This window comes from Shinella yambaruensis (genome assembly GCF_022899355.1).
Taxonomy (GTDB): Bacteria; Pseudomonadota; Alphaproteobacteria; order Rhizobiales; family Rhizobiaceae; genus Shinella; species Shinella yambaruensis.
On the sequence record NZ_JALJCK010000016.1, the window covers coordinates 1 to 114226 of the forward strand.

General features: G+C 64.9%; 103 protein-coding genes and 1 pseudogene (1 of these 104 cut by a window edge). 39 read left to right on the forward strand and 65 right to left on the reverse strand.

Features of this window, described 5'->3' with window-relative positions; all coding sequences use genetic code 11:
* Nucleotides 1-104: 104 nt before the first annotated feature.
* The 8 genes from MUU56_RS28110 to MUU56_RS28145 all read right to left on the reverse strand — a co-directional run bounded on the left by MUU56_RS28110 (nucleotide 105) and on the right by MUU56_RS28145 (nucleotide 9077).
* Nucleotides 105-1250 carry a quaternary amine ABC transporter ATP-binding protein gene (locus tag MUU56_RS28110; RefSeq protein WP_244770587.1) on the reverse strand — a complete coding sequence of 382 codons (1146 nt, stop codon included), beginning with the start codon at nucleotides 1248-1250 and terminating at the stop codon, nucleotides 105-107.
* 4 nt (nucleotides 1251-1254) lie between these two features.
* The gene (locus MUU56_RS28115) at nucleotides 1255-2127 is read right to left on the reverse strand and encodes an ABC transporter permease (RefSeq protein WP_398433038.1); all 873 of its coding nucleotides are present in this window, start codon (nucleotides 2125-2127) and stop codon (nucleotides 1255-1257) included.
* Nucleotides 2128-2243: 116 nt separating this feature from the next.
* Entirely contained in the window at nucleotides 2244-3248 is a 1005-nt protein-coding gene (locus MUU56_RS28120) for a glycine betaine ABC transporter substrate-binding protein (protein ID WP_244770588.1), read from the reverse strand.
* 102 nt (nucleotides 3249-3350) lie between these two features.
* Nucleotides 3351-4355, reverse strand: a complete 1005-nt coding sequence (locus tag MUU56_RS28125) for an Ldh family oxidoreductase (protein ID WP_244770589.1) — start codon at nucleotides 4353-4355, stop codon at nucleotides 3351-3353.
* Between the two features lie 10 nt (nucleotides 4356-4365).
* Nucleotides 4366-4938, reverse strand: a complete 573-nt coding sequence (locus MUU56_RS28130) for a DUF3726 domain-containing protein (protein ID WP_244770590.1) — start codon at nucleotides 4936-4938, stop codon at nucleotides 4366-4368.
* Nucleotides 4935-6629: a hypothetical protein gene (locus MUU56_RS28135; RefSeq protein ID WP_244770591.1), complete on the reverse strand. Its 1695-nt coding sequence runs from the start codon at nucleotides 6627-6629 to the stop codon at nucleotides 4935-4937. Before MUU56_RS28135 ends, MUU56_RS28130 begins: the two co-directional genes overlap by 4 nt.
* Nucleotides 6626-7621, reverse strand: a complete 996-nt coding sequence (locus MUU56_RS28140) for a membrane dipeptidase (RefSeq protein WP_244770592.1) — start codon at nucleotides 7619-7621, stop codon at nucleotides 6626-6628. Before MUU56_RS28140 ends, MUU56_RS28135 begins: the two co-directional genes overlap by 4 nt.
* Nucleotides 7622-7625: 4 nt before the next feature.
* Entirely contained in the window at nucleotides 7626-9077 is a 1452-nt protein-coding gene (locus tag MUU56_RS28145; protein WP_244770593.1) for an aldehyde dehydrogenase family protein, read from the reverse strand.
* A 99-nt stretch (nucleotides 9078-9176) separates the two neighbouring features.
* On the opposite strand from MUU56_RS28145, the gene MUU56_RS28150 reads away from it, so the two are divergent.
* Nucleotides 9177-10070, forward strand: coding sequence for a LysR family transcriptional regulator (locus MUU56_RS28150; RefSeq protein ID WP_244770709.1), 894 nt, complete (start codon nucleotides 9177-9179; stop codon nucleotides 10068-10070).
* A 19-nt stretch (nucleotides 10071-10089) separates the two neighbouring features.
* Here the strand turns inward: MUU56_RS28150 and MUU56_RS28155 are convergent, their stop codons facing one another.
* A complete protein-coding gene (locus MUU56_RS28155) occupies nucleotides 10090-11070 on the reverse strand; it encodes a GlxA family transcriptional regulator (RefSeq protein WP_244770594.1) in 981 nt (326 codons plus the stop codon).
* Between the two features lie 98 nt (nucleotides 11071-11168).
* Between MUU56_RS28155 and MUU56_RS28160 the strand changes: the two genes are divergently transcribed.
* From MUU56_RS28160 to MUU56_RS28175, 4 genes are read left to right on the forward strand one after another with little or no spacing between them, the layout of a single operon-like run.
* Complete coding sequence (locus MUU56_RS28160) at nucleotides 11169-12419, forward strand: sarcosine oxidase subunit beta family protein (protein WP_244770595.1); 1251 nt, start codon at nucleotides 11169-11171, stop codon at nucleotides 12417-12419.
* Nucleotides 12420-12431: 12 nt separating this feature from the next.
* A complete protein-coding gene (locus tag MUU56_RS28165) occupies nucleotides 12432-12701 on the forward strand; it encodes a sarcosine oxidase subunit delta (protein ID WP_244770596.1) in 270 nt (89 codons plus the stop codon).
* Nucleotides 12698-15661, forward strand: a complete 2964-nt coding sequence (locus MUU56_RS28170; protein WP_244770597.1) for a sarcosine oxidase subunit alpha family protein — start codon at nucleotides 12698-12700, stop codon at nucleotides 15659-15661. The genes MUU56_RS28165 and MUU56_RS28170 overlap by 4 nt, the downstream gene beginning before the upstream one ends.
* A complete protein-coding gene (locus MUU56_RS28175; RefSeq protein ID WP_244770598.1) occupies nucleotides 15654-16181 on the forward strand; it encodes a sarcosine oxidase subunit gamma family protein in 528 nt (175 codons plus the stop codon). The genes MUU56_RS28170 and MUU56_RS28175 overlap by 8 nt, the downstream gene beginning before the upstream one ends.
* Here the strand turns inward: MUU56_RS28175 and MUU56_RS28180 are convergent.
* From MUU56_RS28180 to MUU56_RS28235, 12 genes are all read right to left on the reverse strand, one after another.
* Complete coding sequence (locus MUU56_RS28180) at nucleotides 16178-17113, reverse strand: alpha/beta hydrolase (protein WP_244770599.1); 936 nt, start codon at nucleotides 17111-17113, stop codon at nucleotides 16178-16180. The genes MUU56_RS28175 and MUU56_RS28180 overlap by 4 nt on opposite strands.
* Before the next feature lie 88 nt (nucleotides 17114-17201).
* Nucleotides 17202-18101, reverse strand: coding sequence for a glycine betaine ABC transporter substrate-binding protein (locus MUU56_RS28185; RefSeq protein WP_244770600.1), 900 nt, complete (start codon nucleotides 18099-18101; stop codon nucleotides 17202-17204).
* Between the two features lie 28 nt (nucleotides 18102-18129).
* Nucleotides 18130-19137 carry an Ldh family oxidoreductase gene (locus MUU56_RS28190; protein WP_244770601.1) on the reverse strand — a complete coding sequence of 336 codons (1008 nt, stop codon included), beginning with the start codon at nucleotides 19135-19137 and terminating at the stop codon, nucleotides 18130-18132.
* Nucleotides 19134-20258 carry a mandelate racemase/muconate lactonizing enzyme family protein gene (locus MUU56_RS28195; RefSeq protein ID WP_244770602.1) on the reverse strand — a complete coding sequence of 375 codons (1125 nt, stop codon included), beginning with the start codon at nucleotides 20256-20258 and terminating at the stop codon, nucleotides 19134-19136. Before MUU56_RS28195 ends, MUU56_RS28190 begins: the two co-directional genes overlap by 4 nt.
* Before the next feature lie 139 nt (nucleotides 20259-20397).
* Nucleotides 20398-21288: a glycine betaine ABC transporter substrate-binding protein gene (locus MUU56_RS28200; RefSeq protein ID WP_244770603.1), complete on the reverse strand. Its 891-nt coding sequence runs from the start codon at nucleotides 21286-21288 to the stop codon at nucleotides 20398-20400.
* Between the two features lie 23 nt (nucleotides 21289-21311).
* Entirely contained in the window at nucleotides 21312-22070 is a 759-nt protein-coding gene (locus MUU56_RS28205; protein WP_244770604.1) for an ABC transporter permease, read from the reverse strand.
* A complete protein-coding gene (locus tag MUU56_RS28210) occupies nucleotides 22067-23182 on the reverse strand; it encodes an ABC transporter ATP-binding protein (protein ID WP_244770605.1) in 1116 nt (371 codons plus the stop codon). The genes MUU56_RS28205 and MUU56_RS28210 overlap by 4 nt, the downstream gene beginning before the upstream one ends.
* Nucleotides 23179-23841: an ABC transporter permease gene (locus MUU56_RS28215; RefSeq protein ID WP_244770606.1), complete on the reverse strand. Its 663-nt coding sequence runs from the start codon at nucleotides 23839-23841 to the stop codon at nucleotides 23179-23181. The genes MUU56_RS28210 and MUU56_RS28215 overlap by 4 nt, the downstream gene beginning before the upstream one ends.
* Nucleotides 23842-23865: 24 nt before the next feature.
* Entirely contained in the window at nucleotides 23866-24546 is a 681-nt protein-coding gene (locus tag MUU56_RS28220) for an isochorismatase family protein (protein ID WP_244770607.1), read from the reverse strand.
* Nucleotides 24546-25850, reverse strand: a complete 1305-nt coding sequence (locus tag MUU56_RS28225) for a M24 family metallopeptidase (protein WP_244770608.1) — start codon at nucleotides 25848-25850, stop codon at nucleotides 24546-24548. The genes MUU56_RS28220 and MUU56_RS28225 overlap by 1 nt, the downstream gene beginning before the upstream one ends.
* Before the next feature lie 91 nt (nucleotides 25851-25941).
* Nucleotides 25942-26877 (reverse strand): GlxA family transcriptional regulator, encoded by a 936-nt coding sequence (locus MUU56_RS28230; RefSeq protein WP_280531213.1) that lies wholly within the window; start codon nucleotides 26875-26877, stop codon nucleotides 25942-25944.
* Between the two features lie 73 nt (nucleotides 26878-26950).
* A complete protein-coding gene (locus tag MUU56_RS28235) occupies nucleotides 26951-28486 on the reverse strand; it encodes a trimethylamine methyltransferase family protein (protein ID WP_244770610.1) in 1536 nt (511 codons plus the stop codon).
* Nucleotides 28487-28714: 228 nt separating this feature from the next.
* Here MUU56_RS28235 and MUU56_RS28240 point away from each other — a divergent pair, with 228 nt between their 5' ends.
* Nucleotides 28715-29602 (forward strand): LysR substrate-binding domain-containing protein, encoded by an 888-nt coding sequence (locus tag MUU56_RS28240; RefSeq protein ID WP_244770611.1) that lies wholly within the window; start codon nucleotides 28715-28717, stop codon nucleotides 29600-29602.
* A gap of 222 nt (nucleotides 29603-29824) precedes the next feature.
* Nucleotides 29825-32245, forward strand: coding sequence for a GcvT family protein (locus tag MUU56_RS28245; RefSeq protein ID WP_244770612.1), 2421 nt, complete (start codon nucleotides 29825-29827; stop codon nucleotides 32243-32245).
* A gap of 23 nt (nucleotides 32246-32268) precedes the next feature.
* Here MUU56_RS28245 and mmsB read toward each other — a convergent pair whose 3' ends face one another.
* The 7 genes from mmsB to MUU56_RS28280 form a co-directional block, all read right to left on the reverse strand.
* Complete coding sequence (mmsB, locus tag MUU56_RS28250; RefSeq protein WP_244770613.1) at nucleotides 32269-33156, reverse strand: 3-hydroxyisobutyrate dehydrogenase; 888 nt, start codon at nucleotides 33154-33156, stop codon at nucleotides 32269-32271.
* Nucleotides 33157-33219: 63 nt separating this feature from the next.
* The gene (locus MUU56_RS28255) at nucleotides 33220-34815 is read right to left on the reverse strand and encodes a GMC family oxidoreductase (RefSeq protein ID WP_244770614.1); all 1596 of its coding nucleotides are present in this window, start codon (nucleotides 34813-34815) and stop codon (nucleotides 33220-33222) included.
* A gap of 99 nt (nucleotides 34816-34914) precedes the next feature.
* Nucleotides 34915-35919, reverse strand: a complete 1005-nt coding sequence (locus MUU56_RS28260; protein WP_244770615.1) for a branched-chain amino acid ABC transporter permease — start codon at nucleotides 35917-35919, stop codon at nucleotides 34915-34917.
* Between the two features lies 1 nt (nucleotide 35920).
* Nucleotides 35921-36808, reverse strand: a complete 888-nt coding sequence (locus MUU56_RS28265; protein WP_244770616.1) for a branched-chain amino acid ABC transporter permease — start codon at nucleotides 36806-36808, stop codon at nucleotides 35921-35923.
* A 4-nt stretch (nucleotides 36809-36812) separates the two neighbouring features.
* Nucleotides 36813-37514, reverse strand: a complete 702-nt coding sequence (locus MUU56_RS28270) for an ABC transporter ATP-binding protein (RefSeq protein ID WP_244770617.1) — start codon at nucleotides 37512-37514, stop codon at nucleotides 36813-36815.
* 1 nt (nucleotide 37515) lies between these two features.
* Nucleotides 37516-38298: an ABC transporter ATP-binding protein gene (locus MUU56_RS28275; RefSeq protein WP_244770618.1), complete on the reverse strand. Its 783-nt coding sequence runs from the start codon at nucleotides 38296-38298 to the stop codon at nucleotides 37516-37518.
* Between the two features lie 18 nt (nucleotides 38299-38316).
* Nucleotides 38317-39522: an ABC transporter substrate-binding protein gene (locus tag MUU56_RS28280; protein ID WP_244770619.1), complete on the reverse strand. Its 1206-nt coding sequence runs from the start codon at nucleotides 39520-39522 to the stop codon at nucleotides 38317-38319.
* 174 nt (nucleotides 39523-39696) lie between these two features.
* Here MUU56_RS28280 and MUU56_RS28285 point away from each other — a divergent pair, with 174 nt between their 5' ends.
* Nucleotides 39697-40680, forward strand: coding sequence for a LysR family transcriptional regulator (locus tag MUU56_RS28285; RefSeq protein WP_244770620.1), 984 nt, complete (start codon nucleotides 39697-39699; stop codon nucleotides 40678-40680).
* On the opposite strand, the gene MUU56_RS28290 is transcribed toward MUU56_RS28285, so the two are convergent.
* The 6 genes from MUU56_RS28290 to MUU56_RS28315 form a co-directional block, all read right to left on the reverse strand.
* On the reverse strand, nucleotides 40650-41912 hold the full coding sequence (locus tag MUU56_RS28290) for an MGH1-like glycoside hydrolase domain-containing protein (RefSeq protein WP_244770621.1): 1263 nt from the start codon (nucleotides 41910-41912) through the stop codon (nucleotides 40650-40652). The two genes, MUU56_RS28285 and MUU56_RS28290, sit on opposite strands and share 31 nt — an antisense overlap.
* Before the next feature lie 23 nt (nucleotides 41913-41935).
* On the reverse strand, nucleotides 41936-42994 hold the full coding sequence (locus tag MUU56_RS28295; protein WP_244770622.1) for an ABC transporter ATP-binding protein: 1059 nt from the start codon (nucleotides 42992-42994) through the stop codon (nucleotides 41936-41938).
* Between the two features lie 12 nt (nucleotides 42995-43006).
* Nucleotides 43007-43840, reverse strand: coding sequence for a carbohydrate ABC transporter permease (locus tag MUU56_RS28300; protein WP_244770623.1), 834 nt, complete (start codon nucleotides 43838-43840; stop codon nucleotides 43007-43009).
* Entirely contained in the window at nucleotides 43837-44688 is an 852-nt protein-coding gene (locus MUU56_RS28305) for a carbohydrate ABC transporter permease (protein WP_244770624.1), read from the reverse strand. The genes MUU56_RS28300 and MUU56_RS28305 overlap by 4 nt, the downstream gene beginning before the upstream one ends.
* 123 nt (nucleotides 44689-44811) lie before the next feature.
* Nucleotides 44812-46089: an ABC transporter substrate-binding protein gene (locus tag MUU56_RS28310; protein WP_244770625.1), complete on the reverse strand. Its 1278-nt coding sequence runs from the start codon at nucleotides 46087-46089 to the stop codon at nucleotides 44812-44814.
* Nucleotides 46090-46120: 31 nt separating this feature from the next.
* Nucleotides 46121-47131, reverse strand: a complete 1011-nt coding sequence (locus MUU56_RS28315; protein WP_244770626.1) for a LacI family DNA-binding transcriptional regulator — start codon at nucleotides 47129-47131, stop codon at nucleotides 46121-46123.
* Between the two features lie 156 nt (nucleotides 47132-47287).
* Here MUU56_RS28315 and MUU56_RS28320 point away from each other — a divergent pair, with 156 nt between their 5' ends.
* Complete coding sequence (locus tag MUU56_RS28320; RefSeq protein ID WP_398433023.1) at nucleotides 47288-47407, forward strand: membrane dipeptidase; 120 nt, start codon at nucleotides 47288-47290, stop codon at nucleotides 47405-47407.
* A 238-nt stretch (nucleotides 47408-47645) separates the two neighbouring features.
* On the opposite strand, the gene MUU56_RS28325 is transcribed toward MUU56_RS28320, so the two are convergent.
* Together MUU56_RS28325 and MUU56_RS28330 are read right to left on the reverse strand one after the other, a co-directional pair.
* Entirely contained in the window at nucleotides 47646-48515 is an 870-nt protein-coding gene (locus MUU56_RS28325) for a bile acid:sodium symporter family protein (RefSeq protein ID WP_244770627.1), read from the reverse strand.
* Between the two features lie 582 nt (nucleotides 48516-49097).
* Entirely contained in the window at nucleotides 49098-49733 is a 636-nt protein-coding gene (locus MUU56_RS28330; RefSeq protein WP_244770628.1) for a TetR/AcrR family transcriptional regulator, read from the reverse strand.
* 148 nt (nucleotides 49734-49881) lie between these two features.
* Here MUU56_RS28330 and dctP point away from each other — a divergent pair, with 148 nt between their 5' ends.
* Entirely contained in the window at nucleotides 49882-50982 is a 1101-nt protein-coding gene (gene dctP / locus MUU56_RS28335) for a TRAP transporter substrate-binding protein DctP (protein ID WP_244770629.1), read from the forward strand.
* Nucleotides 50983-51109: 127 nt separating this feature from the next.
* Here dctP and MUU56_RS28340 read toward each other — a convergent pair whose 3' ends face one another.
* The gene (locus tag MUU56_RS28340; RefSeq protein ID WP_244770710.1) at nucleotides 51110-51487 is read right to left on the reverse strand and encodes a DUF4112 domain-containing protein; all 378 of its coding nucleotides are present in this window, start codon (nucleotides 51485-51487) and stop codon (nucleotides 51110-51112) included.
* Between the two features lie 444 nt (nucleotides 51488-51931).
* Nucleotides 51932-52348 (reverse strand): MarR family winged helix-turn-helix transcriptional regulator, encoded by a 417-nt coding sequence (locus MUU56_RS28345; RefSeq protein ID WP_244770630.1) that lies wholly within the window; start codon nucleotides 52346-52348, stop codon nucleotides 51932-51934.
* A gap of 154 nt (nucleotides 52349-52502) precedes the next feature.
* Between MUU56_RS28345 and MUU56_RS28350 the strand changes: the two genes are divergently transcribed.
* From MUU56_RS28350 to MUU56_RS28390, 9 genes are all read left to right on the forward strand, one after another.
* The gene (locus MUU56_RS28350) at nucleotides 52503-53699 is read left to right on the forward strand and encodes a substrate-binding domain-containing protein (protein ID WP_244770631.1); all 1197 of its coding nucleotides are present in this window, start codon (nucleotides 52503-52505) and stop codon (nucleotides 53697-53699) included.
* A gap of 314 nt (nucleotides 53700-54013) precedes the next feature.
* The gene (locus MUU56_RS28355) at nucleotides 54014-55231 is read left to right on the forward strand and encodes an urea ABC transporter substrate-binding protein (protein ID WP_244770632.1); all 1218 of its coding nucleotides are present in this window, start codon (nucleotides 54014-54016) and stop codon (nucleotides 55229-55231) included.
* A gap of 66 nt (nucleotides 55232-55297) precedes the next feature.
* Nucleotides 55298-56164: a branched-chain amino acid ABC transporter permease gene (locus MUU56_RS28360; protein ID WP_244770633.1), complete on the forward strand. Its 867-nt coding sequence runs from the start codon at nucleotides 55298-55300 to the stop codon at nucleotides 56162-56164.
* Nucleotides 56161-57198, forward strand: coding sequence for an ABC transporter permease subunit (locus MUU56_RS28365; protein ID WP_244770634.1), 1038 nt, complete (start codon nucleotides 56161-56163; stop codon nucleotides 57196-57198). The genes MUU56_RS28360 and MUU56_RS28365 overlap by 4 nt, the downstream gene beginning before the upstream one ends.
* Nucleotides 57195-57917, forward strand: a complete 723-nt coding sequence (locus MUU56_RS28370) for an ATP-binding cassette domain-containing protein (protein ID WP_244770635.1) — start codon at nucleotides 57195-57197, stop codon at nucleotides 57915-57917. The genes MUU56_RS28365 and MUU56_RS28370 overlap by 4 nt, the downstream gene beginning before the upstream one ends.
* Nucleotides 57907-58620 carry an ABC transporter ATP-binding protein gene (locus tag MUU56_RS28375; protein WP_244770636.1) on the forward strand — a complete coding sequence of 238 codons (714 nt, stop codon included), beginning with the start codon at nucleotides 57907-57909 and terminating at the stop codon, nucleotides 58618-58620. Before MUU56_RS28370 ends, MUU56_RS28375 begins: the two co-directional genes overlap by 11 nt.
* Before the next feature lie 32 nt (nucleotides 58621-58652).
* Nucleotides 58653-58952 (forward strand): putative quinol monooxygenase, encoded by a 300-nt coding sequence (locus MUU56_RS28380; RefSeq protein WP_244770637.1) that lies wholly within the window; start codon nucleotides 58653-58655, stop codon nucleotides 58950-58952.
* Between the two features lie 25 nt (nucleotides 58953-58977).
* The gene (locus MUU56_RS28385) at nucleotides 58978-60477 is read left to right on the forward strand and encodes an aldehyde dehydrogenase family protein (RefSeq protein ID WP_244770638.1); all 1500 of its coding nucleotides are present in this window, start codon (nucleotides 58978-58980) and stop codon (nucleotides 60475-60477) included.
* 70 nt (nucleotides 60478-60547) lie between these two features.
* Nucleotides 60548-61774: a M20 family metallo-hydrolase gene (locus MUU56_RS28390; protein WP_244770639.1), complete on the forward strand. Its 1227-nt coding sequence runs from the start codon at nucleotides 60548-60550 to the stop codon at nucleotides 61772-61774.
* Between the two features lie 30 nt (nucleotides 61775-61804).
* On the opposite strand, the gene MUU56_RS28395 is transcribed toward MUU56_RS28390, so the two are convergent.
* From MUU56_RS28395 to MUU56_RS28405, 3 genes are all read right to left on the reverse strand, one after another.
* A complete protein-coding gene (locus tag MUU56_RS28395; protein WP_244770640.1) occupies nucleotides 61805-62365 on the reverse strand; it encodes a GNAT family N-acetyltransferase in 561 nt (186 codons plus the stop codon).
* Nucleotides 62366-62406: 41 nt separating this feature from the next.
* Entirely contained in the window at nucleotides 62407-63663 is a 1257-nt protein-coding gene (locus MUU56_RS28400; protein WP_244770641.1) for a flavin-dependent oxidoreductase, read from the reverse strand.
* Between the two features lie 301 nt (nucleotides 63664-63964).
* Nucleotides 63965-65047 carry an NAD/NADP-dependent octopine/nopaline dehydrogenase family protein gene (locus MUU56_RS28405; protein ID WP_244770642.1) on the reverse strand — a complete coding sequence of 361 codons (1083 nt, stop codon included), beginning with the start codon at nucleotides 65045-65047 and terminating at the stop codon, nucleotides 63965-63967.
* 192 nt (nucleotides 65048-65239) lie between these two features.
* Here MUU56_RS28405 and MUU56_RS28410 point away from each other — a divergent pair, with 192 nt between their 5' ends.
* The 9 genes from MUU56_RS28410 (at nucleotide 65240) to MUU56_RS28450 (ending at nucleotide 74263) form a co-directional block, all read left to right on the forward strand.
* Nucleotides 65240-66292 carry a LysR family transcriptional regulator gene (locus MUU56_RS28410; protein WP_244770643.1) on the forward strand — a complete coding sequence of 351 codons (1053 nt, stop codon included), beginning with the start codon at nucleotides 65240-65242 and terminating at the stop codon, nucleotides 66290-66292.
* Nucleotide 66293: 1 nt separating this feature from the next.
* The gene (locus MUU56_RS28415; protein ID WP_244770644.1) at nucleotides 66294-67394 is read left to right on the forward strand and encodes an extracellular solute-binding protein; all 1101 of its coding nucleotides are present in this window, start codon (nucleotides 66294-66296) and stop codon (nucleotides 67392-67394) included.
* 72 nt (nucleotides 67395-67466) lie between these two features.
* The gene (locus MUU56_RS28420) at nucleotides 67467-68447 is read left to right on the forward strand and encodes an ABC transporter permease (RefSeq protein ID WP_244770645.1); all 981 of its coding nucleotides are present in this window, start codon (nucleotides 67467-67469) and stop codon (nucleotides 68445-68447) included.
* A gap of 10 nt (nucleotides 68448-68457) precedes the next feature.
* Nucleotides 68458-69249 (forward strand): ABC transporter permease, encoded by a 792-nt coding sequence (locus MUU56_RS28425; RefSeq protein WP_244770646.1) that lies wholly within the window; start codon nucleotides 68458-68460, stop codon nucleotides 69247-69249.
* Nucleotides 69250-69254: 5 nt separating this feature from the next.
* A complete protein-coding gene (locus MUU56_RS28430; protein ID WP_244770647.1) occupies nucleotides 69255-70325 on the forward strand; it encodes an ABC transporter ATP-binding protein in 1071 nt (356 codons plus the stop codon).
* A gap of 16 nt (nucleotides 70326-70341) precedes the next feature.
* Nucleotides 70342-71814: an NAD(P)-binding domain-containing protein gene (locus MUU56_RS28435; RefSeq protein ID WP_244770648.1), complete on the forward strand. Its 1473-nt coding sequence runs from the start codon at nucleotides 70342-70344 to the stop codon at nucleotides 71812-71814.
* 27 nt (nucleotides 71815-71841) lie between these two features.
* On the forward strand, nucleotides 71842-72342 hold the full coding sequence (locus MUU56_RS28440; RefSeq protein WP_244770649.1) for a CMD domain protein: 501 nt from the start codon (nucleotides 71842-71844) through the stop codon (nucleotides 72340-72342).
* 1 nt (nucleotide 72343) lies between these two features.
* The gene (locus tag MUU56_RS28445) at nucleotides 72344-72922 is read left to right on the forward strand and encodes a peroxidase-related enzyme (protein WP_244770650.1); all 579 of its coding nucleotides are present in this window, start codon (nucleotides 72344-72346) and stop codon (nucleotides 72920-72922) included.
* Nucleotides 72923-74263, forward strand: a complete 1341-nt coding sequence (locus MUU56_RS28450) for an MATE family efflux transporter (protein WP_244770651.1) — start codon at nucleotides 72923-72925, stop codon at nucleotides 74261-74263.
* 6 nt (nucleotides 74264-74269) lie between these two features.
* Here the strand turns inward: MUU56_RS28450 and MUU56_RS28455 are convergent.
* From MUU56_RS28455 to MUU56_RS28495, 9 genes and pseudogenes are all read right to left on the reverse strand, one after another.
* Nucleotides 74270-74672 (reverse strand): annotated as a pseudogene (locus tag MUU56_RS28455) (GFA family protein).
* A 275-nt stretch (nucleotides 74673-74947) separates the two neighbouring features.
* The gene (locus tag MUU56_RS28460; RefSeq protein ID WP_244770652.1) at nucleotides 74948-76381 is read right to left on the reverse strand and encodes an NAD(P)(+) transhydrogenase (Re/Si-specific) subunit beta; all 1434 of its coding nucleotides are present in this window, start codon (nucleotides 76379-76381) and stop codon (nucleotides 74948-74950) included.
* Between the two features lie 16 nt (nucleotides 76382-76397).
* Nucleotides 76398-77981 carry a Re/Si-specific NAD(P)(+) transhydrogenase subunit alpha gene (locus MUU56_RS28465; protein WP_244770653.1) on the reverse strand — a complete coding sequence of 528 codons (1584 nt, stop codon included), beginning with the start codon at nucleotides 77979-77981 and terminating at the stop codon, nucleotides 76398-76400.
* A 181-nt stretch (nucleotides 77982-78162) separates the two neighbouring features.
* On the reverse strand, nucleotides 78163-78963 hold the full coding sequence (locus MUU56_RS28470) for an ABC transporter ATP-binding protein (RefSeq protein ID WP_244770654.1): 801 nt from the start codon (nucleotides 78961-78963) through the stop codon (nucleotides 78163-78165).
* Nucleotides 78964-79013: 50 nt separating this feature from the next.
* Nucleotides 79014-79784 (reverse strand): ABC transporter permease, encoded by a 771-nt coding sequence (locus MUU56_RS28475; RefSeq protein WP_244770655.1) that lies wholly within the window; start codon nucleotides 79782-79784, stop codon nucleotides 79014-79016.
* Nucleotides 79785-79848: 64 nt separating this feature from the next.
* Nucleotides 79849-80844, reverse strand: a complete 996-nt coding sequence (locus MUU56_RS28480; protein ID WP_244770656.1) for an ABC transporter substrate-binding protein — start codon at nucleotides 80842-80844, stop codon at nucleotides 79849-79851.
* 331 nt (nucleotides 80845-81175) lie between these two features.
* Entirely contained in the window at nucleotides 81176-82174 is a 999-nt protein-coding gene (locus tag MUU56_RS28485; protein WP_244770657.1) for a CobW family GTP-binding protein, read from the reverse strand.
* Nucleotides 82175-82176: 2 nt separating this feature from the next.
* Nucleotides 82177-82644 (reverse strand): RidA family protein, encoded by a 468-nt coding sequence (locus MUU56_RS28490; RefSeq protein ID WP_244770658.1) that lies wholly within the window; start codon nucleotides 82642-82644, stop codon nucleotides 82177-82179.
* 21 nt (nucleotides 82645-82665) lie between these two features.
* Nucleotides 82666-83406: a GntR family transcriptional regulator gene (locus MUU56_RS28495; protein ID WP_244770659.1), complete on the reverse strand. Its 741-nt coding sequence runs from the start codon at nucleotides 83404-83406 to the stop codon at nucleotides 82666-82668.
* Between the two features lie 224 nt (nucleotides 83407-83630).
* Between MUU56_RS28495 and MUU56_RS28500 the strand changes: the two genes are divergently transcribed.
* Nucleotides 83631-85004: a cytosine deaminase gene (locus tag MUU56_RS28500; RefSeq protein ID WP_244770660.1), complete on the forward strand. Its 1374-nt coding sequence runs from the start codon at nucleotides 83631-83633 to the stop codon at nucleotides 85002-85004.
* 76 nt (nucleotides 85005-85080) lie between these two features.
* Here the strand turns inward: MUU56_RS28500 and MUU56_RS28505 are convergent, their stop codons facing one another.
* From MUU56_RS28505 to MUU56_RS28545, 9 genes are all read right to left on the reverse strand, one after another.
* On the reverse strand, nucleotides 85081-86070 hold the full coding sequence (locus MUU56_RS28505; RefSeq protein ID WP_244770661.1) for an isochorismatase family protein: 990 nt from the start codon (nucleotides 86068-86070) through the stop codon (nucleotides 85081-85083).
* The gene (locus MUU56_RS28510; RefSeq protein ID WP_018431063.1) at nucleotides 86070-86267 is read right to left on the reverse strand and encodes a 2-hydroxymuconate tautomerase; all 198 of its coding nucleotides are present in this window, start codon (nucleotides 86265-86267) and stop codon (nucleotides 86070-86072) included. Before MUU56_RS28510 ends, MUU56_RS28505 begins: the two co-directional genes overlap by 1 nt.
* A gap of 1 nt (nucleotide 86268) precedes the next feature.
* Complete coding sequence (locus MUU56_RS28515) at nucleotides 86269-86973, reverse strand: resolvase (RefSeq protein ID WP_244770662.1); 705 nt, start codon at nucleotides 86971-86973, stop codon at nucleotides 86269-86271.
* The gene (locus tag MUU56_RS28520; protein ID WP_244770663.1) at nucleotides 86949-88298 is read right to left on the reverse strand and encodes a dihydroorotase; all 1350 of its coding nucleotides are present in this window, start codon (nucleotides 88296-88298) and stop codon (nucleotides 86949-86951) included. The genes MUU56_RS28515 and MUU56_RS28520 overlap by 25 nt, the downstream gene beginning before the upstream one ends.
* Nucleotides 88295-89185 carry a dipicolinate synthase subunit DpsA gene (locus tag MUU56_RS28525; protein ID WP_244770664.1) on the reverse strand — a complete coding sequence of 297 codons (891 nt, stop codon included), beginning with the start codon at nucleotides 89183-89185 and terminating at the stop codon, nucleotides 88295-88297. Before MUU56_RS28525 ends, MUU56_RS28520 begins: the two co-directional genes overlap by 4 nt.
* The gene (locus tag MUU56_RS28530; RefSeq protein WP_244770665.1) at nucleotides 89182-90270 is read right to left on the reverse strand and encodes an NAD/NADP octopine/nopaline dehydrogenase family protein; all 1089 of its coding nucleotides are present in this window, start codon (nucleotides 90268-90270) and stop codon (nucleotides 89182-89184) included. Before MUU56_RS28530 ends, MUU56_RS28525 begins: the two co-directional genes overlap by 4 nt.
* Before the next feature lie 647 nt (nucleotides 90271-90917).
* Nucleotides 90918-92357 carry an amidohydrolase family protein gene (locus MUU56_RS28535; protein ID WP_244770666.1) on the reverse strand — a complete coding sequence of 480 codons (1440 nt, stop codon included), beginning with the start codon at nucleotides 92355-92357 and terminating at the stop codon, nucleotides 90918-90920.
* 112 nt (nucleotides 92358-92469) lie between these two features.
* Nucleotides 92470-93642, reverse strand: coding sequence for a M24 family metallopeptidase (locus MUU56_RS28540; protein WP_244770667.1), 1173 nt, complete (start codon nucleotides 93640-93642; stop codon nucleotides 92470-92472).
* A gap of 36 nt (nucleotides 93643-93678) precedes the next feature.
* The gene (locus tag MUU56_RS28545; protein ID WP_244770668.1) at nucleotides 93679-94839 is read right to left on the reverse strand and encodes a mandelate racemase/muconate lactonizing enzyme family protein; all 1161 of its coding nucleotides are present in this window, start codon (nucleotides 94837-94839) and stop codon (nucleotides 93679-93681) included.
* 139 nt (nucleotides 94840-94978) lie between these two features.
* Here MUU56_RS28545 and MUU56_RS28550 point away from each other — a divergent pair, with 139 nt between their 5' ends.
* The 3 genes from MUU56_RS28550 to MUU56_RS28560 all read left to right on the forward strand — a co-directional run bounded on the left by MUU56_RS28550 (nucleotide 94979) and on the right by MUU56_RS28560 (nucleotide 97706).
* The gene (locus MUU56_RS28550) at nucleotides 94979-95290 is read left to right on the forward strand and encodes a hypothetical protein (protein WP_244770669.1); all 312 of its coding nucleotides are present in this window, start codon (nucleotides 94979-94981) and stop codon (nucleotides 95288-95290) included.
* Nucleotides 95291-95914: 624 nt separating this feature from the next.
* Entirely contained in the window at nucleotides 95915-97027 is a 1113-nt protein-coding gene (locus tag MUU56_RS28555; protein ID WP_244770670.1) for a tyrosine-type recombinase/integrase, read from the forward strand.
* A 214-nt stretch (nucleotides 97028-97241) separates the two neighbouring features.
* Nucleotides 97242-97706: a hypothetical protein gene (locus MUU56_RS28560; RefSeq protein WP_244770671.1), complete on the forward strand. Its 465-nt coding sequence runs from the start codon at nucleotides 97242-97244 to the stop codon at nucleotides 97704-97706.
* Nucleotides 97707-97729: 23 nt separating this feature from the next.
* Here the strand turns inward: MUU56_RS28560 and repC are convergent, their stop codons facing one another.
* From repC to repA, 3 genes are all read right to left on the reverse strand, one after another.
* Nucleotides 97730-98950 carry a plasmid replication protein RepC gene (gene repC / locus MUU56_RS28565; protein ID WP_244770672.1) on the reverse strand — a complete coding sequence of 407 codons (1221 nt, stop codon included), beginning with the start codon at nucleotides 98948-98950 and terminating at the stop codon, nucleotides 97730-97732.
* A 155-nt stretch (nucleotides 98951-99105) separates the two neighbouring features.
* A complete protein-coding gene (gene repB / locus MUU56_RS28570) occupies nucleotides 99106-100080 on the reverse strand; it encodes a plasmid partitioning protein RepB (protein WP_244770673.1) in 975 nt (324 codons plus the stop codon).
* 70 nt (nucleotides 100081-100150) lie between these two features.
* Nucleotides 100151-101359, reverse strand: a complete 1209-nt coding sequence (repA, locus tag MUU56_RS28575) for a plasmid partitioning protein RepA (RefSeq protein ID WP_244770674.1) — start codon at nucleotides 101357-101359, stop codon at nucleotides 100151-100153.
* Between the two features lie 448 nt (nucleotides 101360-101807).
* Here repA and MUU56_RS28580 point away from each other — a divergent pair, with 448 nt between their 5' ends.
* From MUU56_RS28580 to MUU56_RS28605, 6 genes are all read left to right on the forward strand, one after another.
* Nucleotides 101808-102809 (forward strand): LacI family DNA-binding transcriptional regulator, encoded by a 1002-nt coding sequence (locus tag MUU56_RS28580; RefSeq protein ID WP_244770675.1) that lies wholly within the window; start codon nucleotides 101808-101810, stop codon nucleotides 102807-102809.
* Nucleotides 102810-102982: 173 nt separating this feature from the next.
* Complete coding sequence (locus MUU56_RS28585) at nucleotides 102983-104017, forward strand: sterol desaturase family protein (RefSeq protein WP_244770676.1); 1035 nt, start codon at nucleotides 102983-102985, stop codon at nucleotides 104015-104017.
* Complete coding sequence (locus tag MUU56_RS28590) at nucleotides 104014-104325, forward strand: MocE family 2Fe-2S type ferredoxin (protein ID WP_064333906.1); 312 nt, start codon at nucleotides 104014-104016, stop codon at nucleotides 104323-104325. Before MUU56_RS28585 ends, MUU56_RS28590 begins: the two co-directional genes overlap by 4 nt.
* A gap of 78 nt (nucleotides 104326-104403) precedes the next feature.
* On the forward strand, nucleotides 104404-105348 hold the full coding sequence (locus tag MUU56_RS28595) for a substrate-binding domain-containing protein (protein WP_244770677.1): 945 nt from the start codon (nucleotides 104404-104406) through the stop codon (nucleotides 105346-105348).
* Between the two features lie 48 nt (nucleotides 105349-105396).
* The gene (locus MUU56_RS28600) at nucleotides 105397-106602 is read left to right on the forward strand and encodes an NAD(P)/FAD-dependent oxidoreductase (protein ID WP_244770678.1); all 1206 of its coding nucleotides are present in this window, start codon (nucleotides 105397-105399) and stop codon (nucleotides 106600-106602) included.
* Entirely contained in the window at nucleotides 106602-107450 is an 849-nt protein-coding gene (locus MUU56_RS28605; RefSeq protein ID WP_244770679.1) for a sugar phosphate isomerase/epimerase family protein, read from the forward strand. Before MUU56_RS28600 ends, MUU56_RS28605 begins: the two co-directional genes overlap by 1 nt.
* Before the next feature lie 11 nt (nucleotides 107451-107461).
* Here the strand turns inward: MUU56_RS28605 and treY are convergent, their stop codons facing one another.
* The 3 genes from treY to treZ are packed head-to-tail and all read right to left on the reverse strand — an operon-like array spanning nucleotide 107462 to nucleotide 112355.
* Nucleotides 107462-110113, reverse strand: a complete 2652-nt coding sequence (gene treY / locus MUU56_RS28610; protein WP_244770680.1) for a malto-oligosyltrehalose synthase — start codon at nucleotides 110111-110113, stop codon at nucleotides 107462-107464.
* Between the two features lie 33 nt (nucleotides 110114-110146).
* Nucleotides 110147-110518 (reverse strand): CBS domain-containing protein, encoded by a 372-nt coding sequence (locus MUU56_RS28615; RefSeq protein ID WP_244770681.1) that lies wholly within the window; start codon nucleotides 110516-110518, stop codon nucleotides 110147-110149.
* Between the two features lie 25 nt (nucleotides 110519-110543).
* Complete coding sequence (gene treZ / locus MUU56_RS28620; RefSeq protein WP_244770682.1) at nucleotides 110544-112355, reverse strand: malto-oligosyltrehalose trehalohydrolase; 1812 nt, start codon at nucleotides 112353-112355, stop codon at nucleotides 110544-110546.
* 238 nt (nucleotides 112356-112593) lie between these two features.
* On the opposite strand from treZ, the gene glgX reads away from it, so the two are divergent.
* Nucleotides 112594-114226, forward strand: partial view of a glycogen debranching protein GlgX gene (gene glgX / locus MUU56_RS28625; RefSeq protein WP_244770683.1) — the 5' portion only. It continues 452 nt past the right edge of the window; 1633 of the gene's 2085 nt are visible here — the first part of the coding sequence; its start codon is at nucleotides 112594-112596; the stop codon falls past the right edge of the window.

Here is a 114226-nt window from a genome sequence, read left to right on the forward strand (position 1 = left end):
GTAGCCGGTAATCGCGGCGACAATGCCGCGGGTCGATTGGCACGATACGGTCAGCACATAGGTCTTCATCGGTTCGTTTCCCCTGGAAGGCGGACGGGCGCGCTTCAGGCCGGCCGCGCGGCACGCGCGAGGGCCTTGAAGGCCATTTCACGGGTCAGCATGCCGATTGCCGTCCCGCCCTCCGTGACAAGGATGGCATTTTGCGCGGCGAGCGGCGCAAAGCACTGGCCGAGCGCGGCATTGGCGTCGATGCTGGCCACCGGGACGGCCTCGCCGGAAGCGCCGCGGGCAAGGAGGCGCGACGCGCCGTCCCGGGCGACGATGACGCCCGGATGCTCGCCGAGCAGCGCGGCGGACCGCTCCGGCGTCGCCTCCGCCTGCGTCAGGACCGGAATCCGCGTGAAGGCCTCGTGGGCATAGAGAGCACGCGACAGGTCGACCTTCCGCACGAACCGTTCGACATAATCGTCGGCCGGCCGGAACAGGATCTCCTCACCCGTGCCGACCTGACGCAATTCGCCGTCCTTGAGGATGGCGATGCGGTCGCCGAGATGCAGGGCCTCGTCGAGATCGTGGGTGATGAAGATGATGGTCTTTTTCAGCCGTGCCTGGATATCCTTCAGCTGCTCCTGCATGTCGCTCTTGATAAGAGGGTCGAGCGCGCTGAAGGCCTCGTCCATCAAAAGCACATCCGCTTGCGTCGCCAGCGCCCGGGCCAGGCCGACGCGCTGCTGCATGCCGCCGGAAAGCTGGCGTGGAAAGCGGTTCTCGAACCCCTTGAGCCCGACGAGCTCCAGCTGCTCCATGCCGAGGGCCACCGCCTCGCGGCGGTTGACGCCCTGCAGGATCGGCCCGCAAATGGTATTTTCCAGCACCGTCTGGTGCGGCAGCAGGCCGAAACGCTGGAACACCATGGAAATGCCGGTGCGGCGGAAGGCGATGAGCTCCTTCGCATTCATCTCCATGATGTTGCGGCCGTCGACGAGGATGCGGCCGGCGGTGGGCTCGATCAGCCGGTTGAAATGACGGATCAGGGTGGATTTCCCCGAACCCGACAGGCCCATGATGACGAAGGTCTCGCCGCGATGGATCGAGAAGTCGATGTCCTTGAGGCCGACGACACAGCCGGTGCTCTGCAGAACCTCGGCCTTCTGCGCGCCGGCGCGCAGTTCGGCGAGCGCATCGTCCGGGCGGTTGCCGAAGATCTTGTAGACCTTGTCGACCTGGATTTTCACGTCGGAAACACTCACGGCCTCATTCCCCGCTGGCAAGATGTTTCTGGGCACGCCGGCCATAGGATTGGGCGATGCGGTCGAAGATCACGGCGAGGAAGACGATGGCGATGCCGGCGATGAGGCCGCGGCTGACCTCCAGCCGCTGAATACCCTGCAGGACCTGATAGCCGAGGCCGCCGGCACCGATCATCGAGGCGATGACCACCATGGAAAGCGCCATCATCGTCGTCTGGTTGACGCCGGCCATGATGGTCGGCAGGGCAAGCGGGATCTGCACCTTGAGGAGTTTTTGCCGCGGCGTCGCGCCGAAGGCAACGATCGCCTCGACCACTTCGCCGTCGACCTGGCGGATGCCGAGATCGGTCAGCCGGATCACCGGCGGAATGGCGAAGAACACGGTGGCAAGGATCGCCGGGATCTTTCCCGGGCCGAACAGCATGACGAAAGGAATGAGATAAACGAAGATCGGCAGCGTCTGCATGACGTCGAGCAGCGGCAGCGCGATCGAACGCAACCAGTCCGAACGCGCCATGACGATGCCGAGCGGAATGCCGATCACGACGGCCACCGCCGTCGCGGCGAGCATGAGCGCAATCGTCGCCATCGCGTCGTTCCAAAGGCCGAGGGCCCCGATGAAGACGAGCATGGCGACGGCCCCGCCGGTTGCCTTGAGGCTCCGTGCGGCCGAATAGGTCAGCGCGGCGATGACGGCGATGGTGACGTACCACGGCAGCCATTGCAGGAAGCTTTCAAGGGCGCTCAGGAGCTTGAGCAGCGGCAGCAGCATTCGTTCGAACGTATCGCCGTAATGCGCCACGACCCAGCTGAAGCCGTCGTCGATGGCAAAGCGGAGACCGCGGGTGTCGATGAATTCGGGGAAATTGTCTGCCACGGCACAAGCCTTTCACGATGCATCTCTTGCCGGCCGCCACGCGACGCGGACCGCCGGCAAAGGAAGGTCGCAAGAGCGGCGCAACCGCGCGGTCGCGCCGCCTCGCCAGAGGACCCTCAGAGCGAGGCCTTGACCTTTTCGGCGACGTCGGCCGGGACCCACTTGGTCCAGATGCTCTCATAGTTCTTGAAGAAATAGGCCGCGACTTCCTCCGGCGAGGCCTTGTTGTCGTCGCCCCAGGCCAGCACGTCGCTGATCTCGGCGTTCGGAACCTGCATCTTCGACAGGAATTCTGCGACATCCGGCGCCTTTTCCTTCAGGCTCGTGGTCGCGGCGACGGCAACCTCGCCCACGGCCCAGCCGGTCAGTTCCGGCTTCTCGCACTTGGCATCGGTGAGGCAGGTGAACTTGGCCGCATCATAGGCGGGCATGTCCAGCACCTTGAGCCTGTACTTGCCGATCACCTCGGTCGGCCCCCAGTACCAGCCGACAAATGGCTTATGGCGCGAGACCTGGCGGGCGATGGTGGCCTTGAGGTTTGCGCCGGATCCGGTCGGATAGACTTCATAGGTCTCTTCGAGGCCGAGCGCCTTGATGAGGTTGTTGGTGATGATCTCGCAGCCCCAGCCGGGCGGGCAGGCGAAGAAGCGCCCCTTGCCGGGGGCCGATGCGTCCTCGAACACCTTCCAATTGTCCTTGAGGTCGCTGACGGAGCGGATTTCGGGATGCGCCTCTGCAACATAGTCTGGGATCCACCAGCCTTCCTGGCCGCCGCTGGCGAAGATATCACCGGCCTTGTAGACCGTGCCCTTCGCCAGCATCTGGTCCCAGGTCGACTTGACGGTCGAGACCCAGAGTTCCGGCGCGATGTCCGGCTCGCCCTTGGCCAGCATGGAGGAAGCCGTCGGCACCGTGTCGCCGGGCACGATCTGCACGGTGCAGCCGTAGCCTTCGGCAAGGATCGCCTTGGTCACATAGGCGAGCGTGCCGGCGGAAAGCCACGTCATTTCCGCCACGGTGATCGGATCCGTCGTGCCGCATTCCGCCGCCTGGGCAGCGTTGCCGCCGAGCAGCATGCAGGAGAGGCAAGCGCCCGCGAGAATCGATGTCCTGATCTTCATGTCCGTTCCCTTTGTTGTGGTTGTCGTGCTCGTGACGGTTACGATGTCGAATGCGGTCACTTTTATCAAACCGAAATAACTGATCCGTATTTCAGAAAAATTTTAGCGAATGAACGCCTCGATCCGCTCGATCAGCGCGGCGTCGACCGCCACGCCATCCCGCTCGGTGCGCTGGCGCGCGGCCCGCCGGCGGCCGCCCGGCAGACGCGCCCCCTCCTGCCCGGCGATGGCGCCGAGAAGGTTTGCGACCTGCGGCGAAAAGGTTGGTGAAAAGGCCGACGGATCGAAGGCGATGAAGCACTGGCCGGTCCGCGGCGGCCCGCCCGCCGTGCCGGAGAACGGGCTCGCATCCTTGCTGAGGGCCGCTCCCGACAGGCAGGATGCAAGGATCTCGACGAGAAGGCCGGCGCCGAACCCCTTGTAGCCGCCGGCCGGCAGCATCGAGCCCTTGAGGGCGGCGACGGGATCGAGCGTCGGCGCGCCATCGGCATCGAGCGCCCAGCCAGGTTCGATGGGCCTGCCCTCGCGCGAGCGCAGAAGGATCTCCGATTTCGCCACCACGCTTGCCGACTGGTCGAGCACGAGCGCGACCCCGCCTGCCTCGTCCGGCACGCCGAGCGCGAAGGGATTGGTGCCGATGACGGGCGTGCGCCCGCCGGGCGGCGCGATGGACGCCGGGGCATGGGTGGTGCAGAGGCCGAGCAGGCCCGCTTCGGCGATGCGCTCGGCATGATGGCCGAGCACGCCGCAATTGTAGGAATTGAACACCGTCAGCGCGGCTACCCCGTTCCGCCCGGCGGCGGCGACGAAACGATCCCAGCCGGCATCGATCGCCGGATGGGCGAAGCCGGTCGCCGCATCGACGACGATGGCGCCAGGACGCGGCTGCGACACGACGGGCGACGCCCTGCCGTCGACCTTGCCGCAGCGCAGGTGCTCCGCATAGATCGGCACATAGAGCAGGCCATGGCTGCGAATGCCGTCGCGCTCGGCCAGCATCGTCGACCGGGCGACGGCGGCGGCGTTGTCCGTGCTGGCCCCCGACGCCGTCAGTGCGCGCAGGCACAGATGCTCGACCGCAGCGAGCGTCATCACCCGTTCCGTCATGGAAATATCCTCAATCGTTGTCCGTGGTTCCCGCGCCCGCACCCTGCGCGCGCGAAAAATCCGAGGCCGGGACGCAGGTTCGCGCCGCAAGCGCGAGTGCCGCCGCATAGGCCGCCAGATCGCTTGCCGCCGGTCGCGGCGTTGCCGGCCGCGCAAGGCGGCCATCGGCGGGCAGGAGACGAAGCACCGCCGCGGACGGCATGAGGCCACCGGCATCCTCCACCAGCGCAAGCGGGACGACAGCGCCCTCGCCGCGCTCCACCGCAAGGCACAGCCCCATGTCCCCTGCCGTCGCACCGGCAAGACCGATCAGCACCAGGCCGCAATCCCGGCCGTGCAGCGCGACCTCGTCCCGGCCGCCGCAGCAGAGCGCATCGATGTCGGCAAGGCCGTCGAGAATGTCATCCGGCCCCCGCCCGGCAAGCGCGTCGACGACGGCAGCGACGGCATCGACGCCGCGCGCCGCCAACCAGACGGCGGCCTCGCCGATATCCTCCGCGACACCGTAAGGCAGTCCCGCGCCGGCAGCCGCCTTACGGGCGAGTGTCTGCACTTCATTGTAGGAAAGCAGGATCGTCGTCATGGCAGCACCGGAAGCCAGCAGTCGTCGGTTTCGCCGGCCGTGATCTCGCCGGCCGTCGGGGCGCCCTGGAAGAGGGTGATGCGCGTCCAGCGATCCGAGCGCGGATCGAATTTCGACGCGCCGAAGAAGGCGAGCTTGCAGCGCAGCATGTCGATCGGCAGGCAGCGGTCCGAGAGCAGGTTGTCGCGGATTTCCGCATAGGGCGCGCCGGCCGTCGCCTGGATGCGGCGAACCATGTGGCGATGCCGCGGGAAACGGGCGAGGAAGGCGGCGACGGTCCCGGTCTCCGGCACTTCGGCAAGGTCGGCGGCGAGCCGCTGCGCCTGCCGGGCGATGTCGAGCGGCAGTTCCAGTTCCGCCCCGGGCTCTGCGCCGCGGCGGCCGAGGCGCGGCTCCAGCTTCTCCTGCGAGACATACCAGAACTGGGCGGTTTCGGCCGGCTCCCTGAAGACGATGGCGAGCGCCCATCCATAGTGCTCGTGCAGGAGCGCGCGGAGGGCCGCCAGGTCCATGCCCGGTCGGAGCACCCCTTCGCGCACCGCCGCCATGCCGCCCGCAAGGTCATCGTTCTCCGGTCCCGCCATCTCGATGAGCAGCGCGGCAAGCAGTTCCTGGAAATCCACGGAGAGGAACTGCCCGCGATCGAGCAGGGCGGCGACCGGAAAGGCCGTGGCCAGCAGCCGCGCAGGATCGATCCAGGCTACGGCCTCGGCCCACTCCGCGCGCAGGCGAACGATGCGTGCCGCAAGGGCGCCGTCCTCCACCGACCATTGGTCGAGGTGCCGGGCCGCCTGCCGCCAGAGATCGGCCAGCCTGTTCAACGCCGCCGCATCAAGGTGTGGTTTCGACCTTACACGCGCCAGGGCGGTCTCGCGGGCGAGGACCCAGTTGTTCAGCAGCACCGGATGGTTTGCCAGGAACGGCGCCATGCCGAGGCCGGTGGAATTGCCGACCCCGATGTGGCGGCGCAAGTCCGGCGCCAGCGGCACGGCGGTTTCGGGCGCACGGCACCGGGCGACGTGCTCGACGAGGTCGTGCGAGAATTCGCGGATCAGCCAGACGGTCAGCATCTCCGCCTGGAAGGGACCATCCAGCCCCCCGCGCCCGACAAGGACGCAACGGTCGGCGATGCCGAATTTTCCATTGCCGTAGACGGCGGTGGTGCGCAGCAGGTAACCGACCTCGCCGAGGCGTGCCCGATCCGGCTGCCGGCCGTGGGCCAGGCTGTCGGCGACATGCTCGAAGAAGCGCACGGACTTGTTGGCGCGGCTCAGCACCAGGTCGCGCGGGCCGAAGCGCCCCGCCTCCTGCCGCGGCGCGTTCGCCCGCAGCCGGCCGATCTCGGCGGCGTCGGGAATGCCGTCATAGAGCAAGTAGCTCGTATCCCAGGCCTCGGCGATCACGCGGTCGGAGCGCTGGTCGTCGGAGAGCGGGCAGGAGAAGGCAACAAGGCTGTAGTCATGGCCGCCGAGCTGCAGCGTATAGACCGCCTCGCCAAACCCTTCGTCGTCCATGCGCCAGACACCGCGATGCACCGCCGCGCCGCTTGCCGCAAGATGCCGGATCAGGCTGCGCAGGAAGCTGAGCCGCGTCGGGAAAGAGGCCCCCATTCGCCGCAGGCGCATGACGACATCCGGCGAGCGCAGTGCCAGCGCAGGCTCCGTCGTTACGTCGAGCGCGGGGCCGGTCATGGCATCGGCCCGAACGAAGCGTTGTAGAAGCGCAGCCAGTTGCCGCCCATGATGCCGCCCATCTCGGCCTCCGAGAAACCGGCCCTGTGCAGCCCGTCCCGCAGGTTGCCGAGATCGGCATTGCTGGTGAACCAGGCCGGCTGGCGGGGAAAGCCGGCCGCGGCGGCCGATCCTTCACCGAAATCCATCACCTTCGACCAGCGGCCATTGCGCATCCATGTCACCACCGAATCCGGCTGGTCCTGGCAAAGGTCGCTGCCGATGCCGACATGCTCGACGCCGTAGCGCGCGGCCGTCTCCGCGACCATGGCGCAAAAACCCTCCAGCGTGCAGTTGGACCCGTCCTTCAGGTGATGCGGATAGAGCGACAGGCCGAGCATGCCGCCGGATCGTGCCAGCGCCTTCAGGACCGTGTCGGACTTGTTGCGCAGGGCAGGATGCCACCAGTGCGGATTGGCATGGGTAATGGCGATCGGACGGGTCGAGATCTCTATCGCCTCCAGGGTCGAGCGTTCGGCGGAATGGCTCATGTCGATGACCATGCCGACACGGTTCATCTCGGCAATGGCCTGGCGACCGAAGCGGGTGATGCCGGGATCTTCCCCCTCGTAGCAGCCGGTGGCAAGCAAGGACTGGTTGTTGTAGGAAAGCTGCATGAAGCGAACGCCGAGCGTATGGCAGACCTCGATGAGCCCGATATCGTCCTCGATGGGCGACGGGTTCTGCAGGCCGAAGAAGATGGCCGTGCGCCCCTCCCGCATCGCCCGCTCGATATCGCTGCCGGATCGGCCCGGGAAGATGAGGTCCGGGTGGCGCTCGAAGTGGCGGTTCCAGGCGATGATGTTGGCGACCGTCTCGCGGAAGCTCTCGTGATAGGCGATGGTGGCATGGACGGCATGCACGCCGCCGGCCCGCATCTGGGAGAAAACGCGCGGGCTCCAGTTGGCATATTGCAGGCAATCGACGAGGGGGCTGGCGATCTTTGCATCCATGGCCTTACTCCGGCTCCCCCGCCCGGATATAGGCGGTCTTGACCTGGGTGTAGAATTCGGCAGCCGAGCGGCCCTGCTCGCGCGAGCCGAAACTCGAATCCTTCCGCCCGCCGAAAGGCACATGATAGTCCGTGCCCGCCGTGGGCAGGTTGACGGTCACGCAGCCGGTTTCGACATGGCGCCGGAAGTGGGTGGCGCGCGCGAGCGAGCCGGTGAAGATGCCGGCAACCAGCCCGAAGCGCGTGTCGTTGACGACGGAAAGGCCCTCCTCGTAGGAGCCGACCTTCTGCACCGCGGCGACGGGCGCGAACATCTCCTCGCGGTTGAAATCCATGGCATTGGTCGTGCCGGTCAGGAGCGCGGGGGCCATGTAGAAGCCGTCATGGGCAAGCTGCAGGCGCTCGCCCCCGACGGCGACCGCGGCACCGGCGGCGCGGGCACGCTCCATCCAGGCGAGGTTGGCGGCAAGCTGGCGTTCGCTGACCACCGGGCCGACCTGCGTTCCGTCCGCCAGCGCATGGCCGACCTTCAGCGCTGCGACGGCGGCAGCCAGTTTCTCGACAAAGACGTCGTGGACCTTCGCATGCACAAGGAGACGGGAGGAGGCGGTGCATTTCTGCCCCGTGCCCGAATAGCCGCCGCCGATCGAGGCCGCGACGGCAAGGTCGATATCGGCGTCGTCCATGACGAGCAGGGCGTTCTTGGAGCCGAGTTCCAGCTGGAACTTGGTGAGGTTCGCGGCTGCGGCGACCGCCACCTGGCAGCCGACCTCGTAGGACCCGGTAAACGTGATGGCATCGACCCCGCGATGGCCGGCAAGTCCGTTGCCGACGACCGAACCTGGCCCCATCAGCAGCTGGAACGTCCCATCCGGCAGGCCGGCGCGGTGGATGATGTCGGCAAGCGCGAAGGCCGAGGCCGGCGTCTCGTTGGCCGGCTTCCAGATGACGGCATTGCCATAGGCGAGCGCCGGGGCGATCTTCCAGCTGGCGGTGGCGGTCGGGAAATTCCAGGGGGAAACAACGGCCACCAGCCCCATCGGCTCACGGCGCATGTCGATCTCGATGCCGGGGCGGACCGAATCCGCGTTCTCGCCGAGCTGACGCAGCACTTCGGCCGCGTAATAGGTGAAGAACTGGCCGGCGCGGAACACCTCGCCGCGGCCTTCCGCCAACGGCTTGCCCTCTTCGCGCGATAAGAGTTCGCCGAGTTCGGCGGCGCGCTCCATCAGTTCCATGCCGATCGTGTTGAGGATCGCCTGGCGCTGTTCGAGCCCGATCTTCCGCCAGGCCGGCAGTGCTGCGCGGCCGGCGGCCACGGCCTCGTCGACATCGGCTGCATCCGCCTGCGCGTAAAGGCCGATCAGGTCGGTGACATCCGACGGGTTGCGGTTCTCGTGGAAACGTTCGCCCTGCCTCCACCGGCCGCCGATCAGGTTGGCGTAGCGTTCTGCCATTTGCATCTCCATTCCGTTCGACCGAAAAATCCGCCAGCGCCGCGCTTCAATCAAGCAGATATTTCTGTTATCAATTTCAGAAGAATTGAAGTGAGCGCCATGATCAAGCTGGAAGCATTGCGGGTCTTCGTCACGGTGGCGGAGAGCGGGAACATCAAGGATGCGGCCGACGCCGTCGGCCGCACCGCGTCGGCCGTGTCGATGACCCTGAAGCAGCTGGAAGACGAGATCGGCGGACCGCTGTTCCAGACGGACCGCAAGAACAGCCTGACAGCGCTCGGCAACCTGATGCTCGATCTCGGCCGCGAGCAGATCAGGAGTTTCGACAAGTCCGTCAGCATCATGCGCGCCTTCGCGCACAGCCGCATCGGCAGCCTGTCGATCGCCTCGGTGCCATCCGTGGCGACGAACGTGCTGCCGCCGATCCTGCAACGGTTTCTTCAAACCCGGCCGCAGGTGCAGGTCGAGCTGTTCGACATCGACAGCGCGCAGGTACGCCGCATGGTGGAAAGCGGCGTCGCCGATATCGGCATTGCCGGCGAAAGCCGCACGGGCGGCGCGGTGGAGTTCACGCCGCTTTTCAGCGACCGGTTCAAGCTGCTCTGCAAGGACGATCACGACCTCTGCCGCCTCGAGCGACCCGTTAAATGGAGCGATCTCAATGGAGCGACGCTGATCCGCAACGGCGCGTCCGACCGGATCGAGGCGGCGGATTACAAGCAGCTTTCGGCGCTGTCGCTGATCACCGTCTACAACGTCACCTCACTGGTCGCGATGGTGAAGGCGGGCCTCGGCCTGACCATTCTGCCCTCGCTGACCATGCATGACGCGCATGAGGGCGTGGCGGCGCTGGACCTTGCCGATGCGACGGCAAGCCGCCGGGTGGGGCTGGTCGAGCGGCGCGACGTTCCCCCCTCGCCCGTCGCCGCGGCCTTCCGCGCCTTCGCCCTGAAGGAAATTCCGGCCATAGTGGCCGAGCGGCTTGGAACCTGACCACCGGGCGCCTTGCACCTCACGAATGAGGCGTAGCGCCGGCGCGCCGGGCTTTTGCCGGCGTATGACCATAAGCGGCCCTGAAGGCGCGGGAAAAATGCCCGGCGCTGGAAAAACCGGTGGCATAGGCGATTTCGGCGATGGAAAGCGGGCTCTGCTCCAGGAGGCGCCGGCCATGCGCCAGGCGGATCGCGCGATAGGTATCGAGGAAGCTCTGCCCGCGATGGGTAAGGAACAACCGGTCGAGATGGCGCGGGCTGATGCCGGCAAGCCGCGCCATCTCGCTGCGGTTCAGCGGATTCTCGATGGCCGTCTCCATCTTTTCGAGGACGGCCAGCAAGGCCGGATGGTTGGTGCCGAACCGCTCCGCCACCGCGCCGCGCTGCGGGTCGGCCGGTTCGGCAACGGCGATGTGCAGATACCAGTCGCTGACGCGGCGGGCGAAATCCGCGCCCATGCGCGCGGCGATCACCGCATGCATCATGTCGAGCGGCGCCACGCCACCGCCGCAGGTGACGCGTCCGCCATCGACCACGAAGCGCGCCTGACGCGGCACAAGATGCGGGAACGTCTCGCGCAGCAGCGGCGCATGCTCCCAATGGATGGTGAAGGCGCAGGCATCGAGCAGCCCGGCGGCCGCGAGCACATAGGCGCCACTCGAAATCCCGCCGATACGCACGCCGTCCCGGGCGAATTTGCGTAAGGGCGCATGCAGGGCGGAACTGCCCTGCCAGTCGGCGGGATTGCCGCCGGCACAGACATACAGCGTGTGGCAGCTGCCGCCGAGATCGGAAAGCCGACCGCAGGCGATCTCCAGGCCGGCCGAGCTTCTGACCGGAAGGCCATCCGCCGAGAGCGGCACGACCTCATAGAGCGGGCTGCCGGCGATGAGGTTGGCCGCGCGCAGCGGCTCGCTCGCCGAGGCATAGGACATCAATGCGAAATTCGGCAGCAGGATGAAGCCTATGCGTTGCAGGTTTCGGGTGTCAGGAGGCTGCATGTCCTGATTCTATCTCAAAAAGTCCTTTTGATGCAATGAAGCACGCCCGTTCGCTGCTACTCAAGGACCAACGGCCTCTCTCACGAAAAGCGACGGCGATGCGCTACTCAGCCCTCTCCCTTCTCTGGAACGGACTTCGCGGCAACCGCGACTGGCGACCGGCCTGGCGCCAGCCGCAGCCGAAACCGCATTATGACGTGATCATCGTCGGTGGCGGCGGGCACGGGCTGGCGGCGGCCTACTACCTCGCCAAGGAATTCGGCATCGCCAATGTCGCGGTGCTGGAGAAAAGCTACATCGGCTCCGGCAATGTCGGCCGCAACACGACGATCATCCGCTCCAACTACCTGCTGCCGGGCAACAACCCGTTCTATGAACTGTCGATGAAGCTCTGGGAGGGGCTGGAGCGGGACTTCAACTTCAACGCCATGATCTCGCAGCGCGGCGTGCTGAACCTCTACCATTCCGACGCGCAGCGCGATGCCTACATGCGGCGCGGCAATGCCATGCGCCTGCACGGCGTCGATGCCGAACTGCTTGACCGCGACGACGTGCGCCGCATGGTGCCCTTCCTCGATTTCGACAATGCCCGCTTTCCCATCAAGGGCGGGCTGCTGCAGCGGCGCGGCGGCACGGTGCGCCACGACGCGGTCGCCTGGGGCTATGCCCGCGGCGCCGACAGGCACGGCGTCGACATCATCCAGGGCTGCGAGGTCACCGGCATCCGCCGCGAGAACGGCCGCGTCGCCGGCGTCGAGACGAGCCGCGGCTTCATCGGCTGCGGCAAGCTGGCGCTGGCGGCGGCCGGCAATTCGTCCGAGGTCGCCCGCATGGCGGATCTCAAGCTGCCGCTCGAAAGCCATGTGCTGCAGGCCTTCGTCTCGGAGGGGCTGAAGCCCTTCATCGACGGCGTCGTCACCTTCGGCGCGGGACATTTCTACGTCTCGCAATCCGACAAGGGTGGCCTCGTCTTCGGCGGCGATATCGACGGCTACAATTCCTACGCCCAGCGCGGCAACCTGGCGACCGTCGAACATGTCGCCGAAGCCGGCAAGGCGATGATCCCGGCGCTCTCGCGCGTCAGGGTGCTGCGCGCCTGGGGCGGCATCATGGACATGTCGATGGACGGTTCGCCGATCATCGACCGCACGCCGATCGACAATCTCTACCTCAATGCCGGCTGGTGCTACGGCGGCTTCAAGGCAACGCCCGCCTCCGGCTTCTGCTTCGCCCATCTCCTGGCGCGCGGTGTGCCGCACGAAACGGCGGCGGCCTTCCGCCTCGACCGTTTCCGACGGGGTCACCTCATCGACGAAAAGGGCCAGGGCGCCCAGCCGAACCTTCACTGACGGAGATTTGACATGGCAAGCCTCGTGCCCTGCCCGCATTGCGGGCCAAGACCGAAAGAGGAATTCACCATCAAGGGTGCGGCGCTGCCACGCCCCGCGCCAACCGCCGATCCGGCAGAGTGGTTCGACTATGTCTATCTGCGCGACAATCCGCGCGGGTCCTATGCGGAATACTGGCACCACACCGCCGGCTGCCGCCGATGGCTGGTCGTCAGCCGCGACACCATCACCCACCAGGTCGCCGCCTGCCGCGATGCCGCAGCGCAAGGACACGCCGCATGAGCTCCCATCGCCTGCCACAGGGCGGCCTGATCGATCGCAGCAAGCCGCTCGCCTTCACCTTCGACGGCAAGCCGATGCAGGGGTTCCAGGGCGACAGCCTCGCCTCCGCCCTGCTGGCCAACGGCCGCCGGCTCGTCGGCCGCAGCTTTAAATACCACCGTCCGCGCGGCATCCTGACGGCCGGCGCCGCCGAGCCGAACGCGCTCGTGACCATCGGCAGCGGCGGGCGCACGGAGCCCAATACCCGCGCCACCATGCAGGAACTTTATGCCGGCCTTGCGGCCCGCAGCCAGAACCGCTGGCCCTCGCTCCACTTCGATATCGGCGCGCTGAACGGCCTCCTCTCGCCCTTCCTCGGCGCCGGCTTCTACTACAAGACCTTCATGTGGCCCGCCGCCTTCTGGGAGAAGGTCTACGAGCCCTTCATCCGCAAGGCCGCCGGTCTCGGGAGGGCGACGCATCAGGCCGACCCGGATCGCTATGAAAAGCGCTGGGCGCATTGCGACCTTCTCGTCATCGGCGCCGGGCCGACGGGGCTTGCCGCGGCACTTTCGGCCGCCCGGGCCGGTGCGCGCGTCATCGTCGCCGACGAGCAGGCGATGGCCGGCGGCGCACTGCTGTCCGAAACCGCCACGATCGCCGGCAGGACGGCGCCGGCCTTCGCGCGGGACTGTGCCGCGGAGCTGGAGGCGCTGCCGAACGTCACGCTGCTGACGCGCACCACCGTCTTCGGCTGGTACGACGGCAATGTCTTCGGCGCGGTCGAGCGGGTGCAGAAACATCTCGCCGAACCGGCGCCGTCCGTGCCGGTCGAACGCCTCTGGCGCATCGTCGCCAAGGGCGCGATCCTCGCCAGCGGCGCGGAAGAAAGGCCGCTGGTGTTCGGCGGCAACGACATTCCCGGCGTGATGATGGCCGGCGCCATGCGCAGCTACCTCAATCGCCATGCCGTCGCGCCCGGAAGGGCGACGGCGATCTTCACCACCAATGACAGCGGCTATGCACTCGCCCGCGATCTCGAGGCGAAGGGCCTTGATATCACGGCCATCATCGATCCGCGTGAAAGCGGCGGCGCGGACTATGCCGGAAAGGCGCGCCTCATCCGCAACGCGGTCGTCACCGACGCTCATGGCGGCAGGAGCCTGTCCGCCATCGACATTCGCACGGGCGGCCGTACGGAACGGCTGGCGGTGGACGCGCTCGCCCTGTCGGGCGGCTTCAGCCCGGTCATCCACCTGGCCTGCCATCGGGGCGGCAGACCTGTCTGGTCCGGCGAGAAGGCGGCATTCCTATCCCCGGCAAGCCTCGATGGCCTCGCTCCCGCCGGTGCCGCATCCGGCATCGCCGGCCTTGCCGCCTGCCTTGCGGACGGCGCGCACAAAGGCGCCAGCCTCGCCGCCGCGCTCGGCTTTGCCGCAAGCCCCATCCCCTTCGGTCCGGTCGAGGGCGATGCGCCGGCTGCGCCCGCCAAGGTGCTCTGGTCGATCCCCGGCGTCCGGGGCAAGGCCTTCGTCGATTTCCAGAACGACGTGCACCACAGGGATCTCGATCTTGCGGTGAAGGAAGGCTACGGCCATGTGGAACTCGCCAAGCGCTATACGACCAGCGGCATGGCGACCGACCAGGGAAAACTCTCCAACATCAATGCCATCGGCCTGCTGGCCGAAGCGCGCGGCGTTTCGCCGGGCGAGGTCGGCACGACCACCTTCCGTCCATTCTACACCCCCGTCTCCTTCGGCGCCCTTGCGGGCGCCTATCACGGAGAGCACTTCCAGCCGGTGCGCCGATCGCCGCTGCATGGCTGGGCGGAGCGCCATGGCGCGGTCTTCGTCGAAACGGGCCTCTGGTACCGTTCCGCCTGGTTCCCGCGCACCGGCGAGAAAGACTGGCGGGAGAGCGTCGACCGCGAGGTTCTCAACGTGCGCAACAATGCCGGGCTTTGCGATGTCTCCATGCTCGGCAAGATCGAGATCTGCGGGCCGGACGCCGCCGAGCTCCTCAATCGGGCCTATTGCAACGCCTTCCTGAAGCTGCCGGTCGGCAAGGCCCGCTACGGGCTGATGCTGCGCGAGGACGGCATGGTCTACGACGACGGCACGACAAGCCGGATCGAGGAAAACCGCTTCTTCATGACGACGACCACGGCCTATGCGGCGGGGGTCATGAACCACATGGAGTTCTGCGCGCAGGCGCTCTGGCCGGAGCTCGACGTGCGCCTCGCCTCCGTCACCGACCAGTGGGCACAGATGGCGATCGCCGGGCCGAAATCGCGAAAGATCCTGCAAGCCATCGTCGACGAGGATCTCGGCAACGACGCCTTTCCTTACCTGGCGGCCCGGGAGGTCTCGCTGTTCGGCGGCAGGCTGCACGGACGGCTCTTCCGCATCTCCTTCTCCGGCGAACTTGCCTACGAGCTTGCCGTCCCCGCGGCCTATGGCGACCGCGTCGCCGAGGCGCTGACGGAGGCCGGGCAGGCCGACGGACTGGTGCCCTACGGCGTGGAAGCCTTGAGCGTTCTGCGCATCGAGAAAGGCCATGTCACCCACAACGAGATCAATGGAACCGTGACCCCGGGCGACCTCGGCTTCGGCAAGATGGTGTCGGCAAGCAAGCCGGACTTCATCGGCAAGGCCATGCTGCAACGCGAAGGCCTCAACGCCCCCGACCGGCCGCGCCTCGTCGGCGTCGTGCCGCTCGATCCCGGCCAGTCTTTCCGCAGCGGCGCGCATATCCTGGCGAAGGGCGCGGCCCCAACCCTGGAGAACGACCAAGGCTACGTCACCTCCAGCGCCTTCTCGCCGCATATCGGCTCGACCATCGGGCTGGCGCTGGTCAGGCACGGCGACGAGCGCCATGGCGAGGACGTCACCGTGTGGAACGGGCTGCGCGGCGAATTCACCGCCGCACGCCTCTGCGCTCCCGTGTTCTTCGATCCGGCCAACGAGAAGCTCCATGCCTGACCTTCGCCCCTTCCCGGCGCTTGCCGCCCGCAAGCCTCTCGCCTCGTCGCGCATCCGCCTGTCGGCGCTTCCCGAAGGCACGATCCTGCAAATGATCGCGGGACCGCAAACGCCTGGCCCGGTGGATGGCCTCGAACGGCTTGCCGCCAAGACCGGGCTTGCGCTGCGGGCGATCTCGCCCGGCCAGTGGCTGCTCGTCGGTGACCGGCCGACCCCCTATCCGCAGGCATGCCGCCTGCTCGCGGCACTGGAGCCGCATGCCAGCGGCATCGATCAGAGCCATGGCCGGGTGCGCCTGCATCTGGAAGGGCCGATGGCCGCGACGGTGCTGTCCAAGGGCACGGCCGTCGACCTTCATCCGTCCGCCTTTGCGCCGGGGCATACGGCCGCGACCCTTGTCGGCCATGTCTCGGTCCACCTCACGCGCCTCGATGCGGAGGCCTTCGAGATCACCGTCCTGCGTGGATTCGCCGAAGCCCTGTGGGACGACCTCGCGCTTATGTGCGCGGAATTCCTCTAGCCTGCGGATCCGGCGGCGAGCCTCGTCGTTTCGCGGACGATCCCGTCGAAAGCGCGCCTGGCCCGCAGGGAAAGACCGCGGGCACGCACATAGCCGTGCGGAAGGGCTGCGCCAGCCAGCAGCAATGCCGTACCGCCAGCCGCGCCGATCGCCCGGCAATAGGCTTCTCCCTCGCAGGCCAGCGGATCGTATTCCGCGATGAAGACGACCGTCGGGGGCAGGCCGGAAAAATCACCGGCTGCGAGCGGGCTGAAGCGCGGGTCGTCATAGGGCGGCGCGCCGCCAGCCCGCGCCGCATCATAGGCCCTGACATCGTCATGGGAGAGCAAGGGGGCATGCGCATGCCGCTCATGGCTCTCGCCGATCCAGGCTGCGGACATCGCCGGATAGATCAGAAGCTGGCCGACCGCCGGCCGCCTTGCGCCCTTCATGGCGTGGCAGAGGCAAGCCGCGATATTGCCCCCGGCGGATTCCCCCATGACGAGAAGAGGCGCGGCGAAGTGCCGGCCGGCCCACCGGAAGGCGCACACGGCATCCTCGAACGGCGCCGGATGACGGTGTTCGGGCGCCAGCCGATAGTCGACCGAGACGACGGACAGGCCGGTCCTTGCGCAGAGTTCGGTGCAAACATCGTCGTGGCTTTCGAGGCCGCCCAGAATGAACCCGCCGCCATGGAAGTAGAGAACGACCGGCCGATCCGGCCGATAATCCGCACCGGTCCGGTACTCCCGGACGGCGACGCTGTGCCCGCAATCCTCGGCTCGACGATCCGTGCGGCTCACGCCGTCGGGATGCGGCTGGCGCAGGGCACGGCACATGCGGTCATAGATCCTGCGGTTCTCGCCGACCGGCAAGGCGAGCGCATCCGGCGGATAGAACGTGTTGACCGTGTCCACATAGGCCTGCAGGTCGGGATCGAGTCGATAATCCATCTCGGGTCTCGGCATAGACGGGAAAGAGCCGCGCTGACCTTGGAACGTCAGCGCGGCAAGCGGGCCGGACAGGGGTCCGACAGGGGAGCTAGAGGCCGTTCGACGCCAGGAATGCGGCTGCCACCTCTTCGATCGACTTCTTCCGCACGTCGATCTCGCCGTTCAACTGCTGCATGGTCGCGTCGTCCAGTTTGGCGGAAAGCTGATCGAGGAGTTCGCCAAGCCTGGGATTGGCTTCCAGGACATCGCTCCGGATCGTCGGCACCAGCGCATAGTCCGGGAAGAAATGCCGATCGTCGTCGAGCAGGACGAGGTCCATGGCGGCGATCCGGCCATCCGTCGCGGCAACGACCGCAAGATCGACGTCCCCGTTCTGAAGGGCGGGAAAGACCAGCCCGATTTCCATCGGCCGGATATTCCTCCGGCCCGCCTCAAATCCGTAGGTTTCCTGGAGGCCGAGCAACCCGTCCTGCCGCTTGGGAAACTCCGCGGTCGTTGCCATCACCGGATCCTTGCCGGCATTGTAGGCGGCAGCCAGGTCCGACAGGCTCGCCATTCCGTCGGTCTTCGGATTGTCCCTGCGGATCGCAAGCGCATAGGTGTTGTTGGCGCGCGACGGCGAAAGCCAGGTGATGCCGCGCTCGGCATCCTTTTCCTTGACGATCCTGTAGGTTTCGTCCGGTGTCAGGCGATCGGTGATCTTGTTGAAGTTGACGAGCGCCGTGCCGGTATATTCCCAGTAGACGTCGACCTCGCCGTTCTCCAAGGCGGCGCGGACGATGTTGGTGCCCATTCCGTCCCGCTTGCTCACCGTGAAGCCGTTCTTCTGCAGGAGCTGCGTCGTCATTTCGGCAAGCAGGAACTGCTCCGTGAAATCCTTGCCGCCGACCTTGATGTCCTGCGCCGCGGCCGCGCCTGCGGCGGTCATGGCAAGGCCGGCGACCAGTACGGCCTGAATGGCAGTCTTCATGTTATCGATGATGCGCATCATGTCGTTCCCTTCGTTCTGTCGTTGTTCAACTCACTTGAGGGTCTGCCGCGTCGTTCGATGCCGAAAGCCGCACCGCCGTCTCCCACAGAGCGGCATCGACGCGGACAGGCTGGCTTCTCCCGGATCGCCCGGGAAGCCTCGCCCCTGCGGCCTCATGGGCCGCGGCCAGCCGGCCGATGGCCTCGGGGAAGTGACCGGCGGAGAAATGGCCGGGATCGATCGCGATCAGGAACTGCCCGACGCACGGCGGGCCGCCCTCATCGTTGCCGAAAGGGCTCGCCTCCGTGCTGAGGACCGAACCGGTCAGCGCGGCGGCCAGGATTTCGACAAGGAGGGCGATATTGGCGCCCTTCCGGCCGCCGGCCGGCAGGAGCGAGCCTTCCAGGCCGGTGGCCGCATCGGTCGTCGGCCGTCCATGCCTGTCCTGTGCCCAGCCCGTCGGGATTGCCTCGCCGCGATTGCGGCGGAGGATCATCTCCGTCTTGGTGACGGCGCTCATGCTTTGGTCGACGACAATGGGGGGAGCTTCCGCCGAAGGCACGGCGAAGGCGAGCGGGTTCGTTCCGAAGAGTGCCCGCGTCGCACCGGGCGGCGCGACGGAGGCCGGTGCATTCGACAGGCAAAGACCGATCAGGCCGTTTTCCGCGAGCGGGAGGACGTGATGGGCAAGCGCGAGACAATTATAGGAGTTGCGCACCGCCATCGCCCCGATGCCGGCCCGGCGGGCCGCGTCGACCAAGGCCGGCGTACCGGCCGCGATGGCGGGATGCGCGAAGCCGCATCGCGCATCGACCGTCACCGTGGCGCCGCGTGGCGCCATATCGGGAACGGCCTTTCCATCCACCTTGCCGATCGTCAGATGCCGGCAGAAGATCGGCAGGTAGTAGAGGCCGCAGACACGGTTTCCGCCGGCCTCCGCCCTGGCGATCGCCTGCGCCACGGCGCGCGCGTTGTCGACGGTAGCACCATGCTTCTCCAGCGCGGCAAGGCAGACCGCCTCGATCGTTTCGCGGGTCGTCTCGACCGTGCTCATCGGCCGGCCGCGTAGCGTCTTTCGCCCGCGGCGACGAGGTCGTCGGCGAGGGTGAAACCCAGCCCCGGCATCTTGAAGGCATCGAGCCAGCCGGTCCTCGGGGCAAGGCCCGGGGAGGACACGATATCCTTCTCGACGAGCTGCCACATGATCTGGTTGCCGTCGTCGAGATTGGGGATGGCAAGCCCGATGTGATGTTCGGCGCAGGTGGTGATGCCGGTGGTGAAGGACGAATGGATGCAGATCTTCAGCCCGGCGGATTCCGCCACCGCCGCCGCCTTCATCATCGGCTGTATGCCGCCGATCTCGCGCGGGCCGATGCAGATCATGTCGGCGGCCCGCTGGCGGCAGATCTCGTAGACGTCGTAGAGCGTGAAAGCGGCCTGGTCCGCCACGATCGGAATGCCGACTTTCTCGCGCACATGCGCCATGGCGGGAATGCTCCAGCTCACCGTCGGCTGCTCGATGAACTCGATGTCGTATTTCTCCAGCTTGCGGCACATGTTGATCGCGTCATGCACGCTCCAGCCCTCGTTCGCATCGAGGCGCAGGCGCGCATCGCCGATCTCGCGGCGGACCGCGGCGGTGATTTCGAGGTCCAGCTTCTCGCCGCGGCCGACCTTGAGATAGAAGACCCGCTCGCCATTGGCGTGGCCGGCAGCGGCGTCGCGCGCAAGCTCCTCGGCCGTCTCGCCCTGGAGGAAATAGAAGTAGCCGACCGCCTTGCGGTGCGCACCGCCGAGCAGCTGGTGGACGGGAAGGCCGGCAAGCTTGCCCTGGAGGTCCCACATGGCCATGTCGATACCGGAGAACATCTGGTTGGCGGCCCGCATGATGTTCGCGCCGTGCCCGAGATATTCCCGGTGGAAGATGCGCGCGATGAGCGGGGCCACATCATGCGGCGAATGGCCGACGAGATGGCTGGCGAGGCGCTGGAGGATGGCCGCCGTGCCGGTCTGGTCCGGTGCGACCGTGCACTCGCCGATACCGACGGTGCCGTCATCCGCCTCGATCTCGATGAGATTGACGGCAAAGGATTCCCGAATGCCGTAGGACCAGTGGTAGGGCTGCTTCAAAGGCAGGACCAGCGGACGGATGCGGATGCTTGATATCTTGACCATTCCCGGGATTCCTCGAAACGACGGCCGGCATTGCCCGGCCTCCTGCATGCGGCGGCCGGCTTCCGGCACGCCTCCTCCCCTCCCGCCTGCAGGACCTGCAGGCGGGCGAGACTGATGATGAGACGCGAAAAGCGCCGGCTTACATGCCGAGCGACTTCAGGTAGTCGGCGGCAACGGTCTCGATGGTCTTCTTCTCGACGTCGACCTCGCTGTTCAAACGCTGCATCGTGGCGTCGTCGAGCTTCGTCGAGATCGCTTCGAGCGCGTCCTTGAGATCGGGATGCTCGTCGAGCACCTCCTTGCGCACGACGGGAGTCAGTGCATAGTTCGGGAAGAAGCCCTTGTCGTCCTTCAGCACCTTCAGGCCGAGGGCGGCGATCTGGCCATCGGTCGCCTGTGCGGCGATCGTATCGAGATCGCCGTTGGCGAGCGCGTTGTAGGCGAGGCCGAGATCCATCGGCCGGACATTGGCGCGGCCCGCCTCGAACCCGTAGACCTCCTGCAGGCCGATCAGGCCGTCCGGACGCTTCGGAAACTCGGCGGTCGTGCCCATGAGGATCGGCTTGCCGTCGTTATAGGCCTTGGCAAGGTCGGAGATCGTCTCCAGGCCTTCCGTCTTGGCATTGCCCGGCTTGACGACATAGGCATAGGTGTTGTTCGCCGTGGACGGCGCCAGCCAGACAAGGCCCTTTTCGCCATCCAGCTGCTTGACGCGGTTGTAGGTCTCCTCCGGCGAAAGCCGCTCCGTCACCTTGTTGAAGGTGATGAGCGACGTGCCCGTATATTCCCAGTAGAGGTCCACCTCGCCGTTCTCCAGCGCGGCGCGGACGATCTTGGTGCCCATGCCGTCCTTCTTGTCGACGGTGTAGCCCTTGCTCCCGAGGAGCTGCTTGGTGATTTCGGCGATGATCAGCTGTTCGGTGAAGTTCTTCCCGCCGACGGTGATCGTCGCAGCGAAGGCGGACGTCGCGGCAAGAGCGATGGCCGCCGCCGACAAAAGGGTCTTGGCAAGTTTCGGTACGAAGGTCATTTCAGTTCCTCTCTCTTTTCTTGTTATCGCAACGGATTTATCCCTCGTGGAACGAGGTGGTACTGGATCTGGCCGAAAACGAAGTCGACCAGGACCGCAATCAATGCCGTGGGAATGGCCCCGGCCATCATCATCGGGAGTTCGTCCAGCGCGATCCCGGTGAAGATCAGTTCGCCAAGCCCGCCCGCGCCGATCAGAAAGACCAGCGGCGCCGAGCCGACGCAGATCGCGAGCGCCGTGCGGATGCCGCCGAAGATGACGAAGAGGGCGTTTGGAAGCTCGACACGCCACAGGACCTGCCGCGGCGTCATGCCCATGCCGGTTGCCGCCTCCACGAGGTGGGGCGGCACCGCGCGCAGGCCGGCATAGGTGTTGCGCACGATCGGAAGAAGGGTGGCGGCCCACAGGCCGAACACCGCGGGCACCGTGCCGATGCCGAGCAGCGTCATGGAAAGCGCAAGGATCGCCAGCGTCGGCACGGTGCTGCCGATGTTGAAGACCTGCATCGCCGCCTCGGAAATGGCGCGGAAGGCAGGCCGGGAGAGCACGATGCCCACAGGCACGGCCGTGAGGATGGCAAGTCCACCGGCCCAGGCGACGAGCTCCAGATGCTGTACGGCAAGGTAGGAAATGTCGTCGGAATAGGTGAGGATCTCCTCCGCCATGCCGCTCGACCACAGCCAGGCGACCGCGCCCGCCAGCACGACCAGCACGAGCACCGGGGCGAGCGCGGGGCGGCGGCGTTCCTGTGGCGGCGTGGTCAGGATGGCGGGAGCGCTCATGCGGTCTCCCCGTGGCCGAGATTGTGCACGATGGAACGATAGCTCATCACGCCGGCCAGCCTGCCACCCTCGTCGACGCAGGGCAGCAGGGGCATGTCGTGGGCGAACATCAGCGACACCGCGTGCCGCAGGTCGCCGCTGACCGGCACGGCGCCCTTTACGGGTTCCGCGTGGTCGGCGACCGCACCGGAGCGCGCGCCCGCGACCTGCGCGCTCAGAAGGGACTGTGGCACACCCTCCGCGTCGAGCACAAAGGCGGCGGCGCTGCCCGACGACCGCATGCGTTCCAGGGCGCTCTCGACCGAATCCGAGTTCTGGACCGTTATGAAATCGGTCTGCATGGCATTCCGCACCGGGATGAGCCTGAGGCGCTTGAGCGCCCGGTCGGAGCCGAGGAAATCCTCGATGAAGCTGTTGGCGGGGCGGGCGAGCAGATCGTCGGGCGTTGCATACTGTTCGAGTTTTCCACCACGGAAGATCGCGATCCTGTCCGCCATCTTCACCGCCTCGTCGAGATCGTGCGAGACGAAGATGATCGTCTTGCGGATCGTCTTCTGCATCTTCAGGAATTCTTCCTGGATGACCTCGCGGTTTATGGGATCGATGGCGCCGAACGGCTCGTCCATCAGCATGACCGGCGGGTCCGCCGCGAGCGCGCGCAGGACGCCGACGCGCTGCTGCTGGCCGCCCGAAAGCTCCTTCGGATAGCGCTTGAGAAAGAGGTCGGGCTGAAGGCCCACCAGCTCCAGAAGCTCCTTGGCACGCATGCGCGACTTCCGGCGGTCCCAGCCGAGAAGATCGGGCACGACACAGATGTTCTCCTCGATCGTCTTGTTCGGAAACAGGCCGATCTGCTGGATCACATAGCCGATGGAGCGCCGAAGCTCGATCGCATCGACGGTGCCGGTGTCCTTGCCGTCGATGAAGACCTTGCCGCTGGTCGGCTGGATAAGCCGGTTGATCATCTTCATCGTCGTCGTCTTGCCGCAACCCGACGGACCGAGCAGCACGCAGATCTCGCCGGTGGGAAGGTCGAGGTTGACATTGTCGACCGCCACGAAGGGATTGTGCGCGGGGCCGAAGTGCTTCGTCAGGTTCTCGAGCCGGATCATTGCGTGACGTCCCCCTGGATGCCGCGTGACGTGAGGAGGCGCTGCACGAGCGCCAGGAAAAGGTCGGCGGCGATTGCCAGCAGCGAGACCGCAAGCGCGCCCGTCACCAGCTGGCGGGGATCGGACTGGCTGATGCCCCGCGAGATGAAGGTGCCGAGTCCGCCCGCTCCGATATAGGCCGCAATCGCCGTCACGCCGATGTTCATGACGACGGCGGTGCGCACGCCCGCCATGATGACCGGTATGGCGAGCGGGATCTCGACCTGCCGAAGGCGTTGCCAGGTGCTCATTCCCATGCCCTTGGCCGCCTCGCGCAGCGCCGGATCGACATTGGTGATGGCGGTGTAGGTGTTGCGGATGATGGGAAGCTGGGAATAGAGCACGACGGCCACGACGGCGGGCACATAGCCGATGCCGTGCCCGATCGGCGACAGGAGCGGGATCATCAGGCCGAACAGGGCGATCGAGGGAACGGTGATCATCATCGACGCAAGATAGAGAACGGTATCGGCCGTGCTCTTCGACTGCGTGATGGCAATGCCGATCGGCACCGCCGTGGCGACCGCGATGCCGACGGCCAGGAAGACGATCGAGATATGCTCGATCGCGCGCGCGCCGATGATGTCCAGATTGTCGATGATGAACCGGACGATCTCCATTCGCTGCGGCCTGCCTTTCCTTGACTAGAGTTGCCCGTAGATTTCGGCGGCATTCTCAAACGTGAAGCGCAGGGGCACGGATCCCTCGATCTGCCATGCCTCGACCGTATCGCCGTCCATGAGGGCGCAGGCGGCCTGCGTATCGACGACCGCGCCGCCATAGAGGCGGTTCGCAAGGTTGAGGATGCCCGTCTGGTGCATCGCAAGGCCGCCGCTGCCGCAGGCGTCCTTGACGAGCAGGACATGCAGGCCGAGATTGATCGCGTCCTTGACCGTCGCGTCGACGCAGGCCTCGGTCCACACGCCGGCGACCACCAGCCATTCCACGCCGCGCTCGCGCAGTTCCGCGATGAGCGGACTTTTGCCGAAGGCGCTCGCCTCGTTCTTGACGAGCAGTCGCTCCGACGCCCGCGGAGCGACCTCGGGACAGATCGCCGTCAGCGGATCGTCCTTGTCGCTGAATGCGGAACGCCCGTCCGGTCCCGTCGGATGGAACGGGCGGGCATGGTCGGCGAGATCGACGATGTAGGCACAGTGGAAGACCGGAATGCCGTTGCGCCGCGCCGCCGCCTGGAGGCGGGCGGCATTGCGAAGGACGGTGCCGTATCCTTCCACGAGATAGCGCTCGTCATGGCGATGCTCCTCCTGGAGGTCGATGAAGAGACCCGCAACCTTCGCATGTTCGATCCGCAACGGCTTCCTCATCAAATCTCCCCACTCAGGAATTCATCCTCATAGGGAAAGCGCGACAGCAGCTCCGTGCCGGTTTCCGTGATCAGGATCTCGTCTTCGAGCTTCACGCCCTCACGGCCGCCCTTTTCGCCGATATAGCTCTCGACGGAGACGACCATACCGGGCACGAGATGGCCGTCGCGGCCATAGGTCTCGTAGTCGATCGCATGGGCGATGAACGGCGTCTCGCCGTGCATGCCGACGCCGTGCATCACCGACGTGTAACGCTGATCGACGAAGCGATCGGGTATCTTCCATGCCTTTTCGGCGATCTCGCGGAAGGCCATGCCCGGCTTGACGATATCGATATTGTGCCGAACCTGTTCGTAGGCCATCCGGTAGAGCGATTTCTGGTAGGGCGTCGGCTTGCCGGGGCCGCAGCGGAAGGTGCGCGAGAAATCGGAATAGTAGCCGTAGCAGCCGATCGTATCGGTATCGAGGGCGACCAGTTCGCCGGGTCGGATCTTGCGCCCGCTCGCCTCGTTGAACCAGGGATTGGTGCGCTGTCCGGAACTGAGAAGGCGCGTCTCGATGAACTCGCCACCCTGCCGGATGACCTCCTGATACATGATCGCGAAAAGCTCGTTCTCCGAAACGCCCGGCTTGATCGCCTCGCGAACGGCGGCAACCGCCGCTTCGGCACCGGCCATCGAGACCTGAAGGCACTTGACCTCCTCCGGCGTCTTGACGGCCCTGACGGCAAGGATCTCGCCCTGGCAGTCCCTGACCTCGCAGCCGCGCTTTTCGAGCGCGAGCGCCTGAAGGTGGCTGCAGCGGTCCATGCCGAGCTTCATCGAGCCGCCGCCGTGCTGCTTGAGCAGCTCCGTGATTTCGTCGGCGAACGGCCCGGCGGTCTCGTCGTCCTTGCCGGAAACCGAGGACCAGACGAGCTTGGACGGGCGGGCCTCGTCGATCGTGTCGAGCACCATCGAGACATGATAGCTCTGCGGGTATTCGAAAAGGACGATCGGACCTTCCGTGGGAATGAAGAAATAACGCGTCGAGTTGCGCAGGAAATATCCGAACATGTTGCGCGATCCCGTCGCGTAGCGCTGGTTGTAGGGATCGAAAAGCACCACGGCGCCGTAACCGGCCGCGCGCATCCAGTCGCGAAGCTTCCTCAGCCGCCCCTTGCGCAGCGCATCCGCATCGATGAACGACGGCTCCGTGTCGGAAAGCCACATGCCGCCGGCCGGATCGGCTGCCGCCGGATGGCGCATGCGGTCCTTGAAATCCACGTCTTCCACGCTGTCGGGATCGAATACAACAATGCTCATGGGGCTCTCCTTTTCCAAGAGAATGGAGAAGGACCGGAGCACGCAATTGCGCGAACTCCGCAGATTCTATGCCGAAATCCGCACCCGCCCATTATTTCAGTCCCGCGATTGCACGCGGCGCCTCACCTGCCCGCGAGATGCGGCGGCGCACGCTGTGCGGCACATAGCCAAACCGCTGCTTGAAGGCCCGGGAGAAGGCGGCCGCATTGCCGAAACCGCAGGCGACGGCGACCTCATTCACCGGCAGGCTGGAATGCGTCAGCATGTCTGCGGCCCGGCCGAGCCTCAGATTGCGGTAATAGGCATTGGGCGCCGTCCCGAGCTCGGCCTTGAAGGAGCGCTCAAGCTTGTCGGACGAGACATTGAGGCGACGCGCCAGATCCTCGATCCGCAGCACGTCCTCGATGGCGTCCTCCATCATCGCCACGGCGGAGAGCACGAGGTCGTCGCGAATGCCGCTGCGGATGCGCAATGTCAGCAGCCGTCGGTCGGCGTCGGGCCGCAACGGACTGTGCATGTACCAGCCGGCGACGCCGTCGGCGAGGTCTTCGCCATAGTCGCGCCGGATCATCTCCAGCATCATGTCGAGACTGCCGATCCCGCCGACGGACGTGAAGCGGCGGCGGTCGATGACGAAGAGGTCGGAGCGCATGTCGAGATGCGGGAAAGCCTCCTGGAACGCAGGCTGGCTGGTCCAGTGCAGCGTGCAGGCATGACCGTCGAGCAGCCCCTTGCGCGCGAGGAAGAAGGCTGCGTCGGCGATCGCGCCAAGCTCGGCCCCGGCGCGGAGGTTCTTGCGGATCCACGCCATCTCCTCGTCGGCGACGAGATGCTCGGCATCGCCGCCGGAACACACGACGATCCGGTCGACCTCCGGCGCGCGGCGGACATGGAAGTCCGGCTCGATGCCGATCCCGTTCGACGCCTTGATCCTTTCACCGGCCGCAACGGTGATCCAGGAATAGCATTGCCTGCCGGAGAGCGTGTTCGCCGCACGCAGGGGCTCGATGATGGAGCTGAAGGCCATCAGCGGGAAGTTCGGAAATATCAGAACCGCAAAGCGGATCGGTTCGGACCCTTTCACCGGCTGTTCTCCAAGCTTATGGCTCCCCTGCCCCGATCTCCTCGCGGCGCCGGACGATATAGGCGTCGAGCTCCTCGCGGATGGCCGGATCGAGCGCCGGCTCCTCGTATTCCCGCAAGGCCTGCTGCCAGACGTCGGTCGCGCGTTCCAGCGCATCGCGACCGCCGGCCTCCTGCCAGCTGCCGTAGTTCTGCCAGTTGGAAAGGATCGGCTGGTAGAAGGCCGTCTCGTATCGCGCCATCGTGTGTTCGGAGCCGAAGAAATGTCCGCCGGCCGGCACCGCCTTGATGGCTTCGAAGCCGAGATCGTCCTCGGAGAAGGGCATGGGCGCGAGGAAGCCCATCATGTTCTGCAGGATCTCGACGTCGAGCACGAGTTTCTCGTAGGAGGCCGTCAGCCCGCCTTCGAGCCAGCCCGCCGCGTGATAGATGAGGTTCGCGCCGCCGAGCACCGCTCCCCAGGTCGCCATCCCCGTCTCGTAGGCCGCCTGAAGATCGACGGTATTGGAGGCATTGGCATTCGACGTGCGATAGGGCAGCCCGTATCGCCGGGCGAGCTGGCCCGCGATGATGTTCGCCTTGGTGTTCTCGGGCGTGCCGAAGGCCGGCGCACCGGAGCGCATGTCCACATTGGACGTGAACGCGCCGTACATGACCGGCGTGCCGGGATTGACCAGCTGGGCAAGCGTAACGCCGAACAGCGCTTCGGCATTCTGCTGGCAGAGCGCCGCCGCCAGCGTCACCGGCGTCATGGCGCCCATGAGGGTGAACGGCGTGATGGTCACCGGCTGCCCATGCTCGGCCATGGCGATGAGCCCGTCCGCCATCGCATCATCGAAGAGCCGGGGCGAGTTGACGGAGATGATCGTGATGACACCAGGCGACCGGCGCATCTCCTCGACGCCGATGCCCCGCGCGATCGCCATCATGTTGATGCCGTCGACAGCGCGCCCCCGGCCGATGGCGGTGCAGTGGAAGCTGAGATCGCTGAGCGTGATATTCGCGTTGTAGGTATCGAGGTGGCGCGAATTGGCCGGCAGCTCGATCGGCGCGCAGACCTGGTTCCCGAGGATATGGATCGCGTTGAAGTAATGGGCCAGCCGCGTGAAGTTCCGGTAGTCGGCCAGATTGCCCTGCCGCCGGCCGTTGACCCGGTCGTGCACGTTCGGCGGGCCGGCGACGAGGCCGAAGGCCATGGTGTTGCCGCCGATCGTCAGGCGTTTTTCCGGATTGCGGCTGGTGAGCGTGAAGGCGGACGGCGTGGTGGCCAGCGCCGCCGCGACGATGGTCTCGTCGATGCGGATCGTCAGGTTCTCGCGGTCGACGATGGCGCCCGCCCTCTCGAACAGCGCCATCGCCTTTTCGCTCATCACGCGGATGCCGATCTCGGAGAGAATGCGCATCGAATTGCGGTGAAGCGCCTCGAGACGCTCCTCGTCGAGAAGCTGCATCGGAGGATAGGTGTTGACGACCTCCTGCCACGGCAGCTGCGAAATCCCGCCGCCACCCCGGCCTGCCCGCGATCGCCGGCCGCCGCCGCGTCTGTCACTCATCGAGAACTGCCTTTCACACGCTTGCATCCGCCGCAAGGGGGCAATGACGAGCCCTCGGCATCGGACATGCGTTTATGTTCCGCCTCCCTGGAACTATGGCCAATCCCGACCCGGTCTTCACACGATAAGTTCGGCGGCAATGGCCAAGAAAAACGATGTCATGGCGCATCCCGCACTTGCGCAGCGCGAAGGGACCGGATTAGCCTCGGGCAAAAAGGGGAATCCGCAATGAAGCCGCCGCCGCCACTGAACTATATCCGTTCCTTCGAATGCTCCGCCCGGCACCTGAGTTTCACGGACGCGGCCAACGAACTGGGCTATACGCAGGCGGCGATCAGCAATCATGTGCGCGCGCTCGAACAGTATCTCGGCCGCCAGCTCTTCATCCGCTATCCGCGCAGCCTCAAGCTGACGGAAATGGGGGAGGCCTTTCTTCCCACGCTGCGCCAGGCGCTGAACCAGATCGATTTCGCGACGGAAGCCGTGCTCGCCTCGGCCCGCAACAAGACGGTCGTCATTTCCTGCCCTACCAGCCTTGCCGAAAACTGGCTGGCGAAGTGCGTCGCCGGCTTCAGCCGGAAACATCCCGAGGTGGAGATCCTCCTGCACGGCACGATCTGGGAGGATTCGACGGAACAGATCGCCGATATCCTCATTTCCATCCGCCGCTTCGACAATATGCCGGCAAACGGCAGGCAGCTCTGGAACGACCGGCTCGTGCTTCTCTGCGCGCCCCAGCTCGTGCACGGGCAGAATGCGATCAGGACGCCGCAAGACGTCCTGACATCCAACTGGATCGCCGTGCATGGACGACAGGAATTCTGGCAGGACATGGCCGATGCGCTCGGCATCGACGCCTCCGCGAACGACAAGCGGCTTTCCACCAACTCCACCAATATCGCGCTCGAAATGGCGGCAAGCGGCGCCGGCTGCATCGTGACCACCTGGTCGCTCGCCCGCATCTATGTCGACCGCGGCCTGCTCGTCGAGCCTTTCCAGACCCGCGCCAGGAGCGCGTGGAACTACTACCTCGCAGAAGGGCAGGCATCGAAAGGAACGACCGTCGCGAAGGTACGCGACTGGATCGTCGCCGAAGCGCAGACGGTGATCGGCTGACAGGCCCGGTGCCGCAAAAGGCCGACTTCAGACTAGCCGAGCCCCATCCGGCAACAAGCGAAAATTGCGGGATCAATGACCTCGTTTTATTTGTCCATCCGAGGTCAAAAGCGGCCGATTTCCCGCTCTCGCCGCCTTTTGGAAGCAACCGCCCGCCCCTAGACTGGGCCTGCCGGCACAGGTTCGCCGGTGCAGAGGTCATCAGTTCAAGGCTGGAATTCTATGCGCTCCCACGCTCAAGCGGTCGTCATCGGCGGCGGTCTCATCGGTTGTTCCATTCTCTACCATCTCACCAAGCTCGGCTGGTCCGACGTCGTGCTTCTGGAGCGCAGCGAACTGACGTCGGGCTCGACCTGGCATGCGGCGGCCAATATCCATGGCCTGCACGACTCCACCAATATCAGCCTGCTCCAGCACTATACGATGGCGCTCTACAAGGAGCTGGAGGTGGAGACCGGGCAGGGCTGCGGGATCTTCCAGCCCGGTTCCCTCTACCTCGCGCAGACCGAGGCGCGCGAGCACCAGCTGAGGCTGCAGGAGGCCAAGGCGCGCCGCTACAAGATGAACTTCTACGAGATCGGCCGCGACGAGGCGGAGCGCCTGCACCCGCTCGTCGACTTCGACGGCATCCGCTGCATCATGTACGAGCCGGAAGGCGGAAACGTCGATCCGTCCGGGGTGACGATGGCCTATGCGGCGGGCGCGCGGCAGCGGGGTGCGGAAATCCACCGCTTCACGCCTGTCACGGGCACCGAGGCGCAGCCGGACGGCAGCTGGATCGTGCGCACGCCAAAGGGCGACATCCGCACCCGATGGGTCGTCAACGCCGCCGGGCTGTGGGGCCGCGAAGTGGCCGCCATGGCCGGGCTGGAACTTCCGCTGATGCCGACCGAACACCAGTATTTCGTGACCGAGACCATCCCGGAGATCGCCGCGCTCGACCGGCGGCTTCCCTCCGTCGCCGACCGCGACGGCGAATATTACCTCCGGCAGGAGGGACTCGGCCTGCTGATCGGCGCCTACGAGCGCGACATGCGGTTCTGGGCGGAGGACGGCACGCCGCCCGGCTTCGGCCACGAGCTCTTCCCCGACGACCTCGAACGCATCGAGGAGAACATGCTGCGTGCCATCGACCGTGTGCCGGTCGTCGGAACGGCGGGTGTCAAGCGCGTGATCAACGGGCCGATGATCTGGTCGCCGGACAGCGCAGTCCTCTTCGGCCCCGTGCCGGAGCTGGCGAACTACTTCTGCTGCAACGGCATCATCCCCGGTTTCTCGCAGTCCGGCGGCATGGGCAGGCTCGCGGCGGAATGGATGATCGAGGGCGAGCCGTCGCTCGACATGTTCGGCTGGGACATGGCCCGCTTCGGCCATTGGGCGGGCAAGGCCTTCACGAAGGCGCGCGTGCAGGACCAGTACAGCCATCGCTTCAAGATCCATTTCCCGAACGAGGAGCGCGCGGCCGGGCGTCCCGTCCGCAGTCGTCCGGCCTACGAGAAGCAGAAGGCGATGGGCGCCGTCTTCGGCCTCAACTTCGGCTGGGAGCACCCCCTCTGGTTCTCCGCCGAGGGCGAGCCGAAGGAAGAGACGGCCGGCTTCACCCGCCAGAACTGGTGGGCACCGGTCGGCCGCGAGGCGCGCATGCTGCGCGAGAATGCCGGCATCATCGACATCTCCAACTTCGCCAAATATGCGGTGAAGGGGCCCGGCGCCGCGGACTGGCTGAATGCGCTCTTCGCCAATCGCATGCCGACGGAGGTCGGCCGCTCCTGCCTGACGCCGCTCATCGGCAAGCGCGGCGGCATCGCGGGCGATTTCACCGTGACGAAGCTCGCCGGGGACGAATTCATGGTCTTCGGCTCCGGCATGGCGGAACGCTATCACCAGCGCTTCTTCAAGGCGGTTCCGCTTCCCGAGGACACCAGCTTCACATCGATGACGGAACGCCTCTGCGCCTTCAACGTCGCCGGGCCGAAATCGCGCGAGCTGCTGATGCGCCTGACGAACGAGGATCTTTCCAACGGCAGCTTCCCCTTCATGCGCTCCCGCAGGATGAGCGTCGCCGGCATCGATGTCGTCGCGCTGCGCGTCTCCTTCACCGGCGATCTCGGCTGGGAGCTCTACTGCGGCGCCGATGAGCAGGTGGCGCTCTACGACGCGCTGCTGGAGGCCGGCAGGGACCTGGGTGCAGGCCCCGTCGGCGCACGCGCGCTCACCTCGCTGCGCATCGAAAAGGGCTACGGCAGCTGGAGCCGCGAATATTCACCCGAATACAGGCCGCAGGAAAGCGGCCTCGACCGTCTGATAAAGATCGACAAGGGCGCCTTTCTCAACAAGGACGCCTACGTGAAAATCGCGGCGGAACCCGCAAGGCAAAGGCTCTCGATCGTCTCGATCGAAGCGGAAGAGGCGGACGCCACCGGCGGCGAGCCGATCTTCCTTCCCGATGGAACCCCGGCCGGCCAGGTTTCTTCGGGCGCTTACGGCTACACCGTCGGCATGTCGCTCGCCCTTTGCTACATCAATGCCGACCTGGCGAAGCCGGGCGACAAGGTGAGCGTCGCCATTTTGGGCCGCCCGCATGACGCCGTCATTCTGCAGCAACCGCCGTTCGATGCGGAAGGAACGCGGCTTCGCATGTAGCCGACCCTGCCGCCGCAAGGCGGTCAGACCTCCTCCAGCCCGCGCAGCATCTCGATGACCGCCGAGAAGTCGCGGCCACCCTGGCCCCGCTTCTCGAAAAGCCCGTAGAGCTGCGCCGCCAGACCGCCGAGCGGTGTCGCCGCGCCGGTCGAAAGGGCGGCCTCCTGCGCGAGCATCAGGTCCTTCAGCATCAGCGACGCCGCAAAGCCCGGCTTGTAGCTGTTGTTGGCGGGCGAGCCGGGAACGGGTCCCGGCACGGGGCAATAGCTCGTGAGCGACCAGCACTGCCCGGAGGAGGTGGACGCCACGTCGAAAAGGGCCTGGTGCGAGAGCCCGAGCCTCTCGCCCAGGGCAAAGGCCTCGCAGACGCCGATCATCGAGATGCCGAGGATCATGTTGTTGCAGATCTTCGCGGCCTGCCCGGCACCGGCGCCGCCGCAATGCACGATCCTGCGGCCCATGGCGGCGAGGATGGGCTCGGCCTGCCCGAAAGCGGCATCCTCTCCGCCGGCCATGAAGGTGAGCGTGGCCGCCGCCGCACCGCCCGTGCCGCCGGAGACCGGGGCGTCGAGGGACGGGCAGCCGCGTCCGGTGGCGAGCGCATGCGCCTTGCGGGCGCTCTCCACGTCGATGGTCGAACTGTCGATCATCAGCGTGCGATCCTTCACGAGCCCGCAAAGCTCGCCCCAGACGGACAGGACATGCGCGCCCTTCGGCAGCATGGTGACGACGCATTCGGCATCGGCAACGGCATCGGCAAGCGTCGCGGCCACCGAAATGCCGGCCGCGGCCGCCGCCGCCCGGGATGCCTCGGAAAGGTCGAAGCCGGCGACGGCATGGCCGGCCTTCACCAGATTGGCCGCCATCGGGCCACCCATATTGCCGAGGCCAACAAATGCGATCTTCGTCATGTCTTCCTCACTTCATCCGCAAAAGCGGTTCGTTGCCCGCAAGATAAGCGTCAACCGCGCTCCCTACCGGTTGTCGGCAAGGATCATGTCCGCCGCCTTTTCGGCGATCATGATGGTTGGCGAATTGGTATTGCCGGAGGTGATCCGCGGCATGATCGAGGCATCGGCGACACGCAGGCGGCCGAGCGCGCGCAGCCGCAGCCGCGGATCGACGACGCTCTCGGCGTCGCCGCCCATCCGCAGCGTGCCGACGGGATGGAAGATGGTGGTGCCGATGTCGCCGGCAGCCCGTTTCAGCTCCGCGTCGGTCTCGTAGGACGGGCCGGGCTTGTATTCCTCGGGCCGGAAGCGCGCGAAGGCCGGCTTGGCGACGATCTCGCGCGTCAGGCGGATCGCGCGGACGGCAATGTCCCGGTCGCCCTCCGTCGAGAGATAGTTCGGGCGGATCTGCGGCTGCATGGAAAAATCAGGGCCGTTGAGATGGACCGAGCCGCGGCTTTCCGGCCGCAGGTTGCACACGCTTGCCGTCATGGCCGGGAAACGGTGCACGGGATCGCCGAACCTGTCGAGCGAGACGGGCTGCACGTGATATTGCAGGTCCGGCGTCTCCCTGTCCGGGCCGGAACGGGTGAAGATGCCGAGCTGGCTCGGCGCCATGGACATCGGGCCGGACCGGCGCAGCGCATATTCCAGGCCGATCGACGCCTTGCCGACCAGGCTGCTCGCCTTCTCGTTCAGCGTCGGCACGCCCGTCACCTTGTAGACCAGGCGAAGCTGCAGATGATCCTGCAGGTTTTCACCGACCCCTCGCACCTCGGCAATCACCGGCACGCCCGCCTGCTGCAGTACCTCGCCCCGCCCGACGCCGGAAAGCTCGAGGATATGCGGCGAGCCGATCGCCCCGGCGCTGAGGATGGTTTCCCGCCGCGCCCTGACGTTTCGGGAGACCCCGTCGCGCTGGAACTCAACGCCCGTGACTTCCCCGTTCTCGATCACCAGCCGGCTTGCCTGCGCCTTGGTGAGGATCGTCAGGTTGCTGCGGCCTCTGGCGGGTTTCAGGAACGCCTTCGCCGTGTTCCAGCGAATGCCCGATCGCTGGTTGACGTCGAAATAGGCGGAGCCCTCATTGTCGCCGCGGTTGAAATCCGCCGTCGGCGGGATGCCGGCTTCTTCCGCGGCCTTGCGGAAGGCGTCGAGCACAGCCCAGCGCACGCGCGACGTCTCGACCCGCCATTCGCCGCCGACCCCGTGCATCTCGTCAGCGCCGCCATAGTGGTCTTCCGATTTGCGGAAATAGGGCAGCACGTCCTCCCAGCCCCAGCCGTCACAGCCCGCCTGGCGCCAGAGGTCGTAGTCGCGCGCCTGGCCGCGCATGTAGATCATGCCGTTGATCGAGGAGCAGCCGCCGAGCACCTTCCCGCGCGGATAGTTGAGGGCGCGGCCGTTCAGCCCCTCTTCCGGCTCGGTGCGAAAACACCAGTCGGTACGCGGATTGTTGATGCAATAGAGATAGCCGACCGGAATATGGATCCAGTGATAGTTGTCGCTGCCGCCGGCTTCCAGCAGCAGGACGCGATTGGCGCCGTCCGCCGAAAGGCGGTTCGCCAGCACGCTTCCCGCGCTTCCCGCGCCGACGATGATATAGTCGTATTCCTCCATTCCAGCCTCCGTCGTCCATCGTTCCCGCGCTCGATGGGGAGCAGCAGGTCGCCATGATCCTGATTGTCGCAAGCGGGGCCGGCGGCCGGCCCCGGTTCCCTACCGCCTGTGCTCGAAGCCCAGCCGCCGCCCGAGGCGGGAGGCATAGAACTCGCCGACGACGCCGCGGCGGAAGAGCAGCACGCACGCCATGAAGACCACGCCCGTCACGATCGTTACGGGGAAGTCGGACGTGGCGAGGTAGTTCTGCAAGGTCACGACCAGCCCGGCGCCGAAGACGGGGCCGATGAGCGTGCCGATGCCGCCGAGCAGCGTCATCAGGATCACCTCGCCGGACATCTGCCAGGTGACGTCGGTCAGCGTCGCGAACTGGAAGACCAGCGCCTTGACCCCGCCGGCAAGCCCGGCAAGCGCCGCCGACATGACGAAGGCGCCGAGCTTGTAGTACTGCACCGAGTAGCCGAGCGAGACGGCGCGTTGCTCGTTCTCGCGGATCGATTTCAGGATCATGCCGAAGGGCGAGTTGACGAAGCGCCAGATGATAAGCAGCCCGATCACGAAGACGGCGAGCGTGAAATAGTACATGTTGGTGGAGACCGAGAGGTCGACCAGGCCGAAGAGATGGCCGCGCGGCACGCCCTGGATGCCGTCCTCGCCCTTGGTGAACTCCGCCTGCAGGCAGAAGAAATAGAACATCTGCGAGAGCGCCAGCGTGATCATCGCGAAATAGATGCCCTGCCGGCGGATGGCGAAGAAGCCGATGACGAGGCCGAGCACGGCCGCGCCGAAAACGCCGAACAGCACGCCCAGTTCCGGCGTCCAGTGCCACTCCTTGACCGCATGCGCGGTGAAATAGGCCGCGCCGCCGAAGAAGGCCGCATGCCCGAAGGAGAGCAGGCCCGTATAACCGATCAGCAGGTTGAAGGCGCAGGCAAAGAGGGCGAAGCACAGGAGCTTCATCAGGAACACGGGGTAGAGGAAGGCGGGCGCGACGGCGAGCGCGGCAAGCCCCACCAGGAGGAAACCGAGCCGGATCGAAGACGCCATGGCGCTGTGCGCCTCCGTCCGCCCGCCGGTTTCGGTCGTTTCAGCCATGTCCGCCATGTCACGCATCCTTCCCGAAGAGACCAGCCGGCCGAAGCAGGAGCACGATGGCCATGATGACGAAGATCACGATGTTCGAGGCCTCGGGATAGAAGACCTTGGTGAGGCCTTCGGCGATCCCGAGCATGTAGCCCGTGACGATCGCACCGAGGATCGAGCCCATGCCGCCCACGACGACCACTGCGAAGACCACGATGATGAGGTTCGTGCCCATCAGCGGCGAGACCTGGTAGATCGGCGCGGCGAGCACGCCGGCGAAGGCGGCGAGCGCGGCGCCGAGGCCGTAGGTGAGGGTCAGGAGCAGCGGCACGTTGATGCCGAAGGCCTGCACGAGCACGGTGTTCTCGGTCGCCGCACGAAGGTAGGAGCCGAGCTTGGTCTTCTCGATCAGGAGCCAGGTTCCGAGGCAGGCGACGAGCGAGACGACGACGACCCAGCCGCGATAGTTTGGCAGGAACATGAAGCCGAGATTGGTGCCGCCGGCAAGCGACGGCGGCACCGAATAGGGCTGGCCGGCCGCGCCGTAGAGATAGCGGAACGTGCCTTCGATCGTCAGCGCCAGGCCGAAGGTGAAGAGCAGGCCGTAGAGCGGGTCGAGGTCGTAGAGGCGGCTCAGCATCGTGCGCTCGATCAGCGCCCCGAACAGGCCGACGACGAGCGGCGCGATCAGCAGCGCCAGCCAATAGTTGACCCCGAGATATTGCAGGAGCAGCAGGGCGACGAAAGCGCCCAGCATGTATTGCGCGCCATGCGCGAAGTTGATCACCCGCAGGAGGCCGAAGATGACGGCGAGGCCGAGGCTCAGGAGGGCATAGAACGAGCCGTTGATCAGCCCGATCAGCAACTGGCCGAGGAATGCCTGCAGGGGAATACCGAAGATCGTCGTCATGGCGTCAGACTCCGAGGACTTTGTGGAGCATGGTCATGCGGTCCGGCAGTTCCGAAACCGGGAAATCCGCCACCATCCGGCCATGGTCCATCAGATAGAAGCGGTCGGCGATCTTGCTTGCGAAGCGGAAGTTCTGCTCGACGAGCAGGATGGTCATGCCGCGCGCCTTGAGCTTCCTCAGCACCTCGCCGATGCGCTGCACGATCACCGGCGCGAGGCCCTCCGTCGGTTCGTCGAGGATCAGGAGACGGACGCCGGTGCGCAGGATGCGCGCCATGGCCAGCATCTGCTGCTCGCCGCCGGACAGTTTCGTTCCAGGGCTCGTCCGGCGTTCCAGGAGGTTCGGGAAGAGCTCGTAGATCTCGTCGAGCGCCATGCCGCCATCCGCCACGACCGGCGGCAGCAGCAGGTTTTCCTCGACGGTGAGGCTCGCGAAGATGCCGCGCTCCTCCGGCACGAAACCGATGCCGGCATGGGCGGTGCGGTGAAGCGGCACCGACAGCATGTCGCGGCCGGCGAAGCGGATCTCACCGCGGCGCTGGCGGATGATGCCCATGATCGTTCTCAGCGTCGTCGTCTTGCCGACGCCGTTGCGGCCGAGGATGGTGATCATCTCGCCCTCGCCGACCGACATGTCGACGCCGTGCAGGACGTGGCTTTCGCCATACCAGGCATGCAGGTTGCCGACCTGAAGAAGCGCTCCCATGTCAGGCCTCCTCCGTGCCCATATAGGCGACGCGCACCCGCGGGTCCTCGCTCACCGTCCGATAGTCGCCCTCCGCGAGGATCTCCCCGCGCTGGAGGACGGTCACATGGTCGCAGATGTCGGCGACGACCTTCAGGTTATGCTCCACCATCAGCACGGCGCGATCGCGCGCGACATTGCGGATGATGCCCGCCACGACGGCGACGTCCTCCCCGCCCATGCCGGCCATCGGCTCGTCGAGCAGCAGGACCTTCGGATCGAGCGCCAGCGTGGTCGCGATCTCCAGCACGCGCTTGCGCCCATAGGAAAGGTCCGCCGCCATGACATTGCGTGCCTCCGAGAGGCCGACGGCGGAAATGAGCTGGTCGGCGCGTTCGTTCAGCCGGTCGAGCGCCGACAGCGGCCGCCAGAACTGCGTGGCGAGCCCGTTCGGCCGCTGCAGGGCGACGCGCACATTGTCGAGCACGGAAAGGTGCGGGAAGACCGCGGAGATCTGGAACGACCGCACCAGGCCCATGCGGGCGACGCGGTCCGGCGCCATGCCCGTTATGTCGGTCCCGAGCAGGGTGATCGTGCCGCTGGTCGGGGTCAGGAACTTGGTCAGGAGGTTGAAGACCGTCGTCTTGCCCGCGCCGTTCGGCCCGATGAGGGCATGGACGCGCGCATGGTGCACGTCGAGGTCCACGTTGCTCACGGCGTTGAAGTCGCCGAAGCGCATGCCGAGGCCGCGGGCGGACAGCACCACCCGCGGCTCCTCCTTGCTTTGTGGTACGGCGAGCGTCATCACCAAACCGGCCGCCGCTTACTGCGAGACCAGCGGGCAGCCGCTCTTGGCCGGATCGATGAAGGCCTCGTCGCCCGGAATGGTCGCCAGCACCTTGTAGTAGTCCCACGCCACGTCGCTCTCGCCGGGCTTCTTCACTTCCATGAGGTACATGTCGTGGATCATGCGGCCATTGGCGCCGACCTTGCCGTTTTCGGCGAAGATGTCGTTGACCGGCATTTCATGCAGCGCCTTGGCGACGGCTTCCGTCTCGTCGGTCCCGGCCTTCTCGATCGCTTTCAGATATTGCAGGACGGCGGAATAGGTGCCGGCATGCACCATGTTCGGCATCGCGCCGGTCCGGTCGAAGAAACGCTTGCCGAACTCGGCCGCCTCGGGCGTGCGGTTCCAGTAGAAGCCTTCCGTCAGCGTCAGACCCTGGGCCGCTTCGAGGCCGAGGCCGTGCACCTCTGCGAGCGTGAAGAGCAGCGCGGCGAGCCGCTGGCCGCCGGCGACGATGCCGAATTCCGCTGCCTGCTTGATCGAGTTGGACGTGTCGAGGCCGGCATTGGCAAGGCCGATAACCTTGGCGCCCGATGATTGCGCCTGCAGCAGGAAGGATGAATAGTCCGTGGTCGCCAGCGGATGGCGCACCGCCCCCGAGACCGTGCCGCCGTTCGCCTTGACGAAGTTGGCGGTGTTTTCCTCGAGCGAATAGCCGAAGGCATAGTCCGCGGTCAGGAAGAACCAGGTATCGCCGCCTTCCTTCACGAGCGCGCCGCCCGTGCCGACGGCGAGCGAATAGGTGTCATAGGCCCAATGGAAGCCGTAGGGGCTGCACTGGGCGCCCGTCAGTTCGGTCGTGGCCGCGCCGGTGACGATGTCGATCTTCTTCTTTTCCTTGGAGATCGCCTGGACGGCGAGCGCGACGGAGGACGTCGTCAGCTCCATGATCGCGTCCACCTGCTCGGTGTCGTACCACTGGCGCGCGATGTTCGAAGCGATGTCCGGCTTGTTCTGGTGGTCGGCGGTGATGACCTCGACGGACGCACCAAGCACCTTGCCGCCGTAATCCTCGACCGCCATCTTGGCCGCCTCGTAGGAATACTTGCCGCCGAAATTGGCATAGACGCCGGACTGGTCGTTCAGGATGCCGATCTTCACCACGCCGTCGGACGCGTCGGCATAGGCCGCCGTGGAGCTTGCGAGCAGTACGGCCATGGATGCAATCAATCTGGTACGCATGATTTCTCCTCCCAGAGAATACGAAAGTGCAATCTGTTCAAAAATGTCCGGACACTCTCCTCAAAGCGTCTGGCTCGCCTTGCAGTTTCCGGAATTTCGGCGTTGACACAAGGGCGGATGGCTGGCTATTTGCGAACAAAGCCTGTTCATTTTTGAACAGATGGAGCCACGCGCGTGCATCCGCAGTTTACCTGGGACGACCTGCAGTTCTTCCTCGCGGTGGCGCGGACCGGACACCTTTCCGCGGCGGCACGCCAGCTCCGCACGAGCCATGCCACGGTCTCGCGCCGCATCGACCGGCTGGAATTCACCCTCAAGGTCAAGCTCTTCGAGCGCAATGCGCGCGGCTACATCCTCACGCAGATGGGGCAGCGCTTCGTCGAGACGGCCGAGCGCATCGAGGGCGAGACGGAGCGGCTCCAGGCCGACATCTCCTCCGGCGCGACGTCGCAGCGCGGCGTCGTCCGTCTGAGCGCGCCCGAAGGCTTTTCCAACTTCTTCTTCGCCGAGCACCTGCCGGCCTTCGTGCGGCAATGTCCGGCGGTCTCGCTGGAACTGGTGACGATCCAGCAGATCATGTCGCTCTCGCGCAAGGAGGCCGACGTCGCCGTCACGCTCGATCCGCCGAAGGCCGGTCCCTATTTCGCCGAGAAGATCCTGGACTACAGCCTGCATGTTTACGGGGCCCGATCTTACCTGGCCGCGAAGCCGCCCATCTCGACGCGGGACGACCTGCTGGCCCATCCCTTCATCGGCTATATCGAGGACATGATCTTCGCTCCGGGACTGGACTATCTCGGAGACGTTCATCGCGGGATCAAGGCGGCTTTCCAAAGCTCGAGCATCTTCGCCCAGCTGACGGCGACGCGCAACGGCCTCGGCCTCTGCGTGCTGCCGCATTTTATCGCCGCGCGCTATCCCGAACTCGAAATCGTGCTGCCGCAGACCGTGGACCTGCGGCGCAGCTACTGGTTGCTCTGCCACCGCGACATGCGCGACGTGCCGCGCATCCGCAGTGTCATCGGGTATCTCGGCGGCATGGTGCGCACCAATGCCCCCCTCTTCGTCCGCGACCGGCGGGCCGAGGCCTCGACGGACGTTCCGAACGCAAGCCCCGCCGACGAGCCCTATCGCCCGCCCCTCTTGAGCCACAGATAGGCAGCCGCGGTCCACGAGAAGCCGAGGCCGCCGCAGCCCTCGCCGGTTTCCGGATCGAAGTACTCGGCAAAGCCTTCGCGTTCGATTGCCGAGAGCGTCGAGCCTCGCAGCTCCTCGGCGAAGGCGCCTTCGCCATTGCGGCGCAACCCCTCGATCAGCAGCCAGTTGATGATGCCCCAGGCAGGGCCGCGCCAGTAGCGCTTCGGCTCATAGGCGGCAAGGCCGGGCTTCGTCGTCGGGAATGCAACCTTCAGGCCGGCCGACCAGCGCCGCATCTCCGCGACGGCGGCCGACGCCATCGCGGCTTCCAGGTCGAGCGCGAGAAGCGGGAGGAAGCCCGCCTGCGTCGCCGCCTCGATGTCCGCGCCGGATACGAGGTCGCGCGAGACGAAGCGGGACAGCGCCGGGCGCCACTGGCCGAGGATGGCCTTGCGGCTGAGGGCGTTGAAGGCTGCGATCTCTTCCGCCTCTTCCGTCCTGCCGAACAGGCGGGCGAGATGCTCCAGATCCTCGCCCGCCTTCAGGAGGATGGCCGTCGTCTGGATTTCGGCAACCTTGAACGGCGCCCTCACCCACTGCTCCGCCGGGTTCCAGTCGCAGTCGGCATAGGTATCCACCAGATGGATGAAGCGGCGATAGTCCTCGTCGCGCGGCCGCATGTCCGCATGCACATGGCCGATGTCCTTGCGCACCACGGGCGTCGTGGTGGTAGTCGGTACGCGCGCCATCGCCGCGTCCCAGGCCGGCGAGTTGTCGCTGCCGCTTTCCCAGGGATGCAGCAGCGCGACGAGGCCGGTTCCCTCCGGGTCGCGGGCGGCATACCACCAGCGATGCCATTTGAGTGCGGCAAGATAGAGCGCAAGCGTGCGCTCCCTTGCCCCCTCGTCCGCGGCGTCGTGCACCTGGCGAAGGGCAATGGCGAAGACCGGCGGCTGGGTTATCCCCGACGTCGGAATGCCGTGCTTCGTGCGCCAGACGGAGGGACCGGGAAAATAGGTGTCGCTCGGCTGGTGGAAGACGATGTGCGGGATCATGCCGTCGGCCCACTGGCCTTCGGCAAGGCGCTCCAGCTCGCGATAGGCCCGGTCGACGTCGTAGAGGGCAAAGCCCATCGCGACGAAGGCCGAATCCCAGTTCCACTGGAAAGGATAGAGACGGTCGGTGGGGACCGTATAGCCGCCGCGGTCGTTCACGGCCAGGATGCGTCTGGCTTCTTGGATATGGTCTGTCATGGTCTGCTCTGATGTTTCTGTGTTCATGCCGCCGACGGCGGGTAGGACTTGCCGCTTTCCGGGGAAAGCCAGGTGATGCGGTTCCGGTCGGGCCTGAGGCCGATCACGTCGCCGCTCCGGACCGCTTCGGACGGCGGCAGGACGACGCGGGCGGGCTGCCCCTGGATCGAGCCTGTCAGGAGGAGATGCGAGCCCATCGGCTCCGCCACCCTGACCTGCATCTCCAATCCGGCCTCGCGCGGCACAAGCGCCACGGCCTCGCCGCGAAGGCCGAGCACCACGCTGTCGCCGGCGCCTTGCGGCACGGACAATTGTTCCGCGCCCGCGGCCACATGGCCGCGCTCCACCGGCACGGTGATGAAGTTCATCGGCGGATTGCCGATGAAGCCGCCGACGAAGCGCGTGGCGGGATGGTTGTAGATCTCCACCGGATCACCCACCTGCTCGACCACGCCGCCGTGCATCACCGCGATGCGGTCGGAAAGACCCATGGCCTCCGTCTGGTCGTGCGTCACGTAGATCGTCGTGGTGCCGGCCGCCTGCAGCACCGTCTTGAGCTCGGTGCGCATCTCCAGGCGCAGAAGGGCGTCGAGGTTGGAGAGCGGCTCGTCCATCAGCAGCACCTTCGGCTCGACGGCCAGCGCCCGGGCGACGGCCACGCGCTGGCGCTGGCCGCCCGAAAGCTTGTTCGGATAGCGGTCGAGATAGGGCTCGATGTGGAGAAGGCCGGCCGCCTTCTCCACCTGCTTCTTCACGCGTGCCTCGTCGGCCTTCTGCATGCGCAGGCCGAAGGCGACGTTTTCGTAGACGGTCATGTGCGGGAAGACGGCGTAGTTCTGGAAGACCATCGCAAGGCCGCGCTCCTTCGGCGGCAGGCCGATGATCGAGCGGTCGCCGATGCGGATATCGCCGGCGGTCGCGGTTTCGAGCCCGGCGATGATGCGCAAGAGCGTGGTCTTGCCGCAGCCCGAAGGGCCGAGCAGGGAGACGAACTCGCCGTCGTTGATCGTCAGCGAGACCTCTTTCAGGGCCTCGAAGGCGCCGAAGGCCTTGCGGATGCGGTCTATGACAATATTGGCCATGGCTTGGTCCCGTTATTTCGAGGAAATGCCCCAGATCGCGAACAGGTAGCGCCTGACCGCGAAGATGAAGATGACCGAGGGGAGGATGAGAAGGAGGCCGCCCGCGAAGCGGTAGTGCATCGGGCTTTCCGACAGGACCGTCAGCAGGTAGGCCGTCAGGGTGCGGTTGCGCACCGTCAGAACGGACGCCGCGAACACCTCGTTCCACGAGATGACGAAGGCGAAGACGGCCGTGGCGACGATGCCGGGCAGTGCCAGCGGCACCACCACCTTGAAGAAGGCCTGGATGCGCGTGCAGCCGAACACCCAGGCGGCTTCCTCCAGTTCCCGCGGCACGCCGAGGAAGATGCCCTGCGTGACGAGGGCGGCGAAGGGCAGCGCCAGCACCGTGTGGATGAGACCGACGCCGACGATCGTGTCGTAGAGCCCGAGCCGGATGAAGGAGACGGTAAGCGGCAAAGCGAGGATCGCGAGCGGAAAGGCGCGGGTGAGGAGAACGAGCAGCCGATAGCCGTCCTTGCCGGGGAAGGTGTAGCGGGCGAGCGCATAGCCGGCGGGCGCGCCGAGCAGGATCGACAGCGTCACGGTGATGCCGGCCGCGCCGAGCGAGTTGAGGAAGCTCTGGACGACGCCCTCGGTCTTCAAGAACAGAAGGAAAGGCTCGATCGACAGGCCGGTGGGCAGGCCGGTCTTCGGCCATTGGTAGACGCCCGTGCGCCCGCCGAGCGCGCCGATCGCCACCAGATAGATGGGAACGATGACCCAGGCGCAGAGCGCGACGATGCCGCTCCACAGAAGGAGCCGGCGCGAGGAGGAAAATCCCGCAGTCTTCATGGCTGTGCTCATGGCAGGCGCTCCGGATCGACCTTGACGATCTTGAGATAGACGAGGGTGGCGGCAAGCGAGATGACCATGATGAGCACCGCATAGGCAGCGGCCACGCCATAGTTCTGGTTCTGGTTCTGCCAGGCATAGGCCTCGCCGACGAGGACCGGGAAATTGCGCCCGCCGAGCGCGTAGACGACGGCGAAGACCTCGAAGGCGAGAACCGTGCGCAGGATGAGCGCCGATTGCAGCGCCGGGCGGATGAGCGGCAGGGTGATGCGCCAGAAGCGCGTCCACGGGCCGGCGCCGAAGACCTCGGCCGCCTCGCGGAACTCCTTCGGCACCTGGTTGAGGCCGGCGACGATGATGACCATGACGATCGCCGTGCCGCGCCAGATCTCGGCGATCGCGATGCCGATGAAGAGCGCCACCGGCGTCTGGTAGGTGAGCCAGGCGGTCTGCCGCTCGATCAGCCCGAGGCCGAAGAGCAGCGAGTTGAGATAGCCGGTGTTCTGCAGGATCGCGAGCCAGACCATGCCGGCCGCAAGATCGGAGATGCCGAGCGGAATAGTCCAGATCCACAGGATCGTCTCGCGCCCCGCGCCGATCTTCGAGACCAGCGTGCCCATGGCAAGGGCGATGGCGATCTGCACGGGGATGACGGCGAGCGCCAGCAGGAACGTGTTCTGCACGGACCGGGCGAAATTGATGTCGCCCGCCATCGTGCGGATATTGGCAAGCGACGGCGCGCCGTTTTCCGACAGCGCGAGCCACACGGTCTGCACCAGCGGCACCACGAAGAGCAGGGCGAGAAAGGCGACGGATGGCAGTATCAGGGCATAGGGTAGCCAGGGGCGATCATTGGTCATGGGCTCTTGCCTCGCAGGACATGCAGCGCACCGCGAGCGGAGGCGGCCTCTGGCCCTCCGCCCCGGCAGGACGCCTGGGATGCGGCCGGGCACGAAGGCCCGGCCGCGGTTGCCTTGGGAGGCTTATTCCACCGGGCAGGCACCATCGCTTGCGGCATCCGGCGCCCAGCAGGCCGCACCGGTGTCAGCCATCAGCTTGGCAAGCACGTCGCCCTGGGATTTCAGGACATCGGCGATAGGCTCGTTCTGCAGGACGATGCGCTGGAAGCTGTCCATGTAGACCTTGTTGAACTCGCCGCCCTTGTCGCCGAGGCCGACGGGAAGCAGCGAGATGACCGCATCCTCGGCCGACTGCGTCGCCTTGACCGCGCCGGCCAGAAGCGCGACGCCCGGATCGAGATCCGTCGGCAGGTCGATATTGAGGGTCGGGAAGAAGCCGACATGCGTGGCGGTCAGGAGCTGCGTATCCGGTTTCGTCAGATGCTCGATGACGGCGGTCGCTCCGGCCACATCCGGTGCGCCCTTGGGGATCGCAAGGCCGGCGATGACCGGCATGTATCCCCGCCCCTTCGAGCCGGCCGGCGCCGGGAAGACGACATAGTCGTCGGGCGCGGCGGAGATCGCATTCTTGAGGCGCGCGACGTGATCCCATGCAACCATCACCTCGCCCGCGGCGAGCGGCTCCTGCATGAAGTCGTAGTTGGTGGAGTTCGGCGTCACGACCGACCAGAGCTCCTTGAACGTCTCCCAGCCGGCGACCGCATCGGCATTGCGGAAGGTCCGCACCACCCCTCCCGTGAAGGACGGATAGAAATAGCCCTCGAAATACCGCGCCATCAGCCCCTTCGGACCGGCCGGGAAACCGATCTGCGGCTGGCCCGTCGCCTCCTGCATCGCCTTGCCCCAGGCGATGAGCTGGTCGTAGGTCAGCGCCTTCACATCGGCGCCTTCCGGCAGGTATTTCAGCGCATCCTTGTGGGCGGCCATCACATAGGTCGCCTGCAGCCAGGGAATGTACTGCTGGCTGGACTTGCCGAGCTTGCCGAGGTCGAGGAAGGACTGCGGCATGCCGGCTTCGGCCAGTTTAGCGGCCAGCGTGTCGAGCGGCTCCAGCGCGTCCTTGTCGGCGATGGGCGACAGCTCGCCGTGAAGCGCGCCGACGAGGCTGATCGTGTGTTTGCCGGCCTGGCGCTCGGCTTCCATGCGCACGGCAAATTGCGGCGGCTCCTCGACGATGTAATCGACCGGGGCGTCAAGCCCCTTGAGGATCTCCTCGCGGACGACCGTCGCCTCCTCGATCGGGCGGAGCTGCGTGGAGAGAAAGACCGTCTGGGCGAGCGACGGCGAAGCGAGCGCCGCAACGGTCGTGGCCAGGATTCCAAATGACAGCAATCGTTTCATGTTCTCCTCCTTATCAACGATGTAAGTGCGCTCAGCGCGTCAGCGCGCTGCGGCGATGGCTCTCGCGATCGACGAATTCGATGCCATGCAGCTCCTGCAGGGTTTCCGCCGGCTCGCCGGCAATGGCGCGCAGCAGGAGCGAGGCGAAGTTCGCGCCGAGATTCTCCCCCGTCATGCGCATGGTCGACAGCGGCGGACTGGTGAACGCGCCCATCGGCAGATCGTCGTGCGCGACGACGTCGACCGCCGCGCCGCCCCCCACTTCGCGCAGCGCCCGGAGCGCGCCGATCGCCATCTCGTCCGTCGCGCAGACGAGCGCGGTCGGCCGATCGGGCCGGCCGAGCAATTCGAGCGCCGCCCGGTAGCCGCCCTGTTCTATCGGCACGCCCTCGGCGCAAAGATCGGCGTCAAGGCCGAGCTCCTCCATGGCCGCCTGCCAGCCGCAGCGCCGGACATGGGCGAAATAGTATTCCTGCGGCCCGGCGATATGGCCGATGCGGCGATGGCCGGCGGCGTGGAAGCGCATCGTTGCCCGGTGAAAGCCGGCAAAGCCGTCGCCATCGATGAAGGGATGGGGCACGGGCGATTCCGTCCGACCGTTGGTCACGAAGGGAATACCCCGCGACTGCAGGAATTCGACGCGCTCGTCCTGCCGCCTGGTTCGCACGAGAAGCATGGCGTCGACGCGGCGGCCATCGACGAAGCGCTGGCAGAGTTCCAGTTCGCTTTCGCCACGCGGGACCGGGGCGATCACCAGGTTGAGGCCCGCATTGGCCAGGTGCTCGGCGCAGCCCGTCAGCATGTCCAGGAAGTGCGGCGGGCCGATATGGCCGGGATCGCTCGGCAGCGGAACGGCGACCAGCTCGGCCCGCTGCTTGCGCAGCCGGCGCGCCCAGGCGTTCGGGTGGTATCCGGCCTTCTCGGCGGCCAGGCGCACGCGCTCCCGCGTGGCGGCGGATACATCGGGATAGCCGTCCAGGGCCCGCGAAACCGTTGTGATCGACAGGCCGAGAGCCTTCGCAAGTTGCTTGATGTTGGACATGCCATTCCTCCCGAGGGCCTATTTGATTCCCCAAAACGTTTTGGACGTCAAGCCCAAAACGTTTTGGGGAATTGGCGGTGCGCTTCGCCGCGGTCTTCCATATCGAAGGAGACGGTCGGCGCCGTCCTCCTCTACCTTCTGCACGATGCGGGGCTGATGCGGCATGTCGACTACATCGTCGAGTGCATCGGGGTCGACCCTGTGGCGCCGGGCTCGGATTTCGACGGCACGGTCATTTCGGACGACATGAAGGACGCTGCCGACCTGCGACCATGATGACGTTCTCGCGCATGCCGCGCAGAACCGGATCAAGGTGCCCTATCTGGGCTACGGCCAGGCCTCGTTCTTCGGCACCGCCCTGCGGCTTTCGCCGACAGGCCGTTCCAACGCCACACGGTGCACGAAAACTCGATCAGCGTCGGCCTGCGCGAGGTCGCCTCACACGGCCGGGGTCCGTGCTGGCTGCCCCGAGATGCTCGTGAAGGAAAATCTTGCCGAACAGCGCCACGACGCCTCAGGCTTGAGCCTTGATGGTCATGCGACCATAGGCAACGAGGCCGAAGCCGGTCGCATACATCAAAAGGCCGAACAATGCCGGCGGTACGGCCACTTCCGGCGAGTGCATCATGGTGATTGCGAGAACCATGCCGATCGCCGCGTTTCGAATGCTGATCGAAAGGGTCACCGTGACGGCCTCGGCGGCAGACAGGCCAAGCACCCGTGAACCCAGCAAACCGAGGGCGATCGCGCAGAAAACCAGGGCGATGACCGCCGGCCCCGCATTGACGAGGATCTCCAGCCATCGCTCATACACCGAAATACCGATTCCGACGATCAGTGCCACCAGCACCACCAGGCCAAAGGCGCCGACCAGCTTTTCCGCGCGGACGGCGAGAGCAGGCGCCTTGTGCCGGATCCCCATGCCGACGATCACGGGAAACAGGATGATCGTGATCATCACCCCGATCGTGCGCAGCACCGGAAGGTAGATGCGGGCATCGCCGTCACTCAGGCGCTCGATCGCGAAATTGGCGAAAAGCGGCAGCGTCGCAATCGCGACCAGGCTGCCGACGGCGCTCAACGCGATCGACAACGCCAAGTCCCCCCGCGCGAGGTAGGAAAACAGGCTGGACGTGGTTCCGATCGGGCAAGCGGCAACGATAACGAGACCGACCGCGATTTCCGGCGGCAGGCCCATGAGCACGGCAAGCGACAGACCCACCAGCGGAAGAAGCAGGAGTGCGGCCGCGATGCCCCAGATCAGGGCCTTCGGCCGCATGGCCACGCGGTGGAAATCAACGGGGGCGAGCGTCATGCCGATGCCCGTCATGATGATGAAGACGGCAACCGGCAGGCCGATGTCGATGAGGACGGACTGTTCCATGCGACTGCTCTTTCCAACAGAGGCGTTACGGTCCCGCCCGGTCGCCTAGCTTTGATCCATCGGCCCCCGGAATGCAACCGGCCTGTGTCGCGCATCCCGGCCGGCACGCCGAAGCCCAGCCCGTCGCCATCATGGTGACGGCAAGGCCACCGAGCAGCGTGCGCTCCGGCCGCGCCCGGCCGTGCACGAGCACAAGGCCGATGCCCGCCGAGACGGTGAAGGCGCCGGCCGCCGCGCCGATGGAGAAAAGGACCGGAACGAGCGATTGGAGGTGCGGCCGAGACCCGGGTTTCCTTTACCGCCATTGCGCTCATGAAAGCCTGCCCCAAATATGATGAATTCATATTTTTGCAGGCGCCGCGTGACAAGCCCAATAGCAGACGCCCGGCGCGGGGGCTCCAGCCTCCCGCAGGTGGCATTGCTGCACGGGCGTGGGAACAGGCCTTCGGCCACGTCGTCAAGGAGAATGTCGGTGGCGGTTTCCTTCATCGCAGGCGTCCAGCGATTTTGAGGAAAGATGGGATCAGCCTTGCCATGGCCGATCACGGCCATCGGGATCATCTTGCTGCTTGTACTTGCTCGTCAATCGTCCGCGGCTGCCCGGAGGTAAGCCCTCGACAAAAGGCGGGCCTCCTCGCGAAATCTGCTGAGCACCTCGGGCCCTGAAGCCAGGGCGCCGAAGCTTCCGCGAGAGAGCCCGGCAAGGGCTGACAGAAGCGTGAAGGCGACCCGCCCGAAATCGCCGTATCTTGCATCGGAGGCGTTTTCGAGCCCCCTTACGACAGCCGTTTCCAGCCGCTTGTAGACACCTGCGGACAATCGGAACTGATCTATCGCGCCGGCGACCCGGTAAAGAGCGGTCGTCGCATCGGGACGCGCGATCTTCACGGAGACATAGGCATCGGCGATGCCGTCGGCGAGATCGGAAAGTGGTCGTTTGGCCCCGTCGGCGCTGACGCGCTCGATCGCCTCGGCCATGTCCTCGAAATGGCGCAGCAGGATCGCATAGAGCAGCGCATCCTTGTTCGGGAAATACTGGTAGAGCGTGCCGACCGAAACCCCGGCGCGCTCTGCCACCCGTGTCGTCGTCAGCCGTGCCAGACCCTCCGAGAGCAAAACCTGAATAGCAGCCTCGTGAATGGCTTCGATAGTCGCGCCAGCGCGCGCCTGGACAGGCGGTTTTCGTGGCTTGAGTCGTTGAGGAACGGCGCTTTCCAAATGCGAATACCGAAGTGAAGGATTGTTCAGTTATATTGACGACATCACCTGCTGGTCAAGCGCGGCGTCCGGAGCGACGGGCAACGACAGCCTCCAGCGATGGCGTGCAAAGCTCGGTTTCAGGTCGCGGCAAGCAAAGGACAACGAGATGATCGATGATATCAAAGGTTGGAGTGGACCCCGGATGACCCGCAGGCGGTTCCTGGTGTCCGCGGCCGGTGCAGCCGCCGTCACATCCGCGCCCGCGCTGTCGATGATGGCTTCCAAGGCGATGGCCCACGCGCCCCGTGTCCTCAAGTTCAGCGATCATGAGCCGCTCGGCGGAATGCGAACCCGTTTCCTCAAGGACGTCGTGTTTCCGGCGATCGAGGCGGAATCGAACGGACGCCTCAAGATCGAGGATCACTGGAACGGCGAGATCGCCGCAGCCTATGACGCACTCGGCGCCGTGACCGATGGAACCACCGACATCGGCACCGTCGTGCCGGAATACACCGCAAGGCAGCTGCCGCTGCACCAGATATTCAAGAGTTTCATCACTGGTCCGGTCGGCGGCCGGCAGATCGATTTCTTCGAGCGCGTCTATGCGGAGGTCCCCGCCTTCCCGGCGGAGCTGGACAAGAACAACATCGTCCAGATCTATTTCGGCACGGGATATCCGGTGGCGTTTTTCCGCAACGCGCCCATGGCCGGCCTGGAAGACCTGCAGGGTGGCAAGTGGCGATCCGCCAGCTTCTGGCATCTGGATTTCCTCAAGAACGCCGGGGCTACGCCCGTGACCATGCACTGGGGACCGGAAATCCCCGCCGCCTTGAAGGCGAAGGAACTGGATGGCCTCATGGTGAACGTCGACAGCGGCTACATGCTGAAAGTTCACGAAACAGCACCACATGTGCTGGTTTCAAGGGATTTGTGGTTAGGCCATGTCTACATCCTGTCCATGAACAAGGATGTCTGGAACAGCCTTGCGCAGGAAGACAGGAACGCCATCCGTCGTGCCGCCAGAAGCTCCTACCAGACACTGGGTGCTGCCATGGACAAGAGCTTCGACGCGCAGCTGGAGGACCTGAGGAAGGCCGGTGCGACCGTACGGATCCTTGAACCTGCGGAGGTGCGGCAGTTCCAGGCAGCCACCCGGTACAAGGAGGTGCAGGCCGCTTGGGCAGGAGAACAAAAGGGACAGGGCGTTGCGGACGCCGACGTCGTTGTCGGGAAGGTCACGTCAGTTATGGACGATTTTGTCGGGTGAGCGCTCGCCGGAGCCGAAAACCTCCCAAGGACGTCATAGCCCTGCCCTGAGCGGGAGTTCGCGTCAACCACCGCGGCGAAGCAATAGGCGATGAGATGATGACAACCGCCATGCCGCGGAAGTGGAGCTAGCGATCGAGGTCGGCATGATCGAGCCCGAAGTGGTCCAGCACCAGTTGAAGATTACGATGGTTGGACTTGAAATAGACGTCGAAGACGTCGCCAAGCACCGGCACGCTTCCCGCAACCGTGTCGAACCCGACATTGAACAGCATCCTGACGAGCTTGTCATTCGGGACGCCGAGACGACGCGCTTCATTGACGATGACGAGGCTGACGGCGGCGGCGGCAAAATCACCGATGCCGGGGATCAGGCCCAGGACTGAATCCGCCCCAAGCGAGACCCGCGTGCCGGGAATGCGCAGCGCCGTATCCATCAGCCGTGCCAAGCCGCGCATCCTCCGGAGGCGTGCCAGTCGTTCGATCGGTAGATTATGTTTGTTCATCGCCCACCTGTACTCTGTGTAGGTAGTCCTGCCAGCCCGCCGTTTCCAGCTGATCGCAATGGCATGAGCCGGCACGAGGCACATCACCGCCATGAATTCCGGAGATCGCACCGACCTGTGGATGGCTTTGCAGACTACGCCTCCTTCCGCTTCAGCATCCCTGGCTTTCGCCATCGGAAAGGAACGGTTTCCGGATGAAGACGCTCGCTCGGGAAGCTGCTCCGGAGACGGCCATCGTTCGGCGACCTCCTGCGCGCGGTCAAAGCCGTTGCGGTCGCCCGGCATCCGGATATCGGTGAACGTCAGAACGAAAGCGGCCCGATGCCATTCCAACCGGGCGATGGACTTCACGACATCCGTTGCTTCGAGCGCACGAAACCCCGCATCCTACAGGCTGAGGACGCCGTCTAGCTACAGCGAACAACCGGATTGGTTTCATCGAGGTCAAACGATCTGCTTGATGAAGCTCTCCAACATGGTTTTCAGGCGCTGGGCATCCTCGTTGCCATAGCTGTCCTCGACCTTGGCCTCATGCTCCTCGACCCGCTTGTTTTGCGACGCAAGCATCGCGGCGCCTTTGTCGGACAGGAACATGCGGACCTTGCGACGATCCGCCGGATCCGGAACCCGGTAGACCAGAGCGTCCTGCACCATGCGATCGACCAGCTTTGTCAGCGTCGGCAGATTTAGCGCCAACTCCTCCGCGAGCTTGCCCATCGGCAAGCCGCCTGATTCCGAAAGAACCTTCATCAGTCGCCACTGGTCCAGCGACACGCCCTCGGCCGTCAACTGCCGGCTCAGATGGCGATTTGCCTGGGCAAGCAGATGCGAAAGATGTTCGTTGAGCGAGCGTTCGGCCATGATTCTTTAATCAGCAATTGTTTAATCGGAAACTGTATATATAGTGCTTCTGTCCTGCCGCATAGGCTGGCGCCAACGAAAACAAAACATTCACAATCCGGCATTGCGGAGCGTGTGTCTGGGGTGGAGCGAAAAACAAAAAGGGGAGAATGCCGTGACGCTCGATTTCGCCCTGGCCGGTGGCGCCCGCAGCATATGGATGCGCGGCCCGACCTCCTCGCGTCTGCCAAAGGCTCCCCGGGGTTCGTTTCCGTTTTCGCAAAACGCGCGTGGACACAAAGCGTTCGCGTCGCGCAAGCGTGAGCCCATCCGGATCGGGCTGCTGGTTCCCTTTCAGGGCGCGGATGCGATCTGGGGGCCATCCTGCCAGTACAGCGCCGTTCTCGCGGCGGCGGAGCTCAACGAAAAAGGCGGCATACTTGGCCGGCAGATAGAGCTTCTGGCGGCCGACGCCGGCGGCAGCCCGCAAGCCGTTGTCGAGCGCGCCCGCGACCTTGTCGAGCGCCAGGGCGCCAATGCGTTGATCGGCGTCCACCTCTCCTCCGTCAGGGTCGAACTCGCCCGTGCGCTGGCCGACCGTGTGCCCTATGTCTTCGCGCCGCTCTTTGAAGGCGGCACGGAAAGCGAGAAGGTCTTCAGCATAGGCGAGGTGCCCGAAAGGCAGTTTTCAGGTCCTGTCAGCCATTTCATGGACAATCAGGCGGCCAGGCGCTGGTTTCTGGTCGGCAATGATTACGTTTGGCCCAGGGCTTCGCACAACTGGGTGCGCGATTTCGTTCTGGGGCGTGGTGGAGCGGTCGTCGGCGAGGAGTATGTCGGGCTTGGCTATGACACGACCCACCTTGTCGATATGATCGAGGCGGCCAATCCCGATATCGTTTTCCTCTCGCTTGTCGGTTCGGAATGCGTGCCGTTCAACCGCATGTTTGCCGAACGCGGCCTTTCCCGCCATATCCTGCGCCTGTCGGGCGCTGTCGAGGAAAATACGCTGATGGCGATTGGCGCGGACAATACCGAGAACCTGTTTTGTGCCGCAGGCTATTTCAGTGCGTTGCAGACGCCGGAGAACCACACCTTTCTCAAACGCTATCGGGATGCTTTTGGCGTAACGGCGCCCGTGCAGGGCGTGTTGAGCGAAGCCTGCTATGAAGGCCTTCGCTTCTTCGGCGCCCTGGCAACCCGCGCGCAGTCGCTCGAAATCGATGCCCTGTCGCAGGCCTTCGAAGGCTTGAGCTTCGAAAGCCCGCGCGGCGTAACCACGGTTCGAAACGGCGTCGCCTCCGGGCCGACCTATCTCGCCCGCGCCGAAGGCACGGAGTTCGAAGTCTTGCGCAGCTTCGACAACGCCTGATCCGGAATTTCCGAGCTTCGATAAATAGATAGCACAGGTTCATCCCGCGATTCCGGACCGCGCTTGAAAAGCGTGCGCCGCATCTTCCCCATCCGGCTGTTTTGAAAGCGCTTTCCAGCTTTGCCAAAGGGCTGCGGAAGGCAAAGCCTGTCGCCTTATAAAAATACTTGAAAAAGAAAATATTGAATATATAAACATATTGACCGCATGAAATCCTCCTGCCCGCTTCCTTCCGGTTCGGGCCTGGCCTGCAGGCTTCCGCCTGCCGGAGCGAATTCGTGCGCCTATCCGGAGCTATAAAAGAGGGTGAACTCATGAAAATCAGCAGACGCCTGTTTCTCGGCGGCACGGCCGCTGCCCTGACCGCACCGTGGGTCAATCGGAGCTTTGCGGCCGACGACATCACGATCGCAAGCATCTACGATCTTTCCGGCGGTCTCGAGATCTACGGCCAGCCGTTCGACGCCTGCCTCGATCTTGCCGTTTCCGAACTGAACGAGGCCGGCGGCCTGCTCGGTCGCCAGATCAAGGTCCAGAAGTACGATCCGCAATCCAACATCCAGCTCTATACGCAGTTTGCGACGGAAGCTGCAACGAGCCTGCAGGCTGCAACGGTCTTCGGCGGCATCACCAGCGCCTCCCGCGAAGCCATCCGGCCGATTCTCGGCCGGTACCAGACGCTCTATTTCTATTCGCCGCTCTACGAGGGCGGTGTCTGCGACCGCAACACCTTCCTGACGGGATCGACCCCTTCGCAGACGATCGGCCAGCTGATGCCCTTTGCCGTCAAGAACTTCGGCAAGAAGGTCTATGTTCTGGCAGCGGATTACAATTACGGTCAGATTTCCGCCAAGTGGGTACGCGACTTTACCGCGCAAGCTGGCGGCGAAGTCATTGCCGCCGAATTCTTCCCGCTCGACGTCACGGATTTCAGCGCGGCGATCCAGAAGATTCAGCGCGAAAAGCCCGACGTGATCTATACGCTCCTGGTGGGCGGCAACCACATGTCCTTCTTCCGCCAGTGGGCGGCGGCGGGCATGGCAGGCCAGATCCCGATCGTCTCCACGTCTTTCGGAGGCGGTAACGAGCACATCGTCCTTACACCCGCCGAATCCGATGGCGTCATGGCCGCGTTCGGCTACTTCCAGGAGATAAAGTCGCCGGCCAACGAGGCCTTCGTGAAACGCTACCACCAGAAGTTCGGAGACAAGGCGCCCTATGTGACCGAGCACGCCTCGGCGACCTACAACGCCGTCCACCATTGGGCAAACGGCGTCAGGAAGGCGAACTCCCTTGATCGCATGGCGGTCATAGAGGCGATCGAGAGCGGCTCGACGGTGGACGGCCCCGGCGGCTCCTCGACGATTGATCCCAAGACGCACCATTGCGCCACGGACGTCCATATCGGCCGGGTCAAGGACCACAGCTTCGAAATCCTCGAAAGCTTCGCGAACCAGCCGCCAGCCGACACGGCTGCCGTTTGCGACCTGGTCGCCAACCCGAACGACAACCAGCAATACGTCATCCAGTAGCCGCGGACGCATTGCCTCCCGGCGCGTGGCAGGCCGCGCACCGGGAGCCCATACGGGACAAATCCAGTGGACTATCTTCTTGTTGTGCTGCTCCAGATCGCTGGAGCCGTCGGCAATCTCGCGCTTGTCAGCGTCGGGCTTGCCGTCATCTTCGGCATGATGCGGGTCATCAACCTCGCCCATGGCGAGTTCATCATGCTCGGCGGCTTTGCCGCCATCTTCAGCGTGCAGGCCGGCATCAACATCTGGCTCGCCATGCTGGTGATCGCGCCGCTGAGCGTGGCCGTGCTCGGCGTGCTGGTCGAACGCCTTGTGATGCGACGTCTTTATGGCCGCATGGTCGACACCATGCTGGCAAGCTGGGGGCTGAGCCTGCTGCTCATCGGGCTCGCCACCACCTTCTTCGGCAATCGCGTCGTCGGCGTCGCCGCCCCGGTCGGAAGCTTCCGCATCGGTGAATACAGTCTCGGCGCGTATGATTTCGTGCTGGCCGGCATCGCCCTCGTCGTCTTTGCCGCGGGCTACGCGATATTGCGCTTCACCCGTGTCGGCCTAGTTGCCCGGGCAACCATGCAGAACCGGGAAATGGCCTCGTCCCTCGGCATCGAACCCTCGCGGGTCTACGCCGTCACCTTCGCGATCGGCTCCGCCCTCAGCGGCTTGGCGGGCGGGTTGCTTGCGCCGATATCCGGCGTCTTGCCCACGATGGGCGTCGCATATGTCGCCAAGGCCTTCATCACCGTCATCACCGGCGGCGCCAGCGTCATCACCGGCACGGCGCTGAGCTCGACCCTGCTTGGCAGCATAAACACGGTCTCCACCTTCATCACCACACCGGTTCTCGGCGACGTGGCCCTGCTTCTGGCTGCCACCATCTTCCTGCGCCTCCTGCCGACAGGCATCACCGGCCGCATCTTCAAGGGGGCACCATGACATTGTCCACGTTCTGCCGTGCCAGCGGCACACATGTCGCGCTCGCAGCCGTCGCCATGCTGGCAGCGATCGTCATCTTCCCGAAGGTTGCGCCGCTCTACACGCTCATCAACGTGACGCTCTACATGTCCATGGGCGTCTTTGCGCTGAGCCTTGCGCTTCTCTGGGGCTACGGCGGCATCCTTTGTTTCGGCCAGTCGGCCTTCTTCGGCCTCGGCGCCTATGCCTATGCCATTGCCGCCATCAACTTCGGCGACACAACGCTGGCATCTGCGTTCGCCATCGGGATTCCTGCCCTTTTTGCCGCCGGCCTCGGTTATTTCCTGTTCTATGGCCGTCTCAGCGATGTCTATCTCGGTGTCATCACACTCACCGTCACGCTCATCCTGTTCAAGCTGATCAACAGCACCGGCGGCGACGCCTGGCGGATCGGCGAGGCGCGGCTCGGCGGCTTCAACGGCATTCCCAACACGCCGCTGCTGACAATGCCGTTCACCGGCATCCCGCTATCCCCTGCAAACCTGTTCACGCTCGCCTGCATCGCCCTGTTTGCAACCTATGCCCTTTGCAAGAGGCTGATCACCACCCGCTTCGGCCGCGCCGTGATTGCCGTGCGGGAAAACGAGGTGCGGGCGGAACTGCTCGGCTACAATGCCAGGCGCCTGAAGCTCGCCATCTTCGTCATCTCCGCGGGCATTGCGGGGCTGGCCGGATTGCTGTTCGCCAACTCCGTCTTTGTCAGCCCGACCATGTTCAGCCTTTCCATGGCCGCGCAGGTGCTGATCTGGGTCGTGGTCGGCGGCCTTGGCACGCTCTTCGGCCCAGTCGCGGCCTGCTTCGCCCTGCAAATCGCGGCGGCGGCACTCGGCAAGCTCGGCCTTATCGACCCCAACATCGTGCTCGGGCTGGTGCTGGTCGTCTTCGTGGTCTTCGTACCGGGCGGCATCCAGCCGGCCCTCGCCGCGCTCCTTGCCCGCATCCTCACCCCGCCCCGCGGGTCCCCGGGACATATGCGCGAGGAGGCCGCACGATGAGCGTCCATCTCCTCGAAGCGCGGGATGTCGCCATGCATTTCGGCGGCGTAAAGGCACTCGACGGCGTGGATTTCCGCCTGAAGAAGGGCGAGCTGCGCTGCCTTCTCGGCCCCAACGGCGCCGGCAAGAGCACCTTCTTCCGCTGCCTCACCGGTACCCACAAGCCAACCCGGGGGCATATCCTCTTCAAAGGCACCGATATTGCCGGCAAGGAGCGGCATGACATCGCCCGTGCCGGCATCGGGGTGAAGACCCAGGTGCCCAGCCTGTTCGATGGCCTCACCACCCACGAGAACCTTTGGCTTGCGCTCCGCACGGTTCGGAACGCTGTCGCACGGGAGGAGAAGATCGCCGATGTGATGGAGCGGGTGGGCATTTCACCGCTGCGGGACAACGTACTCGGGCGCATGGCCCATGGACAGCGCCAGCTCGTGGAACTGGCGATGGTTGTCGCCAGCGATCCGGACCTCGTGCTGCTCGACGAACCGGCCGCCGGCATGACCGACGGCGAGGTGGAGCGCCTCGCCTCCATCATTCGCGATCTGAACCGCACCCATACCGTCGTGGTCGTGGAGCATGACATGCACTTCATTCGTATGATCGCGGACCAGGTCACCGTCTTCCATCAGGGCCGCATCCTGGCGGAAGGCCATGTCGAAAGCATCCTTGCGAACCAGACCGTCCGGGACGTCTATCTGGGGAAAAAACATGGCGCCTGATCTCCTGACGGCCGAGAACCTTCAGTCCGGCTATGGCCGCATTCCGATCCTCTTCGGGATCAGCCTGTCGATTGCGGAAGGCGAGTTCATCGGCATTCTCGGCCATAACGGCATGGGCAAATCAACGCTGCTGCGCACGCTGATGGGCCACATCGTCCCGACCGGCGGCAGCATCCATCTCGCCGGTCGCGACGTGACCAGAGCCTCTCCCGCCGCTCGCTCCCGCGCCGGCATCGGCTATGTCCCGCAAGGGCGCCAGATATTCCCGGCGCTCTCCGTAATGGACAATCTGCGCGTCGGCGCCGCCCACCAGAGCCCGAAACAGGCCAAGGCGATCATCGATCAGGTGATCGAGGACCTGCCGCGGCTGAAGCCGATCCTGTCGCGTGCCGGCGGGGTGCTCTCCGGGGGCGAGCAGCAGATCCTCGCCCTTGCCCGCTGCCTGTGCGCCCATCCCAAGCTGATCCTGCTCGACGAGCCGACCGAGGGCATTCAGCCGTCCATCATCGAGGAAATGAAGGACACGCTGAAGGCCCTCGCCCGCTCGCGCAACCTTTCGATCCTGCTCGTGGAGCAGAACCTCGAATTCATCAGCGATCTCGCCACCCGCGTCCTCGTCATCAAGCGCGGCCAGCTCTCCGGCGAGATCGACCCCGCCAAACTGCACGACGCCGATCTGGCGGGCGAATTCCTGCCCGCCTGATCTCCTTCAACACCCAGAAAACGAGGGTCATCATGATCACCATCACCGCCGTCATCCGCGCCCGCAAGGGCTATGAGCAGACCATGGCCCAGGCCCTGCTCGAAGTCGCCGAGCATGTGCGCGCCAACGAGCCGGACACGATCGGCTTCCATATTTCCCAGGATGCGCAGGATCCCTGCCTGTTTGCCACATACGAGCGCTTTGTCGATCGCGCCGCGATGGACCTGCACAACAATTCCGACGTCGTCGCCCGCTTCTTCGGCATCGCAAAGCCGATCCTCGACGGTGAGGTCATCCTGATCACCGCCAACGAAATTTCCGCCAAGGCCTGAACATCGACGAGGGGAACAAAGTATCATGAACGCACCAGTAACTCTCCAGCGCCTTGGCGCGGATGCTGCCCGCTTCGTGGCGAAGGAAAAGAAGCTCTATATCGACGGCACGTGGGTTCCGGCCATGGAAGGTGGCACCATCGATGTCATCGACCCCGCGACCGGCAAGGCCTTCGATCGTGTCCCGGAGGGCAAGGCCGCCGATATCGACCGCGCCGTTGCCGCCGCCCGCAAGGCGTTCGATGACGGCCCATGGGCCAACATGACGCCGGCCGACCGCGGAAAGCTCGTCTGGAAGCTCGGCGATCTCGTCGAAAGGCATGCGGACGAACTGGCGGAGCTCGAGGCGCTGGACAATGGCAAGCCGGTGACGGACGCCAGGAACGGCGACGTTGCCTTCTCTTACGAGCTGCTGCGCTACATGGCCGGCTGGAGCACGAAAATCTGCGGCCAGACCATCCCGCTGTCGGCTGGCGCTCCGTTCCATGCCTATACGCTGCGGGAACCCGTAGGTGTCTGCGGACAGATCGTGCCGTGGAATTTCTCCTTCATGATGGCTGTCTGGAAAGTGGCCCCGGCGCTTGCTGCGGGCTGCACCATCGTCCTCAAGCCGGCCGAGCAGACGCCGCTGACGGCCCTGCGTCTTGCCGAACTCGTCGAGGAGGCCGGTTTCCCCGCTGGCGTTTTCAACGTGGTGACAGGCTATGGCGAAACGGCAGGCGCGGCCCTCGCCGCCCATCCCGATGTCGACAAGGTCGCCTTCACCGGTTCCACCGAAGTTGGCAAGAAGATCCTCGACGCGGCCAAGGGAAACCTGAAGAAGGTCTCGCTCGAGCTCGGAGGCAAGTCGCCGATGATCGTCTTTGCCGACGCCGACCCGGCTGTTGCAATCCCCGCCATTGCCTACGGCATCTTCTACAATATGGGGCAGACCTGCACCGCCGGAACCCGCCTGTACGTGCACAAGGACATCGCCGATACCATCTTGACCGGCCTTAAGGCCTTCGCCGAATCCATGTCGATCGGCGTCGGCCTCGATCCGAAGACCCAGATCGGGCCGCTTGTGTCCCAGGAGCAGTTTGACCGCGTCAGTGCATATGTGAAGGCAGGACTTGCCGATGGCGCCAAGCTCTATTGCGGCGGAAATCGCGCGGGAACGGAAGGATACTTCCTCGAACCGACGATCCTGACGGAAACCACCTCCGACATGTCTGTCGTCAAGGAAGAGATCTTCGGGCCGGTCCTCGTCGTTGCCACCTTCGACGATGACGATATCGACTCCGTCGTCAAGGAGGCCAACAACTCGATCTACGGATTGGCAGGCAGCGTTTTCACGCGCGACGTCAGCCGTGCCCACAAGGTCGCGAAGAAGCTGAAGGCGGGTACGGTCGGGGTCAACACCCACCACGTCATCGACCCCGCGCTTCCCTTCGGCGGCTTCAACCAGTCCGGCTGGGGGCGCGAGCAGGGCTATGAGGCCATTCTTCTCTATACCGAGGTGAAATCCGTCGGCATCGCGCTGTGACCACCCTGCGGCGTGGCGGCTTCAACCGCCGCGCCAACCCTTCCGGCATTGGAGCAAGAAGCGAAAACGCATGCACAACCTGACGATCAACGGCGAACGCCTTTGGCAGACGATCACGCAAACCGCCGCCTTCGGCGCCGGCCCGGATGGCGGCATCCGTCGCCTTACGCTTTCACCGGAAGACAAGAAGGTTCGCGACTGGCTTCGCGAACAGTGCGAAGCCATCGGCTGCAGCCTTAAAGTCGATACGGTCGGCAATATGTTTGCGACACGCCCCGGCACCAGGGAGCATGCACTGCCAATTGCCATGGGCAGCCATCTCGACACGCAGCCAACCGGGGGCAAGTTCGACGGAATTCTCGGCGTTCTTGCCGGGCTGGAAGTCCTGCGGACGTTGCACGACGCCGGTTATGAAACCGAGCATCCGGTGATGCTCATCAACTGGACGAACGAGGAAGGCGCTCGTTTCGCGCCCGCCATGCTCGGCTCCGGCGCGCATGCCGGCGTCTTCGACCAAGCCTTTGTGGACAGCCGCCTCGACACCGACGGCGTTTCCTTCGCCGAAGCCATCGAAACGATCGGCTACCGCGGCGAGACGCCCTTGGGAGAAACGTCCTTGGCCGCCATGTTCGAACTGCATATCGAGCAGGGGCCGGTTCTGGAACGGGAAGATATCGAGATCGGCGTCGTGACCGGCGTTCAGGCGATGCGTTGGTACGATCTTGTCATCACCGGTCAGGAAGCCCATGCCGGCTCCACACCGATGGACATGCGCTGCGATGCGCTCGCCGACGCAGCCGCGATTGTCCTTGGCGCCCAGGACATAGCCCGCAAGCTGGGCGGCATGGCGACGACGGGCCAGCTGTCGATCAACTCGCCCTCCCGGAACGTCATTCCCGGCACGCTGACCCTGAGCCTCGACCTGCGCCACGTCACAGACGGCGGGCTCGATTCACTGGAGATCGAAGTGACAGATCTCATCCGGAAGCAGTGCGGCAAGCGCGCGCATCTCCAGACGGTCTGGATCAGCCCGGCCGTGCATTTTGACGTGGATTGCATTGAAACGGTTCGGTGTGCCGCGGAACGGCTCGGAACCAGCAGGCGCGACATCGTCTCCGGCGCCGGCCATGACTCTGTCCATGTGTCGCGCATCGCGCCGACGACGATGATCTTTATTCCATGCAAGGACGGCCTCAGCCACAACCCAGCCGAAAGTGCACGGAAGGAACATTGCGTTTTGGGAGCCCAAGTGCTGCTCGAAAGCATCATTTTGCACCAGTCCTCCGCAGGCATCTGAAATTCCTTCGATCTCCTCCGTACCAGCCGATCAGTGGTCGGGCGCATGTCCAGCATCCGCGAGCGGCAGGGCGTATGCTATGATCTTCTGATCTGCCAGGCCCGGACCGAACCCGAGAACGCTTGACGCCGCCAGGTCGTGTGAAGGTTGCCTGCAAAAACCGAGGCCCTCATACAGCTTGCATGCCGCCGTCATGAACTCGGCAGTGTGCAGCGTGAGCGCATGTGCTCGATCTTGGCGGGCGCGCCCTATGCACCACGAACACAGTGCGCGACCGTAGCCATGCCCCTGTGCCGACGGTGCGACGGCCAATGTTCGCAGCCCTGCAACCCCCGAAGGCCAGCCCATTCCCTCATGCGACGCGTCTGCGTAGTAGGTGACCGTTCCGACGAGGCACCCTTGCATCTCGAGCACCGCAATGTCCGCCTGCCCCCACCGGCTCGCGAAATCGCATGAGTCCTTCAAATAGGGATCGAAGATGTGCGCCGGCAAAACTCCCCGATAGTGCGCGAAAGCATCAGCAACAAGAGCAGCCACGGCGTCAAGTTCCCGGCGCCCGGCAAGGCGTATCATACGTTCCGTGTCGATCATTTCGTGTCCTCGCTTGAGGTGAAGGGAAAGGCTGCTTTCCCTCAAGGCTTACGGCGCTCCGCCTTCCGCGACGTGTTCGGAGCAAAGCCGGCCAGGCTTGCATAACCGCGCACGACCTGCTCGCGTTCCTCGTAGGATGCGACCGCCTCGATATCGTCGAAACCGTCGGGTGCGCGCGCCTCGACGAGATCGATCACGCCTTCCGGCCCACCCCTGCGGTTCGACAGGACGATTTGTGATGTGGGCGGGCGGCGCTCGCTGTCATAGGCGCCGAGCGCGGCCTCGACGGTCCCGTGGGTTCGCAGATGCTCCGCCACGGACCGGGCGTCGAGGATGGCCTGGCTCGCGCCGTTCGAGCCGACGGGGTACATGGGATGGGCGGCATCTCCCAGCAGGGTGACGCGTCCGAACGACCAGCGCGGCAACGGCTCCCGGTCGCAATTGGAATATTCGTAGAACGCGCCAGTAGCGCGGATGATCCCGGCCGGATCGACGTAATCCAGGCGGAAGCGATCCCGTACGAACGGCAGGACCTGTGCGAGTTTCCCCGGCCGACTCCAGTCCCCGAGGGTGAAGCGCCCGGCCTGCGGCGCACGGCTGCGGGCCATCACGGCCCAGTTGGTGAGGCGCATGGCCGGATCGTCCGGATCCTTGCCGATCGGATAGAAGACGAATTTGGCATGGTTGCCGCCGGCGACTGCCATGATGCGGCCGTCCCGCCATTTCGGCCAGCGCGTGGCGCCGCGCCAAAGCATGACACCATTCCAGATGGGCGGACCTTCATCCGGGTAAAGCGTTGCGCGTACAGTCGAATGAATGCCGTCGGCGCCGATCAGCAGGTCACCGCCCGCCTGCAATGCCCTACCACCTTGCGACAGGTGAACGGTGACGCTCCGCTCGTCTTGCGCAAAGCCGTGCACGCGGCATCCCGTGCGGATGATCCCCTGCCCCAGCCGTTCGATGACGGCCTTGTGGATAAGGCCCAGCAGCCTGCCGCGATGGATGCTGACCTGCGGCACGGCATGACCGGCCTCGACCCCGCGCAACTCCTGCCAGACGACCTGGCCGAACCGATTCGCATAGATCAGCTCGCGCGTGCGGATTCCCGCTGCGTCGAGGTCGTCCATCAGCCCGAGTTCGGCCAGAAGGCCGACAGCATGCGGCAACATGTTGATGCCGACGCCCAGCTCCCGCACCGCATCCGCACGCTCGAAGATCTCCACCTCGACCCCGGCCCGGTGCAGGAAGAGGGCGGCCGTCAATCCACCGATACCGGCCCCCGCGATCAACGCCTTCATGGCCCTGCTCCCGGTTCGCGCTGCATGGCGACGGGTTCGGCAGTACCATGCCCATAGCGAGCTCCGATCCCCCGCAAAGCGCGGAGAAGATGGCGCGTGAACATCCAGCGCTCCGATCCTGCATTGCTACCAGGCTATGGGTATCGAACGCGTGCTCTGACGGAAATGACAGAAGTATCGTATTTTCTGCCAAGGCGCCGCCGAAACCCTGGCGGCGGCGATTTCCAGAAGTGTGCGTCGGCCACATGTCTAGCTGGGGGACATCCGGGCCTTAACGGATGCGTCGGCAACACCTCACCGATCAGCCCGGCACGGGCCAGTTCTCGCAGCGCTCGATCAGGACCGCGGGTGATATGCCCTCCAGGTCCAGGGCCGGGAGAAGATCGTTGTCGGCAATCAGGTCGCGGTTCATCGAGGATGAGAAGATGTTGATGCCGGCTTCGTGCAGAATGGCCGGCCGGCCGGCGATGCGGCCGAGCAGGCTGGTGGGCACGAGGCCGAAGGGCACGTCCTCATAGATGTAGCGGCTATCGACGGTCGCCGGGCCGAAGCCACCGCGCCCTTCCACATGCATCTGCTGGTTCATCTCGGACACGGTGCCCATCGGCACGTGGAAGGACAGGGAGAAGTGTTCCTGTACCGTGCGAACGGACAGGCCGAAGCTCTCGGCGATCCTCAGCCGTTCGAGGTCGAGCGCCTCGATGAGCCGCCCGACGGCGGGCGTGACGTTTTCACCCTGGCCCCATTTTTCGCCCTTTTCCATACGGGTCAGGTTGAGAAGCGCGATGCCGAGGTGGTTCTGCGGATTGAGGTTTGAAAGCGCGATGGCGAGGAGGCCGTCGCGGATGACAAACCGGTCGCCGAAGAGCTCTGTGCAAAGCGCCTTACCCATCTCGGCTTCGGACTTCGGCAATGTCGCCACATCGACCTTCTGGCGCACGGAATTGACCGCAACGCTGGTGCCGTCCGGCTGCTGGCGGCCGGTCAGGAGCGTCGTGCCCCAGACGACGATGGGCAGGCGCACGCCACGTTCGGCGAGACGCCCGGCAAGGTACAATGCGCCGAAGGAGCTGTGCGAGCTGATGATGACGGGCTGTCCGGAAACAAGGTGAGGAACGGCGGCGTCGAAGACATGACGGTGGCCGTTGGCGGGCAGGGCGACGACCACCGCATCCACGCCCTTGACCGCGTCGGCGCAGTCGCGGGCGACCGCAACCGTTCCGGAGAATTCGACCGCGCCTGTAGCGGTCAGCGGCGCGCCTTCCGCGAGCTTGCGGGTGCGCTCCCCCGAGGGAGACCACAGGACGGGCTGGTGTCCAGCCCTGGCCAGGAAAGCCGCCATGCCGAAAGCGATCGCGCCCGCGCCGAGAATTCCAATCCGCATCGATTATCTCCCTGTTCGTTTCGAGCGCCGGGCAAGGCTGCCACCGGCACCGTTTGGCCAAAGGTTTCCCTGCCGATATGGCAGCCGGGGTGTATTTTCTACAAAAACACCAGACAAAAAAATCTTGTGTTTTGTCACTAGCGCACAGAATGCGTTTTATGCACAGTAGAATTGTCATAATGCAAGGAATGCATGATACCCATGGAAGTCCGCGACCTCGAGGCATTTCTGGCAGTCATGTCCACCGGCAGCATCACCGCTGCCGCCCGGCTGCTCGATCGCTCGCAGTCGCAGGTGACGCGCCTCATCCAGGATCTCGAGACATCGCTGGGCTTTCCGCTGTTCGAGCGCAACGGTCCCAAGATCACGCCGACGGACGAAGGGGTCGCCTTTCATGACGATGCCGAGCGCTTCTTCAGCGGCATCGGCCACCTGCGCGACCGGGCCAAGGCGATTGCCAGCCGCGAGCCAGAACCGATCGAGATCGCCGCGACGCCGGCCTTCGCAAGCGGCATCATTCCGCTCGCTCTCGCCGAATTGCCCGCGGAGCGGCTTCCCCGCACCATGCAGCTGCGCAGCATGCCGGCGGAAGCCGCCATCCAGTCGGTGCTCGGCCGCACCGCGGATTTCTGCGTGACGTCACTGCCGGCCGACCAGCCGGGCCTGGAAGTGCAGGGTTTCTTCGAGGGGCGCTGCGTCGCTGCCGTCGCCCATCACGATCCGCTGGCGAAAAAGCCCGTCATTTCCATCGCCGACCTTGCCGATCGTACACTCGTGACGATGGCGAACCCGTTCCGCCTGCGCCACCGGGTCGATCAGGCGCTCAAGGCGGCGAATGTCCGCCCCGCCCGCGTCATCGCGACCAACGCGACGATGAACGCCGTGCAGATCGCCTCGACCGGGCTCGGCATTGCCGTAATCGAGCCCGCCACGGCCTACGGCCTGCAGTCGGCGCCCGTTGCGATCCGGCCGCTCGATGTCGATGTCCCGTTCCTCTGGGCGATTTTTTCCGCAACGGCGCGCCCGCTTTCGGCCGGCGCGCGCGCGCTCATCCGGCAGATCGTGGATGTCGCATCCAGACGTATTCCGGATCTCGTCATCCATGACCCGCGCCAGATGGCGCGCATCGCAGACCGCACGTTTTCCGGCCGCGCCGGCGACCCCGCTCCGGCCGGCGGCGATGCCCGCGACATGCCCGACGTGAATGAAAATGAGCCCGCAAAGACCAAAACAAGGAGAGAGTGACATGAAGGACTTTACCACAACGCGCCGCTCGACGCTGAAGCTGCTTGCCGCCGGCACCGGCATCCTTGCCGCTCCGGCCATTATCCGTCCGGCCTTTGCCCAGAGCAAGGTCGTCAACATCACGACCTACGACAAGTTCGTGCCCCAATCCTTCATCGACCAGTTCCAGAAGGATACCGGCATCGAAGTGCGCATCCGCCTCACCGACGACCAGGGCAAGCAGTACAATCTGCTGACCGCCGAGGGTGCGACGCCTTCCACCGACATCGTCACCGTCACCGGTCACCGCCTGTCGCAGTTCCTGAACTCGAACCTGCTTTCGGCGCTCGATACCGGCCGCCTGAAGAACTGGGACAAGCTCGCCGCCGCCTACAAGGGCGCGCCGCAGCTCACCATCGACGGCACCACCTACGGCCTGCCGCTGCTTGCCGGCTATGAAGGCCTGGCGCGCAACACCGAATATACCAAGGAGACCGATACCTGGGGCCTCATGTTCGAGGACGAGTTCAAGGGACTTACCTCCTATATCATCACCGACTTCCTCTCGATCGTCATGACCTACCAGGGCAATGACGGCGACTACGTGACCTATGGCGACAAGCCGGATGTCGCGCAGACCGCCACCAACCAGGCCCGCGACTTCCTGATCCAGCACAAGGACAAGGTGCGCAAGTATTACGACGCCGGCTCCGAGGTGCAGCAGATGTTCCTCAACGAGGACATCTATCTGGCACAGGTCTGGTCCGGCCCGGCCGCCAAGCTCATCATGGACGGCCACCCGATCGAGATCTCGGTGCCGAAGGAAGGCACCTATGGCTTCCTCTACTCGTTCAACGTCGTCAACAACGCGCCGAATGCGGACGCCGCCTATACCTTCCTCGACGCGATCCTTTCCTCTCCGGAAATCGGTGCGGCGATGACCCGCCAGTCCGGCTTCGCCTCGGCGTTCGCAGGCGTCAACGACGTGCTGGACGATCGTGAGCGTGCAGCCCTTTCGCTGCCCGACGAGCAGGCCCAGCGCATCCAGTTCTTCAGCTCCGTCAACCGCGACATGAAGAACGAGATGATCGACAAGGCCGCCGCCGAGATCAAGGCGGCCTGATCCTGACGACAGGCGCGGCCAGGTCTTCGGCCGGCCGCGCATGGGCATCCTTCGAAGCCGGGAACGACGAGAATGGTGGATACGACGATGCAGCCCCGAACCGTCACCTCGACGGCGCCGCCGCGCTACGCCGGATGGATCGGCAGGACGGTCAATTCGGCCCTTTACCGCAATACGATCGGGCTTCTGGCCAGCAACCGCTGGGTCCGGCTCGCCGTGCTGGCGGGCGTGCCGCTCATTTGGATCGCCGCGTTGCATCTCGGCCCCATTCTGCAGATGGCCAATATCAGCTTCCTCGCCAACTACCCGCCCCGGCCGGGCGTGGACAGCGGATACACGCTGGAGAACTACGGCTTCTTCTTCTCCGACCGGCTCTATTTCATGCCGTTCGTGCGCAGCCTCATCTTCGCGGCCGTCGTGACGGTCTCGACGCTGGTGATCGTCTATCCGGTCGCCTACTACGTCGCAAAAGTGGTGAAGCCGAAGAACCGGATGCGCGCGCTGCTGCTGCTGCTCATTCCGTTCTGGGCCGGCGAGCTGATCCGGACCTTCTCGGTCATCATGCTGCTTGCAAACCGCGGCGCCGTGAACGTGCTGCTGCGGGAGCTCGGCTTCATCGACCGGCCGATCCCGATGCTCTACACCTTCTTCTCGCTGAGCTTCGGCGTCGTCTACCTGCTGGCCCTCTACATGCTGCTGCCGCTCTATTCGGCGATCGAGAAAATCCCGACGCCGCTCATTCACGCCGCGTCCGACCTCGGCGCCGGGCCGTTCCAGCGCTTCCGCCGGGTCATCCTGCCGCTTTCCAAGGACGGCATCGTGTCGGGCTGCAGCCTCGTCTACCTCACCACCATCGGCGTCTTCGCGGCGCCCCTGCTGCTTGGCGGACCGAACGCGGTCATCTTCCCGGAGGTCATCGCCACGCTCTTCCACGGTTCGAACGACAAATGGCCGGAAGGCGCCGCCTTCTCGATGCTGATGCTCGCCGTCTCGCTGACGACGGTCGGGCTCTTCATGCGGATCGTCGGCGGACGCTCCGTCAGGCTGATGTGAGGAGAGGATGATGAAAACCTACTTCAACGACCTGCCGAAGACGGCGCTCGGCGCGTCCTACTGGCTCTTCGCGGTCTATCTCGTCCTGCCGCTGTCGCTGATGATGGTGATGAGCCTCAAGGATGCCAATTTCATCGCCTTCCCGATCAACAGCTGGACGCTCGACTGGTATGCGAAGGTGCTGCAGGACCGGCAGTTCATCAACGCCTCGCTCTATTCCATCGGCATCGCGCTCGCGACCACGGTCTGCGCCACCATCATCGGGGTCTGGATCGCGCTCCTGATCTCGGCGGAGAATATCTGGGGCAAGGCGGCGATCTTCGCGCTTGCTTGTCTGCCGGCCGTCGTCCCCGGTCTCATCAACGCCATTTCCATGCGCATATTCATCCGCGCGCTGGACATTCCGACAGGAACCTTCGCCATCGTGCTCGCGCACACGGTGCACGCGGTTCCCTTCGTGGTGATCATGGTTCTGACGCGCCTGCGCTCGATGCCGGCGAACCTCGTGGATGCCGCGCGCGATCTGGGGGCCGATCCGTTCATCGCCTTCCTGCGCGTGACGATCCCCTATCTGATGCCCGCGCTCATCGGCGGCATGATCTTCTGTGTGCTGACCAGCATCGACGACTTCGTGCGCACCTTCTTCCTCGGCGGATACCAGCCGACCCTGCCCATGCTGATCTTCGCCAAGGTGCAGGGCGGCATGTCGCCGGAAATCAACGCCATGGCGACGATCGTGCTCATCGTCACGACCATTGTCGGCCTCTATGCCGAATACTTCACCCGCCGTTCCAGGAGCTGATGCGTATGCAGCCTGTCGTCCAATTCAAGAACGTCAACAAGTTCTACGGAACGCAAGCCGCCGTGGAGGATCTGGACCTTGCCATCGATGCGGGCCAGTTCGTCACGCTGCTCGGCCCGTCGGGCTGCGGCAAGTCGACCACGCTGCGCATGCTCGGCGGCTTCGAGGACCCGACCTCCGGCGAGATCTATCTCGATGGCAAGCCGATCTCGCACCTGCCGCCGAACCGGCGCAATGTGAACATCGTCTTCCAGGACTATGCGCTGTTCCCGCATCTCTCCGTCATGCGCAACATCGCCTTCGGGCTGGAGCTGAAGGGCCTGGCGCAGGATGCGATCCATCGCCGCGTCACGGAGCTTCTCTCCCTCGTCTCGCTCGCCGATTATGCCGAGCGCATGCCGGCCCAGCTGTCCGGCGGCCAGCGCCAGCGCGTGGCGCTGATGCGCGCGCTCGCACCGGACCCGAACGTGCTGCTGCTCGACGAGCCGCTCTCGGCGCTCGACGCCAAGCTGAGGCAGCAGATGCAGATCGAGCTGAAATCGATCCAGCAAAAGACCGGCAAGACCTTCCTCTTCGTCACGCACGACCAGGAAGAGGCGCTTACCATGTCCGACGTCATCGTGGTGATGAACAAGGGGCGGATCGAGCAGATGGGCGGGCCGGACGAGCTTTACGCCCGTCCGCGCAGCCGCTTCGTCGCCGACTTCATCGGCCGGAGCAACTTCATCGAGGGCAAGGTGGTCTCCGTCTCGGGCAATATCGCCAGCCTGGACTGGCAGGGCAACATCATCCACGCGGACGTCAACGGCACGTCGCCTGCGACAGACAAGGTCGTAACGGTCGCGCTGCGCCCGGAAGCCCTCTACTGTCTGACGGAGAAGCCAGAGGGACGGCTGGCGCTCAAGGGGCGCATCACCGGCCGCGTCTTCAAAGGCGCGCATACCTCGCTCACCGTCACGCTCGAAAACGGCACCAGCCTGCTGGTCCAGCTCGACCCCGTGGCGCTGTCGCATATCGATGGGGACGACGTCTGGATCGGCTGGCGCGAACGCGACGCCGTCCTCCTGGCGGATTGAAACGGAGAGTGGAACCATGATCGACAGACAGCAGCAGCAAAGCCGGCTCTCCAGCCTCAATGCGCGCGTGAAGCAGGACCTCGGCTATCTCAACTATCCGCCGGCCAACTGGTCGAAGCCGGTCACGACGGCCGACGGCGGGCCGGTCAGCGACGTCGTCGTCATCGGCGGCGGCATGTGCGGCCTCGTCGCCTGGCATGCGCTGACGCGCGCCGGCATCGTCAACCTTCGTATCGTCGACCGCGCGCCGAAGGGGCTCGAGGGCCCCTGGCTCACCTATGCCCGGATGGAGACGCTGCGCTCACCGAAGATCCTGCTCGGCCCGGCGCTCGGCGTCGCCTCGCTCAGCTTCCGGGCGTGGTTCACCGCGCTTTACGGCGAGGGCGAATGGGAGGAGCTCTACCGCATCCCCCGACCCATGTGGATGGATTACCTGTCCTGGTATCGCGAGGTCATGGACGTCCCGGTCGAGAACGACACGCATGTCACCCGCATCCTGCCGCGCGAGGACGGTCTTCTCGAACTCGAGATCGCCGGCGGCGCCCGTCCGTCGATCGTTACCCGCAAGCTGGTGATGGCGACCGGCCGCGACGGCCTCGGCGAGCCGACGATCCCGGATTTCGTCAAGGGCATGGAGCGGCACAGGTCCTGGGCACACTCGGCCGACGAGATCGATTTCGACCGGCTGAAGGGCAAGCGGGTCGTCGTCATCGGCGTCGGCGCCTCGGCGGTGGACAATGCGGCCGAAGCGCTCGAGCAGGGTGCCGGCGAAGTCCGCCTTCTCGCCCGCCGCAAGGAGATGCCGACGATCAACAAGCTCATGGGCATCGGCTCCTACGGCGTCATCGCCGGCTTCGCCGAGATCTCGCCGGAATGGCGCTGGCGCCTGATGGACTATGCCGCCAAGCAGCAGACGCCGGCGCCGCACAATTCGACCCTGCGCGTCAGCCGTCACCCGAACGCCTATTTCCATTTCGGCTGCGCCATCGCCTCGATGAAGGAGGAAGACGGCGAGGTCGTAATCACCACCACGAACGGCCGCGTCTTCCGCACCGATTTCGTCATCCTGGGGACCGGCTTCTCGATCGATCCCATGAGCCGCAGCGAGCTTGCGCCCTACCAGGACAGGATCGCCTGCTGGGAGGACCGCTACGACCCGCCGGCGGGCGAGGAAAATCCCGGCCTCGGCCGCTTTCCCTGGCTGAACGGCGATTTCTCCTTCACCGAGAAGGAGCCGGGCACGGCGCCCTGGCTGAAGGACATCCACTGCTTCAACTACGGCGCCTCCGTCAGCGTGGGCAAGGTGAGCGGGGACATCCCGGCAATCAGCGAGGGCGCGCTCTGGCTCGCGCGCGGCGTCGCCGCCTCGCTCTTCATCCGCGATGTCGATTATCACTGGGAAGCGCTGCTCGCCTACGAGAAGCCGGAACTCGACGGAACCGAGTGGACCGATGCGGACGCGCCGGTGCAGGCACAGAAAACCGCGTGAACGAACGCGCGAGATGAGGACACGCCCATGACCGCCTCCCCCGCCGCCGATGTCATCGACACCATGCTCGGCCTCGACCGCTTCCCGGACCTGAAGGCGCTGCGCGAGCGACGCGGCAAGCTCAAGCACCTGACCCAGACGAGCTACGAGGCTGCCCTTCGCCCCGCCGAGCCGCGCAACTTCTCCTACGGCATGAGGGCGGCGCTTGCCGCGCGCATGGCCACGCTCTGGAAATCCGGTGAACTCGTCGCCCATTACCGGGCGCTTCTCGATGGCGAGGATCCGGCGTTGAGCGCCATCGCCGATCCGGGCACCGGCGCGGCCGATGCGGATGCGCGCCTTTCCGCGATCCTCGCCCATGTCGACCTGGTGACGCTCGCGCCCAAGGAGGCGACGCGCGCCAATATCGAGAAGCTGGCCGCCGCCGGCCTCGACGACCGCGATATCGTCACGCTCGCCGGCCTTATCGCTTTCGTCAACTACCAGGTGCTGGTCGTGGCCGGCCTCAAGATGCTGAGGGACAACTGACATGTCGGACGCCGTTCACGAATTCACCGTCGAGGCGCTCGACTGGAAGCCCTATGTCAGGCCGGTAGACCTGGACACGGCAACGCCCGAACAGCTGGACGCCTTGAAGGTCACGCCGTCCAACAAGAAGGTCTCAGCCTATGTGCTGGTGCTCGCCAACGAGGCGGAGACGCTTCGCGAACGCACGCCGCTCTTCAACGACATCATGTACAGCGAGGGCGGGCTTTCGCGCGGCGGCCGCGAGATCGGCGCGCTCGCCGCCTCCTTCGTCAACCATTGCATCTACTGTGCCGCCGTGCATGCGGCCCGCTACATCCAGCTCGAGAAGCGGCCGGAGGTGGTGGAGGAAATCTACAGGAACGGTCTTGACGCCGACCTGCCGGAGTTCGAGCAGGCGCTTTTCAACTTCGGCGTGGACCTGACCGCCCATCCCGACAATGTCGGCACCTACCAGTTCTACCACCTGCGCGAGACCGGCCTCGACGATCTCGAGATCCTCGACCTCATCCATTCGGTCGCGATCTTCGGCTGGGCGAACCGGTTGATGCACACGCTCGGCGAACCGCACCGGCAGGAATGAGTGGAACAGCTTTCCCGCACTGACGGGGGCGGCGCCGTCCGCCCCTTCGACATCACCCATCGCGACGTCCTGACGATCGCGCTCCCGATGATGATCGCCTATCTGTCGAGCCCGCTGGTCGGGCTGGTCGCCACGGGCGTCATCGGGCAGCTCGGCGACGAGGCGCTCATCGGCGGCGTCGCCCTGTCGGCCGTCATCTTCGACGTCATCTTCGTCACCTTCAATTTCCTGCGCGGCGCCACGACCGGGTTCACGGCACAGGCGCTCGGGGCAGGCGACAGGCACGCGGAACAGCGCATGCTGGCGAGCGGCCTGATCATCGCGCTCGTCGGAGGTCTCGCGCTCCTCGTCTTCCACAAGCCGCTTGGCGAACTCGGCCTTGCCGCGATGGGCGCGAGCGGGGCCGTCGCCGAGGCGGCATCGACCTATTTCGCCTGGCGCATCTGGTCGGCGCCCTTCGTGCTCTTCAATTTCGTCGTCTTCGGCTGGATCATCGGGCGCGGCGAGGCGCTCTGGGGCATGATCCTGCAGACGCTTCTGAACGGGATCAATGCCGGGCTCAGTATCTACTGGGTGCTGGGGCTGGACTGGGGCGTCGCGGGTGTCGCCGCCGCCTCGCTCGTTGCGGAAGCGGTGACGGCGCTCGCCGGCCTGTACCTCATCTGGAAGAAGACCGATCCCAAGGCCTGGAGCCTGCCGGGTGCTGCGGCTTTCCGCCGGGCCTTCTCGGTCAATGGCGACATGATGATCCGCTCCTTCGCGCTGCTGATCGGCCTGTCGCTCTTCACCCGGCAGAGCGGCACGCTCGGCATCGAAATCCTCGCAGCCAACACGATCCTGCTGCGCTTTTATTTCTTCGGCGTCGCCTTCCTCGACGGGGTCGCGACGGCAGCCGAGCAGCTTGCCGGCAAGGCCGTCGGCGCGCGCTACCGCCCGGTCTTCGACCGGACGATCAGCCTGACGACGCTCTGGGGCTTCGTCTTCGCAGGGCTCGTCTCTCTCGCCTTCCTCGCCGCCGGCGACTGGGTGATCGGCATCACGGCACCGACGGAAGCGGTTTCCACGCTCGCCCATCTTTACCTGCCCTATGTGGTGGCGCTGCCGATCTTCGGTATCGTCGCCTTCCAGATGGACGGCGTCTATATCGGCGCGACCTGGTCGAAGCAGATGCGCAACCTGATGCTGCTCTCGCTCGCGCTCTATCTCGTCGCCTGGAAGGTGCTGCCGGCGCATTTCGGCAATCACGGCCTCTGGATCGCGCTCATCCTGTTCCAGAGCGTCCGCAGCATTGCCTTCCGCTTCATGCTGCCCGGTCTGGCCGACCGTACCTTTCCCCGCTGACGCCATTTAGCCGACCGGGAGACCCTGGAAAGACTTGATCGTTTCGTCAAGACGCACCCATTCGTGTTTCGATTGTTCGAATACCGACATTGTCGGTGCGGCGAAGGCCGGATAGGCAAACGAGCCGACGGCCACACCGATCCAGGAGGGCGAGGCATCGGCCTTCCAATAGACCGTCGAACCGCAGCGGGCAAAAATGCATCCGGACATTGCGGCCACTGTCGGCAATGCGGATGAACTCCGTGGACGGTCCGGATATCTCGACACAGTCGATCGGGTAGAACGCATTGGCGCTGAACGGCGCGCCGGTTCTTCGCTGGCAAGCGAAGCAGTGACACAGGGCGGTCAATTGTGGCGGTTCGCTGAATGTCAGTCTCAGGGTACCACAGGCGCATTGGGCATCGACCATGGAAATTCCTCCCGCTTGCGTGGTCAAATTTTGCTGATTGAGGGCTGAAGTGCAGGTCGGAACCGCAAGTCCTTGCGGTCGACGATGCGAAGGGGCCGAAGCCTGATAGGTTTCAGGCTAGCCAGAACAGCAAGATAGAGCGAGGGAATGCCGAGGTCCAGAGGCTTACGGACGTTTCTGCCCGTCTGCCTTTCACGAGACTCATAGGGAGTATAGCGGCCGCACGGTCGGCGGTTCTGAAGGATATCAGACCGCCGACCGTGTCAAACGGTGACCTAGGCCAGCGCTGGCAGCAACTGATCGATGCTTTTCTTGGCATCGCCATAGAACATGCGTGTGTTGTCCTTGAAGAAGAGCGGGTTCTCGATGCCGGAATAGCCGGTGCCCTGGCCGCGCTTGGAGACGAACACCTGCTTTGCCTTCCACACTTCCAGCACCGGCATGCCGGCGATCGGCGAGTTCGGGTCCTCCTGCGCCGCCGGATTGACGATGTCGTTCGAGCCGATGACGATGACGACGTCGGTGTTGGCGAAGTCCTCGTTGATCTCGTCCATTTCCAGCACGATGTCGTAGGGCACCTTGGCTTCGGCCAGCAGCACGTTCATATGCCCCGGCAGACGGCCGGCGACGGGGTGGATGGCGAAGCGCACCGTCTTGCCGGCAGCCCGCAGCTTGCGCGTCAGTTCGGAGACCGATTGCTGGGCCTGCGCCACCGCCATGCCGTAGCCCGGCACGATGACGATGCTGTCGGCTTCGTTGAGCGCGGCGGCGACGCTTTCCGCGTCGATGGCGACCTGCTCGCCCGTGATCTCCATCGCCGGCCCCGTCGTCGCGCCGAAGCCGCCGAGGATGACCGAGACGAAGGAGCGGTTCATCGCCTTGCACATGATGTAGGAGAGGATCGCACCGGAAGAACCGACCAGCGCGCCGGTGACGATCAGGAGATCGTTGCCAAGCGTGAAGCCGATGGCCGCGGCCGCCCAGCCGGAATAGCTGTTCAGCATCGAGACCACAACCGGCATGTCGGCGCCGCCGATGCCCATGATCAGGTGATAGCCGATGAAGAAGGCGGCGAGCGTCATCAGGATGAGCGTCCATGCGCCCGCGCCGTTGACATAGAGGATGAGCAGGACGAGCGAGAGGATCGCCGCGCCGGCATTGAGGACATGCCCGCCTGGCAGCTTCTTCGCCTTGCCGTCCACCTTGCCGGCCAGCTTGCCGAAGGCGACGACCGAGCCGGTGAAGGTGACCGCGCCGATGAACACGCCGAGGAACACCTCGACCTTCAGGATCGTGAGCTCCACCGGCGCCTTGTGGGCGAGGAGCGCGGCAAAGCCGGTCAGCGCGGCGCGGCCGGCTTCATCGAGGCTTGCGACATGCGCCGCCTCGATATGGGCGTTGAAGCCGATGAAGACGGCGGCAAGGCCGACGAAGGAGTGCAGCGCGGCGACGAGCTGCGGCATCTCGGTCATCTGCACGCGCGAGGCGACGAAATAACCGAGCACGGCGCCGCCGGCGATCATCAGCACGATGATGAACCAGTTGCCGACATCGGGCCCGAAGACCGTGGCGACGACGGCGAGTGCCATGCCGACGATGCCGTACCAGACAGCGCGCTTGGCGCTTTCCTGGCCGGAAAGGCCGCCGAGGGAGAGGATGAAGAGAACAGCAGCCGCGATATAGGCGGCCGAAACGATACCGATGGTCATGATGCAAATCCCCCGATCACGACTTCTGGAACATGGCGAGCATGCGCCGGGTGACGAGGAAGCCGCCGACGATGTTGATCGTGGCGATCAGCACCGAGAGCGCCGCCAGGATAACCACCAGCCCATTGCCTGAGCCGACCTGCAGCAGCGCGCCGAGGATGACGATGCCGGAGATGGCATTGGTGACGGCCATCAGCGGCGTGTGCAGCGAATGCGAGACGTTCCAGATCACCTGGAAGCCGACGAAGCAGGCGAGCACGAAGACGATGAAGTGGCTCATGAAGGCCGACGGTGCGAAGGCTCCGACGATCAGCATGAGCGCCGTGCCAACGGCGAGCAGTACAAGCTGGTTCTTCGTCTCGGCCTTGAAGGCGGCAGCTTCCGCCGCACGCTTTTCCTCCGGCGTCGGCTCCTTCACCTTCTCCTTCGGTTTCTGCGCGGCGATGGCCGCGATCTTCGGCGGCGGTGGAGGCCAGGTGATCGCGCCCTCGAAGGTGACGGTCGCCCCGCGGATGACGTCGTCCTCCATATTGTGCACGATGACGCCGTCCTTGCCGGGCGTCAGGTCCGTCAACATGTGGCGGATGTTCGTGGCGTAGAGGGCCGAGGACTGCGCGGCCATGCGGCTCGGGAAGTCCGTATAGCCGATGACGGTGACGCCGTTGTCCGAGACGACCTTCTGGTCGGCGACCGTCAGGTCGCAGTTGCCGCCGCGCTCGGCGGCAAGGTCGACCACGACGGAGCCCGGCTTCATCGCCGCCACCATGTCGTCCAGCCACAGTTTCGGCGCGTCACGGCCGGGGATGAGCGCCGTGGTGATGACGATGTCCATCTGCGGGGCCAGTTCGCGGAACTTGGCGAGCTGCTTCTCGCGGAACTCGGGCGTCGACGGGGCGGCATAGCCGCCGGTCGCCGCGCCGTCCTGTTGCGCACCACCGTCGAAGTCAAGATAGACGAACTCGGCGCCCATGCTCTCGATCTGCTCGGCCACTTCCGGCCGCACGTCGAAGGCATAGGTCTGCGCGCCGAGCGAGACGGCGACGCCGATGGCGGCAAGGCCTGCTACGCCAGCGCCGATGACCAGCACCCTGGCCGGCGGCACCTTGCCGGCGGCCGTGATCTGGCCGGTGAAGAAGCGGCCGAAATGGTTGCCCGCCTCGATCACCGCGCGGTAGCCGGCGATGTTGGCCATCGAGGACAGTGCGTCCATCTTCTGCGCCCGCGAGATACGCGGCACCATGTCCATCGCGATGACATTGGCGCCCTTCGAACGGGCCTGTTCCAGCAGCTCGCCGTTCTGGCCGGGATGGAAGAACGAGATCAGCGTCTGGCCTGCCGACAGAAGGTCGACTTCCGCCGTCGTCGGCGGGCGGACTTTGACGATGACGTCGGACGCCGCGACCAGCGCAGCCGCATCCGCGACCACCGTCACCCCGGCCGCGCGATACGCCGCGTCCGAAATGCCGGCGGCCTCGCCTGCGCCCGCCTCGACGAAACACACATATCCAAGCTTTCGAAGCTGAACCGCACTGTCAGGCGTCAGCGAAACGCGCGACTCTCCAATGGCCAGCTCCCTGAGAGCTCCAACCTTCTGTCCCATTTCTCTTCCCGGCAGAGCCGGCCTCTTGTGTAGGCATGTGTTCCGAAAATCGCCGAGAGGTGATCGCGCAGCGGTGTGCCCCCGGCGATGCTTGCCGGCATCTTTCCAGCGAAACGGCGATCACTGGTGATGCGAAGACGCCGAGCGCGTGGTCCCGCAGGCTGTTCCCTAGCGGCCTGCCCTAGTGAGCAACCAGAATGCCCTTGGCCTCGAAGATGTCGCGGATCTTGCGGACATAGCCGTGATAGTCCTTGTTCTCGTGTATCCGGCTCCACTGACGGGGGCGAGGCATGTCGATATTGAGATCAAGGTCGACGCGGCCCGGGCGGGGCGACATGACCAGCACGCGATCCGCCAGGAACACCGCCTCGTCGATGCCGTGGGTGATGAAAAGCACGGTGTTGCCGAGCCGCATCCACATGGCCTGGAGATCCATGATCATCTGTTCGCGCGTCAGCGCATCAAGTGCGCCGAACGGCTCGTCCATGAGCAGGAGACCGGGCTCCTGGATCAGCGCACGGCAGATCGCCACACGCTGGCGCATGCCGCCGGACAGTTCCGAAGGATACTTGTTGCCGAACCCTTCGAGCCCGACCTGGGCCAGCAGTTCCTCCGCGCGGCTGCGGTATCGCGCCACATCCAGCCTCTTGATCTCGATGGGCAGCAGAATGTTTTCGAGCACGGTGCGCCAATAGAGCAGAAGATCGGACTGGAAGACGACGCCGATCTTGGGATGCGGTTTGTTGATGGTCTCCCCATCGATGGCGATCGTGCCGGTCGATGCGCCCGTCAGGCCTGCCAGCAGCGAAAGGAGCGTGCTCTTGCCGCAGCCGCTCGGGCCGACCACGGCGACAAAGGTGCCGGGCTCGAACTTCAGGTCGATCTTGTCGAGGGCCACGACATCTTCGTCTTCACGCGTCTTGTAGATCTTCGAGAGCCGGGCGATGTCGACCGCCGCACCCGCCTGGATAATAACATTCATGGGATTACCTCATTGAATCTTCATTGCTTCGCCAGCCGCGGGCGGCCTGCTTACTTAGTGTCGCGCTTGTAGGTGACGCGGCTCTCGACGAAGTCGATGACGAAATAGAGCATCACACCCAGGCCGGAGATGGCGACGACGGTCGCGAAGTTCAGCGTGGTATCGAACAGGGAATTGGCCTGGAGCTGCAGATAGCCGAGGCCGCGTTCGGCGGCGACGTATTCGCCGATGACCGCCCCGATGACGGCAAGCGACACCGCCACCTTGAAGCCACCGAATATGTTCGGCAGCGCGGCCGGCAGGCGCACCTTGAAGAAGGTCTGCCATTCGCTGGCGCCCATGGAGCGGACCAAGTTGACGAGGTTCTTGTCCAGCGCCTGGAGGCCGACCACCGTCGAGATGACGATGGGAAAGAACGAGATCAGAAAGGCGAGCGTGATCTTCGGCGCCCAGCCATAGCCCAGATACAGCACCAGCAGCGGTGCCAGCGCCACCTTCGGCACCGTCTGCAGCGCGACCAGGATCGGATAGATGGCACGTTCGAACGCGCGCGAGTAGAAGATCGCGAGCGCCAGGGGAATGCCGACGAGCACGCCCATCGCAAATCCGGAGACGACTTCGAAAAGGGTCACATAGGCATGGCTGGCGAGCAGAGGAAGCTCGTTGACGATACGCGTCGCGATGGCCACCGGCGTCGGCAGGACGAATTCCGAAAGTCCGGAAAGCGGAACCAGGACCTGCCACGCCCCAAGCAACAGGGTTGCGAGAATGATCGCCGAATAGCGTTCGAGCCATGGCCCCCGCGATTTCTTCCTGCGCATGGCCTTATCCTGTTTTGACTGGGCGCGATCGGCGCCGAATACATTCGTGCTCGCCACCTTAGCCTCACTGTGTCAGAAGTTCGTTGGTAAAGAAGGTCGATGCCGGCTTGGGGTCGCCGATCTCCTCGGCGCTGCTGACGAGTTTCAGCGCATCGACGACCGCCTTCTCTTCGATCCAGCCGAGCGGCGTGCCGCTCGTCGGTGCGTGGATCGATGCCGACGTCGCCTCGATCTGCTGCTGGATGACCTTGTCAGAGGGACCGGCCTGCCAGACCGCCTTGAGGGCCGCCGTCGCACCCGCCGGATCGGCTTTCGTCATCTCGATCGCCTTGGCATTGGCGGCAAGGAAGCTCTTCAGGGCAGCGCCCCGCTTGGCAATGCCGCTGTCACTCACGACCACGGCCATGCCGGGGATGGCAAGGCCGTATTCCACCATGTCGAGCGTCGGGAAGGTCTGGCCGGTCTTGTCTTCAAGCACCGGCAGGTCATTGGTCTTGTAGACGCTGACCACGTCGACCTGGCCCTGCAGGAACTGCGGCACCCGCGACTGGGAATCCATCTGGACCTTCGAGACCTTGCCGCAATCGACCTGGTTGATTTCGCAGAAGGCGTCGAGATAGGACGTGCCGGTTTCCCCGACGGCATGGGCGATGGTCTTGCCCTCCAGATCCTTCGGCGTCTTGACCGGCTTTTCGGCATGCGAGATCAGGGCGATCGGCGTTTCCGGCTGGTAGAGCGCGACGATCTTGACCGGCATGCCCTTCTGGATGGCCGAGATGGCGAAGATCCCAGGCAGGATGACCGCGTCTTCCTGGCCCTGGATGAGCGAACCGAGCGCGGCCTGCGATCCGGCGCCTTCGCCGAGCTTCAGGGTGACGCCGGCATCCTTGTAGACGCCTTTCTGCTCGCCGAGATAGAAGAAGCCGTATTCGCCCTTCAGTTTCCAGCTGAAGCGGACCTTCACCTCCTCGGCCATTGCACCCTGGCTCGCCACAAGCGTGGCGATGGCGGCTGACCCGACGAGTGCGGCTCCGCGAATGACACGTCTGACATGCATCATTTCACTCCTCCCTAGCGGACGCCCGCTGGCGTCCCGTTGGCTTCCTGCCTCATTCATTCCCCAAGGATCGAACCAGGGCCTCCTACCCGTTAGCTCAATTCTTGATCTCATAGTGTGATCACATATTGGGATTGTCAAGTAAAGAATCTGAGAGAGATCACATGTTGTTGCCCATGACACACGCGCACGGCCGAAAGCCTCGCACATCATCCAATGTCCGGAAATCGCTTGTAAATTTTATTCGAACGACGCTGTCACCACCCTCCGTTGCCGGGGCGTGGTGCATGGTGTCGGCGTCCATCGGCAGGCCCCGACGAGGCCGCTCGTCACGTTACGGTGTCGAGGCGAAAATGCTCGGCAACGAGTTTTCTATGGCCGAACGGCTGAGGTCCCTGGCGATGAACACCAGCCATCCGCCCGAGACACCATCCGGCCAGCGCGGCAGGTATTCGGGCGGGTAGACGACATGCTGAACCCCGTGAATGACCACGGGGCGGGAATCGCCCGCAACGGACAGCAGGCCCTTGACCCGCAGGATGGACTGGCCGCGGCTGGCGAGCAGCAATTCCAGCCAGTCGACAAAGGCCGGCCAATCCACGGCGGCGGCGACTTCGACGACGAAGGTCTCGACGCCGGCGCTGTGCCGGCCGTAAAGCGGCCCGTCGGAAGCATCGAGGTAGCGCGGGCGCCGGTCTCCGGTGCTCTCGAAAAGCGCGCCGGCGCCCGGCATCTTCGCCTTGCTGGAGACGAGCTGGCTGACCGTCGGGTTGATCGCGGCAATGTCATTGCGCAGCGCATCGAGCCGCCAGGGCTCGGCAAGATCGGACTTGGTCACCACCACGCGATCGGCCAGCGCCACCTGCTGGACGGCTTCGGCGAAGCGGGCGATCGTTCCCGCGCCCCCGACGCCATCGACCGTGGAGACGATCGTGCCGGCGCGGTAGCCGCGCCTCAACCGCAGATCGCTCATCACCGCCTGCATGATCGGCGCGGGGTCGGCAAGTCCCGTCGTCTCGACGACGACGCGGCGAAAGGGCTCCACCTCCCCGCGGCGCACCATCTCGAACATGTCGGCGAGCGTCGAGACCAGATCGTCCCGTACGGCACAGCACAGGCACCCCGAAGACAAGAGCACGGCGTCTTCGGACACTTCGCGCACCAGGAGATGATCAAGGCCGACCTCGCCGAACTCGTTGATGACCACAGCCGTGTCGGCGAAGTCCGGTTCGCCGAGCAGATGGCGGAGAAAGGTCGTCTTGCCGCTGCCGAGGAAGCCCGTCAGGACATGGACGGGAATACGATCATCCAGCGCGGGAGCGGCAGGCTGCACGGTCAGGCCACCTCGAAGATCGCGTCGATCTCCACCGGCACGTTTCGCGGCAGCGAGTAGCAGCCGACCGCCGCGCGGGCATGGCGCCCCGCCTCACCAAAAACCTCGACCATCAGATCGGATGCGCCATTGATGACCTTCGGATGGTCCTTGAAATCCGGTTCGGCATTGACGAAGCCGCCCAGCCGGATCACGCCGACGACGCGGTCGAGATCACCGCCCAGCGCCTCCTTGAGCTGGGCGAGGATGTTGACGGCGCAAAGCCGCGCTGCCGCCTGGCCGTCCTCGACCGAAAAGTCGGAACCGAGCTTGCCGGTGAACTTGTCCCTGCCGCCCTCGGCCGGCACCTGTCCGGAAATATAGACCTGGCTGCCATGGCGGCGCGCCGGCACATAATTGGCCAGCGGCGCCGTCGTCGTCGGCAGCACGATGCCCAGGCTCGCCAGTTTGTCGTCGATCTTCCCCACCACGATGCGTTCCTCCCCGATCATCTAGTAGTCGAATTGCAGCTCCGGCCCGTGCGCGAAGGGCAGTTCCAGCCCCTGCGGGCCGGCGACGCTGAGCAGGGCCTTGCAGGTGGTGCGGATGTCGTGGACGATGCCCTTCTTGGCCGCCGTGGCGTTCTTGTCCTTGAGGGCTGCCAGGATGTTCTGGTGGTCCGACGCATTCCAAGGCATCGAGGGGATCAGCAGCGACATATACATGGTCGGGCCGAACTGCAGCCAAAGCGACTCGATCAGCGGCATCAGGACTTCGCTGTCCGCTGCCTGGTACAGCGTGAAATGGAATTTCTGGTTGGACGACAGGCAGTTCAGGATGTCGCGCTTTTCGATGGCCACCAGAAGCTGCTTGTTGATCGCCGACAACTCGTCCGCCAGCCCGGACGGATCCTTTTTCACGGCAAGCTCGGTCGCCATGCCCTCCAGCATCTCCCGGATCGTAAACAGCTCGGTCAGTTTTTCGGGCCGCAGCCTCGGCACGCGGACCGAACCGCCCTTGGTTTCCTCCAGCGCATTGGCAGCAACGAGGCGGCTGAGCACTTCGCGCACCGGCATCGGACTGGTGCCGAGCCCGACAGCCAGCTTGCGCAGGCTCATCACCTGTCCCGGCAGAAAGGCACCGACCATGAGCCCACGGCGCATGTAACGAAGGACATGCTCATGGACATGGCCGCGTGCCGGCTTTTCGGCAGCGTCGCTGTTGACTTCGTTTTCCGGCTTCTTGATCGGCATCTTGTCTTCAGACTCCGTCATCTCGTCTTAAATCCGCGATCCGCCAGAAGGCCAATCCCGCCACACCGCCCGTCTGCCCCAGGGGTTGACAGGTCAAAATTTGTGATCTCACATTGTGATCAATAAACGACTTTTCTCAAGACGGCAACCTTTAACTGTCCTGCCGCTCCGCAGACGCCAGCCAACGGAAAAGTCGCCCTGAGACTCCGATGGGAGAATGAGACATGACTGCGACCGTTTCCGACCAATCCGCCTTGCGTGCCCATATCGACCGCGCCGCCGGTCTCGGCCGCTATGTGCTGCGCAACGTGCGCCTTCACACGGCGACCACACGGGCGGACGCTGCCGATGCCGCAGACAGCGCGTTCTTCCTGGCCGATATGAGTGTAGAGAAGGGCAGAATATTAGCAATAACGCCTGCACGTCCGCGCACCACCACGGCGGACGACCCGAACCTGCCGTTCATCGACGTCGGCGGGCGCGTCGCGCTGCCGCCCTTCGTCGATTGCCACACGCATCTCGACAAGGGCCACATCCTGCCGCGCACGCCCGCGGCGGACGGGACGTTCGACGGCGCGCTGGCGGCGACGCGCAGCGACCGCACGGCACGATGGTCAGCCGGCGACCTTGGCAGGCGCATCGATTTCGCCCTTCGCTCGGCCTTTCACTACGGCACATCCGCCATTCGCACGCATCTCGATTCGCAGCCGCCGCAGGCCGAAATCTCCTGGCCCCTGTTCACGGAACTCCGCCAGCATTGGCGCGGGCGGATCGCGCTACAGGCTTCCTGCCTGTTCCCCATCGACATGGCACGGGACGATGCATTCCTGCGCGACATCGCAAAACGCGTCGCCGATGCCGGAGGGATCCTCGGCGCCGTCGCCTATCCGGTGCCCGATATCGATCATCTGCTCGACCGGATGTTCCGTGCCGCCTCGCATTACGGTCTCGATCTCGACTTTCATGCCGACGAGAGCGCCGACCCGGCCGCCGATGTGCTGTGCCGCATCGCCGAAACGGCCTTGCGCTCCTCTTTCGCCGGCAGGATAGTGGTCGGGCACTGCTGCTCCCTGGCGATGCAGGAAACCGCGATTGTCGATGCGACGCTCGATAAGGTCGCGGCGGCCGGCATCACCGTCGTATCGCTGCCGACCTGCAACCTCTACCTCCAGGATCGCAGGAAGGACGGCACGTCGCCACGCTGGCGCGGCGTCACCCTGCTGCATGAAATGAAGCGACGCGGAATAGCTGTCGCGCTCGCCTCGGACAACACGCGCGACCCGTTCAATTCCTACGGGGACCTGGACATGCTCGATACGTTCCGCCTCGGCACGCGTGCCCTTCATCTCGACCATCCCCACGGCGACTGGATCAAGGCGGTTTCTACGACGCCGGCCGAGATCATGCGCCTGAACGGCCACGGCGCCATCGCAGCAGGGCAACCGGCCGACCTGATCCTTTTCGAGGGACGCTCCTGGTCGGAGATCCTCTCCCGGGCGGAGAGCGACCGTATCGTCATCCGAAACGGTTCCCCGAGCTCGGCTCCCCTGCCCGCCTATGCGGAACTGGATTCGCTGGAGGGATTTGCGCTTACCTGAAGCACCGGCCCCCGCCAAGAAAAACCCCGCCTGGTCGGGCGGGGTTCCCCCAACGTTCGGATCAGCTCAAAGCAGATCAGGCCGTCGCGCCGACCTGGTAGAGCTCGACCTTCGTACCATCCGGGTCGGCGATATAGATCGTCAGACCATAGGGACCGTCGTGAAGGTCGGTATAATAGCGGACGCCGGCTTTCTTCAGCTTCGCATCCATGGCGCGCACATCGTTGACTTCGAAAGCGATATGGTCGAGCTGACGGTGCTCGCGCGTCTTGCCGTGGATGAGGGCGATCCCCTGATGGAAGGCGGTGAACGGACGGCCGTCGGCGAGCGGCTTGGCCGGGCGGATCGTGAAACCCAGCAGGTTGGTGTAGAAATCGACCGACGTGTCGATATCATCGACCATGATCAGCTGGTGGCCATAGTTCGTCACGCGCGGCTTGACCTGTTCGCCGATCCAGTCGAGCACTTCGGAAGAGGGAGCGATCTCGCAGAAATACTGCTTCCACACCTGCTTGGCCGTCGCCTCCCAATCCGCATTCACCCCCGAGATGCAGTCATCGACGGCAATGACGTCGAGGTCGCGCAGATAAGCTTCGCGAATGGAGGTCTCCACGCAGGCATTGGTGGTCGCCCCGGTAACGAAGAGATGCTGGGTGCCCAGCATCTTCAGCATCATCTCGAGACGCGTCTCGTAGAACGCGCCGAAACGATGCTTGCGGATGACGAAGGCCGGATCGAAATCCGCAAGGTCCTTCAATTCGTCTATGATCTGCTCGTCCCAGGTTCCGGCAAGCGCGGAAACGCGCTTGCGGCGCGCGGTATGGCCGAGCAGCTTTTTCCTCGCACGGTTGTGGTCGATCGCAAAATGCTCCTGCATCGTCCAGATGACCGGGATGCCCGTGTCCTGGCAGCGCTCGATGAGCTTGGCCAGGGGCGGCACGATGGAGGAGAGCCGTTTGGTGTCGACGCCGGAAACACCCAGCGTTCCCTCCTCGTGAATGAACGCATTCTGCAGGTCGATGACCAGAAGCGCCGACTTGCGATAGTCGAGGGTTTCAAGGGCCATCACTTGTGCTCCACCATGTCGATGCCGAGCACGCCGCCGCGACCCCAGCTATCCTTGGGCGTCTCATGGATCACCACGTGCAGGTGATCCGGCTTGCAGGCGGCCTCTTCGACCATGGCCTTGGTGATGGCTTTCACGAGGTTGCGCTTCTGCTCGACGGTGCGCCCCTCCCACATTTCGACGACGACGAATGGCATTCTATGTCTCCTCTCTTTCAGCGGGCGTGGCGCCGGAGGCCCAGACGGGCACGGCGGACGCAAAGCCCGAAACCAGGTCATTGTCGGCCCGGTCGGCGCCGGAGAGCAGCCAGAGCGGGCGGTTCGAATAGTTCACCAGGACCTGCTCTTCCATGCAGGCCCGGTTGGCCGGATGCGCGGGATCGCGCACGAAGCGGCTCGTCGCCGGCATCAGCCGGATCACGTAAAGCGGCTCCGCATCCTCAAGGCCGCAAAGCGCCTCGGAACCCATCGCCGCCAGCGGGACGGCCCGCGGAACAGGATCTTCTCCGGCGACAGGCACGAGCAAAACGGCGCCGGCGAGCGGCGCCACCGGCCAGTACCGGCCTTCCCGGCGCGCATCCAGAAACGCGCGGTATCGACCGGCCTCTGTGAACAGTTCACTGTCCCAGAGGATGATATCGGCCCCGAGCACGTTCCTCGCCGCCTCGACGACGAGGTCGCTCTCGCACAGTTCGAGGAAGGCCCAGGGGTCGGTCAAGGCGATGCCGTGGCCCCAGGGATTGTGGATCCCCGACAGTCTCTCCTGGCGGATCGCCGCCTTGCGGCCGACGATCCTGGCGACGGCCTCGCGCACCGGCAGTCGCGCCGGTGTCAGCGGGACCCGGCCGGCCAGATCGAGATGGTCGGGGATCGCCACGGTCATGCCGCCGGCACGGTCACGCAACGGCCGCGGCCGTAATGCCGCTCGTCGACCGCGCCGTTTTCATAGACGACCTCGCCGCGTGCGACCGTCATCACCGGCCAGCCCTTCAGGGTCCAGCCCTCGTAGATGCAGGTGCCCTTGCCGGTGTGCTCGACCGTGCGCTCCTCATCAAGATCGACCAGAACGAGGTCCGCATCGAAGCCGACATCGATATGGCCCTTGCGCGGCCAGAGGCCGAAGCGACGGGCCGGATTGAACGAGTTGAGCTCGACCAGGCGGCTGAGCGGCAGCCCGCGCTGGTGCACGCCGAAGTGCAGCATCAGCGACAGTTCCCAGGGGAAGCTGACGACACCGGGGAACTCCGTCCAGAGATCCTCGAGCTTCTTGGGCAGGAACGGCACATGGTCGGTGCCCAGGCTGTAGACCGAGCCGTTGAGCATGCCGGCCCACAGGCCCTCGAGTTCGTTGCGGTCGCGCAGCGGCGGCGAGATCTTGGCGCGCATGTCGAGATCGTCGTCGTAGCAGGTGCGCGTCAGGTAATGCGGGCAGGTTTCCACCGTGACATGAATGCCGCGGGCCTGCGCTTCGGCAGCGAGGACCGGCCCCATGCCGACCGATGTGTGCACGAGATGCAGGGAGCAACCGGTCTTCTCGGCCAGGAAGATCATGCGCCGGATCGTTTCGACCTCGCAGAAGGCCGGGCGCGATTCCGTGTAGGCGCCGAGGTCCTGGCGGCCGGTCGCGGCGATCTCCTTCTTGATCCACGAGGCGATCTGGGTGTTCTCGCAATGGACGTTGATCACCGCGCCGGGGATCTTCGACAGGATGCGCATGGCGGCGTAGACCCAGCCATCGGTCGCCGGGACGATGCCGATCGGATTGTCGGGCTCATAACCGAAATAGCATTTGAAGGACTTCACGCCGGTCTTGGCGATGATTTCAGGGATTTCGGCGATGTGCTCCTCGCGCTGGATGCCGAAGTGGAAGCCGAAATCGATAACCGCATTCTCCTCCCCCAGCGCCTTGCGCTCCTCGTAGAAGGGCAGGTAGGATTCCTTCAGATTGCGGATGTAGAGCAGCGCCGTCGTTACGCCACCGGAGGCGGCGGCGGCCGTCTCGGTCCGCATGTCCTCCGGGAACGGGAACTTCACACCGAGATGGCAATGCGGGTCGATCAGGCCCGGCATCAGGACCCGGCCCCCGGCATCGATGGTGCGGGTGGCGTCCGGCAGGACCTCGTCCGCCCCGGTCAGCACGATCTTGCCGTCCTTGACGGCGACCCCGCCGAAATATTCGCCGTCGTGGCGAACCACGCGGGCGTTCTTGATGACGAGATCCGCCTTCATTGCTTTTGCTCCAATATGCCTTCGATACGCCGGCTGATGCCGGCCCACTGGCTGCGCCCGACGGTGATCGGCGCGCGCGCGCCCATGCCCCGGGCCCAGACCGCCTTCAGCCCGAGTTCACCGGCCGCCTCGCGGTCGATCGTGCCGGGCGGGGCCGCCACATCCACCAGAAGCGCGTGCTTGGACAGCAGTTCGAGCTGCGCACGCTCCATCAGGCGCTTCGGAACGCTGCCGATGACGACATCCATCCGGGGCAGGTAGTCAGGCAGCTCCTCCAATGTCAGCGACTGCGCGCCGGCGGCATAGGCCGCGGCCCGCTGCACCGGGTTTCGCGCCGCGACATGGACATGGGCACCGAGCGCCACCAGCGTGTTGGTCAGCAACGAGCCGATGGTGCCCTGCCCGACGAGCATGACGTTCGACTTGTGGATGGTGATCTGCGTGTTCTCGATGATCACCTTGAGCACGCCCTCGACGATGGCGGGGCCGCGCAGCAGCATCAGATCGACATCCCACTCATATTCGTGCAGCGTGATGCCGAGCACCTCGCAATGGCCCTTCAGATTGGCGTCGGCCCAGCCGAGGATGATGTGGCCCGGCTTGTTCATGCCCGCGAGCATGTCGCGCGTCGGGATGATCTTCTCGGGGCACTTCGGCGCGAACAGCGCGCCCTCCGCCGTGATGCCGGGGATCGGGAAGAGGGCGATGTCGGCCCCCTTCAGCGCGTCGGCCGCATCCCTCGCGTGGTAGACGCCCTCGATGCCCTCGTCCGGCCAGGGGAAACCATAGGCACGAACGGTCGCGCCGGCCCGCAGGGCACAGCGGGCGATCTCCTGCTCGCGGGCATCCCCGGCGACGACCGCGATGACGGTGTTCTTCCAGCTCATTTCGCCCTCACCTTCTCGATCACCTGCTCCTTGCTCATCCCTGCTATGCCCATCGCCTCGGCGGTACGGCCGCCCTCGCGATAGTTGGCGCCGACCGCGATCTGCGCCAGGCTGTAGAGGGAATGGGCCACCGGCGTCTCGACGCCGGCGATCCGCGCAAATTCAAGGAACGGCAGCAGGCCGTGACCGAAATCCTCCTTGTAGTAGCGGTATTCCAGGGAGTCGGGTCCCTTGATGCGCTTGTTGGCTTCGCCGCCGGCAATTGCCGCCCGGTAGTCGCCGGTGTCGACCACATCCGCCTCCACCGTGCCGAGAAGCTTCATCTCCTCGATCAGGTTCGGCAGGTCGTGCCCGAAAGCCCTGGCGACCGCCAGCCGTTCCTCGTCGAGCTGCTTCATGACGCGGGCAACGCCGGGGGTCATGGCATCGACATAGAAGGTGAAGTTGCCACTCGTCGCCTCCACCCATGCGGCCGCCAGCACCGCGCCCGGCGGATGCAGGACCATGTTAACGTTGGAAAGGTCCGAGGCGATGACATCGGCAACGGGATCAAGGCCCGGAAAGAGCTTGCCGGCGATCTCCAGAACCTCCGCCCCACCCTTCAGGGCGGCCGCCTTGAGCCGCTTCGCCCGGCCGGAAACCGTCACGCCGTCCGGGCGATACTTGCGCGCCACATAGGTCAGCGTCGAGAACTCGACCACGGCCGGCGCCGCACGCCCGCTGCGCGCGAAGGTTTGCGCAAACTCCAGGGCGCCACCGGTATGGCCCGGATTGAGGATGACGGGGCTGGACGAGGGCCAGCCTGCGGCCGCGAGCGCCGCGGCAATCGGCGAATGCGAAAAGGTCGGCAGTGCCACCACCGCGACATCGACCCCCGCGATCGCCGCCTTGAGGTCGGTGGTGATCAGCGCCGGCCTGGCGACACCCTCGCCGAGCTTGCCTTCATGGGCAACCCCGCCGAGTTTGATATGCGGCTCCAGCGTTTCGGCCGATCTCGCCCAGAAATGCACGTCGTGCCCGGCCTGGACCAGCTCCGCAACCGAAGCCGCCCCACCGGCGCCTGCACCTAGTACTGCTACCTTCATTCTCTCCTCCCGGGGGAAAGCGTGGGCAAGACCACCTGTCCCCATTCCCGGAGCGGGCTTAAGGTCCCGGCTCCACTGGTTGCTCCTCAACAACTTTGATCACACTTTATGATCACAGATAGAATTGTCAAGCAGAAGAATATGCTTTCGCATGCTCAATTCGCCCGATCGGTGAAGGCTGCTTGCCGCGACGGGCGAGAACCATGCGCCGGTCAAATCCGGACGGATGCTCGCCGGCGCCCACACCGGGATTCGCACTGAATCCATCGCGGATGAACAGATTTCCCGACCCCCGCACACGGAGTGATCCGCTTCACCGACTTTCTTCCGGAATATTGTTTCTACCGTATCATCCAGCGGCACGCCCTTTCGGCGCGATCCGCGATGCAGGGGGCCGAGAGGTCCAACACCACCATCATGAACGGCAGCTTTATGGTATCCTCCTGCAGCACACGGTGCCCGGAACGAGAAGCACCCGTCGGACAGCAGCGCACCATTGCTGCGCGGCCACCCTTCAGCCAGGCCGATAGGCCGAGCTTCGACATGCCGCCCCAAAGCGCCCGCTTCCGACAAGGCAGACTTCAGGGCAGCCTCTCGGCCGCAGCTTGCCCCGGCCGGCGCCGAACGCCGGCCAGACAGGCCTCAGCTCAGTTTCCTTCGTCGTAGAGCGTCGTGGTCGTCTCGACATTCCCGTGGTGGAGACCGGCCCGCACCACCGCGGCGGCGGCCAGTTCGCGGGCCTTGGCGCGGATCGCCGCCTCGTCGACGCCCTGCACCTTGCCGTCGGCATAAAGTGCCTTGCCGTCCACCCAGGTCTGCGTGATCGACGCGGTGGATGCGGAGAAGACCAGCGCTTGCAACGGATCGTAGAACGGCGTCCACTCGATATGGTCGAGGTCGAAGAGAATGAAATCCGCCTTCTTGCCCACTTCGAGCGAGCCGATTTCATCGTCCCACATCAGGGCCCGCGCCCCTTCGATGGTGGCGGCGCGCAGCGCCTCGCGCGCGGTGAAGACGTCGGGCTTCAACCGCGCATCCTTGAACATCCCGGCCACGACCAGCATCTGCCGCATGAGGTTCATGTTGCCCGCCGCCGACACGCCATCGGTCCCGAGCCCGACCTTGACGCCGGCCTTGACCATTTCGGGATATTTGCCGATGGACGTCGCGCCCTTGCCGAGCTTGAAGGACGAGCACGGGCAGAAGGCGACGCTCGCGCCCCGCTCCGCCAGCAGCCTGACCTCCTCGTCCGATACCGCCGCACCATGGGCGATGACGAGATTCTTGCGGATGCCGCCGGCCTGGTCGACCCGGGTGATCGGCCAGCAGCCATATTTGCTCTCGCAGACCTTGGCCTCCTCGATCGAGGTCGCCAGATGGTAGGTCGTGCCGACACCCAGCTTCTCGGCCAGCGCGACGGCGCCGACATGCAGTTCGAGGCTGCACGGCTCCTTGCCCTCGATGTTCACCCAGCAGCGGGCGCGGCCCTCGAGCGTATTGTTATAGCGTGTAACGCATTCCTCCAGCACTTTCAGCGCCGTCTGCGCGTCCGGGAAGAAATGATGCTCGGCCATTTCCTCGGTCCAGCCACGCGGCAGCTCGGCCGGCCGGTTGTCCGCGGCATGGCGGCCGGTGATGCCGCGCATGCCGGTCTTTTCCATCGCCCGGATGACGATCCCGGGATCGTATTGCGAGCCCATGTCGAGGAAGCAGGTCGTGCCGCATCGGAGCATCTCCGTGATGCCGAGCAGTGCGCCCCAATATTCGTCCTCTTCCGTGATGAAGGCGTAGAAGGGCTTGGCCCAGTGGAAGACCCAGGCCCGCGTGTTGAGATTGTCGGGGAAGACCGCGCGCGAAAGCGTTTCCGACAGATGGACGTGGCTGTCGACGAAGCCCGGGCACATGCCCAGCATCCTGCCGTCGATCACCTTGTCGAAAACCCCGCCCTGGTGGCGCGTCTTGATCTCATCCGCCGCTCCGATGTCTGCGATGCGGTCGTTCTCGATCACCACGCTGGCATTGCGCAGCACCGTGTCGTCCTTGTCGACCGTGAAAGCGAAGTTCAGATTTTCAATCAGCGTACGCATGCGGCTCCACCCAATGCTTCAACACGTTTCCCTCCCGATCGCCCGCCGCGCGAGATGGCGGGCGACATTCATGGCGGCCGGGCAGGACACCGGCCCGGCCGCCGTAGCGCCCTCAGGCGACGGCCTGTGCCTTCACGCCCTGCCTGGCGGTGCCGCAGACGATAAGCTTGTCCGTGTTCGTGTAGTCGGACAGGAGTTCCGATCCGTTCGACGTCACAAGCAGCATGTCCTTGTTCTGCATGCCAAAGCCATAGCCGGTGTTGTAGCAGAGCGGTTCGAAACCGAGGACCATGTTTTCCTCCAGCGGCGCGTCGCTGCCCGGCTTGCCGAGCACCGGCGTGAGGCCGAGATAGGGATCCTCATGGAGATGAAGGCCGATGCCGTGGCCGACGAAGGAGATCGGCGGCAGGTCGAGCTTGGCGAGCTTGGCGATGAACGCGTCGTAGATCGCGCGGCAGCTGGCGCCCGGCTTCACCTTCTCCATGATCTCGTACTTGCATTCCACCAGATGGGCCCAGATCTTGTCGGCCATGGGCGGCGCTTCGCCGACGATGGCCGTCCGGCAGACACCGGCCTGGTAGCCGTCGATGACGGAGAAGATTTCCACGCGGCAGACATCCCCGCGCTTGAGGATGCGGTCGGACGGGCCGACATTCGGCAGCACGCTGCGCTCGCCGGTGGCGACGATGAGGAGCTTGAAATGCTCCGCGCCAAGCGAATAGACGTTGCGCGTCAGGTGCCCGGCAATATCCATTTCACTGTTGCCCGCATCCACCTCCGCCAGTGCGTCGGCAATGGCTTGGTCGGCGATGCGCGACAGTCTGCTGAGCAGCGCGATCTCTTCTGCCGTCTTGATCTGGCGCAGCCGCGCGAGGATCGGCTCGGCGTGCTCGAACCGCGCGCCGGGCATCGCCGCGATCAGGCGGGCGAAATCGCCGGCAGGCAGATAGTCCATCTCGAGGCCGATGCGCGCCTTCGCAAGGCCAAGACCGGAGAGCTGGTCGGCAAGGACCAGCATCGGGTCATCGGAAAACTCCGCCCAGATGCGTGACGGTACGTCGGGCAGGCGCCGCTTGATCGTCGACGCTTCCATATCGACACCGAAAATGGCGCTGCGCCCGTCGGCGGTGACGATCGTCATCGCGTGGCGATGGCGGATCAGCGGTTGCGACGGAACGACGAAGCCTGCCGTATAGGCAAAGTTCTCAGGCGAGGAGCAAATGATGGCATCGAGCCCATGCTCCGCCATAGCCCTGACCTGTTTTGCAACGATTTCTGCCCGCATATTCTTTCCTCTCTCCTTGCGTTTGCTGGCGGACGCTCAGTCGCGAACGCGATATTTCTCGACCTTGGCAAGATCGACATCGATGCCCATGCCAGGCCCCGTCGGCACGACGATTGCGCCGTCGACGAACTGCATCGGCTCGACCAGAAGGTCGTCCTTGTAGTAGATGCCGCCGACCTGGCCATGCTGCGCCTCGGCCGGCGTCGATACGGGAATGACGCAGGACAAGGTCACCGCCGGTGACGCGGCGGCGAGCTGGACATTGGCGAGGTTGCCGATGCCGGTCTCGATCGATCCGTTAACGTTGCAGAGGATGCCGGCGGCGCGGCAGACCGCGCCCACCTCCATCGCCTTGTAGAGGCCGCCCGCCTTTGTCGTGTAGATCGAGACGATCTGGATACCGCCATTCTGGACGATCTGGATGGAATCATGGGCATTCCAGGCCGATTCGTCGGCCATGACGGGCGCATCGATCCGGCGGCCGACCTCGGCGATCCGCTCGATGCCCATCACCGGCTGCTCGACATATTTGAGCCCGTTCTTCTCCATCTTGCGCACGGTCTGCACGGCCTCGCCCGGCGTCTTGTAGCCCTCGTTGGCATCGACGCAGATCTCGACCGCATCGCCGGCGACCTCCCGCACGGCATCGACCATGGCAACGTCCCGCGCCGGATCGACGCCGATCTTCACCTTGATCGTCCTGACGCCTTCCGCGACCAGCTTGGCGACCTCGGACCGCGCCTCTTCGATGGAGATCAGGCCGATGGAATGGGTGACCGGCACCCGTTCGCGCGCCTTGCCGCCGAGCAGGGTGTGCACGGGAACGTTCAGCCAGCGGCCGGCAAGATCATAGGCCGCAAACTCGACCGCAGCCTTCGAATAGGGATAACCACGGATGATCGCATCCATCCGGGCATGCAGTTCCGCGAAATTGCCGAGTTCCAGCCCGATGACCGCGGGCGCGAGATAGGTGTCGATGACCGCGCGGGTGATCATGGCGGATTCGCCGAAATAGCGGCCGAATTCCCCACCCCAGTCCTTGAGCGCCGGCGCCTCGCCCCATCCGACCCGGCCGTCGCTATCGGTCATCCTGACCATGACGTAGCGGCCAATGACCTCGGTGAGGCCCGCCCACTTGTGCTCGCGCCGCGTGGGCAATTGGACAATCAATGTTTCGATGGACTTGATCGTTGGCACTGGCTCCACCTTCTCCTTGTCGTCGCAGACATCTCGTTGTAGAATGCGATCATCTATTGTGATCACACTTTATGATCATGATTTGGAATGTCAAGGATGGCCGGATCGATTTTTTGTACCGGCAGGCAGGAGGGAAAACATGATCGTCGAAGCGACCAACTACTTCGCCAGGGAGGGCCTGGCCGACGCGGTGCTCGAGCAGCGCCGCAAGGCAAGCGAGATCAGGCGCGGGCTCGGGCTCGAGCCAGGGCTGATCCTCGTCAAGCTGGAAGGAGACGGTCCGGATGTCCGCTGGGAGTGCAGGTTCGCGTCCAGAGCAGCATATGAAGCCGACCGGGCAGCCAGGGCCGCGTCCCCGAACTTCGAGGAAGCACGCAGGGCCATGCATCGCCTGCTGGCAAAGTTCGAACGGCACGTCAGCCAGGAAGCCGACGCGGTGCAGAACCGCTGAAATCCTCGCCTCTGCACCGGAGAGCGCCATTTTGGGTGACGGCGTGTAAACCCGCAAAGACGGGTGCAGATATCGCCGCCCATTGCTTTTGTCCGTCCACCCTGAAGGACACGCCGCATCGTCCAGCGCCGAATGCACGCCTTCAAAGAGCTGCCCACGACAAAATTATCGCTCCCTCATCTGTCACGACAGGCAGGCATGCTTCGGCGATTCTGACCAGCTCAGCTATGGCCTGCGAGGAGAGGGCGGGCCTTCGCACGGAAACCCTTTCGAAGGCCAAAAGACCCATCCGTACGGCGCGAGTGAGCAGCATCGCTTTGTCCTCACCGCAGCCGGTCAGCCGTTCGGCGACAGAGCCGTATTTCTGGGTTTCGCGAGATTGCCGGCATCCGGTCCAGACAAGCCCTAAGCGCATACAATATTTCAGCTTTTTTAACACCCAGCCGGGTAATCTGCGGCAGTCTCACAGGAGACGCTGAGAGCGCATGCAGACTAGTCCATGGCAAACAAGCTAGAGTGTGCGAGCGGTTTGACCGGTTTTTCCCGTAAAAACAACACCGCTCGCAAAATCTTCACAATGCCGGATAAGCTTGCCTTATCGCTCGTTGTGTTCATTATGAAGAAATGAGCCGAATCGACGACCGCAATAGCGAACTTCATCCTTCGCAGGCCTCTGCACCGCCGCACAGCGCGCCGGCCGTCGACGGCATGGCCACCGCCGTTGCCGCGCCGTCCGCCTCCCCTGCCCTGCCGGCCCACCTGCAGGACCTCACCGAACGTGCCCGATCCTATGTCGAGGCCGCCAGCGCCGCCAATACGCGAAAGGCCTACGCCTCCGACTGGAAGCACTTTTCCGCCTGGTGCCGCCGGCAGAACGTTTCCTCCTTCCCTGCGGCCCCGCAGGTCGTCGGCCTCTACATCACCGCCTGCGCCTCCGGCACGGCAGAGCGCGGCGGCAAGCCGAACACCGTCTCCACCATCGAGCGGCGCCTCGCCGCGATCGGCTGGAACTGCGCGCAGCGCGGCCAGCCCCTCGACCGCAAGGACCGCGCCATCGCCACGGTCATGGCCGGCATCCGCAACCGCCATGCCGCCCCGCCGCGCCAGAAGGAGGCCCTGCTTCCCGAGGACCTCATCGCCATGCTGGAGACGCTCGACCGCGGCACGCTGCGGGGCCTGCGTGACCGGGCCATGCTGCTCGTCGGCTTTGCCGGCGGCCTGCGCCGTTCGGAGATCGTCGGCCTCGACCTTGGCCGCGACCAGAGCGAGGACGGACGCGGCTGGATCGAGATCTTCGACAAGGGCGCGCTGGTGACGCTGCGCGGCAAGACGGGCTGGCGCGAGGTCGAGATCGGCCGCGGTTCCTCCGATGCCACCTGCCCCGTCGCGGCCCTGGAGACGTGGATCCGCTTTGCCAAGATCGCCCGCGGCCCCCTCTTCCGCCGCGTGACGGGCCGGGGCAAGTCCGTCGGTCCGGACCGGCTCAACGACCAGGAGGTGGCGCGCCTCGTCAAGAAGGCGGCGCTTTGCGCCGGGGTGCGCGGCGACCTGCCGGAGGCCGAGCGGATGCAGGCCTTCGCCGGCCACTCGCTGCGCGCCGGGCTCGCCTCCTCGGCCGAGGTCGACGAGCGCCATGTCCAGAAGCATCTCGGCCACGCCTCGGCCGAGATGACCCGCCGCTACCAGCGCCGCCGAGACCGCTTCCGCGTCAACCTCACAAAGGCCGCCGGGCTTTAGCCGAGGGCTGGCCCGGTTCGAAGTTTTATGAGCCTCCTATCGCCGGCATTAGGGCGTCGGCTCGAACCACCCAGGAAAGCCCCCTGCCCTCTCGGGGAGACGGGCAACGTCACTGCACCACATCGGTTGACGGATGGGCCGCCCGACAAGAGAAGGGCTTGCGCGCGTCGCGGGGACGGGGCCAGTATCGTCCGGGCCGGCTGGGGAGGGGTCCATGGTACGACGGTTCACTGCAGCGATCTTGTCCCTTATCCTCGCCATGGCCATTCCAGCCCAATCGAGCGTACCAAAAGGCTGGTTTCTGCATGAAGACCAGGCGCCGACGCTGACCCTAGCCTATTATGACCCCTCCTCCGGCGACGTGATGTTCGCCGTGACCTGCACGCAAGGCTACACCGATGCCGTCATCGCCTTTTATCCCGAAACCGCTTCTCCCGGGAAGAAGGCCGTGCGCCTCACGCTTTCAAGCGGCGACAGCGTGCTTGTGATCGATGGAACCGCTCAGATACACAATGGCCGCTACGCGATCGATGGTCAAACGTCGATAGAGCAACACCTTGTCGATCTGTTGCACGGTGGTTTCACGCTGGCCTCGGACGGACAAGAGATGCGGACATTCTCGACGACCGAGCAGGATGCCGTGCATGTCCGCAACCTCACCAAGGCATGCCGAGGCTAGCACAATTTTAGCAAACGTACGGCCTAACCGGCATTCCCGACTGGCACCGCCTTGCCATTCGCGCGCAGCAGCGCCATGAGCATGGGGCCGAGCGAGAACTCGCCGCGCGCCGCTTTCCGTGTCAGGTCACGCAGATAGCCGCCGGGCGAACTGATATGCCCCGCCCTTTCGAGAATGCAGGCGATCGCGACGGCCGCGTTTTCGGGTCCCATGGTTTCGCAAGCCTCCTGATAGGCTGATGGGCTGACCCCGAGCATCGAGCGGACGACCACGGCGGCCGCCATCAGGTCCCGCCAGCGGGAAATTGTCCCGTCCGGTCCGTACATCCCGATTTCCGGGCACGCCCGCAGCACCATGCCCAACGGGAATGCCCTGCCCGGTTCGGCTGGACGCTCCCGGTTGGAAACCGACGGCTCGCCCTGCTCTTTTTCAGAGCTAGGTTCAAGTTCATGGATGGAGTCGGATTTTGAATTCTGTATATGCTGACGGCATTCGACATCATTGGTGTCGGATTTTTTCGAAATAAACTGATCTTCCAGCATGTTGACGATCTCATCGCGCAACAGGGCCAATTCGTCGAGGCATCCTTCCAGCTCGGTTGCCTGTTTTGCAAAACGCAGCCGGGCGACAGCCGCTACATAGTGATCCTCGATGAGGCTCCAGTCGCCGGCAGCCCCCTCCTCCATCGCCGCGGAGATCAGCTTGCGGATATCCCGACGCGTGATGGAGATGCGTTCCCGGACGATCTTCTGGTGCCGGCGTTCCTCAGCCACCTGCTGGGCCATCCGTGCAAGCTCTTCCGAGCGCGCGAGCAAGGGCGCCAGGCTGAAGCCATAGGCGGTCTCGATCACGCCATCCCTGCCCTTTCGCGCGTAGCGCTTGCCATTGGGGCTGTCCTGGCGGTTGATGAGGCCCGCCTGAACGAGGAGCGACAGGTTCTCGCGAAGGGTCGTGCCGGCAATGCCGTTTGCCCGTGCCGAGAGCTGCGCGTTGGAAGGAAAGACGATCAGATTGGCGTCTTCCTTCAATTCCACCTCGGGATGGAACGATAAAAGCGCGCTGAGAACCGCTAGCGCCCGGTCACGCAGGCCCATCAGGGAACGCGCATCGCAGGCGTCACGATAGATCTTCCACTTGTCGGCGGACTTCCCGCGTTTGATATTGGCCGCCTCGAACTGGTTTTTCACCAGCGCAAGCGTCATCGGCCGCCGCCCGAAGGGCGTCGTCACATATCCACTCTGCATTTCCTTCACCTTCCAAAAGGCAAAAGAAATCCGCTCACCAAAAAGGGTGCCAAAGACTCTTGACTGTGATTCGTGGAAATGCGATTCTCGGAGTGCTTAGTTCTGAGAGAGGCTTCCACGTGGGCAACCGCTTGGGGGCCTTTTTCTTTTGCTGTTCAGTCTCCCTTGTTTTCCTCGTCCAGGAACTGCGCATAGAGCGCGTCCAGATTGCGCGAAAGAAAGTCACCGAAACGGGCGGCATTCTTCGCCTTCATCGACAGCGAAAAGACCTTGCCGCTGTTCTTGATCTCCGCCAGCACAGCCTTGTCCTGCGGCTCCCACTTGGCCTTGGCCGGAGCGGGCTCGGCCTTCCGGACCGGGCGTGTGCTCTTGTTCAGCGCGGCATAGAGCGCCAGGAAGCGCTCGTCCGGCGCCAGCGCCTGAAAGTCGGCGTCACGGACAATGCCGCGCACCTTGTCATTGTTGGATGCCTTGCCGGCGAGGAGCGAAAGCTCGACCCAGCGTTCCCGCCCGATGCCCGGCGCCGCACCGATCGCGCGGATGACGTCGGCCGGGATGCGCTCCGTGACGGACATCATCTTGGAGATCGCCGCCGCATTGGCGGCCAGCGCCGAGGCAATGACCTCCCGGTCATACCCCAGATCCTCCAGGCGCCGCGCGAAGAGCGCCCGCTCGATGAAGGTCAGGTTGGCGCGCGCGGAGTTTTCCTGGCCCTGCGCGATGACGTGGGTGCGGTCGTCGATCGACTTGACGACCGCCTTGACCTTGCGGCCGAGCTCCCGGGCCGCCCGCAACCGCCGGTGACCGAAGACGACCTGGTAGCGCCCGGCCGCCGTCGCATGGGGCCGCACGAGGATCGGCGTGTCCTGGCCCCGTTCGCGGATTGCCTCGACGAGCTCTCGGAAATCGTCATTCTCCTGCGCCAGGCGATCCTGCACGAAGGAATCGTCGATCAGGTCCGGATCGAACTCGACGACCGCCTCCCCTTCGAGAAAGCGGTCCGCCTGCTTGGCAAGCTCGTCGAGCGAGCGGACAAGCGACTTGCCGGCGCCCCGCATGGGATAGGAAGCGGTGACGGTGCTGTCGTCGGTCAGGGCCGCCAGGCCTTCGAGGAGATTCTTTCTTGCCATCTTGTCACTTCCGGTAGGCCTCAGCCTATTGTTTTTCCTTCAATAAATACCGATTTTGTCAGCCGACAAATCAGCGCCCCCACGAACGGTGGATAAGATCTGTGATTTCCTCATTGACGGCGTCGAGCGATTCCAGCGCGCGGTCATAGGTTGCGCGGTTCATGGCGGCGCGCTCGACCTCGTAGAGCGTCTGCTTGGTGATGCCGGCATCGGAGACGGCCGTGGACTTCACCATCTGGTTCTTCAGCATGAACTCGTGGAACATGGTCGACATGAAGCCGACCATCTGCGCCTGCGGCACATCCATCGGCTCGTAGCGGGTGATGAGGTAGCGGTACCAGGAAAGATTGACCTCGGCCCCGGCCGCGCGGATCGGCTTCAGAATGCCGCCCAGCATCAGCAGGAACTGGCCCATCGACATGACGTCCAGCATCTGCGGATGGATGGTGATGAGCACGCTGGTCGCGGCCGTCAGGGCGGTCAGCGTCAGGTAGCCGAGCTGCGGCGGGCAGTCGATCACCACGACATCGTACTTGCCGTCCACCTCGGCCAGCGCCCGCGAGATGCGGGTGAAGAAGGTCTTGCCCTCGTTCGACGATTTGTCCGCCATGGCAAGCGGCGTGTCGTATTCGTATTCCTGCAGGTCGAGATTGGCCGGAACGATATCGAGCCCGGGGAAATTGGTCGGCCGGATGATATCGGCAAGAGCCTTCTTCTCCCCATCATAGCGGATGGCATCGTAGATCGACGCCACCTGGTCGAGCTCCGGCTGAAAGCCGTGCAGGGAGGAGAGCGAGGCCTGCGGGTCGAGATCGACCGCCAGCACCCGATGTCCGGTCAGGGCGAGATATTGCGCCAGATGCGCCGCGGTCGTCGTCTTGCCGGAACCGCCCTTGAAGTTGACGACGGCAACCACCTGCAGCTTCTCGCCATTGCGGCGATGCGGCACATACATGCGGCTTTCCGAACGGCCGTGCTGGTCGAGATACTGGCGCAGCTCCAGCATCTGCCCGGCCGTATAGGAGCGGCGGCCGGAAGGCGAGGTCTGCGGGGAGGGGCCTTTGCCGTCGAGATGCAGTTTCTTCAAGGTGCTCTGCGAAACACCGACATAGTTCGCAACCTCGGCCAGCGAAAACGGCCGCAAGGTCTTCCTTGCATTCGGCGGGAATCGTTGCACGCTGAGCAAATGCAGCTTCTTCGAGATCAGATCGCCCTGTTCGAGGATCTGGTCCTCGAAATTCACGGGGTTGTGCACCGAAGCGCTGGGATTAGCGTTCATGAACGGTCATTCTCTCAGATAACGATTTTCAGCCGTAAAAGGCTACATAAGCGTGATTATGTGCGATTCTCTAGGGGGGGCAAGGTTTTTAAGGTTAACAACCTGCCAGCCGGCTGCCATGAAACGGCAGCGAGAATCTAACACCTTGCCGCAGCTTTGCTTTTTCACCCAGCCGCAGGCGACCGCCGCGCGCCTTCCGATGCTTCGCGGCGCCCTTGCGTCATGGTCGCGCCGGCGGCCGACGATCCGGGCGGCCGAATCGCGCTTCATCCTGCCATCCGCGTCGCATTCCGCCCATGCCTTGCGACAATGGAAGGCCCATCGACAGATTTGTCGGGATCAGGCCTTGTTGGAGACGGGGATTCGATGATGCATTCATGCGAAAACCCGCGGCGGGCGCGAGGCCTGCCGGGCGAAGCACGGACCGGTTCGAGGAGCCCGCGATACAATGAGCAAGTCCAACTACAAGGACATTGCCCGCCTTGCCGGGGTCGGCACCGCGACGGTGGAGCGGGTATTGAACGGGCGCGGCGGCGTGCGCCCCGAACTGGCCGAGAAGGTGGTGATCGCCGCCCGCAGCCTCAACTATCCCCGCACGCTGCCCGATGCGCATCGCGGCTTGCTGCGCATCGAAGTCCTGATGGTCCGTCCCGAGACGACGTTCTACCGGCGCCTGTCCAAAGCGTTCGAGCGCATCGCCGCGACACTGGATCCCTTGGTCGTGGTGCATCGCAGCTTTACCGAGGAGATGAACCCGGAGCAGATCGCGCGCCATATCCGCTCGACCGACCTGCCGCGGGCGGGCCTCATCCTCGCCGTGCCCAACAGCCCGCTCATCAAGGCGGCGGTGGAGGCGGTGGCGGCCCAGGGCGTGCCCGTCGTACATGTCGTCACCCGCGCCTCGGAAAAGACCGGCGCCTTCGTCGGCATCGACAACCAGGCCGCCGGGCGGACGGCCGCCTGGTTCATCGGCCGCATGGCCCGGGCAGAAGGCCCCGTCGTCGCCCTCTGCCATCCGATCTACCAGGTGCACCGCGACCGCATCCGCGGCTTTTCCGATTATTTCGCCGCCCATCCCGGCCCGATCGCCTTCGAATGGCTCGGCTTCACCCGGGACGAGGAGCATTTCAGCGCGGAGACCCTTGCCATCGCGCTGGAGAAATATCCCGGTCTCGTCGGCCTCTACAATGCCGGAGGGGCCAATTCCGCGCTGATCAGCGTGCTGCGTCGCCATCCACGGGGCAGGGACATCCTGTTCGTCGGGCACGAGCTGACCGATTATACCCGCGCGGCGCTCAGCGAGGGCATCATGGATGTCGTTCTCGACCAGGCGCCGGAAGCACAGGCCCAGCGCGCGCTCGATCTCATCCTGCGCCGCATCGGCCTGACGGATGTCGAACCAGATCCAAGCCCGATCCGCTTCATCACCATCACCGCCGAAGGCCTCTGATCTGATTTGATCAAGGAACCCTTCGGCATTCCGGCGAGCTCTTGATAATTTCCAAGTCGGGAGGAAAGCCGGCATTGCGCAAGGCGCAACGCGGCGAGCGGCGCGGCATGCGCTCCTTCCAACAGGGAAATTCCGCGGGTGCCGATGCACCTGCACGTCCGAGGGAGAGCGCAATGGACGATCTGCAATACGGAACGCGCAACAAGCGCGGGGACTGGGCGCCGAACCAGCCGGTGGAAACCGCGCCGCTGTTTACACTTCCGCCCCGCTTCCTGGCGATCCTCAAGTGGTTGCCGCACTATTTCTTTCCGTGGAACGCCATCTTCGCAGCCTCTACCGTCGCCTACTGGGCCTGGGTGATCCCGCCGGTCGAGACGATGCAGACCCTCGGCATCGGCTGGGCCGCCTGGCTCTATGCGATGAATGCGGTTTGCGTTCTTCTCTTCTACGGCGCCTTCGAACTGCATCTCTATGTGCTGAAGCGGCAGGAAAACCGCTTCAAGTACAACGGAAAATTCCCCGCCGACCAGAAGAACAAGGCCTTCTGGTTCGAGAGCCAGAACCTCGACAACATCCTGCGCACGTTCCTTTCGGGCGTCACCATCTGGACGGCGATCGAGGTCGCCATGCTCTGGGCCTATGCCAATGGCTATGCGCCCTGGCTGAGCTTTGCCGAAAATCCGTGGACGCTGGCACTCGTCGCCCTCGTGGTGCCGATCATCCACGAGTTCCACTTCTTCTGCATCCACCGGCTCATCCACACGCCGTTCCTCTACAAGTGGGTGCATTCGGTCCACCACAATTCGGTGAACCCGTCGCCCTGGTCGTCGCTGTCGATGCATCCGGTCGAGCACCTGCTCTATCTCGGCACCGCCTTCTACCACCTGATCCTGCCGTCGAACCCCGTCCTGATGCTCTACCAGCTCCACTATGCCGGCTTCGGCGCCATCCCCGGCCATGTCGGCTTCGACAAGGTGGAGGTCGGCGAGGAGACGCTGGTCGACAGCCACGCCTATGCGCACTACCTGCACCACAAATATTTCGAGGTGAACTACGGCGACGCCCTGATCCCGCTCGATAAATGGTTCGGCACCTGGCACGACGGCTCGGCGGAAGGCGAGGCCCGCATGCAGGCGCGCTACCGCAGGCGCAAGGAAAAGCTCGCCGCCCGCAAGGCCCGCGCTGAAGTCCAGGGAGCCGCCGAATGACCTGGGTTCAAGCCTGCAAGCTCACCGATATCGAACAGGAAGGCGCCATCCGCTTCGATCATGGCGGCCGCACCTACGCGATCTACCGCGCGCCGGACGACAGCGTCTATTGCACCGCTGGCCTGTGCACCCACGAGGCGATCCATCTTGCCGAAGGGCTGGTCATGGATTTCGAGGTGGAATGTCCCAAGCATTCCGGCGCCTTCGACTATCGCACCGGCGAGGCCTTGCGCCTGCCGGCCTGCGAGAACCTGAAAACCTATCCCGCCGAGGTGATCGACGGAGAGGTTCGCGTCGCCCTCGGCTAGGGCGGCGTGCCGACAAGCGGGCCCGTCGGGCCTCCGGAGTGCGAGCGGGTGGACCGGCACCCACATTGGGAGGATACCATGAAATCCATGTGCCTGGCGGCCGCTCTGGCCGCCTTGATGGGAAGTGCTGCCGCAGCCGAGACGATCGGCGTCTCGATGCAGAGTTTCGACAACAACTTCCAGACCCTCTTGCGCGAGGGGATCGGCGCGCGGGCCGCCGAGGTCAACGGCGTCAATGTCCAGATCGAGGACGCCCAGACCGACATTTCCAAGCAGCTCAACCAGGTGAAAAACTTCATCGCCGCAGGGGTGGACGCGATCATCATGACACTGACGGACACCTCCGCCGCCCCCGGCATCAGCGAGGCCGCCGAAAAAGCCGGCATCCCGCTCGTCTATCTCAATCTCGAGCCCGACAATGTCGGCGCGCTGCCGCAAAAGCAGGCCTATGTCGGATCCAAGGAGACCGATTCCGGCGAACTTGGCGCGGAGGCCGCCTGTTCCCTGCTGAAGGAAAAGGGCAAGGCGAGCGATGCGCAGGTCTACATCCTGATGGGCGACCTTGCCCACCAGGCCTCGCGCGACCGTACCTCCTCGTTCAAGGACGCGCTGGCCGCCAGCGACTGCAAGGGCGTCACAATAGCCGACGAACAGTCCGGCGCCTGGACGCGCACCAATGCCATGGACCTGACGACCAACTGGATCACCGCCGGTCGGCCCATCGATGTGGTTTTCGCCAACAATGACGAAATGGCGATCGGCGCGATCCAGGCCCTCAAGGCGGCGGGCGTCTCCATGGACGACGTGATCGTCATCGGCATCGACGCGACGCAGGACGGTCTTGCCGCCATGGCGGCGGGCGACCTCGACGCGACCGTGTTCCAGAACGCCAAGGGCCAGTCGGCAAGCGCGGTGGATACCGCGGTGGCGCTGGTGCGCGGCGAGGCGATCGAAAAGCAGGTCTGGGTGCCCTTCGAGCTCGTCACGCCGAAGAACATGGCCGACTACGCCAGCCGGAACTGATCCTCCCCGACCGGCGCCCCGCGCCGGTCCCTTTCCACGGAGACCAGCATGGACGATATCGTCATCATCGGGGCGGGCGAGGCCGGCGCCCGCGCAGCCTTTGCCACCCGCAAAGCCGGCTTTTCCGGCGCCGTCACGCTGATCGGCACGGAGCCGCACCTGCCCTATGAGCGTCCGCCGCTCTCCAAGCCACTGGACGGAGCCGTGCAGATGAAGGCGATCTGCACGGCCGGGGCGCTGGAAGCCGCCGGCATTGTCTATCACCAGGGCCTCGCCGCCATCCGCATCGACGCAGCCCGCCGCAGCATAGCCCTCAGCGACGGCCGGATATTGTCCTATGGCAAACTCCTGCTTGCCACCGGCGCCCAGCCCCGCCGGCTGGCATGCCCCGGCGCCGAGCGCGCGCTCGACTTCCGCACCTATCGCGATGCCGAGACCCTCTTTTCCCGCGCCGAAACCGGCGGGCCTGTCGCCATCATCGGCGGCGGGCTGATCGGCATGGAGCTTGCCGCGGTACTGCGAGACAAGGGCATCGCCGTCAGCATCATCGAGGCAGCATCCAGGCCGCTCGGACGGGCGGTTCCGCCACGCTTTGCCGAAAGGCTGCATGCCCGGCACCGGGAGGAGGGCGTGCATTTTCATCTCGGTCTCGGCATTGCCGAAATCACCCCCGATGCCATCATGCTTGCCGATGGCAGCCGCGTTCCCGCCGGCACCGTCATCTCGGCCATCGGCGTTCTGCCCGACATCTCGCTTGCCGGGAGGGCAGGGCTCGCAACGGCGACCGGCATCCTCACCGACAGCTTCCTGCGCACGAGCGACCCGCATATCTACGCCGCCGGCGACTGTGCCGCCGTCTCCCAGCCGGGCGGCGGCGCCATGCGGTTCGAGAGCTGGCGCAATGCGCGCAGCCAGGCCGAGACGGCCGCGCGGAACATGACCGGCGCCCACGAGGCCTTTGCCGCCACGCCCTGGTTCTGGTCCGATCAATACGATCTCGGCCTGCAGGTGGCAGGCCTGCCCCAACCGGGGCACCAGAGCATCCTGCGACCGGTCGCCGGGGGCGAACTGGAATTCTACCTTGCGGACGGTCGCCTCGTGGCGGCGGCCGGCCTTGGCGCCGGCAACGCGGTGGCGAGGGACATCAAGCTGGCCGAGATGCTGATTGCCGCCGGCATCCGTCCCGATCTCCCGGCGCTTGCCGATCCGGCCGTCAACCTCAAGGCGCTTCTCAAGAGCGCCCGGGCCGCCTGATGCAGACGCTGCTCGTCTTCCAGTCGCTCTGGGCCATGGAGCGCCGCCATACGGATGGCCATGAGCGCAGCCTTGCGGAAAACATCGCGATGATCGCAAGGGCAGGGTTCGACGGTGTCAGCGCGCACTATACCAACCGCGCCGATGTCACCCGCCTTGACGAGACACTAAGCGGCACCGACCTGAAGATCGAAGGCGTCTGCTTCCCGCGCAGCATAGACGACCTGCGCCTGCCGCTGGAGCTGGCCGCCGAATTCCCGGTCAGCCATATCAACCTGCAACCCGATGTCCGCCCGCGCCGGATCGAGGATTGCCTGCCGCTTCTCGACGGATGGATGGAGCTTGCCGAAAAGGCAGGCGTTCCCGTCTATATCGAGACGCATCGCGACCGGATGACCACGGACCTCTACTTTACGCTCGATCTCCTCGACCGGCGGCCCGACCTGCCGCTTCTCGCCGACCTCTCGCATTTCCTGGTCGGCCGGGAGTTCGCCTTTCCGGTCTCGCAGGAGAACCATGCGCTGATCCGGCGCATCCTCAACAATGCCCAGGCCTTCCACGGCCGTGTCGCCTCGCGCGAGCAGGTGCAGATCGAAATTTCCTTCCCGCATCACCGCCCCTGGGTCGATCTCTTCCGCGCGTGGTGGGACTACGGCTTCCGCGACTGGCGCTCCCGCGCAGCCGAGAACGCCACGCTGGTCTTCACCTGCGAGCTGGGGCCGAAACCCTATGCGATCACCGGTCGGAGCGGCAACGACACGACGGACCGGTGGGAGGAGGCGCTTCAGCTCCGCCGGATGGCGCTCGATCTCTGGGCTACCAGCGCCGTGCCCGCTCGGGATAGTTAGCGAACGCTTACCTACTGGTCCACCGAAAGGAGCAGTGCCGCAGGGGACTTGGCGAAGAGGAGGGAAAGCGGGAGATCCTGGCCGAGCGTGAAAGTATCTCCATCGAGAACGGAGCGCACGACGCGGCCAACCAGGCGAGAGGGGAGGGCAGCAGCCATCTCGCGCAGGGCTGTATCCTGCAACAGCAGAGTGCCGGGCATCACCTTTCCAAAGGTGAGCCGGGGAACGGCGACGATCGCGAAGGCCTGCTGCGTGCCGCGCAGGAAGGCAAGCGCGCCACCGTCACCGCCGGAAACGGCGAGGGGCTGGTAGGGACCCGAGAAGGGGAGGGGGCTCTTCCGTCTTGCCGCCAGCACGGTTGCCGTGAGCCATTGCTTGTAGAGGGGAAAGGCCGTATCGGCGGGTTCGGGCCTTTCGGGGATCGCCACTCCGTTGGCATCCAGCATCACCCGGTTGTCGGGATCGACGAGGGAGAAATCGCAGCGCTCGCTGCCCTGGTAGAGATCGGGAATCCCCGGCGCCGTCAGCTTGATCATCGCCTGGCTGAGGGCATTCACCCGGCCGGCATCGATGAAGGGAGCAAGTGTCGCGTCGAAATCCCGCAGGAAGGCATCGTGCTGCATCAGACCATCGACGAAATCACCGACCATCCGTTCGTATTCGGCATCGGGTTCTGTCCAGCTCGTGGCGCGTTTCGCCTCGCGCAGGGCCTTGGTGGCGTAGAGCCTCATCCGCTCCCCCAGCATCCGCAGTACGGCGGGGTCGTCAGGAGTACCGGACGGCCAGATGCCGGCGAGCGACTGGTAGATGAGCCACTCCACCTCCGGTTCCGGCACGCTTCGCCCACCGGACGCATGGCGCAGGGATGCATTGAGCCCGCTCCACCGCCGTGTCGCGGCAATCCAGGCATCCGGCGCCTCGGTCAGCGTGTAGAGCCGGGCACGGGCGTCCTCGCCCCGTTTCGTATCATGGGTCGAGCTTGCCGACAGGCCGTTCGGCATGGTCTCCGCCCGGTTCGCCATGAAGGCATCGAATGCCGGCACGCCGCCGGCTGCGGTGCCGGGGTCGCCGCCGACCTCGTTGAGGGCGATAACGGCATTTTCCCGGTAGAACAGGGTGTCCTCCACCGCCTTTGCCATGATCGGGCCGCTGAGCTGCTGGAAACGCCGCCGGAATTCGGCGCGGGGTCCTGCTTCTGCGGGAACCGGATCGTCGATCAGAAGCGCGGCCACGAAATCGACCGCAGGACGAAGCGCGGCCTTCTGCGCGGCTTCGATCGCATTCTTGCGCACCGCATGCACCAAGGCGCGGTCGCCTTCAGGCACGACGGTCTCCGTCGTATAGGTGCGGTAGACGGGGAGCGCGATGATGAAGACACGGATCGCCTCGGCCAGGATCGCGTGGTCTAATCCCAGCCCGCCCGCATCGGCGATCATCTTCGCAAGCCTTGCGACGCTCGCCACTTCGCCCGCGAAATTCTCCGTCAGCATCTGCCGTTTGGCGCTCCGCCTCTCCTCGGAATAGGCGTGCTGCCGGTCCGGCGGTTTCAACGCGGCGAAAGCCTGTTGCAAGCGCTTCTGCCCCCGTTCGTCGACAAGGACATCCGCCAGCGCCCCGATGAATTCGTAGCCGGTCGTGCCTTGGACGGGCCAATCCGCCGGGAAGGGCTCGTTCCTCTCAAGAATCTTTTCGGTGACGATATAGGGGGCGGAGCCGACGGCGGCCCGCAGAAGCCCGAGATAGCCGAGAGGATCGGCAAGCCCGTCGATATGGTCGATCCTGAGCCCGTCCACGATCCCCTCGCGCACGAGGTCGATGATCAGGCGGTGGCTGTCTTCGAAAACGCGGGCATCCTCCACGCGCAGGCCCACCAGGCCGGCGATCTCGAAGAATCGGCGATAGGTCAGGTGCCGGCCGGCGGTCTTCCAGTTGGTCAGCTGCCAGGGCTGGGCATCGTGGATTGTACGAAGCCGGGCGGGCTGCCGCGATATCGCCTCCAATCCTTCGGTTATCGCCTCCCGATTGCCCGGGACAGCAAGCACGCCGGACAGACGGTGCAGGTTTTCCGTCTCATCTCCGGGATGGAGGACGGCACCGGCCGCACGCAGATCCGCAAGGGCCGGCGGCCCCGCATCGGCCAGGACCAGCGGATAGCTGCGCGGATGAAGTGGATAGAAGGTCTCGTGATAGCGAAGCGCCAGCAACCCGTCGCGCGGGTCGAGCGCGAGGCTCATCGCCCCGCTTGCCAGCTCCGCGTCAAAACCATCGCCGAGGAAGGGAAGCGTCAGGCGCTCGGACCAGTCGATATCGAAGTACCGGGCGAAGGGGCTTTCCGCGCCCCATGTCACGACATTCCGCCACCAGGGATTTTCCAGATGGGCGGCCATGTGGTTGGGCACGATGTCGAGGATGAGCCCCATGCCGCGGGCACGGAGATCGACAGACAGGCGCCGCAAGCCATCGAGCCCGCCAAGGCCGGGGTCGATTTCGTTTGCATCGGTGATGTCGTAGCCGTGGGTCGATCCACCGACCGCGGTCATGACGGGAGAGGCATAGAGATGGCTTATGCCGAGCGCCTCGAGATAGGGCACAAGCTTGCACGCCTGGGCAAAATCCATGCCGTTGCGGAACTGGAGGCGATAGGTCGAGCGGATCGGGATCAAGGCACTGCCTCGCTGGCCGGCGGCACGAAGAGGTCAAGTCCGGCGGCGCTTGAAATCCGATTGTGAAACTACCCCGGCCAGCCGGTTCTGCCGGTCGAGCACGGCGAGGCGGCGCAGATGCAGCGACTGCATGTTGGCCAGCACGCCCTCCGGCTCCTCATCCTCGAAACAATAGGTGATGTTGGTCGTCATGACGTCGCCGACCTTCGTCGTTTCCGCATTGAGCCCCGGCGCGACGGCCCGCAGGATGATGTCGCGATCGGTGAGGGTGCCGACGAGGCCGCTTGCGTCGGCCACGGGCAGGAAGGCTATATCCCATTCCGCCATCAGGCTTGCGGCGTATTGAAGGGTCTCTTCGGGCCGGACGAGATGGACATTGCGGGTCATGATGTCGCCGATGGGCATGGGGACCTCTTGCTGAGCGCTTTCGCTAGGAACCGGCGAGCGCGACTTTGGTTCCAATGGGCGCGCTCGCGGCGTGATCGACGGTGACGACAATCGCCGGGCCGGCCGCGGTTTCCGCCGCAAGTTCGAAGATCGCATCTCCCCCGGCCGCCGGCCAGGCCTTGCGTTCCCCGGTCAGGTTTGCCCGCAGGCAAAGCGTGGCGGCAGGAAAACGCCAGTCGATGGCAAGAACGCCGTCCTCGGCGGGCAGGATATGCGGGGCGGCCTCTGCCGAGAGCAGCGGCGCGACATGCGTCTGCCGAAGCCGGATCAGCGCGCGCACGAAGTCGATGCGCCGCCGGCCGCCGGGCGAGGTCGCGCGGGACCAGTCGAGCTTCGAGCGCTGCAGGGTCTCCTCGGCATTCGGATCGGGAAGGTCTTCCACGGTCTGGCCCGCCTCCAGCCCACCGAACTTCTCCGCCTCCTTCTTGCGCCCCTGCCGCACGGCCCGCGCCAGGTCGCCGGTAAAATTGGCGAAGAAGAGGAAGGGCCGATCCTCGCCATACTCCTCTCCCATGAAGAGCAGGGGCACCGGCGGAGCGAGCAGCAGCAACACCGTCATGACGTCGAGCAGCGCCGGATCGGCAAGCCGCGCGAGCCGGTCGCCGAAGGCCCGGTTGCCGACCTGGTCATGGTTCTGCAGGAAGTTGACATTGACCTGCGGCGGCAGGCGATCCTGCGGCGCCGGCCCCACCCGGTCCCGGCTGCGATCCGCATGCACGAACCCCTTGGCCGCCGCCTCGCGCAGGAGCGCATAGGTGTCCTGCGCAAAGGGCGCGTAGTGTCCCTGCCGCTCCCCGGTCGCGACGACATGCAGGGCATGGTGGAACTCGTCGTTCCAGCCGGCCGTGTAGTGGCGCACCACGCCATCGTCGCGGTTCAGAAGGCTCTTGCGGCTCAACTGGTCCTCGACGACGAGGTGGACCTGCCGATCCGGGACGGCCTGCCGGATCGTTTCCGCCATTTCGATGAGGACGTGCCGCTCGCTTTCGTCATGGATCTCCTCGGTCGCATCGAGGCGCAGGCCATCGAACCGGTAGCCGACGATCCAGTGCAACGCGTTGTCGATGAAATAGCGACGCACCACCTCGCGCTCGAAGGCGAGCGCCGCGCCCCAGGGCGTATGGCGTTCGGGATGGAAGAAGGGCGGGGCGATCCGCGGCAGGACGTTCCCGACCGGACCGAAATGATTGTAGACGACATCGAGCAGGACCATGATCCCATGGCCATGCGCGGCATCGATTAGCGCCTTCAGGTCGTCGGGCGTGCCATAGGCATTGTGCGGCGCATAGTGCAGCACACCGTCATAACCCCAGCCGCGCTGCCCGGCGAAATGCGCGACGGGCATGATCTCGATGGCGGTTATGCCGACATCGCGCAGGTGCGGAAGCCGCTCGATGGCGGCACGGAAGGTGCCCTCCGGCGTGAAGGCGCCGACATGCAATTCGTAGAGAACCGCCTCCTCCCATGGGCGCCCCTTCCAGCCGGGATGCTGCCAGGCATAGCCGGCATGGTCGATAAGGACGGAGGGGCCTTCGACATCCTTCTCCTGCGCATGCGCGGCGGGATCGGGGATCACGAGGCCATCGGAAAGCCGGAAGGAATAGCTGTCGCCCGGACGCGCAAGGTCCGTCTCGACCGCGTACCAGCCGTCGCCGGCCGGGCGCATGGCGATCTCGTTGCGTCCGACAAGCAGCGTGACCCAGTCTTCGGCGGGTGCCCAGAGGCGGAATTGCACCCGCCCGTCCTCAAGGAGGGCCGGCCCCCAGCATCTCGGCGTCAACGATGCCTGCGTCATGCGGATCCTCTTGCTGAATACGGGGAAGGGAACCGGGCAGCGGTGAAAATGTTCCGGAACAAATCCCATCTTTTCGCGTTGCACCATCGCTCTCCTCGCACCGGACCGGCGCTCTCTGTTCCTCCCGGCGAAACCCGTCGCGGGCCACGATGAGCACTTGCGGCGGCGGCACGGGATTTTCGGTCCGTCTGCCTGTTGCTTCAGGGGAGCACCTGGTCGACCGAAGGGGACGCATCGCATGAGCTATTCATTTTCCGAACTCGACTTCATGAAGCCGGAGCTCGGCGCCGAATTCACCGGCGAGGGCACGCATTTCGCCGTCTTTTCCGCCCATGCCGAGCAGATGGAACTCTGCCTGTTCTCCGACGACGGCAAGGAGGAGACCGACCGGCTGCCGCTGCCCAAGCGCGAGGGCGACATCTGGTCCGGCTATATCGCCGGCCTGAAGCCCGGCACCGTCTACGGCTACCGGGCGCAAGGCCCCTACGACCCGAAGAACGGCCACCGCTTCAATCCCAACAAGCTGCTCCTCGATCCCTATGCCAAGGAAATCGTCGGCGAGATCGCCTGGGACGACGCCCTCTACGGCTACAGCATCGGCGATCCGGCCGGCGACCTCTCCTTCGACGAGCGGGACAGCGCACCCTTCATGGTCAAGGGCGTGGTGCAGGATCCGGACTTCGACTGGGCGGGCGATGCCGCCATCCGCCGGCCATGGACCGAGACGATCATCTACGAGGCGCATGTGCGCGGCATGACGATGAACCATCCCGGCGTACCGGAAGAGCTGCGCGGCACCTTCATGGGCATGGCGAGCGATCCGATCATCGAGCATCTCGTCGATCTCGGCATTTCCGCCATAGAACTCCTGCCGATCCAGTATTTTCCCGACGACCGCTATCTCGTGGAAAAGGGGCTGCGCAACTATTGGGGCTACCAGACGCTCGGTTTCTTCGCGCCGCAGCCGCGCTTCCTCTCCGGCCGTGCCATCACCGAGTTCAAGACCATGGTCAAACGCTTCCATGCCGCCGGCATCGAGGTGATCATGGACGTCGTCTACAACCATACGGCCGAAGGCTCCGAACGTGGTCCGACCCTGAGCTTCCGCGGGCTCGACAATCTCAGCTACTACCGGCTATCGCCGGGCGACCTGCGCCATACCTATGATACGACCGGCACCGGTAACACACTCAACATCGCCCATCCCATGGTGCTGCGCATGGTGCTCGACAGCCTGCGCTACTGGGTCGGCGTCATGCATGTCGACGGCTTCCGCTTCGACCTTGCCAGCACCCTCGGGCGCACGCGGCACATCGAGTTCGACCGCGAAGGCACGTTCTTCGATGCGATCCGGCAGGACCCGATCCTTTCCGGCGTGAAGCTGATCGCCGAGCCTTGGGACGTCGGCGACGGCGGCTACCAGGTCGGCGGCTTCCCGCACCCCTTCCGCGAATGGAACGACAAGTACCGCGACGACGTGCGCCGCTTCTGGAAGGGCGATGGCGGCCTCGTTTCGGGGCTTGCGACACGGCTCACCGGCTCGGCCCCGCAGTTCAACCATTCCGATCGCGGCGCCACCTCGTCGGTCAACCTGATCAGCGCCCATGACGGCTTCACGCTCATGGACACCGTCTCCTATGACGGCAAGCACAACGAGGCGAACGGCGAGGACAACCGCGACGGCCATTCCGACAACCATTCGCACAATATGGGTGTCGAAGGCCCGGCGGAGGACCCGGCCATCCGCTCGGCACGCGATCGCCGCCGGCGCAACATGATCGCGACCCTGCTGCTCAGCCAGGGCGTGCCGATGCTGCTCGGCGGCGACGAACTCGGCAACAGCCAGAACGGCAACAACAATGCCTATTGCC

What these genes read in the sequence shown, in the direction of transcription:
- MUU56_RS28430 (WP_244770647.1), top strand. Translation starts at nt 69,255, where the DNA reads ATGCAGCCTGTCGTCCAATTCAAGAACGTCAACAAGTTCTACGGAACG.
- MUU56_RS28215 (WP_244770606.1), bottom strand. Translation starts at nt 23,841, where the DNA reads ATGGAGATCGTCCGGTTCATCATCGACAATCTGGACATCATCGGCGCG.
- MUU56_RS28595 (WP_244770677.1), top strand. Translation starts at nt 104,404, where the DNA reads ATGAAATCCATGTGCCTGGCGGCCGCTCTGGCCGCCTTGATGGGAAGT.
- MUU56_RS28160 (WP_244770595.1), top strand. Translation starts at nt 11,169, where the DNA reads ATGCGCTACTCAGCCCTCTCCCTTCTCTGGAACGGACTTCGCGGCAAC.
- MUU56_RS28400 (WP_244770641.1), bottom strand. Translation starts at nt 63,663, where the DNA reads ATGAAGGCGTTGATCGCGGGGGCCGGTATCGGTGGATTGACGGCCGCC.
- MUU56_RS28500 (WP_244770660.1), top strand. Translation starts at nt 83,631, where the DNA reads ATGACTGCGACCGTTTCCGACCAATCCGCCTTGCGTGCCCATATCGAC.
- MUU56_RS28365 (WP_244770634.1), top strand. Translation starts at nt 56,161, where the DNA reads ATGACATTGTCCACGTTCTGCCGTGCCAGCGGCACACATGTCGCGCTC.
- MUU56_RS28230 (WP_280531213.1), bottom strand. Translation starts at nt 26,877, where the DNA reads ATGGCCTTCAGCTCCATCATCGAGCCCCTGCGTGCGGCGAACACGCTC.
- MUU56_RS28200 (WP_244770603.1), bottom strand. Translation starts at nt 21,288, where the DNA reads ATGACCTTCGTACCGAAACTTGCCAAGACCCTTTTGTCGGCGGCGGCC.
- MUU56_RS28310 (WP_244770625.1), bottom strand. Translation starts at nt 46,089, where the DNA reads ATGAAACGATTGCTGTCATTTGGAATCCTGGCCACGACCGTTGCGGCG.
- MUU56_RS28225 (WP_244770608.1), bottom strand. Translation starts at nt 25,850, where the DNA reads ATGAGCATTGTTGTATTCGATCCCGACAGCGTGGAAGACGTGGATTTC.
- MUU56_RS28480 (WP_244770656.1), bottom strand. Translation starts at nt 80,844, where the DNA reads ATGATGCATGTCAGACGTGTCATTCGCGGAGCCGCACTCGTCGGGTCA.
- MUU56_RS28380 (WP_244770637.1), top strand. Translation starts at nt 58,653, where the DNA reads ATGATCACCATCACCGCCGTCATCCGCGCCCGCAAGGGCTATGAGCAG.
- treZ (WP_244770682.1), bottom strand. Translation starts at nt 112,355, where the DNA reads ATGACGCAGGCATCGTTGACGCCGAGATGCTGGGGGCCGGCCCTCCTT.
- MUU56_RS28415 (WP_244770644.1), top strand. Translation starts at nt 66,294, where the DNA reads ATGAAGGACTTTACCACAACGCGCCGCTCGACGCTGAAGCTGCTTGCC.
- MUU56_RS28235 (WP_244770610.1), bottom strand. Translation starts at nt 28,486, where the DNA reads ATGAGTGACAGACGCGGCGGCGGCCGGCGATCGCGGGCAGGCCGGGGT.
- MUU56_RS28125 (WP_244770589.1), bottom strand. Translation starts at nt 4,355, where the DNA reads ATGACGGAACGGGTGATGACGCTCGCTGCGGTCGAGCATCTGTGCCTG.
- MUU56_RS28605 (WP_244770679.1), top strand. Translation starts at nt 106,602, where the DNA reads ATGCAGACGCTGCTCGTCTTCCAGTCGCTCTGGGCCATGGAGCGCCGC.
- MUU56_RS28425 (WP_244770646.1), top strand. Translation starts at nt 68,458, where the DNA reads ATGAAAACCTACTTCAACGACCTGCCGAAGACGGCGCTCGGCGCGTCC.
- MUU56_RS28325 (WP_244770627.1), bottom strand. Translation starts at nt 48,515, where the DNA reads ATGGAACAGTCCGTCCTCATCGACATCGGCCTGCCGGTTGCCGTCTTC.
- MUU56_RS28410 (WP_244770643.1), top strand. Translation starts at nt 65,240, where the DNA reads ATGATACCCATGGAAGTCCGCGACCTCGAGGCATTTCTGGCAGTCATG.
- MUU56_RS28390 (WP_244770639.1), top strand. Translation starts at nt 60,548, where the DNA reads ATGCACAACCTGACGATCAACGGCGAACGCCTTTGGCAGACGATCACG.
- MUU56_RS28555 (WP_244770670.1), top strand. Translation starts at nt 95,915, where the DNA reads ATGAGCCGAATCGACGACCGCAATAGCGAACTTCATCCTTCGCAGGCC.
- MUU56_RS28370 (WP_244770635.1), top strand. Translation starts at nt 57,195, where the DNA reads ATGAGCGTCCATCTCCTCGAAGCGCGGGATGTCGCCATGCATTTCGGC.
- MUU56_RS28295 (WP_244770622.1), bottom strand. Translation starts at nt 42,994, where the DNA reads ATGGCCAATATTGTCATAGACCGCATCCGCAAGGCCTTCGGCGCCTTC.
- MUU56_RS28305 (WP_244770624.1), bottom strand. Translation starts at nt 44,688, where the DNA reads ATGACCAATGATCGCCCCTGGCTACCCTATGCCCTGATACTGCCATCC.
- MUU56_RS28375 (WP_244770636.1), top strand. Translation starts at nt 57,907, where the DNA reads ATGGCGCCTGATCTCCTGACGGCCGAGAACCTTCAGTCCGGCTATGGC.
- MUU56_RS28445 (WP_244770650.1), top strand. Translation starts at nt 72,344, where the DNA reads ATGTCGGACGCCGTTCACGAATTCACCGTCGAGGCGCTCGACTGGAAG.
- MUU56_RS28440 (WP_244770649.1), top strand. Translation starts at nt 71,842, where the DNA reads ATGACCGCCTCCCCCGCCGCCGATGTCATCGACACCATGCTCGGCCTC.
- MUU56_RS28345 (WP_244770630.1), bottom strand. Translation starts at nt 52,348, where the DNA reads ATGGCCGAACGCTCGCTCAACGAACATCTTTCGCATCTGCTTGCCCAG.
- MUU56_RS28210 (WP_244770605.1), bottom strand. Translation starts at nt 23,182, where the DNA reads ATGATCCGGCTCGAGAACCTGACGAAGCACTTCGGCCCCGCGCACAAT.
- MUU56_RS28505 (WP_244770661.1), bottom strand. Translation starts at nt 86,070, where the DNA reads ATGGCCCTTGAAACCCTCGACTATCGCAAGTCGGCGCTTCTGGTCATC.
- MUU56_RS28460 (WP_244770652.1), bottom strand. Translation starts at nt 76,381, where the DNA reads ATGACCATCGGTATCGTTTCGGCCGCCTATATCGCGGCTGCTGTTCTC.
- MUU56_RS28195 (WP_244770602.1), bottom strand. Translation starts at nt 20,258, where the DNA reads ATGGTCAAGATATCAAGCATCCGCATCCGTCCGCTGGTCCTGCCTTTG.
- MUU56_RS28385 (WP_244770638.1), top strand. Translation starts at nt 58,978, where the DNA reads ATGAACGCACCAGTAACTCTCCAGCGCCTTGGCGCGGATGCTGCCCGC.
- MUU56_RS28245 (WP_244770612.1), top strand. Translation starts at nt 29,825, where the DNA reads ATGCGCTCCCACGCTCAAGCGGTCGTCATCGGCGGCGGTCTCATCGGT.
- MUU56_RS28145 (WP_244770593.1), bottom strand. Translation starts at nt 9,077, where the DNA reads ATGGCAGAACGCTACGCCAACCTGATCGGCGGCCGGTGGAGGCAGGGC.
- MUU56_RS28320 (WP_398433023.1), top strand. Translation starts at nt 47,288, where the DNA reads ATGCGGCATGTCGACTACATCGTCGAGTGCATCGGGGTCGACCCTGTG.
- MUU56_RS28520 (WP_244770663.1), bottom strand. Translation starts at nt 88,298, where the DNA reads ATGAAGGCGGATCTCGTCATCAAGAACGCCCGCGTGGTTCGCCACGAC.
- MUU56_RS28435 (WP_244770648.1), top strand. Translation starts at nt 70,342, where the DNA reads ATGATCGACAGACAGCAGCAGCAAAGCCGGCTCTCCAGCCTCAATGCG.
- MUU56_RS28180 (WP_244770599.1), bottom strand. Translation starts at nt 17,113, where the DNA reads ATGGATTATCGACTCGATCCCGACCTGCAGGCCTATGTGGACACGGTC.
- MUU56_RS28405 (WP_244770642.1), bottom strand. Translation starts at nt 65,047, where the DNA reads ATGCGGATTGGAATTCTCGGCGCGGGCGCGATCGCTTTCGGCATGGCG.
- dctP (WP_244770629.1), top strand. Translation starts at nt 49,882, where the DNA reads ATGATCGATGATATCAAAGGTTGGAGTGGACCCCGGATGACCCGCAGG.
- MUU56_RS28340 (WP_244770710.1), bottom strand. Translation starts at nt 51,487, where the DNA reads ATGAACAAACATAATCTACCGATCGAACGACTGGCACGCCTCCGGAGG.
- MUU56_RS28260 (WP_244770615.1), bottom strand. Translation starts at nt 35,919, where the DNA reads ATGGCGGACATGGCTGAAACGACCGAAACCGGCGGGCGGACGGAGGCG.
- MUU56_RS28175 (WP_244770598.1), top strand. Translation starts at nt 15,654, where the DNA reads ATGCCTGACCTTCGCCCCTTCCCGGCGCTTGCCGCCCGCAAGCCTCTC.
- MUU56_RS28560 (WP_244770671.1), top strand. Translation starts at nt 97,242, where the DNA reads ATGGTACGACGGTTCACTGCAGCGATCTTGTCCCTTATCCTCGCCATG.
- MUU56_RS28420 (WP_244770645.1), top strand. Translation starts at nt 67,467, where the DNA reads ATGGTGGATACGACGATGCAGCCCCGAACCGTCACCTCGACGGCGCCG.
- MUU56_RS28355 (WP_244770632.1), top strand. Translation starts at nt 54,014, where the DNA reads ATGAAAATCAGCAGACGCCTGTTTCTCGGCGGCACGGCCGCTGCCCTG.
- MUU56_RS28135 (WP_244770591.1), bottom strand. Translation starts at nt 6,629, where the DNA reads ATGACCGGCCCCGCGCTCGACGTAACGACGGAGCCTGCGCTGGCACTG.
- mmsB (WP_244770613.1), bottom strand. Translation starts at nt 33,156, where the DNA reads ATGACGAAGATCGCATTTGTTGGCCTCGGCAATATGGGTGGCCCGATG.
- MUU56_RS28315 (WP_244770626.1), bottom strand. Translation starts at nt 47,131, where the DNA reads ATGTCCAACATCAAGCAACTTGCGAAGGCTCTCGGCCTGTCGATCACA.
- MUU56_RS28270 (WP_244770617.1), bottom strand. Translation starts at nt 37,514, where the DNA reads ATGGGAGCGCTTCTTCAGGTCGGCAACCTGCATGCCTGGTATGGCGAA.
- MUU56_RS28580 (WP_244770675.1), top strand. Translation starts at nt 101,808, where the DNA reads ATGAGCAAGTCCAACTACAAGGACATTGCCCGCCTTGCCGGGGTCGGC.
- MUU56_RS28280 (WP_244770619.1), bottom strand. Translation starts at nt 39,522, where the DNA reads ATGCGTACCAGATTGATTGCATCCATGGCCGTACTGCTCGCAAGCTCC.
- MUU56_RS28120 (WP_244770588.1), bottom strand. Translation starts at nt 3,248, where the DNA reads ATGAAGATCAGGACATCGATTCTCGCGGGCGCTTGCCTCTCCTGCATG.
- MUU56_RS28220 (WP_244770607.1), bottom strand. Translation starts at nt 24,546, where the DNA reads ATGAGGAAGCCGTTGCGGATCGAACATGCGAAGGTTGCGGGTCTCTTC.
- MUU56_RS28495 (WP_244770659.1), bottom strand. Translation starts at nt 83,406, where the DNA reads ATGCCGATCAAGAAGCCGGAAAACGAAGTCAACAGCGACGCTGCCGAA.
- MUU56_RS28265 (WP_244770616.1), bottom strand. Translation starts at nt 36,808, where the DNA reads ATGACGACGATCTTCGGTATTCCCCTGCAGGCATTCCTCGGCCAGTTG.
- MUU56_RS28150 (WP_244770709.1), top strand. Translation starts at nt 9,177, where the DNA reads ATGATCAAGCTGGAAGCATTGCGGGTCTTCGTCACGGTGGCGGAGAGC.
- MUU56_RS28615 (WP_244770681.1), bottom strand. Translation starts at nt 110,518, where the DNA reads ATGCCCATCGGCGACATCATGACCCGCAATGTCCATCTCGTCCGGCCC.
- repA (WP_244770674.1), bottom strand. Translation starts at nt 101,359, where the DNA reads ATGAACGCTAATCCCAGCGCTTCGGTGCACAACCCCGTGAATTTCGAG.
- MUU56_RS28465 (WP_244770653.1), bottom strand. Translation starts at nt 77,981, where the DNA reads ATGGGACAGAAGGTTGGAGCTCTCAGGGAGCTGGCCATTGGAGAGTCG.
- MUU56_RS28535 (WP_244770666.1), bottom strand. Translation starts at nt 92,357, where the DNA reads ATGCGTACGCTGATTGAAAATCTGAACTTCGCTTTCACGGTCGACAAG.
- MUU56_RS28600 (WP_244770678.1), top strand. Translation starts at nt 105,397, where the DNA reads ATGGACGATATCGTCATCATCGGGGCGGGCGAGGCCGGCGCCCGCGCA.
- MUU56_RS28190 (WP_244770601.1), bottom strand. Translation starts at nt 19,137, where the DNA reads ATGAGCACGGTCGAGACGACCCGCGAAACGATCGAGGCGGTCTGCCTT.
- repB (WP_244770673.1), bottom strand. Translation starts at nt 100,080, where the DNA reads ATGGCAAGAAAGAATCTCCTCGAAGGCCTGGCGGCCCTGACCGACGAC.
- MUU56_RS28255 (WP_244770614.1), bottom strand. Translation starts at nt 34,815, where the DNA reads ATGGAGGAATACGACTATATCATCGTCGGCGCGGGAAGCGCGGGAAGC.
- MUU56_RS28475 (WP_244770655.1), bottom strand. Translation starts at nt 79,784, where the DNA reads ATGCGCAGGAAGAAATCGCGGGGGCCATGGCTCGAACGCTATTCGGCG.
- MUU56_RS28585 (WP_244770676.1), top strand. Translation starts at nt 102,983, where the DNA reads ATGGACGATCTGCAATACGGAACGCGCAACAAGCGCGGGGACTGGGCG.
- MUU56_RS28540 (WP_244770667.1), bottom strand. Translation starts at nt 93,642, where the DNA reads ATGCGGGCAGAAATCGTTGCAAAACAGGTCAGGGCTATGGCGGAGCAT.
- MUU56_RS28525 (WP_244770664.1), bottom strand. Translation starts at nt 89,185, where the DNA reads ATGAGCTGGAAGAACACCGTCATCGCGGTCGTCGCCGGGGATGCCCGC.
- MUU56_RS28300 (WP_244770623.1), bottom strand. Translation starts at nt 43,840, where the DNA reads ATGAGCACAGCCATGAAGACTGCGGGATTTTCCTCCTCGCGCCGGCTC.
- MUU56_RS28155 (WP_244770594.1), bottom strand. Translation starts at nt 11,070, where the DNA reads ATGCAGCCTCCTGACACCCGAAACCTGCAACGCATAGGCTTCATCCTG.
- MUU56_RS28165 (WP_244770596.1), top strand. Translation starts at nt 12,432, where the DNA reads ATGGCAAGCCTCGTGCCCTGCCCGCATTGCGGGCCAAGACCGAAAGAG.
- MUU56_RS28530 (WP_244770665.1), bottom strand. Translation starts at nt 90,270, where the DNA reads ATGAAGGTAGCAGTACTAGGTGCAGGCGCCGGTGGGGCGGCTTCGGTT.
- MUU56_RS28290 (WP_244770621.1), bottom strand. Translation starts at nt 41,912, where the DNA reads ATGACAGACCATATCCAAGAAGCCAGACGCATCCTGGCCGTGAACGAC.
- MUU56_RS28510 (WP_018431063.1), bottom strand. Translation starts at nt 86,267, where the DNA reads ATGCCATTCGTCGTCGTCGAAATGTGGGAGGGGCGCACCGTCGAGCAG.
- MUU56_RS28185 (WP_244770600.1), bottom strand. Translation starts at nt 18,101, where the DNA reads ATGCGCATCATCGATAACATGAAGACTGCCATTCAGGCCGTACTGGTC.
- MUU56_RS28240 (WP_244770611.1), top strand. Translation starts at nt 28,715, where the DNA reads ATGAAGCCGCCGCCGCCACTGAACTATATCCGTTCCTTCGAATGCTCC.
- MUU56_RS28550 (WP_244770669.1), top strand. Translation starts at nt 94,979, where the DNA reads ATGATCGTCGAAGCGACCAACTACTTCGCCAGGGAGGGCCTGGCCGAC.
- MUU56_RS28205 (WP_244770604.1), bottom strand. Translation starts at nt 22,070, where the DNA reads ATGAGCGCTCCCGCCATCCTGACCACGCCGCCACAGGAACGCCGCCGC.
- MUU56_RS28275 (WP_244770618.1), bottom strand. Translation starts at nt 38,298, where the DNA reads ATGACGCTCGCCGTACCACAAAGCAAGGAGGAGCCGCGGGTGGTGCTG.
- MUU56_RS28140 (WP_244770592.1), bottom strand. Translation starts at nt 7,621, where the DNA reads ATGGATGCAAAGATCGCCAGCCCCCTCGTCGATTGCCTGCAATATGCC.
- MUU56_RS28470 (WP_244770654.1), bottom strand. Translation starts at nt 78,963, where the DNA reads ATGAATGTTATTATCCAGGCGGGTGCGGCGGTCGACATCGCCCGGCTC.
- MUU56_RS28170 (WP_244770597.1), top strand. Translation starts at nt 12,698, where the DNA reads ATGAGCTCCCATCGCCTGCCACAGGGCGGCCTGATCGATCGCAGCAAG.
- MUU56_RS28130 (WP_244770590.1), bottom strand. Translation starts at nt 4,938, where the DNA reads ATGACGACGATCCTGCTTTCCTACAATGAAGTGCAGACACTCGCCCGT.
- repC (WP_244770672.1), bottom strand. Translation starts at nt 98,950, where the DNA reads ATGCAGAGTGGATATGTGACGACGCCCTTCGGGCGGCGGCCGATGACG.
- MUU56_RS28395 (WP_244770640.1), bottom strand. Translation starts at nt 62,365, where the DNA reads ATGATCGACACGGAACGTATGATACGCCTTGCCGGGCGCCGGGAACTT.
- MUU56_RS28590 (WP_064333906.1), top strand. Translation starts at nt 104,014, where the DNA reads ATGACCTGGGTTCAAGCCTGCAAGCTCACCGATATCGAACAGGAAGGC.